Source organism: Nonomuraea sp. WAC 01424 (assembly GCF_003947315.1).
Classification (GTDB): Bacteria; Actinomycetota; Actinomycetes; order Streptosporangiales; family Streptosporangiaceae; genus Nonomuraea; species Nonomuraea spiralis.
In genome coordinates this window covers 281,693-392,974 of sequence record NZ_QHHZ01000008.1, presented here as the reverse complement: position 1 = coordinate 392,974, position 111,282 = coordinate 281,693, and the positions used below count along the sequence as shown (strand labels likewise).

Annotated in this window: 110 protein-coding genes, 3 tRNA genes and 1 riboswitch (2 of these 114 only partly in view); of the genes, 69 read left to right on the top strand and 44 right to left on the bottom strand. The window is 71.3% G+C overall.

From position 1 onward, the window contains the following. The 5 genes from DMB42_RS23945 to gatB form a co-directional block, all read left to right on the top strand. A protein-coding gene (locus DMB42_RS23945) for a bifunctional diguanylate cyclase/phosphodiesterase (RefSeq protein WP_125637212.1) crosses the window boundary here: on the top strand, positions 1-1,353 show its 3' portion. It extends 720 nt beyond the left edge of the window; only the last 1,353 of its 2,073 coding nucleotides appear in the window; its start codon lies off the left edge, out of view; it ends in the stop codon at positions 1,351-1,353. Between the two features lie 69 nt (positions 1,354-1,422). Beyond that, positions 1,423-2,868 carry an ATP-binding protein gene (locus DMB42_RS23940; protein WP_125637211.1) on the top strand — a complete coding sequence of 482 codons (1,446 nt, stop codon included), beginning with the start codon at positions 1,423-1,425 and terminating at the stop codon, positions 2,866-2,868. A gap of 97 nt (positions 2,869-2,965) precedes the next feature. Next, on the top strand, positions 2,966-3,265 hold the full coding sequence (gatC, locus tag DMB42_RS23935; RefSeq protein ID WP_101787882.1) for an Asp-tRNA(Asn)/Glu-tRNA(Gln) amidotransferase subunit GatC: 300 nt from the start codon (positions 2,966-2,968) through the stop codon (positions 3,263-3,265). Further along, positions 3,262-4,752: an Asp-tRNA(Asn)/Glu-tRNA(Gln) amidotransferase subunit GatA gene (gene gatA, locus DMB42_RS23930; RefSeq protein ID WP_125637210.1), complete on the top strand. Its 1,491-nt coding sequence runs from the start codon at positions 3,262-3,264 to the stop codon at positions 4,750-4,752. The genes gatC and gatA overlap by 4 nt, the downstream gene beginning before the upstream one ends. 2 nt (positions 4,753-4,754) lie before the next feature. Continuing rightward, positions 4,755-6,242, top strand: a complete 1,488-nt coding sequence (gatB, locus tag DMB42_RS23925) for an Asp-tRNA(Asn)/Glu-tRNA(Gln) amidotransferase subunit GatB (protein WP_125637316.1) — start codon at positions 4,755-4,757, stop codon at positions 6,240-6,242. Between the two features lie 98 nt (positions 6,243-6,340). Here gatB and DMB42_RS23920 read toward each other — a convergent pair whose 3' ends face one another. The 3 genes from DMB42_RS23920 to DMB42_RS23910 are packed head-to-tail and all read right to left on the bottom strand — an operon-like array spanning position 6,341 to position 9,322. Then, a complete protein-coding gene (locus tag DMB42_RS23920) occupies positions 6,341-7,864 on the bottom strand; it encodes a tripartite tricarboxylate transporter permease (protein ID WP_125637209.1) in 1,524 nt (507 codons plus the stop codon). Position 7,865: 1 nt separating this feature from the next. Continuing rightward, complete coding sequence (locus DMB42_RS23915; protein WP_125637208.1) at positions 7,866-8,351, bottom strand: tripartite tricarboxylate transporter TctB family protein; 486 nt, start codon at positions 8,349-8,351, stop codon at positions 7,866-7,868. Then, positions 8,351-9,322, bottom strand: a complete 972-nt coding sequence (locus DMB42_RS23910) for a tripartite tricarboxylate transporter substrate binding protein (protein WP_125637207.1) — start codon at positions 9,320-9,322, stop codon at positions 8,351-8,353. The genes DMB42_RS23915 and DMB42_RS23910 overlap by 1 nt, the downstream gene beginning before the upstream one ends. 145 nt (positions 9,323-9,467) lie before the next feature. On the opposite strand from DMB42_RS23910, the gene DMB42_RS23905 reads away from it, so the two are divergent. The 3 genes from DMB42_RS23905 to DMB42_RS23895 all read left to right on the top strand — a co-directional run bounded on the left by DMB42_RS23905 (position 9,468) and on the right by DMB42_RS23895 (position 13,824). Then, a complete protein-coding gene (locus tag DMB42_RS23905; protein WP_260477895.1) occupies positions 9,468-11,075 on the top strand; it encodes a sensor histidine kinase in 1,608 nt (535 codons plus the stop codon). Then, positions 11,072-11,734 (top strand): response regulator, encoded by a 663-nt coding sequence (locus DMB42_RS23900; protein WP_125637206.1) that lies wholly within the window; start codon positions 11,072-11,074, stop codon positions 11,732-11,734. The genes DMB42_RS23905 and DMB42_RS23900 overlap by 4 nt, the downstream gene beginning before the upstream one ends. A 200-nt stretch (positions 11,735-11,934) precedes the next feature. Then, positions 11,935-13,824 carry a VanW family protein gene (locus tag DMB42_RS23895; protein ID WP_125637205.1) on the top strand — a complete coding sequence of 630 codons (1,890 nt, stop codon included), beginning with the start codon at positions 11,935-11,937 and terminating at the stop codon, positions 13,822-13,824. 32 nt (positions 13,825-13,856) lie between these two features. On the opposite strand, the gene DMB42_RS23890 is transcribed toward DMB42_RS23895, so the two are convergent. Next, entirely contained in the window at positions 13,857-14,903 is a 1,047-nt protein-coding gene (locus DMB42_RS23890) for a sorbosone dehydrogenase family protein (protein ID WP_125637204.1), read from the bottom strand. 38 nt (positions 14,904-14,941) lie between these two features. On the opposite strand from DMB42_RS23890, the gene DMB42_RS23885 reads away from it, so the two are divergent. The 6 genes from DMB42_RS23885 to DMB42_RS23860 all read left to right on the top strand — a co-directional run bounded on the left by DMB42_RS23885 (position 14,942) and on the right by DMB42_RS23860 (position 22,882). Beyond that, positions 14,942-15,847: a 2-hydroxyacid dehydrogenase gene (locus tag DMB42_RS23885; RefSeq protein ID WP_125637203.1), complete on the top strand. Its 906-nt coding sequence runs from the start codon at positions 14,942-14,944 to the stop codon at positions 15,845-15,847. 235 nt (positions 15,848-16,082) lie between these two features. Next, complete coding sequence (locus DMB42_RS23880) at positions 16,083-18,698, top strand: bifunctional diguanylate cyclase/phosphodiesterase (protein WP_260477894.1); 2,616 nt, start codon at positions 16,083-16,085, stop codon at positions 18,696-18,698. 207 nt (positions 18,699-18,905) lie between these two features. After that, positions 18,906-20,645, top strand: coding sequence for an acetolactate synthase large subunit (locus tag DMB42_RS23875; RefSeq protein ID WP_125637202.1), 1,740 nt, complete (start codon positions 18,906-18,908; stop codon positions 20,643-20,645). Next, positions 20,638-21,162 (top strand): acetolactate synthase small subunit, encoded by a 525-nt coding sequence (gene ilvN, locus DMB42_RS23870; RefSeq protein ID WP_125637201.1) that lies wholly within the window; start codon positions 20,638-20,640, stop codon positions 21,160-21,162. Before DMB42_RS23875 ends, ilvN begins: the two co-directional genes overlap by 8 nt. A gap of 23 nt (positions 21,163-21,185) precedes the next feature. After that, on the top strand, positions 21,186-22,169 hold the full coding sequence (ilvC, locus tag DMB42_RS23865; protein WP_125637313.1) for a ketol-acid reductoisomerase: 984 nt from the start codon (positions 21,186-21,188) through the stop codon (positions 22,167-22,169). Positions 22,170-22,306: 137 nt separating this feature from the next. Further along, positions 22,307-22,882 carry a bifunctional 2-polyprenyl-6-hydroxyphenol methylase/3-demethylubiquinol 3-O-methyltransferase UbiG gene (locus DMB42_RS23860; RefSeq protein ID WP_260477893.1) on the top strand — a complete coding sequence of 192 codons (576 nt, stop codon included), beginning with the start codon at positions 22,307-22,309 and terminating at the stop codon, positions 22,880-22,882. A gap of 155 nt (positions 22,883-23,037) precedes the next feature. Here the strand turns inward: DMB42_RS23860 and DMB42_RS23855 are convergent, their stop codons facing one another. Continuing rightward, entirely contained in the window at positions 23,038-23,709 is a 672-nt protein-coding gene (locus DMB42_RS23855; RefSeq protein ID WP_125637199.1) for a YoaK family protein, read from the bottom strand. A 164-nt stretch (positions 23,710-23,873) separates the two neighbouring features. On the opposite strand from DMB42_RS23855, the gene map reads away from it, so the two are divergent. After that, positions 23,874-24,635 carry a type I methionyl aminopeptidase gene (map, locus tag DMB42_RS23850; RefSeq protein WP_396983366.1) on the top strand — a complete coding sequence of 254 codons (762 nt, stop codon included), beginning with the start codon at positions 23,874-23,876 and terminating at the stop codon, positions 24,633-24,635. A gap of 215 nt (positions 24,636-24,850) precedes the next feature. Then, positions 24,851-25,120: a hypothetical protein gene (locus DMB42_RS23845; RefSeq protein WP_125637197.1), complete on the top strand. Its 270-nt coding sequence runs from the start codon at positions 24,851-24,853 to the stop codon at positions 25,118-25,120. A 173-nt stretch (positions 25,121-25,293) separates the two neighbouring features. Here the strand turns inward: DMB42_RS23845 and dacB are convergent, their stop codons facing one another. Both dacB and DMB42_RS23835 read right to left on the bottom strand, forming a co-directional pair. After that, positions 25,294-26,838: a D-alanyl-D-alanine carboxypeptidase/D-alanyl-D-alanine-endopeptidase gene (dacB, locus tag DMB42_RS23840; RefSeq protein ID WP_125637196.1), complete on the bottom strand. Its 1,545-nt coding sequence runs from the start codon at positions 26,836-26,838 to the stop codon at positions 25,294-25,296. Between the two features lie 111 nt (positions 26,839-26,949). Beyond that, positions 26,950-27,501 (bottom strand): DUF1707 and FHA domain-containing protein, encoded by a 552-nt coding sequence (locus DMB42_RS23835; RefSeq protein ID WP_125637195.1) that lies wholly within the window; start codon positions 27,499-27,501, stop codon positions 26,950-26,952. A gap of 88 nt (positions 27,502-27,589) precedes the next feature. Here DMB42_RS23835 and DMB42_RS23830 point away from each other — a divergent pair, with 88 nt between their 5' ends. The 3 genes from DMB42_RS23830 to DMB42_RS23820 are packed head-to-tail and all read left to right on the top strand — an operon-like array spanning position 27,590 to position 31,340. Beyond that, the gene (locus DMB42_RS23830; RefSeq protein WP_125637194.1) at positions 27,590-28,102 is read left to right on the top strand and encodes a PadR family transcriptional regulator; all 513 of its coding nucleotides are present in this window, start codon (positions 27,590-27,592) and stop codon (positions 28,100-28,102) included. Then, on the top strand, positions 28,099-28,779 hold the full coding sequence (locus tag DMB42_RS23825; protein ID WP_125637193.1) for an ABC transporter ATP-binding protein: 681 nt from the start codon (positions 28,099-28,101) through the stop codon (positions 28,777-28,779). Before DMB42_RS23830 ends, DMB42_RS23825 begins: the two co-directional genes overlap by 4 nt. Beyond that, on the top strand, positions 28,776-31,340 hold the full coding sequence (locus tag DMB42_RS23820; RefSeq protein ID WP_125637192.1) for an FtsX-like permease family protein: 2,565 nt from the start codon (positions 28,776-28,778) through the stop codon (positions 31,338-31,340). Before DMB42_RS23825 ends, DMB42_RS23820 begins: the two co-directional genes overlap by 4 nt. Here DMB42_RS23820 and DMB42_RS23815 read toward each other — a convergent pair. Both DMB42_RS23815 and DMB42_RS23810 read right to left on the bottom strand, forming a co-directional pair. Then, positions 31,300-32,658, bottom strand: coding sequence for an MFS transporter (locus DMB42_RS23815; RefSeq protein WP_125637191.1), 1,359 nt, complete (start codon positions 32,656-32,658; stop codon positions 31,300-31,302). The two genes, DMB42_RS23820 and DMB42_RS23815, sit on opposite strands and share 41 nt — an antisense overlap. An 81-nt stretch (positions 32,659-32,739) precedes the next feature. Next, positions 32,740-33,420, bottom strand: a complete 681-nt coding sequence (locus DMB42_RS23810) for a hypothetical protein (protein WP_260477892.1) — start codon at positions 33,418-33,420, stop codon at positions 32,740-32,742. Between the two features lie 413 nt (positions 33,421-33,833). On the opposite strand from DMB42_RS23810, the gene serA reads away from it, so the two are divergent. Next, complete coding sequence (gene serA, locus DMB42_RS23805) at positions 33,834-35,423, top strand: phosphoglycerate dehydrogenase (protein ID WP_125637189.1); 1,590 nt, start codon at positions 33,834-33,836, stop codon at positions 35,421-35,423. Positions 35,424-35,766: 343 nt separating this feature from the next. Next, on the top strand, positions 35,767-35,895 hold the full coding sequence (locus DMB42_RS55125; protein WP_260477891.1) for a hypothetical protein: 129 nt from the start codon (positions 35,767-35,769) through the stop codon (positions 35,893-35,895). A gap of 6 nt (positions 35,896-35,901) precedes the next feature. Here DMB42_RS55125 and DMB42_RS23800 read toward each other — a convergent pair whose 3' ends face one another. From DMB42_RS23800 to DMB42_RS23785, 4 genes are read right to left on the bottom strand one after another with little or no spacing between them, the layout of a single operon-like run. Then, positions 35,902-36,762 (bottom strand): ROK family protein, encoded by an 861-nt coding sequence (locus DMB42_RS23800; RefSeq protein WP_125637188.1) that lies wholly within the window; start codon positions 36,760-36,762, stop codon positions 35,902-35,904. Next, a complete protein-coding gene (locus tag DMB42_RS23795; RefSeq protein ID WP_125637187.1) occupies positions 36,759-37,922 on the bottom strand; it encodes a sugar ABC transporter permease in 1,164 nt (387 codons plus the stop codon). Before DMB42_RS23795 ends, DMB42_RS23800 begins: the two co-directional genes overlap by 4 nt. Next, positions 37,919-38,638: an ATP-binding cassette domain-containing protein gene (locus tag DMB42_RS23790; protein ID WP_125637186.1), complete on the bottom strand. Its 720-nt coding sequence runs from the start codon at positions 38,636-38,638 to the stop codon at positions 37,919-37,921. The genes DMB42_RS23795 and DMB42_RS23790 overlap by 4 nt, the downstream gene beginning before the upstream one ends. Continuing rightward, complete coding sequence (locus DMB42_RS23785; RefSeq protein WP_125637185.1) at positions 38,639-39,736, bottom strand: sugar ABC transporter substrate-binding protein; 1,098 nt, start codon at positions 39,734-39,736, stop codon at positions 38,639-38,641. Between the two features lie 100 nt (positions 39,737-39,836). Here DMB42_RS23785 and DMB42_RS23780 point away from each other — a divergent pair, with 100 nt between their 5' ends. The 3 genes from DMB42_RS23780 to DMB42_RS23770 all read left to right on the top strand — a co-directional run bounded on the left by DMB42_RS23780 (position 39,837) and on the right by DMB42_RS23770 (position 42,896). Further along, positions 39,837-41,021: an ROK family transcriptional regulator gene (locus DMB42_RS23780; protein WP_221762301.1), complete on the top strand. Its 1,185-nt coding sequence runs from the start codon at positions 39,837-39,839 to the stop codon at positions 41,019-41,021. 94 nt (positions 41,022-41,115) lie between these two features. After that, positions 41,116-42,243 carry a sensor histidine kinase gene (locus DMB42_RS23775; protein ID WP_125637184.1) on the top strand — a complete coding sequence of 376 codons (1,128 nt, stop codon included), beginning with the start codon at positions 41,116-41,118 and terminating at the stop codon, positions 42,241-42,243. Beyond that, complete coding sequence (locus DMB42_RS23770; protein ID WP_125637183.1) at positions 42,240-42,896, top strand: response regulator transcription factor; 657 nt, start codon at positions 42,240-42,242, stop codon at positions 42,894-42,896. Before DMB42_RS23775 ends, DMB42_RS23770 begins: the two co-directional genes overlap by 4 nt. On the opposite strand, the gene DMB42_RS23765 is transcribed toward DMB42_RS23770, so the two are convergent. After that, on the bottom strand, positions 42,869-43,495 hold the full coding sequence (locus tag DMB42_RS23765) for a DUF2306 domain-containing protein (RefSeq protein WP_125637182.1): 627 nt from the start codon (positions 43,493-43,495) through the stop codon (positions 42,869-42,871). The genes DMB42_RS23770 and DMB42_RS23765 overlap by 28 nt on opposite strands. A gap of 201 nt (positions 43,496-43,696) precedes the next feature. Here DMB42_RS23765 and DMB42_RS23760 point away from each other — a divergent pair, with 201 nt between their 5' ends. Next, positions 43,697-44,689, top strand: coding sequence for an NAD(P)-dependent alcohol dehydrogenase (locus DMB42_RS23760; protein ID WP_125637181.1), 993 nt, complete (start codon positions 43,697-43,699; stop codon positions 44,687-44,689). Here DMB42_RS23760 and DMB42_RS23755 read toward each other — a convergent pair. Then, positions 44,673-45,218, bottom strand: a complete 546-nt coding sequence (locus tag DMB42_RS23755; RefSeq protein ID WP_125637180.1) for a C40 family peptidase — start codon at positions 45,216-45,218, stop codon at positions 44,673-44,675. The genes DMB42_RS23760 and DMB42_RS23755 overlap by 17 nt on opposite strands. 31 nt (positions 45,219-45,249) lie before the next feature. After that, a riboswitch (cyclic di-AMP (ydaO/yuaA leader) is annotated at positions 45,250-45,411 on the bottom strand. 98 nt (positions 45,412-45,509) lie between these two features. Between DMB42_RS23755 and DMB42_RS23750 the strand changes: the two genes are divergently transcribed. Both DMB42_RS23750 and DMB42_RS23745 read left to right on the top strand, forming a co-directional pair. After that, entirely contained in the window at positions 45,510-46,556 is a 1,047-nt protein-coding gene (locus DMB42_RS23750) for a 3-isopropylmalate dehydrogenase (RefSeq protein ID WP_125637179.1), read from the top strand. 187 nt (positions 46,557-46,743) lie between these two features. Further along, on the top strand, positions 46,744-47,841 hold the full coding sequence (locus tag DMB42_RS23745; protein WP_125637178.1) for a branched-chain amino acid aminotransferase: 1,098 nt from the start codon (positions 46,744-46,746) through the stop codon (positions 47,839-47,841). A gap of 178 nt (positions 47,842-48,019) precedes the next feature. Here the strand turns inward: DMB42_RS23745 and DMB42_RS23740 are convergent, their stop codons facing one another. Continuing rightward, complete coding sequence (locus DMB42_RS23740; RefSeq protein WP_125637177.1) at positions 48,020-48,667, bottom strand: O-methyltransferase; 648 nt, start codon at positions 48,665-48,667, stop codon at positions 48,020-48,022. Positions 48,668-48,826: 159 nt separating this feature from the next. Here DMB42_RS23740 and DMB42_RS23735 point away from each other — a divergent pair, with 159 nt between their 5' ends. Then, positions 48,827-49,471, top strand: coding sequence for a thioredoxin domain-containing protein (locus tag DMB42_RS23735; protein ID WP_125637176.1), 645 nt, complete (start codon positions 48,827-48,829; stop codon positions 49,469-49,471). Positions 49,472-49,668: 197 nt separating this feature from the next. Continuing rightward, complete coding sequence (cimA, locus tag DMB42_RS23730) at positions 49,669-51,246, top strand: citramalate synthase (protein WP_125637175.1); 1,578 nt, start codon at positions 49,669-49,671, stop codon at positions 51,244-51,246. Between the two features lie 12 nt (positions 51,247-51,258). On the opposite strand, the gene DMB42_RS23725 is transcribed toward cimA, so the two are convergent. After that, on the bottom strand, positions 51,259-51,933 hold the full coding sequence (locus tag DMB42_RS23725; RefSeq protein ID WP_260477890.1) for a response regulator transcription factor: 675 nt from the start codon (positions 51,931-51,933) through the stop codon (positions 51,259-51,261). Beyond that, positions 51,930-53,060, bottom strand: coding sequence for a sensor histidine kinase (locus DMB42_RS23720; protein ID WP_185844831.1), 1,131 nt, complete (start codon positions 53,058-53,060; stop codon positions 51,930-51,932). The genes DMB42_RS23725 and DMB42_RS23720 overlap by 4 nt, the downstream gene beginning before the upstream one ends. 192 nt (positions 53,061-53,252) lie before the next feature. Between DMB42_RS23720 and DMB42_RS23715 the strand changes: the two genes are divergently transcribed. Further along, entirely contained in the window at positions 53,253-53,903 is a 651-nt protein-coding gene (locus tag DMB42_RS23715) for a hypothetical protein (protein ID WP_125637173.1), read from the top strand. On the opposite strand, the gene DMB42_RS23710 is transcribed toward DMB42_RS23715, so the two are convergent. Beyond that, complete coding sequence (locus DMB42_RS23710) at positions 53,900-54,757, bottom strand: aminoglycoside phosphotransferase family protein (RefSeq protein WP_125637172.1); 858 nt, start codon at positions 54,755-54,757, stop codon at positions 53,900-53,902. The two genes, DMB42_RS23715 and DMB42_RS23710, sit on opposite strands and share 4 nt — an antisense overlap. 84 nt (positions 54,758-54,841) lie before the next feature. Here DMB42_RS23710 and DMB42_RS23705 point away from each other — a divergent pair, with 84 nt between their 5' ends. Further along, positions 54,842-55,573, top strand: coding sequence for a PIG-L family deacetylase (locus DMB42_RS23705; RefSeq protein ID WP_125637171.1), 732 nt, complete (start codon positions 54,842-54,844; stop codon positions 55,571-55,573). Here the strand turns inward: DMB42_RS23705 and DMB42_RS23700 are convergent. Continuing rightward, on the bottom strand, positions 55,570-57,201 hold the full coding sequence (locus DMB42_RS23700; protein WP_260477889.1) for a heparinase II/III family protein: 1,632 nt from the start codon (positions 57,199-57,201) through the stop codon (positions 55,570-55,572). The two genes, DMB42_RS23705 and DMB42_RS23700, sit on opposite strands and share 4 nt — an antisense overlap. A 139-nt stretch (positions 57,202-57,340) precedes the next feature. Between DMB42_RS23700 and DMB42_RS23695 the strand changes: the two genes are divergently transcribed. Continuing rightward, positions 57,341-57,937, top strand: a complete 597-nt coding sequence (locus DMB42_RS23695) for a cyanamide hydratase (protein ID WP_125637170.1) — start codon at positions 57,341-57,343, stop codon at positions 57,935-57,937. Here the strand turns inward: DMB42_RS23695 and DMB42_RS23690 are convergent. Genes DMB42_RS23690 through DMB42_RS23660 form a run of 7 tightly spaced genes read right to left on the bottom strand, consistent with a single transcriptional unit; the run spans position 57,934 to position 60,888 of the window. Next, positions 57,934-58,284 (bottom strand): antibiotic biosynthesis monooxygenase, encoded by a 351-nt coding sequence (locus DMB42_RS23690; protein WP_125637169.1) that lies wholly within the window; start codon positions 58,282-58,284, stop codon positions 57,934-57,936. The genes DMB42_RS23695 and DMB42_RS23690 overlap by 4 nt on opposite strands. A gap of 23 nt (positions 58,285-58,307) precedes the next feature. After that, positions 58,308-58,874 carry a hypothetical protein gene (locus DMB42_RS23685; RefSeq protein WP_125637168.1) on the bottom strand — a complete coding sequence of 189 codons (567 nt, stop codon included), beginning with the start codon at positions 58,872-58,874 and terminating at the stop codon, positions 58,308-58,310. Next, positions 58,871-59,506 carry a DUF6286 domain-containing protein gene (locus tag DMB42_RS23680; RefSeq protein ID WP_125637167.1) on the bottom strand — a complete coding sequence of 212 codons (636 nt, stop codon included), beginning with the start codon at positions 59,504-59,506 and terminating at the stop codon, positions 58,871-58,873. Before DMB42_RS23680 ends, DMB42_RS23685 begins: the two co-directional genes overlap by 4 nt. Continuing rightward, complete coding sequence (locus DMB42_RS23675) at positions 59,503-59,871, bottom strand: Asp23/Gls24 family envelope stress response protein (RefSeq protein WP_125637166.1); 369 nt, start codon at positions 59,869-59,871, stop codon at positions 59,503-59,505. Before DMB42_RS23675 ends, DMB42_RS23680 begins: the two co-directional genes overlap by 4 nt. Next, complete coding sequence (locus DMB42_RS23670; RefSeq protein ID WP_125637165.1) at positions 59,868-60,056, bottom strand: hypothetical protein; 189 nt, start codon at positions 60,054-60,056, stop codon at positions 59,868-59,870. Before DMB42_RS23670 ends, DMB42_RS23675 begins: the two co-directional genes overlap by 4 nt. A gap of 2 nt (positions 60,057-60,058) precedes the next feature. Then, a complete protein-coding gene (locus DMB42_RS23665) occupies positions 60,059-60,385 on the bottom strand; it encodes a hypothetical protein (protein ID WP_260477888.1) in 327 nt (108 codons plus the stop codon). Continuing rightward, entirely contained in the window at positions 60,382-60,888 is a 507-nt protein-coding gene (locus DMB42_RS23660; RefSeq protein ID WP_125637308.1) for an Asp23/Gls24 family envelope stress response protein, read from the bottom strand. The genes DMB42_RS23665 and DMB42_RS23660 overlap by 4 nt, the downstream gene beginning before the upstream one ends. Positions 60,889-61,054: 166 nt before the next feature. Here DMB42_RS23660 and DMB42_RS23655 point away from each other — a divergent pair, with 166 nt between their 5' ends. Next, complete coding sequence (locus DMB42_RS23655) at positions 61,055-61,831, top strand: fumarylacetoacetate hydrolase family protein (protein WP_125637164.1); 777 nt, start codon at positions 61,055-61,057, stop codon at positions 61,829-61,831. Continuing rightward, entirely contained in the window at positions 61,824-63,197 is a 1,374-nt protein-coding gene (gene gltX, locus DMB42_RS23650) for a glutamate--tRNA ligase (RefSeq protein ID WP_125637163.1), read from the top strand. The genes DMB42_RS23655 and gltX overlap by 8 nt, the downstream gene beginning before the upstream one ends. On the opposite strand, the gene DMB42_RS23645 is transcribed toward gltX, so the two are convergent. Beyond that, a complete protein-coding gene (locus tag DMB42_RS23645; RefSeq protein WP_125637162.1) occupies positions 63,091-64,341 on the bottom strand; it encodes an MATE family efflux transporter in 1,251 nt (416 codons plus the stop codon). The two genes, gltX and DMB42_RS23645, sit on opposite strands and share 107 nt — an antisense overlap. A 57-nt stretch (positions 64,342-64,398) precedes the next feature. Here DMB42_RS23645 and DMB42_RS23640 point away from each other — a divergent pair, with 57 nt between their 5' ends. Next, entirely contained in the window at positions 64,399-64,941 is a 543-nt protein-coding gene (locus tag DMB42_RS23640; RefSeq protein WP_125637161.1) for a PadR family transcriptional regulator, read from the top strand. Positions 64,942-64,990: 49 nt separating this feature from the next. On the opposite strand, the gene DMB42_RS23635 is transcribed toward DMB42_RS23640, so the two are convergent. Further along, a complete protein-coding gene (locus tag DMB42_RS23635) occupies positions 64,991-66,961 on the bottom strand; it encodes a M3 family metallopeptidase (RefSeq protein ID WP_125637160.1) in 1,971 nt (656 codons plus the stop codon). Positions 66,962-67,127: 166 nt separating this feature from the next. Here DMB42_RS23635 and DMB42_RS23630 point away from each other — a divergent pair. Next, positions 67,128-67,199 (top strand) — tRNA-Gln (locus tag DMB42_RS23630). A gap of 42 nt (positions 67,200-67,241) precedes the next feature. Here DMB42_RS23630 and DMB42_RS23625 read toward each other — a convergent pair. Then, positions 67,242-68,168, bottom strand: coding sequence for an alpha/beta hydrolase (locus tag DMB42_RS23625; RefSeq protein WP_260477886.1), 927 nt, complete (start codon positions 68,166-68,168; stop codon positions 67,242-67,244). 117 nt (positions 68,169-68,285) lie between these two features. Here DMB42_RS23625 and DMB42_RS23620 point away from each other — a divergent pair, with 117 nt between their 5' ends. The 4 genes from DMB42_RS23620 to DMB42_RS23605 all read left to right on the top strand — a co-directional run bounded on the left by DMB42_RS23620 (position 68,286) and on the right by DMB42_RS23605 (position 70,121). Next, on the top strand, positions 68,286-69,107 hold the full coding sequence (locus DMB42_RS23620; RefSeq protein WP_125637159.1) for a histidine kinase: 822 nt from the start codon (positions 68,286-68,288) through the stop codon (positions 69,105-69,107). After that, positions 68,995-69,873, top strand: a complete 879-nt coding sequence (locus DMB42_RS23615) for an ATP-binding protein (RefSeq protein WP_260477904.1) — start codon at positions 68,995-68,997, stop codon at positions 69,871-69,873. The genes DMB42_RS23620 and DMB42_RS23615 overlap by 113 nt, the downstream gene beginning before the upstream one ends. An 80-nt stretch (positions 69,874-69,953) precedes the next feature. Continuing rightward, positions 69,954-70,029 (top strand) — tRNA-Glu (locus DMB42_RS23610). Between the two features lie 19 nt (positions 70,030-70,048). Further along, positions 70,049-70,121 (top strand) — tRNA-Glu (locus DMB42_RS23605). Between the two features lie 115 nt (positions 70,122-70,236). Here the strand turns inward: DMB42_RS23605 and DMB42_RS23600 are convergent. After that, positions 70,237-71,949: a hypothetical protein gene (locus DMB42_RS23600; RefSeq protein WP_125637157.1), complete on the bottom strand. Its 1,713-nt coding sequence runs from the start codon at positions 71,947-71,949 to the stop codon at positions 70,237-70,239. A gap of 58 nt (positions 71,950-72,007) precedes the next feature. Further along, entirely contained in the window at positions 72,008-72,724 is a 717-nt protein-coding gene (locus tag DMB42_RS23595; RefSeq protein WP_125637156.1) for an IclR family transcriptional regulator, read from the bottom strand. 63 nt (positions 72,725-72,787) lie between these two features. Between DMB42_RS23595 and leuC the strand changes: the two genes are divergently transcribed. The 4 genes from leuC (at position 72,788) to DMB42_RS23575 (ending at position 75,375) form a co-directional block, all read left to right on the top strand. After that, the gene (leuC, locus tag DMB42_RS23590; RefSeq protein ID WP_125637155.1) at positions 72,788-74,173 is read left to right on the top strand and encodes a 3-isopropylmalate dehydratase large subunit; all 1,386 of its coding nucleotides are present in this window, start codon (positions 72,788-72,790) and stop codon (positions 74,171-74,173) included. Between the two features lie 9 nt (positions 74,174-74,182). Beyond that, a complete protein-coding gene (gene leuD, locus DMB42_RS23585; RefSeq protein WP_125637154.1) occupies positions 74,183-74,770 on the top strand; it encodes a 3-isopropylmalate dehydratase small subunit in 588 nt (195 codons plus the stop codon). Beyond that, positions 74,749-74,976 (top strand): hypothetical protein, encoded by a 228-nt coding sequence (locus tag DMB42_RS23580; protein ID WP_125637153.1) that lies wholly within the window; start codon positions 74,749-74,751, stop codon positions 74,974-74,976. Before leuD ends, DMB42_RS23580 begins: the two co-directional genes overlap by 22 nt. Positions 74,977-75,075: 99 nt before the next feature. Beyond that, positions 75,076-75,375, top strand: coding sequence for an HU family DNA-binding protein (locus DMB42_RS23575; RefSeq protein ID WP_125637152.1), 300 nt, complete (start codon positions 75,076-75,078; stop codon positions 75,373-75,375). A gap of 74 nt (positions 75,376-75,449) precedes the next feature. Here the strand turns inward: DMB42_RS23575 and DMB42_RS23570 are convergent, their stop codons facing one another. Next, entirely contained in the window at positions 75,450-75,656 is a 207-nt protein-coding gene (locus DMB42_RS23570; RefSeq protein WP_125637151.1) for a hypothetical protein, read from the bottom strand. A 45-nt stretch (positions 75,657-75,701) separates the two neighbouring features. Beyond that, positions 75,702-76,340, bottom strand: coding sequence for a 2-phospho-L-lactate guanylyltransferase (gene cofC, locus DMB42_RS23565; protein WP_125637150.1), 639 nt, complete (start codon positions 76,338-76,340; stop codon positions 75,702-75,704). A gap of 80 nt (positions 76,341-76,420) precedes the next feature. On the opposite strand from cofC, the gene DMB42_RS23560 reads away from it, so the two are divergent. The 3 genes from DMB42_RS23560 to DMB42_RS23550 all read left to right on the top strand — a co-directional run bounded on the left by DMB42_RS23560 (position 76,421) and on the right by DMB42_RS23550 (position 79,304). Further along, positions 76,421-77,131 (top strand): 1-acyl-sn-glycerol-3-phosphate acyltransferase, encoded by a 711-nt coding sequence (locus tag DMB42_RS23560; RefSeq protein ID WP_125637149.1) that lies wholly within the window; start codon positions 76,421-76,423, stop codon positions 77,129-77,131. Positions 77,132-77,135: 4 nt separating this feature from the next. Then, positions 77,136-78,146: an NAD(P)H-dependent glycerol-3-phosphate dehydrogenase gene (locus tag DMB42_RS23555; RefSeq protein ID WP_125637148.1), complete on the top strand. Its 1,011-nt coding sequence runs from the start codon at positions 77,136-77,138 to the stop codon at positions 78,144-78,146. Positions 78,147-78,209: 63 nt separating this feature from the next. Further along, entirely contained in the window at positions 78,210-79,304 is a 1,095-nt protein-coding gene (locus tag DMB42_RS23550; RefSeq protein ID WP_125637147.1) for a D-alanine--D-alanine ligase family protein, read from the top strand. On the opposite strand, the gene DMB42_RS23545 is transcribed toward DMB42_RS23550, so the two are convergent. Further along, positions 79,287-79,721: a DUF3515 domain-containing protein gene (locus tag DMB42_RS23545; protein WP_125637146.1), complete on the bottom strand. Its 435-nt coding sequence runs from the start codon at positions 79,719-79,721 to the stop codon at positions 79,287-79,289. The two genes, DMB42_RS23550 and DMB42_RS23545, sit on opposite strands and share 18 nt — an antisense overlap. Positions 79,722-79,742: 21 nt before the next feature. After that, positions 79,743-79,976: an Lrp/AsnC family transcriptional regulator gene (locus tag DMB42_RS23540; protein ID WP_125637145.1), complete on the bottom strand. Its 234-nt coding sequence runs from the start codon at positions 79,974-79,976 to the stop codon at positions 79,743-79,745. Positions 79,977-80,044: 68 nt separating this feature from the next. Here DMB42_RS23540 and DMB42_RS23535 point away from each other — a divergent pair, with 68 nt between their 5' ends. The 3 genes from DMB42_RS23535 (at position 80,045) to thiD (ending at position 83,692) form a co-directional block, all read left to right on the top strand. Beyond that, positions 80,045-80,992, top strand: a complete 948-nt coding sequence (locus tag DMB42_RS23535; protein ID WP_125637306.1) for a thiamine-phosphate kinase — start codon at positions 80,045-80,047, stop codon at positions 80,990-80,992. Between the two features lie 125 nt (positions 80,993-81,117). Next, positions 81,118-82,887: a hypothetical protein gene (locus DMB42_RS23530; protein WP_125637144.1), complete on the top strand. Its 1,770-nt coding sequence runs from the start codon at positions 81,118-81,120 to the stop codon at positions 82,885-82,887. Between the two features lie 16 nt (positions 82,888-82,903). Continuing rightward, positions 82,904-83,692, top strand: coding sequence for a bifunctional hydroxymethylpyrimidine kinase/phosphomethylpyrimidine kinase (thiD, locus tag DMB42_RS23525; RefSeq protein ID WP_125637143.1), 789 nt, complete (start codon positions 82,904-82,906; stop codon positions 83,690-83,692). A 112-nt stretch (positions 83,693-83,804) separates the two neighbouring features. On the opposite strand, the gene rpmB is transcribed toward thiD, so the two are convergent. Further along, the gene (rpmB, locus tag DMB42_RS23520; protein ID WP_049556934.1) at positions 83,805-83,990 is read right to left on the bottom strand and encodes a 50S ribosomal protein L28; all 186 of its coding nucleotides are present in this window, start codon (positions 83,988-83,990) and stop codon (positions 83,805-83,807) included. Between the two features lie 199 nt (positions 83,991-84,189). On the opposite strand from rpmB, the gene DMB42_RS23515 reads away from it, so the two are divergent. The 8 genes from DMB42_RS23515 to mutM all read left to right on the top strand — a co-directional run bounded on the left by DMB42_RS23515 (position 84,190) and on the right by mutM (position 92,090). Further along, positions 84,190-85,734, top strand: a complete 1,545-nt coding sequence (locus DMB42_RS23515; RefSeq protein WP_125637142.1) for a DAK2 domain-containing protein — start codon at positions 84,190-84,192, stop codon at positions 85,732-85,734. A gap of 80 nt (positions 85,735-85,814) precedes the next feature. Beyond that, positions 85,815-87,992: an ATP-dependent DNA helicase RecG gene (gene recG / locus DMB42_RS23510; RefSeq protein ID WP_125637141.1), complete on the top strand. Its 2,178-nt coding sequence runs from the start codon at positions 85,815-85,817 to the stop codon at positions 87,990-87,992. Between the two features lie 274 nt (positions 87,993-88,266). Beyond that, positions 88,267-88,833 carry a 16S rRNA (guanine(966)-N(2))-methyltransferase RsmD gene (gene rsmD, locus DMB42_RS23505; protein ID WP_125637140.1) on the top strand — a complete coding sequence of 189 codons (567 nt, stop codon included), beginning with the start codon at positions 88,267-88,269 and terminating at the stop codon, positions 88,831-88,833. A 14-nt stretch (positions 88,834-88,847) separates the two neighbouring features. Beyond that, positions 88,848-89,324, top strand: coding sequence for a pantetheine-phosphate adenylyltransferase (coaD, locus tag DMB42_RS23500; protein ID WP_125637139.1), 477 nt, complete (start codon positions 88,848-88,850; stop codon positions 89,322-89,324). Positions 89,325-89,378: 54 nt separating this feature from the next. Further along, positions 89,379-89,948 carry a DUF177 domain-containing protein gene (locus DMB42_RS23495; RefSeq protein WP_125637138.1) on the top strand — a complete coding sequence of 190 codons (570 nt, stop codon included), beginning with the start codon at positions 89,379-89,381 and terminating at the stop codon, positions 89,946-89,948. 1 nt (position 89,949) lies between these two features. Next, positions 89,950-90,129 (top strand): 50S ribosomal protein L32, encoded by a 180-nt coding sequence (gene rpmF, locus DMB42_RS23490; RefSeq protein ID WP_033409409.1) that lies wholly within the window; start codon positions 89,950-89,952, stop codon positions 90,127-90,129. A 254-nt stretch (positions 90,130-90,383) separates the two neighbouring features. After that, positions 90,384-91,103: a ribonuclease III gene (gene rnc, locus DMB42_RS23485; RefSeq protein ID WP_125637305.1), complete on the top strand. Its 720-nt coding sequence runs from the start codon at positions 90,384-90,386 to the stop codon at positions 91,101-91,103. 141 nt (positions 91,104-91,244) lie between these two features. Then, on the top strand, positions 91,245-92,090 hold the full coding sequence (gene mutM / locus DMB42_RS23480) for a bifunctional DNA-formamidopyrimidine glycosylase/DNA-(apurinic or apyrimidinic site) lyase (RefSeq protein ID WP_125637137.1): 846 nt from the start codon (positions 91,245-91,247) through the stop codon (positions 92,088-92,090). Here the strand turns inward: mutM and DMB42_RS23475 are convergent. Beyond that, positions 92,038-93,192: an MFS transporter gene (locus DMB42_RS23475; RefSeq protein ID WP_125637136.1), complete on the bottom strand. Its 1,155-nt coding sequence runs from the start codon at positions 93,190-93,192 to the stop codon at positions 92,038-92,040. The genes mutM and DMB42_RS23475 overlap by 53 nt on opposite strands. Before the next feature lie 94 nt (positions 93,193-93,286). Between DMB42_RS23475 and DMB42_RS23470 the strand changes: the two genes are divergently transcribed. The 6 genes from DMB42_RS23470 to DMB42_RS23445 all read left to right on the top strand — a co-directional run bounded on the left by DMB42_RS23470 (position 93,287) and on the right by DMB42_RS23445 (position 101,948). Continuing rightward, entirely contained in the window at positions 93,287-94,189 is a 903-nt protein-coding gene (locus tag DMB42_RS23470) for a LysR family transcriptional regulator (protein WP_125637135.1), read from the top strand. Next, the gene (locus DMB42_RS23465) at positions 94,186-94,494 is read left to right on the top strand and encodes an acylphosphatase (RefSeq protein ID WP_125637134.1); all 309 of its coding nucleotides are present in this window, start codon (positions 94,186-94,188) and stop codon (positions 94,492-94,494) included. Before DMB42_RS23470 ends, DMB42_RS23465 begins: the two co-directional genes overlap by 4 nt. Positions 94,495-94,684: 190 nt before the next feature. Then, positions 94,685-94,879 carry a hypothetical protein gene (locus tag DMB42_RS55120; RefSeq protein WP_026214481.1) on the top strand — a complete coding sequence of 65 codons (195 nt, stop codon included), beginning with the start codon at positions 94,685-94,687 and terminating at the stop codon, positions 94,877-94,879. A 182-nt stretch (positions 94,880-95,061) separates the two neighbouring features. Beyond that, positions 95,062-98,775 (top strand): chromosome segregation protein SMC, encoded by a 3,714-nt coding sequence (gene smc, locus DMB42_RS23455; protein WP_125637133.1) that lies wholly within the window; start codon positions 95,062-95,064, stop codon positions 98,773-98,775. A gap of 67 nt (positions 98,776-98,842) precedes the next feature. After that, a complete protein-coding gene (gene ftsY, locus DMB42_RS23450) occupies positions 98,843-100,018 on the top strand; it encodes a signal recognition particle-docking protein FtsY (RefSeq protein ID WP_125637132.1) in 1,176 nt (391 codons plus the stop codon). A 253-nt stretch (positions 100,019-100,271) separates the two neighbouring features. Then, a complete protein-coding gene (locus tag DMB42_RS23445; protein WP_125637131.1) occupies positions 100,272-101,948 on the top strand; it encodes a tetratricopeptide repeat protein in 1,677 nt (558 codons plus the stop codon). A 10-nt stretch (positions 101,949-101,958) separates the two neighbouring features. Here DMB42_RS23445 and DMB42_RS23440 read toward each other — a convergent pair whose 3' ends face one another. The 3 genes from DMB42_RS23440 to DMB42_RS23430 are packed head-to-tail and all read right to left on the bottom strand — an operon-like array spanning position 101,959 to position 104,818. Then, positions 101,959-102,753, bottom strand: a complete 795-nt coding sequence (locus tag DMB42_RS23440; protein ID WP_125637130.1) for an ABC transporter ATP-binding protein — start codon at positions 102,751-102,753, stop codon at positions 101,959-101,961. Next, positions 102,750-103,793: an iron chelate uptake ABC transporter family permease subunit gene (locus tag DMB42_RS23435; RefSeq protein ID WP_125637129.1), complete on the bottom strand. Its 1,044-nt coding sequence runs from the start codon at positions 103,791-103,793 to the stop codon at positions 102,750-102,752. Before DMB42_RS23435 ends, DMB42_RS23440 begins: the two co-directional genes overlap by 4 nt. Beyond that, on the bottom strand, positions 103,790-104,818 hold the full coding sequence (locus DMB42_RS23430; protein WP_125637128.1) for an iron ABC transporter permease: 1,029 nt from the start codon (positions 104,816-104,818) through the stop codon (positions 103,790-103,792). The genes DMB42_RS23435 and DMB42_RS23430 overlap by 4 nt, the downstream gene beginning before the upstream one ends. Before the next feature lie 99 nt (positions 104,819-104,917). On the opposite strand from DMB42_RS23430, the gene DMB42_RS23425 reads away from it, so the two are divergent. Beyond that, positions 104,918-105,889: an ABC transporter substrate-binding protein gene (locus DMB42_RS23425; protein ID WP_125637127.1), complete on the top strand. Its 972-nt coding sequence runs from the start codon at positions 104,918-104,920 to the stop codon at positions 105,887-105,889. A 7-nt stretch (positions 105,890-105,896) separates the two neighbouring features. Here DMB42_RS23425 and DMB42_RS23420 read toward each other — a convergent pair whose 3' ends face one another. Continuing rightward, positions 105,897-106,970, bottom strand: a complete 1,074-nt coding sequence (locus DMB42_RS23420; protein ID WP_125637126.1) for a PLP-dependent cysteine synthase family protein — start codon at positions 106,968-106,970, stop codon at positions 105,897-105,899. 249 nt (positions 106,971-107,219) lie between these two features. Between DMB42_RS23420 and DMB42_RS23415 the strand changes: the two genes are divergently transcribed. Next, positions 107,220-107,807: a sigma-70 family RNA polymerase sigma factor gene (locus DMB42_RS23415; RefSeq protein ID WP_229823670.1), complete on the top strand. Its 588-nt coding sequence runs from the start codon at positions 107,220-107,222 to the stop codon at positions 107,805-107,807. Positions 107,808-107,811: 4 nt separating this feature from the next. Here DMB42_RS23415 and DMB42_RS23410 read toward each other — a convergent pair whose 3' ends face one another. Together DMB42_RS23410 and DMB42_RS23405 are read right to left on the bottom strand one after the other, a co-directional pair. After that, positions 107,812-108,756, bottom strand: a complete 945-nt coding sequence (locus DMB42_RS23410; RefSeq protein ID WP_185844827.1) for a sensor histidine kinase — start codon at positions 108,754-108,756, stop codon at positions 107,812-107,814. 19 nt (positions 108,757-108,775) lie between these two features. After that, on the bottom strand, positions 108,776-109,618 hold the full coding sequence (locus DMB42_RS23405) for a DMT family transporter (RefSeq protein ID WP_125637124.1): 843 nt from the start codon (positions 109,616-109,618) through the stop codon (positions 108,776-108,778). 88 nt (positions 109,619-109,706) lie between these two features. Between DMB42_RS23405 and DMB42_RS23400 the strand changes: the two genes are divergently transcribed. The 3 genes from DMB42_RS23400 to DMB42_RS23390 form a co-directional block, all read left to right on the top strand. Next, complete coding sequence (locus DMB42_RS23400; RefSeq protein WP_125637123.1) at positions 109,707-110,282, top strand: cupin domain-containing protein; 576 nt, start codon at positions 109,707-109,709, stop codon at positions 110,280-110,282. Positions 110,283-110,399: 117 nt separating this feature from the next. Next, positions 110,400-110,705, top strand: coding sequence for a hypothetical protein (locus DMB42_RS23395; RefSeq protein ID WP_125637122.1), 306 nt, complete (start codon positions 110,400-110,402; stop codon positions 110,703-110,705). 31 nt (positions 110,706-110,736) lie between these two features. Next, positions 110,737-111,282, top strand: partial view of a polysaccharide deacetylase family protein gene (locus DMB42_RS23390; RefSeq protein ID WP_185844826.1) — the 5' portion only. Its footprint extends 228 nt past the window's final position; 546 of the gene's 774 nt are visible here — the first part of the coding sequence; it begins with the start codon at positions 110,737-110,739; its stop codon lies off the right edge, out of view.

Below are 111,282 nucleotides of genomic sequence, written 5' to 3'. Positions count from 1 at the left end.
CTCTCCATGCGCCGCGACCACCAGGCCCTGCACGACGAGCTGACCGGGCTGCCCAACCGCAAGATGCTCATCGTCAGCACCGAAGAGGCGCTGGCCGAGTCCCGCCAGGACGAGCGCGTCGGGCTGTTCCTCCTCGACCTCGACCGGTTCAAGGAGGTCAACGACACGATGGGCCATCCGGTGGGCGACCGCCTGCTGCAGATGGTGGCCCACCGGCTCACCCATTCCGTACGTCCGGGCGACGTGGTGGCCCGGCTCGGCGGCGACGAGTTCGCCGTGCTGCTGCCCTCGATCCGCGACGCGCACGCCGCCAGAGAGGTGGCGGCCAGGCTGCGTGCCGCCCTGACCGAGCCCGTACGCCTGGAGGGCATGAGCTTCGACCTCGACGGCTCGGTCGGCATCGCGCTCTACCCCGACCACGCCCCCGACTTCGAGCTGCTGCTGCAACGTGCCGACGTGGCCATGTACCTGGCCAAGGAGGGGCGTACCGGTGTGGAGCTCTACCAGCCCGACAAAGACCGTAACTCGCCCGAACGCCTCAACCTGCTGGGCGACCTGCGCCGCGCCATCGACAACAGCGAGCTCCAGCTCCACTACCAGCCCAAGGTCAGCCTGGCCGGCGGCGCGGTGACCGGGGTGGAGGCCCTGCTGCGCTGGTGCCATCCGGTGCACGGCTCGATCCCGCCGTCGGACTTCGTCCCGCTGGCCGAGCAGACGTACCTGATGCGCCAGCTCACCGAGTACGTCATCGAGGCCGCGCTGGAGCAGGCCGCCCGCTGGTGGCACACCGGCCTCCAGGTGCAGATCTCGGTCAACATCTCCGCCCGCGACCTGCTCGACGCGGCGCTGCCGGAGCAACTGGAGGTGGGCCTGACCAGGTACGGCCTGCCGCCGTCCGCCATCCAGCTGGAGGTCACCGAGCGCATCCTGACCGGCGACCAGGCCTACACCCAGGAGACCATCAAGGCCCTGGCCGCGCTCGGCGTCCCGCTGTCCCTCGACGACTTCGGCACCGGCTACTCCTCGCTGATCAGACTCCAGCGGCTGGCGGTCTCCGAGGTCAAGATCGACGCCTCGTTCGTCCGCCGCATCGCCGATTCCGAGGACGACGACCGGATCGTCCGCTCGATCGTCGACCTGGTCCGGTCGCTGGGCCTGCGTTCGGTGGCCGAGGGCGTGGAGTCCGACGAGGTCGCCCTGCGCCTGGCCGAGATGGGCTGTGACCTGGGCCAGGGCTGGTTGTTCTGCCAGCCCATGCCCGCCGCCGACGCGACCGCCTGGCTCGGCGACCGCTTCGCCCCGGCCCCCGGGATCGAGTACGGCTACCAACCAGAGGTCACCCAGACGGCATGACCTGTTACAGGTCTCTAGTTCGTCGAAGTACACTTCGTCGAAGTACACTTCGCTGTCTCTGGGGGGCTCTTGATCCCGAAGCCTGAACGGATCTTCGCGCGCGACTCCGAGTGGGAGGCCCTGTCCGCCTTCGTCGAGCGTTCCGGTCCCAGGCCCCGGCCCCGGCTCGGCGTCGTCAGCGGCAGGCGCCGCCAGGGCAAGACGTTCCTGGTCGAGTCGCTCGCGCGCAAGACGGACGGCTTCTACTTCGGCGCGACGGAGGGCACCCCGACCGAGTCGCTGAACCTCTTCGCCGCCGCTCTGGCCCGGTACGTGGGGGCTTCGGCGCCGTTCCGGTTCACGACCTGGGACGAGGCGATCAGCCAGCTCTTCGCCGTCAGCGCCGAGCGTCGCGCACTCATGGTGATCGACGAGTTCCCCTACCTCAGCAAGGCGTCGCCAGCCCTGCCCTCGATCATCCAGCAGGCCGTCGACCGGGCCGTCTTCGACGAAGTGCCGGCGTCCCTGTTGTTGTGCGGCTCGGCGATGTCCGTGATGGGCCGGCTCCTGGCAGGGAACGCGCCGTTGAGGGGCCGGGCTTCCATGGAGCTCGTGGTCCGGCCGTTCGACTATCGCCTCGCTGCCCGCTACTGGGGGATCACCGATCCGCAGCTGGCCGTGAAGGTGCACGCGGTCACCGGCGGCACCCCCGCGTACCTGCCCCTGGCCAACGACGACAGGCCGGACGGCCCGGAGGACTTCGACGCCTGGGTGCGGCGCACGGTGCTCTCGCCCTCGACCCCGCTCTTCAAGGAGGCCCGCTACCTCCTCGAGGAGGAGGCGGAGGTGCGGGACTCCGCCATGTACAAGTCCGTGCTGGCGGCCGTGGCCACCGGGAACGGCACCCGAGGCGGCATCGCGAACTACGTGGGCCGCAAGGCGTCCGACATCGGCCACCACCTCAACGTGCTGGAGGACAGCAGCCTGCTGCGCAGGGAGGTGGACGTCTTCCGCTCCTCGCGGTCGGTCTACCGCGTGTGTGAGCCGCTCATCCACTTCTACGAGGTCGTGATGCGGCCCCAGTGGGGGCCGCTGGAGAGCGGCCGGGCCGAGTACGTGTGGCAGGACGGCCGGGCCGGCTTCAGCGACCAGGTGCTCGGCCCGCATTTCGAGGAGATGTGCCGTCAGTTCGTCGCGCTGGAACCCGAGGTCTTCGGCGAGTCGCCCGGCGAGATCGGCGCGGGAACCGTCGTCGATCCCGTACGGCACGAGCAGATCCAGATCGACGTCGCGGTCTTCGCGCCCGCGATGCGCGGCGAGCACAGGCGCGTGTTGTCACTGGGCGAGGTGAAATGGGGCAAGGCCATGGGACCCCGGCACGTGGCCCGGCTCAGGAGGGCGCGGGATCTGCTGGACGCCAAGGGGTACGACGTCAGGGACATCAAGCTGGTGTGTTACAGCGGCGTGGGATTCGACGCCGCGACGGCCCGGGAGAGCGACGTGGTGGCGATCGGCCTGAAGGAGCTCTACGGGTGAGTGTGTTTCCGGCGGGTTAAGGGTTCGGGCCTGCGGCGTCAGGCCCCCTAGGATGGCAGTGTCCCAAACTCCATCCACGAAACGGGTTCAACGACTCATGTCCGCCATAACCCGCGACGAGGTCGCCCACCTGGCCCGGTTGTCCAGGCTGGCGCTCACCGACGACGAGCTCGACCACTACGCCACCCAGCTCGATGCCATCATCGAGTCGGTCGCGAAGGTGGCCGAGGTCGCCGCCGAGGACGTGCCGCCTTCGTCGCACGCGCTTCCGCTGACCAATGTCTTCCGTGCCGACGAGGTGCGACAGTCCCTGACGCCCGAGCAGGCCCTTTCCGGCGCTCCCGCCGTCGAGGACGACCGCTTCCGTGTGCCGCGCATCCTCGGGGAGGAGGCATGAGTCTGATCCGCAAGACCGCCGCCGAGCTCGGCGCGATGATCGCCGCGGGTGAGGTGTCGGCCGCCGAGGTGGCCGAGGCGCACCTCGACCGCATGGCCGAGGTGGAGCCCAAGGTCCAGGCGTTCCTGCACGTCGACCGGGAGACGACCCTTGAGCAGGCGCGGGCGGTCGACGCCCGGCTGCGCGCGGGCGAGAAGCTCGGGCCGCTGGCCGGGGTGCCGATCGCCCACAAGGACATCTTCGCCACCCGCGACATGCCGACCACGGCCGGGTCCAAGATCCTCGAAGGGTGGCGGCCGCCGTACGACGCGACGGTGACGGCGCGCCTGCGCGAGGCCGGGCTGGTCATCCTCGGCAAGACGAACCTCGACGAGTTCGCCATGGGCTCCTCCACGGAGAACTCCGCCTACCACCCGACCCGCAACCCGTGGGACCTGAACCGGGTGCCGGGCGGCTCGTCCGGCGGGTCCAGCGCGGCCGTGGCCGCCTACGAGGCGCCGCTGTCCACCGGCACCGACACCGGCGGCTCGATCCGCCAGCCCGCCGCCGTCACGGGCATCGTGGGCATGAAGCCGACCTACGGCGGCTCGTCCCGTTACGGGCTGATCGCGTTCGCGAGCTCGCTCGACACGCCGGGGCCGTTCGCGCGCAACGTGCTCGACGCGGCCCTGCTGCAGGAGGCGTTCTCCGGGCACGACCCGATGGACTCCACGTCGATCGACGCGCCGGTCCCGAGCGTGGTCGAGGCGGCCCGCAACCCCGACGTGTCCGGCATGCGGATCGGCGTCGTCAAGGAGTTCGGCGGCGAGGGCTACCAGCCGGGCGTGCTGGCCCGCTACAACGAGGTCGTCAAGCTGCTGGAGTCGCTGGGCGCCACCGTGGTCGAGGTGTCCTGCCCGTCGTTCACGACCGCGCTGCCGGCGTACTACCTGATCGCGCCGTCGGAGTGCTCGTCCAACCTGGCCCGCTTCGACGCCATGCGTTACGGCCTGCGCGTCGGCGACGACGGCACCCGCAGCGCCGAGGAGGTCATGGCGCTGACCCGGGCCGCCGGGTTCGGCCCCGAGGTCAAGCGGCGCATCATGCTGGGCACGTACGCGCTGTCCAGCGGCTACTACGACGCCTACTACGGCCAGGCGCAGAAGGTGCGCACGGTCATCTCGCGGGAGTTCCAGGCGGCCTACGAGCAGGTCGACGTGCTGGTCTCGCCGACCACGCCGACGACGGCGTTCCAGATCGGCGAGCGCGCCGACGACCCGATGGCGATGTACCTCGCCGACCTGTGCACCATCCCGTCCAACCTCGCGGGCAACGCGGCCATCTCGGTGCCGTGCGGTCTGGCCGACGAGGACAACCTGCCGGTCGGCCTGCAGATCATGGCCCCGGTTCTGGCCGACGACCGTTGCTACCGCGTCGGCGCCGCCGTCGAGAAGGCCCTGGAGAGCCGCTGGGGCGGCCCGCTGCTGAAGGAGGCCCCGTCGCTATGACCATGGTCTATGACGAAGCGCTCGACAAGTACGAGCCGGTGCTCGGGCTGGAGACGCACGTCGAGCTCGGCACCAAGTCGAAGATGTTCTGCGGGTGCAAGACCACCTTCGGCGCCCCGGCCAACACGCAGGTCTGCCCGACCTGTCTCGCGCTGCCCGGTTCGCTGCCCGTGGCCAACGCCATGGCCATCGAGTCGACGATCCGCATCGGCCTCGCGCTGAACTGTTCGATCGCCGAGTGGTGCAGGTTCGCCCGGAAGAACTACTTCTATCCGGACATGCCGAAGAACTACCAGATCTCCCAGTACGACGAGCCGCTCTGCTTCGACGGCTACGTCGACGTCGAGGTCGGCGGCGAGATCGTGCGCATCGAGATCGAGCGGGTGCACCTGGAGGAGGACACCGGCAAGTCCACCCACGTGGGCGGCGCGACCGGCCGCATCCACGGGGCCGACTACTCGATCGTCGACTACAACCGCGCGGGCATCCCGCTGGTGGAGATCGTCACCAAGCCCATCCCGGGCACCGACCGGCTCGCGCCGGAGGTGGCCAAGGCGTACGTCACCGAGCTGCGCGAGATCATGCGCTCGCTCGGCGTGTCCGACGTGCGCATGGAGGAGGGCTCGCTGCGCTGCGACGTCAACGTCTCGCTCATGCCGCGCGGGGCCTCGGAGTGGGGCACCCGCACCGAGACCAAGAACGTCAACTCGCTGCGCAGCGTCGAGCGGTCGGTGCGCAGCGAGATCGAGCGCCAGGCGGGCGTGCTCGCCGGCGGCGGCAAGATCACGCAGGAGACGCGCCACTTCCACGAGGACACCGGCACCACCACGTCGGGCCGGTCCAAGGAAGAGGCGCAGGACTACCGGTACTTCCCGGAGCCCGACCTCGTGCCGATCGAGCCCGACCCGGCGTGGGTGGCCGAGCTGAAGGCGGCCCTGCCCGAGCTGCCGTCGGTCAAGCGCAAGCGGCTGCAGACCGAGTGGGGGTTGTCCGACCTCGACATGCAGGCCATGCACAACGCCGACGCGATCGACCTGGTCGAGGCCACGGTCGCGGCAGGCGCCCCGGCGGCCGACGCCCGCAAGTGGTGGATGGGCGAGCTGGCGCGGCGCGCCAACGAGAGCGGTGTCGCGCTGGCCGAGCTGCCCATCACGCCGGCCCAGATCGCCAGGGTCACCGAGCTGGTGGCCTCGGGCGCGCTCAACGACAAGCTCGCCCGCGAGGTGCTCGAAGGCGTGCAGGCCGGCGAGGGCACCCCTGACGAGGTGGTCGCGGCGCGCGGGCTGCAGATCGTCAACGACGAGGGCGAGCTGGCGGCCATCATCGACCAGGTGCTGGCCGACAACGCCGACGCGGCCGAGAAGGTGCGTTCCGGGAAGATCGCGGCGGCCGGCGCCCTGGTGGGCGGCGTGATGAAGGCCAGCCGTGGCAAGGCCGACGCGGCCCGGGCCCGTCAGCTCATCCTGGAGAAGCTGGGCGTCTCGGAGTAACCCGACCGCCGCTGGGAAGGCAGCGGCCCCACCGATCCGGACATATCGGCGGGGCCACCCCAAGAACCATCAGGGGGTCTTCCCAGCGGCGAGCCAGGTCAGTCCTCGCGTGACACGGGCGTGATCGCATCGACGCCCCGGCGTGCCATCAGCCGCCGTACCAGCGGGGTCAGCAGGGCGAGCAGGGCAAGGGCGAGGAGCACGGCCGCGATCGGGCTGCGTACCAGCACGCTCACGTCGCCCGCGCCGATCGCCAGCGCGCGGCGGAGCTGGATCTCGGCCATCGGCCCGAGGATCATGCCGATCACGGCGGGCGCGACGGGCAGGCCGAAGCGGCGCATGGAGAACCCGAGCAGCCCGAGGACGTAGAGGACGAACAGGTCCACGACGGTGCCGTTCAGGGCGTAGACGCCGAGTGCGGCGAACAGCACGATCCCGGCATACAGGTACGGCCGGGGCACGCGGAGAACGCGGGCCCACAGGGGCGCGAGCGGCAGGTTCAGCACGAGCAACATCGTGTTGCCGACGAACAGCGAGGCGATCATCGCCCACACCAGGGCCGGGTTGTGGTCGAAGAGCTGCGGGCCGGGTTGCAGGCCGTACTGCTGGAAAGCGGCCAGCAGGATGGCGGCCGTGGCCGACGTGGGCAGGCCCAGCGTGAGCAGCGGGACCAGGGTTCCGGCCGCCGAGGCGTTGTTGGCCGCCTCGGGGCCCGCGACGCCCTCGATGGCGCCCTTGCCGTACTCCTCCTTGGCCACCCCTCGGGCCAGGCGCTTCTCGGCCGCGTACGACAGGAACGTGGGGATCTCCGCGCCCCCGCCGGGCAGCGCGCCGAACGGGAACCCGAGCGCGGTCCCGCGCAACCACGGCAACCACGAGCGCCGCCAGTCGGCGCGGCCCATCCACGCCCGGCCCACGGGCACCACCTCGGGCACGGCGTGCCGCAGCCGGGAGGCCACGTACAGGGCCTCGCCGAGCGCGAACAGGCCCACCGCGACGATCACCACGTCGATGCCGTCGAGCAACTGCGGTACGCCCAGCGTGAGCCGCGCCTGACCGGTCTGCTGGTCGATGCCGATCAGCCCGATCACCAGCCCCAGCCCCAGCGAGGCCAGCCCGCGCACGACCGAGCGGGACAACACCGACGACACGGCGGTGAAGGCCAGGATTGCCAGCGCGAAGTAGTCCTCGGGGCCGAAGGAGATCGCGAAACTCACCACGGCGGGCGCGGCCACCACCAGCAGCGCGGTGGCGATCGTGCCCGCCACGAACGACCCGACGGCCGCCGTGGCGAGGGCCTGCGCCGCCCGGCCGCGCCTGGCCATCTTGTTGCCCTCCAGGGCGGTGATCATGGAGGAGGACTCGCCGGGCGTGTTGAGCAGGATGGACGTGGTCGAGCCGCCGTACATGCCGCCGTAGTAGATGCCGGCGAACATGATGAACGCGCTGGCCGGCGGCACGGTGAAGGTGATCGGCAGCAGCAGCGCCACGGTCATCGCCGGCCCGATCCCGGGCAGCACGCCGACCAGGGTGCCGAGGGTGACGCCGATCAGGGCGTACAGGAGGTTGACGGGGGTGAGGGCGGCGGCGAAGCCGTCCATGAGGAGCTGGAGGGAGCCCATCTCACATCACCCCGCCGAGCGGGCCGGCCGGCAGCGAGACGCCGAGGCCCTTGACGAACAGCAGGTACGTCGTCACGCCCAGGACCACGGCCACCACGGCGGCCCGCAGCCTCTGCTCGGCCCCGAGGGCGACCGACAGGCCGAAGAACAGCAGGCTCGCGCCGATGACCCAGCCGAGCACGTCGAGGAGCGCGGCGAAGGCCAGGAAGATGCCGCTGACCAGGCCGACGCTGCGCCAGTCGGTGGGCGCGGCGGCGTCCACGTCCTCGCTCTCCTCGGGGTCGCCGTGGCCGCCGCGCAGCACGTCGATCACGTAGAACGCGCCGATCAGCACCATCGCGCCGCCGACCAGCATGGGGAAGAAGCGCGGCCCGAGGCCGAGCTGGGAGGCCGCGGCCGAGACGTCGAGCGTGCCGATCACCACGAACACGCCCAGCCCCAGCACCACGACCGCCAGCCCGAGTTCGGGCCGCCACCGGCGAGCCATCAGGACACGAGCCCCATTTCGGCGATGATGCCCTTGACCTTGGTCTCCTCGGACTTCAGGTACTCGGCGAACTGCGGGCCGGTCTGGAAGGAGTCGATCCAGCCGTTCTTGGCGACGGCTTCCTTCCACGGCTGGGAGTCGTGCATCTTGGTGACCAGGTCGGTCAGGGACTTGGCGGCGGCCTCGGCCAGGCCGCCGGGGGCGACGAAGCCGCGCCAGTTGGCCAGCTCGACGTCCAAACCGCCCTCCTTCATGGTCGGCGCGTCGAGGCCGGCCACGCGCGAGCCGCTGCTGACGGCCAGCGCCCGCAGCTTGCCGGACTTCACGTGCTCGGCGAACTCGCCGACGCCCGAGATGCCCGCGCTGACCTTGTTGCCCAGCAGCGCGTTGAGCGCCTCGCCGCCGCCGGAGTGCGCGATGTAGTTGACCTGCTTGGGGTCCACGCCGGCGGCCTTGGCCATCAGCCCGGCCACGATGTGGTCGGTGCCGCCGGCCGAGCCGCCCGCCACGGAGACCTTCGCCGGGTCGGCCTTCCACGCGGCCACCATGTCGGCCAGCGTCCTGAACGGGGAGGCCGCCGGGACGACGACGATCTCGTACTCCTCGGTCAGCTTGGCGATGGGCGTGGTCTCGGCCAGGGTGACCTTCGACTTGTTCTGCTCGATGGCGCCCACCATGACCAGGCCCATCGTCATCAGCAGGTTGCCGTTGCCCTTCTCGCCGGCGAGCTGGGCCAGGCCGATCGTGCCGCCCGCGCCCGGCACGTTGTAGACCTCGACCTTGCGTCCCGGGTCGGCCGTCTTGAGCGCCTGCTCGGCCGTGCGCCCGGTCTGGTCCCAGCCGCCGCCGGCCGCCGCGGGCGCCATGATCCGCAGGGACGCGTTGCCGCCGGAGGCGCCGGGCCCGCCGCAGCCGGACACGGCGGTGACGGAGAGTGCCGCCAGGACGGCGGCGAATACGCGCAAGCGCATGATCACTCCAAGGGGGGATGCTCACAGTCGTAGGGCTGCGATGGTGATGCCCCCGGCCCGCCCGGTCGAGGCTTTGGACGGTTGCCGTCGTAGTGGTCGTATTGGTCGCGACCTGGCCGTGACCTGGCTTTGTTTCCATGTGGGCGTGCGCAGGGTAACTGACGCCCCCCTCGGGACCCAGTTGTTCGTGCTCCAGACGGTGATCGTGCTGCTCGCCGTCGGTGGCACGGCAGGCGTGTGGGCCGGGCACACGCGCGAGCAGCTCGACGCGCTGCACCAGCAGCGCGCCCTGGCCATCGCCCAGTCGGTGGCCGCCCTTCCGCAGGTACGCGACGCCTTCAGGCTGGAGAATCCGGAGTCGGTGCTGCAACCGCTGGCGCTCAGCGTCCAGCACGAGACCGGAGCCGACTACGTGGCCATCGCCAACGCCCAGCAGAAGCGTTACGCCCATCCCAACGCCGCCCTGATCGGCAAGCGGCTGTCCACCGACGGCACGGCGGTCCTGCGTACGGGCCGGAGCTGGGTCGGCACCGAGACCGGCACGATCGGCACCACGGTCAGGGGCAAGACCCCCATCCGCGACGAATACGGCAACATCATCGGCCTGGTCTCGGTCGGCGTGCTCCAGACCACGGTCACCGGCCAGCTCGGCGGCGCGCTGCCGCCGCTGATCTGGACCGCGCTGGCCGTGCTGCTGGCCGGGCTGGCACTGGCCGCGCTGATCACCGCACGGGTGCGCAGGCAGACGTTCGGGCTGGAGCCGCGGGAGATCGCCGCCCTGCTGGAGCAGCGCGAAGGCGTGCTGCACGGCGTGAAGGAGGGTGTGCTGGCCCTCGACCTGGCCGGGCGGGTCACGCTGGTCAACGACGCCGCCCGCGACCTGCTCGGCGACCTCGGGACCGACGTGAGCAGCATGCCGGTCTCCGAGCGCATGCGCGACGTGCTGACCGGCGACGACCCCGGCGAGGACCGTGTGGTGCTGCACGGCGACCGCGTGCTGGTGCTCAACCGCACCCCGGTCTCCGTACGCGGCCGCCATCGCGGCTGGGTCGTCACCCTGCGTGACCGTACCGAGCTGGTCCGCCTGGCCCGCGAACTGGACGACACCAGCAGCGCGACCGAGGCCCTGCGTGCCCAGGCCCACGAGTTCGCCAACCGCATGCACACCGTCGTCGGCCTGCTGGAACTGGGCGAGCACGAGGCCGCGATCGGCTTCATCACCCGTACCGCGGGCGGCACGTACGCCACCGGCCTGCGCGAGCGCGTCCAGGACCCGACGCTGGCCGCGTTGCTGCTGGCCAAGTCCGCCGAGGCGGCCGAGCGCGGGGCGCGGCTGGTGCTCTCGGAGGACTCCGCCGTGCCCGAGGGCGCGCTCGGTGACCCGCAGGACGCCGTCCTGGTGGTCGGGAACCTGGTCGCCAACGCGATCGATGCGCTCGACGGCGCGGGCGGCACGATCGAGGTGTCGGTCGTGGCCGACGCGCGGGGGTTGCACGTCCGGGTCGGCGACTCCGGCCCCGGCATCACCCCGGAGCTGGTGGAGGAGGTCTTCAGGGAGGGCTTCACCACCAAGGCCGCCCATTCGGGGCCGCGCGGCCTCGGCCTGGCCCTGACCCGGCAGGCGTGCCTGCGCCGGGGCGGCTGGGTCCGGGTGCGCGACGCGGGCGGGACCGGGCGCGACACGGGCGGGGCCGCGCGGGAGGCGGGCGGGGCCGTGTTCACCGCTCTGCTGCCCGCCGAGGTGCGCGCGTGAACGACGTACGGGTCCTGGTGGTGGACGACGACTTCATGGTGGCCCGCATCCACAGCGGGTACGTCTCGCGGGTGCCCGGCTTCGAGGTCGTCGCCGTGGCCCATGGCGGGGCCGACGCGCTCGCCGCCGTGGCCGAGCTCCGGCCCGATCTGGTCCTGCTGGACATCTACCTGCCGGACATGTCCGGCCTGGAGGTGCTCAAGTCCCTCAACGACGTGGACGTCCTGATGATCAGCGCGGCCCGCGACGTGGCCACGGTACGGGAGGCCATGCGCGGCGGCGCGGTCAACTACCTGATCAAGCCGTTCACCGCCGCCGCGCTCGCCGAACGCCTCCGCCAGTACGCCGAGACCCGCCGCCGGCTCACCGCGATCGGCCCCCAGGCCCGCCAGGACGACGTCGACCGGCTCTTCGGCGCGCCCAAACAGGCCGCCCCGATGCCCAAGGGCCTGTCGCGGGCCACCTGCGCGCTGGTGGCCGAGGCGCTGCGCGACGCCGGGGGAGACCTGTCGGCGGCCGAGGCGGCCGAGCTGACGGGCCTGTCGAGGGTCAGCGCGCGCCGATACCTGGAGCACCTGTGCGCCTCGGGCCGGGCCGAGCTCCACCCCAGGTACGGCACCGCCGGACGCCCGGAACATCGCTACCGGTGGCTAGGTTGACACACTTCCGTAGTCATTTCTCGTGACATAGTCGGATACTCGTGCCTTACTGTTGCCTGAGACTTGGCTGCGGACCGGGAGGAGATTGAGGCGTGCGAAACGCCGGACCGATCGAATCACCGACCGACCCGTTCGCCTCGGTGCCAATGCCCACGTCGGGTGTCTCCAAGAAGCCGCGGATCGAAGGATTACCTCCGGGTGTGTCCCGGGACATCTTCGGCCCGCAGGACCAGCAGGAGCCCCGGCCGGCCCAAGGACCGAGCGCGCCCGGCGGTCAGACCGGCGGAGCTCTGCCACCGAAGGCGCCGCCCGCCCAGCCGTGGCCGATGAAGGACAAGGATCCCGCCGCGCCGCCCGCCCCCGTGTTCGGCGGCGGAGGCGGCAGGCGGCCGCCCTCCTTCGAGCCGGAGCCCGTCCGCCGGCGGCGCCTGCTGCCCGGGGTGCTCGTGCTCGTGATCGTCCTGGCCACGCTGGCGTACGTGGTGCCCGCCGTGATGATGTCCGGGGCCGTGCTGCGCGGCACCCGGGTCGCGGGCGTGGAGATCGGCGGCCTGACCGTCACCCAGGCGGCCGACAAGCTGCGTACCGAGCTGGACGCCAAGCTCAGCAAGCCGGTCACGGTGAACATCGGCAGCAAGAGGGACACGATCCAGCCCGACGAGGCCGGACTCGAACTCGACGTCGTCGGCACCATCGGGCAGGCCCCCAGCGGCTTCCCGGGCCCCGTGGAGGTCTGGCGCGGCCTGACCGGCAAGACCGACGTCCAGCCCAAGGTGACCATCGACTCCTCCCAGCTCACCAGGACCGTCGAGGGCCTGGCCGAAGGCGTGGACAAGCAGGCCCGCGAGGGCAGGGTGGCCTTCTCCGGGCTGGTGCCGAAGGCCCGCATGCCCGAGGACGGCACGCTCCTCGACCGGGACGACGCCGTGCGCCGGATCGGCGAGGCGTTCCTGCGCGGCGGCGGCTCGGTGGCGCTCACCATGAGCCCGGCCAAGCCCGCCACCGCGACAGAGGCCGTCGAGTCGGCCCTGGCCGATGCCAGGAAGGCCGTCTCCGCGCCGGTCACGCTGACCCTCGCGGGCAAGCAGGCCCAGCTCACCCCGGCCATGATCGCCGCCCACCTGACGTACGTGCCCGACGGCGACGGGGCGCTGGCCCCCCAGTTCGACGCCCAGGCCGCGCTCGCGCCGGTGGAGGGCGGCCTGGTGGACGCCACGCAGCAGCCGCGCGACGCGACATACCAGATCGTGGGCGGCAAGCCGGTCCTGGTGGCCGCGCGCAAGGGCAGGGGCGTCAACGCCAAGCTGCTGGCCCGCGACGTCGAGAAGCTGCTCGCCTCGGGCGGCGCCCGGACGGTCGAGGTCAAGCTGGGCGTGGTCACCCCGGAGGTCACCACGAACCAGATCCGCGGCCTCGGCATCAAGGAGAACGTCGGCACGTTCAGCACGTCCTTCGACTGCTGCCCGGCCCGCGTCACCAACATCCGGCGCATGGCGCAGGACCTCGACGGCCGGCTGGTCAAGCCGGGGGAGACGCTCTCGCTCAACGAGGCGACCGGCGAGCGTACGGTCGAGGGCGGCTACGTCGAGGCCGGTCAGATCGTCGGCGGCCGGATGGTGAACATCGTCGGCGGCGGCGTCTCGCAGTTCGCCACCACGATGTACAACGCGGCCTTCCTCGGCGGGTTCGACCTCGTCGAGCACGAGCCCATGGACTACTACGCCTCCTCCTACCCCGCCGGGGGCGACGTGGCGCTGCTCTACCCCGACCGCGACCTCAAGTGGCGCAACGACTCCGAGTACGGCGTGCTGGTCAAGACCGCGACCACCGCCACGTCGGTCACCGTCACCCTGTGGAGCACCAAGCGGTACGACAAGATCGAGGCGGACGAGTCCGAACGGCGTGACCCCAAGCCGTTCGGCCGGGCGACCAGCACCGAGCCGGGCTGCGTGGCCACCATCGGCCAGCCGGGCTTCACCATCGACGTCACCCGCCTGTTCTACAAGGACGGCGAGGTCGTCAAGAAGGACAAGAAGCTGACCACGAAGTACCGGCCGCAGACCGCGCTCACCTGCGGCGCCGCCGGCTAGCGCGGCCGGACGGGCCGGGCCCGCCCGGCCCGTCAGGACGTCGGCACCGACAGGATGCGGTCGTCGCCGGGGCGTGGCGAGCCGCGGCCGTCCTTGTTGCTGGTGCTCACCCACAGGGTGCCGTCGGGGGCCGCGGTGCCCGCGCGGAGCCTGCCGTAGCGGCCGGCGAAGCGGGCCACCGGCATGCCGGGAGAGCCGTCCCGGCCCAGCGGCACCTGCCACAGCCGCTGGCCGCGCAGCGCGCCCACCCAGAGCGCGCCGTCCGCGTACGCCATGCCGGACGGCGAGGCCTCACCCGTGGGCCAGGTGAGGATGGGGTTGACGAACCGGGCGTCGTTCCCCTTGCCCTCGACCTTCGGCCAGCCGTAGTTGGCGCCCGGCCGGACGAGGTTGATCTCGTCGTAGGTGTTCGCGCCGAACTCCGAGGCGTACAGCCGGCCCGCGGTGTCCCAGGCCAGGCCCTGGACGTTGCGGTGGCCGTAGCTGTAGACCAGCGTGCCGAACGGGTTGCCGGGGGCGGGGGCGCCGTCCACGGTCATGCGCAGGATCTTGCCGCCGAGCGAGTCGCGCCGCTGGGCCATCTCGCGGTCGCCGGTCTCGCCGGTGGTGGCGTACAGGTAGCCGTCGGGGCCGAAGGCGAGCCGGCCGCCGTTGTGGATGCCGCCCTTGGGGATGCCCTCGACCAGGAGTTGTTCGTCGCCGAGGCCGTGGTCGCCGAGCTGGTGACGCACGATGCGGTTGTCCTGCTCGGTGGTGTAGTACAGGAAGACCTGCCGGTCCTTGACCGCCACGCCGAGCAGCCCGCCCTCGCCGCCGGGCCGCGCCTGGCCGATCCGGCCGAGCTCGGTGACCTTCCCAGCGGGGGTGACACGCAGGAGCCTGGCCGAGTCCCGTTCGGTGACCAGGGCGTCCCCGCCGGGCAGGAACGCGATCGCCCACGGCACGGCCAGCCCGGTCACCACGTCCTTGGGCGCGCCGGGGGCCACTCCGGCCGGGACTGCGGCCGTCGGGCGCACCTCGCCGCCGCCGGAGCAGGCGGTGACCGTGGCCAGTATCATGATCGTCCAGAGCTTCCTCATGTGTTCCATACTTCCCGCCGGGTCGTAAGGTTCTCGGCATGAAGATCTGGGTTCCGTCCGAGGCGGCGGCGGATGTTCTGTCTGACCTGCCTGGCGTCGAATGCGCGGTCTACGATGGTTCGGCCATGCCGGACGGCGTCGAGGACGTGGAGGTCTGGATCCCGCCGCTGGTCGTCGTGCCCGACGTGCCGGGCACGTTGGCGCGGATGCGCTCGTTGCGGCTGGTGCAGACCGTGACCGCGGGGGTGGAGCCGTACCGGCCGCACCTGCCCGAGGGCGTGGTGTTGTGCAACGCCCGCGGCGTGCACGACGCCGGCACCGCCGAGTGGGCGGTCGGCGCGATGATCGCGGTGCTCAGGGAGTTCCCCGGGTTCACCGACGCCCAGCGCAGGGGCGAGTGGACCTACCACCACACCGGCGTGCTCGCCGACTCCACCGTGCTCATCGTCGGCCACGGTTCCATCGGCGCGGCGGTCGAGCGGCGGCTGAGCGGCTTCGAGGTCGAGGTCGTCCGGGTGGCCAGGAGTGCGCGCGAGGGCGTCCATGCCATGGAGGAGCTGCCCGCGCTGCTGCCGGAGGCCGACGTCGTGGTCCTGCTCGTGCCCGCCACGCCCGACACGGCGGGCATGGTCGACGCCGCCTTCCTGGCCCGGATGAAGGACGGCGCCGTCCTGGTCAACGCGGCCAGGGGCGGCGTGGTCGACACCGAAGCCCTGATCGCCGAGCTGAAAACCGGTAGGCTACGCGCCGCGCTCGACGTCACCGCGCCCGAGCCGCTGCCCGAGGGCCACCCCCTCTGGAGCGCGCCGGGCGTGCTGATCACACCGCACGTCGCGGGCAGCACACCCGCGTCTGTACGGCGCACGTTGCGGCTGGTCCGCGAGCAGCTCGGGCGCTACCTGGCGGGCGAGCAGTTGATCAACGTCATTACCGACTCGTATTGAGAGGATTCCGGAACGTGGCTGGTCCGTGACCTTTCGTACGTACGGTGGCGTCTACAGAGGGTTCCTGACTCGCTGTCAAGGAACTCTTGGCGGAAATTGGTCTGTGTGGTTATCAGATCGGTGACGACATCGCCGTTGTCACCACCCGCGCGTCCGCGACCGCACACACTGGCGATGTGCCCGCCGGGCTTCGGCGGTCACTGACACAGGGTTCAAGACGGGATGGGCAACGACTGTGATCCGCTGGCGTGATCCACGAGCGCCGCTGGCAGCCGCCTCCGCGGCCGGGCCGGTGGCGTTCGCCGCTGCGCTCCTCGCGGACGGCCCGGCCTTGCTGACCGGGGCCGTGGCGGGAGGCGTGGCGGCCCTCGTCGCCGTCGCCTCGCTGCTGGTCGTCTCGATCAGGTCGGCCGAACACCGTTCGCTGGCGGTGGGCGCGCGCTGGATGGGCGGCGGCGCCGTCGTGTGGGCGGCGGGCGTGGCCCTGCGCTCGGTCGCCACGAGCTTCGTGGTCAGCTTCGCCGACCTGTTCGTCCTGCTCGGCACCGTGATCATCGCGGGCGGTGCGCTGATCGCCGCCGACCGCAGGTTCCCGGCCAAGGTCGTTTTAAGGCATCTCACGGACGCGTACCTGTGCGCGGCCTCGCTCTTCCTCATCGGCTGGGTGGTGGCCCTTCGCCACTACTACGAGGAGGCGGGCGACGCGCCCACCTTCGCGTTCGCCATGGTGCCGCCGATGATCGCGTTGCTGGTGACCTGCGGGGTGATCCCGTCGGTGCTCGCCAGCAGGGCGGGCTCCTGGCTGCTCGGCCTGGCCGGCGTGGGCGTGCTCGCCACCATGACCGTGGGCGGGCTGTCGGCCGCGATGGCCCGCCTGGCCGGCGACACGCCGCCGACGTGGACCGTCATGCTCGTACCCGTCGCGCTGCTGCTGCTCGCCGCCGTGCCGTGGGGGCCGCGGGCGCGGCCGGTCGGCGGCCCCGCCGTACGCAACGTGGTCGCGATGATGCCGCTGGCGCTCGTCGCCGTGGCCGCCTGCACGCTGCTGGCCCACCTCGCGGGCGCCCGTGCCGCGCAGCCGGTGACCGGCGTCGTGGTGGTCGCGGTCTCGGTGGTGCTGCTCCTGCTCGTACGCCTGTTCGTGCTCTCGGCCGCCTCCATCCGGCTGCGCGGCCTCGTCTCGCTGGGCGAGCGGCAACTGCGCGAACTGGCCGAGAGCACCGGCGACGTGGTGCTGCTGTGCGACTACGAGGGCGTCGTCCACGAGATCGGCCCCGGCGTCGAGGTCACCTACGGCTACCTGCCCGAAGACCTGGTCGGCGGCACGATCTTCGACTACATCCACCCCGAGGACGTCCCCGGCATCCAGGCCGCGATGCGCGCCATGACCACCGACGAGGAGGACACCGCGCCGGGCGCCTGCCTGATCGCCTGCCGGGTGCGCGCCGCCGACGGCACGTGGCGGCCCACCGAGTCCGTCGCCACCCGCCACATCGGCGGCGACGACCTCATGCTCGTCACCACCCGCGACGTCAGCGACGAGGAGGCCCTGCGCAACCAGGTCGCCCACCTGACCTTCCACGACGGCGTCACCGGCCTGCCCAACCGCGCCTACTTCGAGGAACGCACCCGCGAGGTGTTGTCGGGCCGTACGTCCGGCAACGTCGCGGTCATCTTCCTCGACCTCGACGGGTTCACCTCGGTCAACGACTCCGTCGGGCACGCCAGCGGCGACTACCTGCTCGGCCAGGCCGCCCGGCGGCTGCGCGGGGCCGTACGCGCCGACGACACGCTGGCCCGGTGGGGCGGCGACGAGTTCGCCGTGCTCGTGGAGACCGGCGGCGACGCGCAGATGGCCGTGGACATGGCCGAGCGCCTGGTACGCGCGGTCTCCCAGGAGCCGTTCCGGGTGGCCGACCGCGACGTGGCGCTGACCGCGAGCGTGGGCGTGGCCTTCACCGAGGACGGCCTGCCCGCGGGCGACCTGATGCGAAACGCCGATGTGGCGATGGCGCGTTCCAAGGAACTGGGCGGGCGGCGGGTCGAGGTGTTCGCCGCGCAGATGCACGCCGACGTGGTGCGCCGGCTGGAGCTGGCCGCCGACCTCCAGAGGGCGCTCATCGAGCAGCAGTTCGCCATCGAGTACCAGCCCGTGGTCGATCTGGCCACGTCGCGGGTGACCGCGGTGGAGGCGCTGGTGCGGTGGTGGCGCGGCTCGGTGTTCGTGCCGCCCGAGCAGTTCCTCGGCCCGGCCGAGGACACCGGGCTCATCGTGCCGCTGAGCGAGTGGATCCTGCGCGAGGCGTGCCGCGAGGTGGCCGCCTGGCGCGCCTCCTCCTGGGACATCGGCCTGTCGCTCAACCTGTCGGCCAGGCAGATCACCGCCCCCCGGTTCGTCGAGACCGTCGAGGAGGCGCTGGCCGAGAGCGACCGGCTGGCCTCCGCGCTCACCCTTGAGGTGATCGAGGAGATGCTCGTCGAGGACGCCGAGGAGACCATCAAGCGGCTGTCGGAGCTGCGTGCGCTGGGCGTACGCCTGGCGATCGACGACTTCGGCACCGGCTACGCCTCGCTGGCCTTCCTCCGTCAGCTCCCGGTCGACATGATCAAGATCGATCCGTCGTTCGTGTCCGGGCTGGGCAAGGACGACACGCTGACGCTGCTCACCCGGACGATCGTGCGGCTCGGCCACGACCTCGGTCTCATCGTGGTGGCCGAGGGCATCGAGCGGCCCGAGCAGCTCGAACTGCTGCGGGAGATGGGCTGCACCAGGGGGCAGGGTTTCCTGGTGGCCCGGCCGATGGCGGCCCGCGGAGTGGACACCCTGATGCGTACGAGTCTCACTGTTTGAGACTCGTGTTCCGCCAAGTTGACACCGGGGCGTTCTGAGCGGCTATGGTGTAAGCCATGCTTCGCAGTGAGATTCTCGTAGTACTTCGCCGGCGCGCAGGCCGATAGCGAAGCACTTCGACCTGCGCGCCGCCCCAGACCCACCTCCGCCGGTGGGAAGGGGCATTTTTTATGTCCTTAAGTGAGTAGCCACGCAAGGAACGAGCCGATGACCGAACGGATGACAGGTGCACAGGCCCTGGTGAGGGCGCTGGAGCACGTGGGAGTCGACACCGTGTTCGGGATCCCGGGCGGCGCGATTCTGCCCGCCTACGATCCCCTCTACGACTCGACCAAGGTCCGGCACGTGCTTGTACGGCACGAGCAGGGCGCCGGCCACGCGGCCGAGGGGTACGCGCAGGCCACCGGCAAGGTCGGGGTCTGCATGGCCACCAGCGGCCCCGGGGCCACCAACCTGGTGACGCCGATCGCCGACGCCTTCATGGACTCGGTGCCGATCGTCGCGATCACCGGCCAGGTGGCCGCGCCGATGATCGGCACGGACGCCTTCCAGGAAGCCGACATCTCCGGCATCACCATGCCGATCACCAAGCACAACTTCCTGATCACCGACCCGGCGGAGATCCCCCGGACGATCATGGAAGCGTTCCACATCGCCTCGACCGGCCGTCCCGGCCCGGTGCTGGTGGACATCTCCAAGGACGCGCTGCAGGCCCAGACCACCTTCTCCTGGCCGCCCGTCATGCAGCTCCCGGGCTACCGCCCGGTCACCAGGCCCCACTCCAAGCAGATCCGTGAGGCCGCCAAGCTGATCGCCGAGGCCCGCCGGCCCGTCCTGTACGTCGGCGGCGGCGTGCACAAGGCGGGCGCGGCGGCCGAGTTGCTGCAGCTCGCCGAGCTGACCGCCATCCCGGGCGTCACCACCCTGATGGCCCGTGGCACGTTCCCCGACAGCCACCCCCAGCACATGGGCATGCCGGGCATGCACGGTAGCGTCTCGGCCGTGGGCGCACTGCAGAAATCCGATCTGATCATCGGGTTGGGCGTGCGCTTCGACGACCGGGTGACCGGCGACCTGTCGTCGTTCGCGCCGGGGGCCAAGATCGTCCACGCCGACATCGACCCCGCCGAGATCTCCAAGAACCGGCACGCCGACGTGCCCATCGTGGGCGACTGCAAGGAGGTCATCAACGACCTCGTCGGCGCGATCCAGGCCTCGGGCCAGAAGGGCGACTACGCCGACTGGTGGACCACCCTGAACGGGTACAAGGAGACCTACCCGCTCGGCTACGAGACCTTCGAGGACGGCACGCTGGCTCCCCAGTACGTCATGGAGCGGCTGAGCGCCATCGCCGGTCCCGACGCGTACTACGTGTCCGGGGTCGGGCAGCACCAGATGTGGGCCGCGCAGTTCATCGACTACGAGAACCCGGGGACGTTCATCAACTCCGGCGGCCTCGGCACGATGGGCTTCGCCGTCCCGGCCGCCATGGGCGCGAAGATGGGCCGGCCGGACGCCACGGTGTGGGCCATCGACGGCGACGGCTGCTTCCAGATGACCAACCAGGAGCTGGCCACCTGCGCGCTGGAGGGCGTGCCGGTCAAGATCGCCGTCATCAACAACGGCAACCTCGGCATGGTCCGCCAGTGGCAGACGCTCTTCTACGAGGAGCGTTACTCCAACACCAATCTGCAGACGGCGCGTCGCATCCCGGACTTCGTCAAGCTGGCGGAGGCCTATGGTTGTGTGGGCCTGAGGTGTGAGCGCGCCGAGGACGTCGACGCGACCATCAAGAAGGCCATGGAGATCAACGACGTGCCGGTCGTGATCGACTTCGTCGTCCACCAGGACGCCATGGTCTGGCCCATGGTCGCGGCAGGCACGAGCAACGACGACATCAAGATCGCCCGTGACATGGCGCCGAAGTGGGAGAACGAGGATGAGTAGGCACACGCTGTCCGTGCTCGTGGAGAACAAGCCGGGCGTCCTCGCGCGTGTTTCAGCGCTGTTCAGCAGGCGGGGGTTCAACATCGACTCGCTCGCCGTCGGGCCCACCGAGCACGACGACATCTCGCGCATCACGATCGTGGTGAGCGTCGAGGAACTGCCCCTTGAGCAGGTCACCAAGCAGCTCAACAAGCTCGTCAACGTCCTGAAGATCGTCGAGCTCGACCCGTCGCAGTCCGTGCAGCGGGAGCTCATGCTGATCAAGGTGAAGGCCGACGCCGAGAACCGGTCGTCCGTGCTGGAACTCGTCAACCTCTTCCGGGCCCGCTGCGTGGACGTCGCGGCCGACGCCGTGACCATCGAGGTCACCGGCACTCCCGACAAGCTCGAGGCCTTCGTCAAGGTCCTCGAACCGTTCGGGATCAAGGAGCTCGTCCAGTCGGGCATGGTGGCCATCGGCCGCGGCGCCCGTTCCATCACCGACCGGTCCCTCAGGGCACTGGACCGTACCGCCTGAAAGGTTTTATAGAAGTGACCGAGATCTACTACGACGACCAGGCCGACCTGTCGATCATCCAGGGACGTCACGTGGCCGTGCTGGGGTACGGCAGCCAGGGCCACGCCCACGCGCTCTCCCTGCGTGACTCCGGCGTCGACGTGCGCGTCGGCCTCCCCGAGGGCTCCAAGAGCCGCGAGAAGGCGGAGAACGACGGGCTGCGGGTCGTCACCCCGGCCGAGGCGGTGGAGGAGGCCAACCTCACCATGATCCTCGCGCCGGACCACATCCAGCGCCACCTGTACGCCGAGCACGTCGCCCCCAACCTCGTCGAGGGCGACGCGCTGTTCTTCGGCCACGGCCTCAACATCCGCTACGGCCTCATCGAGGCGCCCGAGGGCGTCGACGTCTGCATGGTCGCCCCGAAGGGCCCGGGCCACCTGGTCCGCCGCCAGTTCGAGGCCGGCCGCGGTGTCCCGTGTCTCGTCGCCGTCGAGAAGGACGCCTCCGGCAAGGCCCTGGACCTGGCGCTGTCGTACGCCAAGGGCATCGGCGGCACCCGCGCCGGCGCGCTGCGCACCACCTTCACCGAGGAGACCGAGACCGACCTGTTCGGCGAGCAGGCCGTGCTGTGCGGCGGCGTCTCCGAGCTCATCAAGGCGGGCTTCGAGACCCTCATCGAGGCCGGCTACCAGCCGGAGGTCGCCTACTTCGAGTGCCTCCACGAGATGAAGCTCATCGTCGACCTCATGTACGAGGGCGGCATCTCCAAGATGTACTGGTCGGTCTCCGACACCGCCGAGTACGGCGGCTACACCCGCGGCCCGCGCGTCATCACCGACGAGACCCGTCAGGAGATGCGCCGCATCCTCGGTGAGATCCAGGACGGCACCTTCGCCCGGCAGCTCGTCGAGGAGTTCGACGGCGGCCAGAAGGACTTCACGCGCTACCGCGAGGAGCTGGCCGAGAACCCGATCGAGAAGACGGGCGCCAAGCTGCGCCCGATGATGAGCTGGCTCAAGGGCTGATCCGCTCGGCCGTATGCCGTCCGTCCCGTCACCGGGCGGGCGGCGTACGGCTTTTGCGGCTTTTACCGGGTTTTCGGCAGGTCGGATGGCATGATGCCGGGATGCCTTTCGATCACAACGATCACTACCATCGGGCGATGGTCCGGCTCGTGCCGAGCGGGGCCCGTACGGCGCTCGACGTCGGCTGCGGCACCGGCCGCTTCGCGCGGCGGCTCGCGGCCCGCGGGATCGAGGTCGACGCGGTGGACCCCTCGCCGGAGGTGATCGAGGCCGCCGGATCGCCGCCGGTGGACGGCGTGCGGTTCGTCTGCGCCGACGCCACCCGCATGGACCTGCCCGAGCGGCACTACGACTACATCTCCTGCCTGGCCAGCCTGCACCACATGCCGTTCGGGACGGTGTCGGCGTTCCGGGACGCGCTGGCGCCGGGGGGTGTGCTGGCCGTACTCGGGTGTTACGCCGAGCGGACGGCTTCCGACTTCGCCTGGAGCCTGGCCGCCGTGCCGGCCAACGCGGGCGCGCGGCTGGCCGTGGCGGCGCGGGAGCGGGCCACGGGGCGGCGGGCGGGGGCCGTACGGGCGCCCGTGCGGCCGCCTGAGACGTCCCTGGCGGACGTACGGCGGGAGGCGGCGGCGCTGCTGCCCGGCTTCAAGCTGCGCAGGCTGCTCTTCTGGCGCTATCTGCTGGTCTACCGCAAGGACGAGCACGCCTGAGCCTGACGGCCGCGCCTGAGCCCGGACGGGCACGTCTGAGCGCGACACGGGCACGTCTGAGCGCGACACGGGCACGTCTGAGCGCGACACGGGCACGCCTGAGCGCGACACGGGCACGCCTGAGCGCCGACAGGGCGCGTCTGAGCCCGGACGGGTCAGCGGGGCCTTCTGGGGCCTCTCGCGGACAGGGTCCAGGCGGCGATGGCGACGGCCACCATGACCGGGGCGGCGAACGGCGCGACGGCGGCGTGCAGGCGCAGCGCCGCGGCCCCGACGACGGCGCCGGCGGTCACCGACACCACCACGGCCAGCGGGCGCAGCACGCCCGAGCGCGGGCCGACCATCCGGCCGGCCAGGCTGGTCAGCGTGCCCGTGACGTAGGTGGTGGACAGGCCGGGACCGCCCGCCCAGCGCGTGACCGCGCTCTGCAGGCCCATCGCCGTACCCGAGGCCGCGATCAGCGTGGGGCCGGGCAGCGCGCGCGCCGTCCAGCCGGCCGCCACCACCAGCAACAGCCCCAGCTCGGCGAGCAGCACGGCCAGCGGGCGCGCCGGCACGCCGGGCTCCCGGGACGAGGGGACGTCCCGCCCCGGCGGGGCGCGTCCGAGCACGGTGAAGCCGAGCGCGAGGCCCAGGCAGAACGCGGCCAGGGAGACACCCGACCGGATGATGTGCGAGGTGTCGCCGGTGCCGAGGGCCAGGCCGAGGAGCACCAGGTTGCCGCTCATGTTCGCGGTGAACACCTGGCCGAGCGCGAGGAAGCTCAGCGCGTCGACGGCCCCTGCCGCGAGCGCCAGAGCCACCATCGAGAACGGTCCGAAACGCATACTCTCCGCACCTTATCGGTCGCTCTGAGCGACCGTGCATCGGGTCGGCCCCAGGGCGCCCCTCGCTGTCCCGGCCGTCGGTGCGGGAGTGTCGATGCCCCAAGGAGGCGTGATAATAATACCGGTATAGTTATCGCGCCAAGGGCTGGGAGGCCGCTGTGATCATGCTCAAGAGCGCCGGCGAGATCGACGCCATGCGGGAGGCGGGCCGGGTCGTGGCCGCCGTGCACGCCGCGGTCAGGGAACGGGCCGCCGTCGGGGTGTCGCTGCTGAAACTCGACGAGGTGGCCCGCGAGGTCATGGAGGAGGCGGGCGCCGGGTCGTCCTTCTTCGGCTACCACCCGTCGTTCGGGGCGATGCCGTACCCGGGGGTGGTGTGCACGTCGGTGAACGGGGTCATGCTGCACGGGCTGCCCACGCCGTACCGGCTGCGGGACGGTGACCTGCTGAGCGTGGACTTCGGGGCCCACGTGGACGGCTGGCACGCCGACGGCGCGGTGAGCTTCACCGTCGGCCACGCGCGTCCCGAGGACCTGAAGCTCGTCCAGGTGGCGGAGGAGACGCTGGCGGCCGGCATCGCGGCGGCCGTGCCGGGCGGCCGGATGGGCGACATCGGCCACGCCATGTCGCTGGTCGGACGCGGCGCCGGCTACGGGATGCAGAACGACTTCGGCGGCCACGGCATCGGCCGGGCCATGCACGAGTCGCCGTTCGTGCCCAACGAGGCGCGCCCGGGGCGCGGGCTGCTGCTGCGCCCCGGCCTCGTGATCGCGATCGAGCCGAGCCTGATGGCGGGCGGCGGCGACGACTACGAGATGGCCGAGGACGGCTGGTCGGTGTGCTCCGCCGACGGCAGCAGGAGCGCTCACGTCGAGCACACGGTGGCCATCACCGCCGACGGTCCGGTGCTTCTCACGGTGCCCTGAGACGGCCGGTTCCGCGAAAGGTAACGGCCGGGCCGGTTATTCCTCTGCCGCGTACACCGATCGGTCAAGAAGGTCGGCCTGTGTCATCCCTTCCCCCATGTGGCGTATTTTCGCAGGTAAAGACAGAAATGCTGGCGTTTGTTGAAAGAGGGGCTAGGGCAAATCTCCTCCCGATAGCTACGGAGAGTAGTCGATAGGTATCAAGGAGATTCGATATGTTCAGACAAGGGCTCATCCTGGCCGGGCTCGTCGGCGGGATGGTCATGGTCGGCGGCTCCGCTCTAGCGGCGACCCCTCACATGGCCTTCGTCCCTCAGGCCGACGAGGACCCGGGTCGGGTCCTCTTCGTCTGCGGTGACGAGAACATCTTCGCCCGTGGCGAGGTCGACAACAGCACCAGCGGTGTGCTCGTCCTCGAGACCGGCGACATCCTGAGCCAGATCCTCGGGATCAAGAGCAAAGACACGAAGTGCGCGGTCAGCTGACGTCATTCCTCAGCGCTGAACAGCGTGGCTAAGGGGCCTGCCCGTTGGGGTGGGCCTCTTTGTCATGCCCCGCAACCGCCATGCTCCGCGACGCAGCGTAGTCGTGGAGCGTCCCTGAACCGGGCGGCGGCCCCCCGTACGCCGGGAGGCCGCCGCGGTGGGTCAGCGGGTGGTCAGCACTGGGCCGGCTTCAGCCACGAGCACTCCAGGTCGCCCGCCGTCCCCTGGTCGGCGGCCTTGAGCTGGGCGGTCACGTCGGTCGCCGTGGCCCGCGAGAACTGGGCGAGCCGGATGGCGATCTTGTCCTCGATGTCCTTCGGCGAGCCCGACAGGTACTGGTTCAGCATGATCGAGAAGACCAGCGGCTCGCCCTCGGCGCTGGTCACGTAGCCCGACAGCGAGGTCACGCCGGTCAGCGAGCCCGTCTTGGCGTGCACGTTGTTCGCGGCGGGCGTGTTCCGCATCCTGCTGCGCAGCGTGCCGCCGGTGAAGCGGTCGGAGTTGCCCGCGATGGGCAGGGCCTCGTACCAGGTGCTGAACCACGGCTTGGTCCGTACGGAGGTCAGAAGCCGCACGATCGAGTCGGGCGAGAAGCCGTCGCGGCGCGACAACCCCGAGCCGTCCCGCATGTTGATCACCTGGACGCCGTTCGCCTTGGCGAAGTCCGTGGCGACCTTGAGACCGGCCGACCAAGTGCCCTGCCCGGTGGCCTTGCGGCCCATGGCCTTGGTGAGGATCTCGGCGTGCATGTTGTTGCTCAGCTTGAGGAACGGCACCAGCAGCTCGCCCAGCGGCATCGAGTCGTGCCTGGCCAGCTCGCTCGCCCCGGCGGGAGCCGCCCCCGTGGTCGTCGGCCCGAGCACCCGTACGCCGTGTGCGGCCAGCGCCTTGCGGAACAACGAGGACACGTACGCGGTGGGGTCGTCCACCGCCACCCACTCCTGGTACGGGTCCGCGACCGTACCGGTGATCACGACCGTCCGCGTGCTGTGCTGGCGTTCGATGAGCACGTCGGTCTCGGCGCCCACGGTGGCCTTGTTGACGATCTTCAGGTAGTCGGTCTCCGGGGTCGTGGTGACCTTGACCTGGCCGCCCTCGGCCGCGCCCGAGACGATGACCGAGCCCGCGTCGTAGTCCCGGTCGGGGGAGGCGGTCAGCGCGGAGATCGGCGCCGCGTAGTAGGCGGTCTCGTCGTCCCACGCCCAGTCGGTGCCGAGCCGCTGCCCGTCGAACCAGGTGTCGTCGGCGATCAGCTTGCCGGTGACGACCTTGACGCCCGCCGCGGCGACCTTGGCCGCCAGCGCGTCGTAGTCCTCGGCGAGCATGGTCGGGTCGCCGGTGCCGCGTAGCACCAGGTCGCCGGTGAGCACCGAGCCGACCTTGCGGCCGGCGTTCAGCACGGTGGTCGGGAAACGGTAGTCGAGGCCGAGGGTCTCCACCGCCGCGGCCGAGGTGAACAGCTTGGTGTTGGACGCCGGGGTCAGGAGCTTGCCGGCGTCGGTGGCGTAGAGCTGCTCGCCGTTCGCGGCGCTCTTGACGACGACGCCCGCCCTGGCGATCGTGAGCCGCGAGTCGCCGAGGATCTGGTTGAGGTCCTGGGTCAGGTCGGCCACGCCGGGTGAGGGGTCGAGGGCGACCGCGGGGGTGGAGGGGCCGGACGCCCACGCGAGGGCCGCGACGAGCGTGCCCGCGAGGAGGGAGGCTGAGGTGCGCCGCATGTGGTCTCCAAGGGACTGGGGGATCGCATGTGAGCATGAATCAGCTCAGTCGCCGTGTAATCCGCAAATATCCGTATTTCTGGGGCGGTGTCGGCTCAGGGGGAGGGGGCGTCAGAGGGCGGGCTGGCCTGAGGTCAGCAGGAAGCCGCAGTCACCGAAGGAGATCTCGTCGCCTGACTTCACCCGGGCGGGCCCCACCAGCCGCCACCCGTTGAGCCGGGTGCCGTTGAGCGAGCCGAGATCGACGAGCAGCCAGCCGCCGTCGCCCTCGCGCCGCAGCTCGGCGTGCACGCGGGACACCGTCAGGTCCGACAGTACGAGGTCGCAGGCCGACCCCCGGCCCACGACGTAACGCAGCCGGTCGTCCTCCGGCAGCGCCAGCCGGGGCAGCCGCGGACGCCGCCAGGCCGACTGCAACCGGGTGGTGAACTCCGACACCGACGAGACCGCGTCCGTCAGCCGTTGCCTGAACGTGGGCCGTCGCGGCAGGTCGGCGACCAGCTCGTCGAGCTCGTGCTGGCTGCGTGCCCGCAACGCCTGGTCGACCCGGCCGACGAAGGTGTCGTGGGAGATCCGGCCCTCCACGGCCCGGTGCTTGAGCTCGTCGATCGCGCGGTCGCGTTCCCCGTCGGAGGCGCGGAACGGCGGTTGCGTGGAGCTCATCTCCCGAGTATCGGCCTGAACGGCGTTCCGTGTCCAGAATACGCGGATCGGTTGCGATCGCCATACTCAGTATGCATACTCAGTATCTATGTCGATCAGACATGGACTGCTCGCCCTGCTGAGCAGCGAACCGCGGTACGGCTATCAGCTCCGGGTGGAGTTCGAGGCGTCGACGGGGGCGACCTGGCCCCTCAACATCGGCCAGGTCTACACGACGCTCACCCGCCTGGAACGTGACGGCCTGGTCGCGCCGGGCGGCGCCGACGAGCAGGGGCGCGCCGTCTACATGATCACCGAGGCCGGTCGGGAGGAGCTGGAGCGATGGTTCAGCACCCCCGTCGACCACTCCGACCGGCCTCGGGACGAACTCGTCATCAAGATCGCGATGGCCGTCGCCGCCACGGACGTGGACGTGGGCGAGGTCATCCTGGCCCAGCGCATGGCCACCATGCGCACGCTCCAGGACCTGACCAGGGCCAAGAGGGCAGTGGGGGACGGCCTCGCCCAGCGGCTCGTCCTCGAATCGATGATCTTCAAGGCCGAGGCCGAGCAGCGCTGGCTCGACCACTGCGAGGCCGTTGTCAAGGAGAAGAACGCATGACTGTGGTGGAGCTGCGGGACGTCACCCGCGAGCACGGCCAGGCCCACGCCCTGCGCGGCGTGAGCCTGGAGGTGGCACAGGGGGAGCTCGTCGCCGTCATGGGCCCGTCGGGCTCGGGCAAGTCGACCCTGCTCAACCTGGCCGGCGGCCTCGACCGGCCCACGTCGGGCACGGTGCGGATCGAGGGCCGCGACCTGGCCGAGGTCCGCGACCTGGCCGCGCTCAGACGCGGCAGCGTCGGCTACGTCTTCCAGGACCTCAACCTGATCCCGTCCCTGACGGCGGCCGAGAACGTCATGCTGCCCAGGGAGCTGGACGGCGTCCGCGCCGGCCAGGCCCGCAAGGAGGCGCTGGCCGTTCTCGCCGACGTGGGCGTCGACCAGTTCGCCGACCGATTCCCCGAGGAGTTGTCCGGCGGCCAGCGCCAGCGCGTGGCCATCGCCAGGGCGCTGGTCGGCGAGCGGCGGCTGTTACTGGCCGACGAGCCGACCGGCGCGCTCGACACGGCCACCGGCGACGAGATCCTGCACCTGCTGCGCAACCGCTGCGACGAGGGCGCGGCGGTGTTGCTGGTCACCCACGAGCCGCGCTACGCCGCCTGGGCCGACCGGGTGGTCTACCTGCGGGACGGCCTGATCGCGGAGGCGTCGGCGGTGCGGCTGGAGAGCTCGCGATGAGCGCGTTCCTGGCCGCCCTGCGTATCGCCCGCAGGGACGCGCTGCGTTTCAAGGGCCGCAGCGCCCTGATCATGGTGATGATCGGGCTGCCCATCCTGGTGATCACGGGAGTGCTCACCGGCGCGGCGACGACCAGCCTCACCCCGCAGGAGCGGGCCGTCACGCGGATGGGGGCGGCCGACGCCCGTCTCATCACCTTTCCGTCCCGCGCGCAGGTCGAGCAGGACTACACCGACGATTCCGCGGGCCAGCCGGAAAGCACCGGTTCGACGCGGCCGTGGACGACCGCCGAGATCAACACGCTGCTTCCCGGCCGTCTGCTGCGCTACCAGTCGAGCCAGGTCAACGCCCGGCTGCCCGACGGCTACTACTGGACGGACGTCATGGAGGTCGATCTGCGCGACCCCATGACCGCCGGGATGCGCACCCTGACGCAGGGACGGTACGCCGCCGCGCCGGGCGAGGTGGCGATCTCGCCGGAGATGGCCGACAAGGGCGTCCGGGTGGGCGACACGATCACCGTGCGACGGCCGGACCGCACCGTGAAGGTGGTCGGCGTCGTCGAGAACCCCAACCGGCCCGGCATGCTGGAGCTGGTCGCCCTCCCGGAGGGCCTGCTCAAGCACCAGAACGACGGCAACAGCAGCGGCTGGCTCGCCGACACCACCGGCCCCGTCACCTGGGCGAAGGTGCGGGAGCTGAACAAGGTGGGCCTGGGCGTCACCTCCCGCGCCGTGGTCGACGCCCACGCGGGCGACGACCGCTACGCTTCCGGCGCGATGCGGACCACCCGCGACCTGGTCCAGCTCGGCGTCGCGATCGTGCTCGTCGTCCTGGAGACCGTGCTGCTCGCCGGGCCGGCGTTCGCGGTGAGCCTGCGGCGGCGGCGCAGGGAGCTGGCGATGATCGCCGCCCAGGGCGGGTCGGCGCGTCACCTGCGGATGATCGTGCTGGCCGACGGCCTGGTGCTCGGCGGCGCCGCGGCCCTGCTCGGGGTGGTCCTGGGCATCGGGCCGGGCCTGCTCGTCGAGTCGATCGCGGCCCGGGAGCTGGACTGGACGCACGGACCGGCCGAGGTGCCGTGGCTGCCGGTGCTCGGCGTGGCGGTGCTCGGCCTGGTCAGCGGGCTGATCGCGGCGATCGTGCCCGCGGTGCAGGCGAGCCGGCAGAACACCGCGCAGGTGCTGGCCGGTCGGGCCGCCGAGGTCCGGGGGCGCGCCCGGCGTCCCGTGGCCGGGATCGTGTTGCTGCTGGTCGGGCTGGGCGCGACCGGCTTCGCCATGACCAGGGGCGTGGTGTCGATGACGGCGGCCTTCGTGCCGTTCGTGTTCGGCATGGTCGCGTTGATGCCGTGGCTGGTCCAGGCGAGCGCGCGGATCGCCGCCCGGCTGCCGCTCCCGCTGCGCCTGTCCGTGCGCGACGCCGCGCGCCACCGCGTCCGTACGGCCTCGGCCGCCGCCGCCGTCATGGCCGCGACCATGGGGGCGGTCGCGCTCGGCATCGGCACCAGCAGCGGGTACGCCCACCAGGAGCAGGCCGACGTCTCGGCGTACCCGGCGGGCACCACGGTGATCGGCGGCGCGACCGCCATGGACGGCCCGACGTGGACCCGGCTGAAGGAGGCCGTCCGAGCCCGGTTCCCCGGGACGGAGGTCGTCGCCGGACGGGAGCCGACGGACGCCAAGGGCAGGACGCTGGCGCTGGAGGTGACCCTTCAATGCACGAAGGAGTGCCCGCAACGGTTCTACTACCGTCCCCCGATCGGCGACGCCGACCTGCTCGCCTTCCTCCAGAAGCGCCGGGACCCGCAGGCGGCCGCCGCGCTGGCGGCGGGCAAGGCCGTGGCCTTCAGCCAGGACGTGATGCGCGACGGCATGATCGAGCTGGTCGTGAACGACCGGGATTCCGACACCCTCAAGGAGATGAGGAAGATCCGGATCCCGGCCGTGGTGTCGAGCGGCGCCGACTCCCAGCAGACAAGCGCCTTGATCCCGCCGCAGGCGCTGGCCAGGGCCGGGCTCGGCTCGGTCGAGCGGATGCTCTACGCGGGAGCCCTGCCGCAGGACGAACAGCGCATGGAGGCCGACCTGCGGGGTGAGGTGAACGGCGACCTGTACGTCGGCGTCGAGAAGGGGAAGGGCGAGTCGCGCGCCTTCGCCCTCCTGCTGCTGCTCGGCGCGGCGCTGGTCCTCGTCCTCGGGGGCACGTTCGCGGCCACCGGGCTGGCGGCGGCCGACATGCGCCCCGACCTCAACAACCTGTCGGCGGTCGGCGCGGCGCCCCGGGTGCGCAGGCTGGTGGTGGCCGCCCAGGCCGCCTACATCGCGGGCCTCGGCGCGGTGGTCGGCCTCGTCGCCGGCTCGGTCGCCGGTGTCGCGCTGACCTGGCCATTGACCAGTGTCGGCGCCTCCGGCGTGAACAGGCTGCTGGAGGGCCCGGGCACGATCGACGTCCCCTGGTTGTTCCTGGCCACCGTCGTGCTGGGCCTGCCGCTGGTCGCGGCTCTGGTGGCCGGGCTGTTCACCCGGACGCGCCTGGTGCTGGCCCGCCGGGTGGCCTGAGCCGGTACCGGAGGGTCACGAGGACCGACAGGAAGATGATCAACGCCGGGACCGCGGTCTGCCCGATCAGGACCGCGGTCACGGCGCTGTCCGGCTGCTGGACGGGTGTGCTCGGCTCGGACTCGACGAACCCGCCGATCGACAGGATGATCCCGAAGATCAGCGCGCCGAACGAGCTGACGCCGCTCTCGATGGCCGTCCACAACCCGGTCAGCACGCCCGCCCGCCGCTTGCCCGACTCGGCCGCGTCCGCGGCGACGACGTCGGCCAGCATCGAGAAGAGCATGAGCTCGACCCCGGCGATCCCGATGCCGACGAGCAGGATGGTCAGGTGGGCGTACAGGGGGCCGAACAGCGGGGTGGCCATGGCCGCCGCCGTGCCGCCGCCGAACAGCAGCGCGGCCAGGATCATCGCGCCGCGCTTGTCGAAGCGCCGGGCCAGCCACACCCACAGCGGCATGGTCAGCAACATCGGCCCCACCAGCGCGGCGAAGAGCGTCTGCGTCGCCTTCGACGACCCGATCGTGTACGCCGCGAAGTACGGCGCGGCGGCCAGCATCATGCTCACGGCCAGCATCTGCAGGCAGGCCATCACGGTCAGCCACAGGAACGCCCGATTGCCCTTGATCGCCGCGAACTGCTCGCGCCACCCGCCGTGGTCCGCCTCGGGGGCGCCGGTCATGGGGGCGCGGGCGGTGCCGAAGAAGGAGCCGAGCATCGAGGCCAGCAGGATGAGGGCGATCGTCAGGCCCATCAGCCGGTAGCTGCCGAGCGTGCCCTCCTCGCCCTCGCCGGTGGCGATCATCGGGGCCAGCACGCCGCTGATCGCGGTGGCCGCGCCGATGAAGACCATCCGCCACTGCAGCAGCGAGGTGCGCTCGTGGTAGTCGTGGGTCATCTCGCCGGGCATGGCCTTGTACGGCACCTCGTACAGCGCGTACGCCGTGGCCGTCGCCATGAAGCACAGGCCGATGTACAGGGCGGCCGGGACCCCGGTCAGCGGCGGCCCGGCGAAGACGAGGAAGAACGCGACGGGCAGCGTCAGCGACCCGGCCAGCAACCACGGGCGGCGCGGGCCCATCCGCGAGACGGTCCGGTCGGACCATCGGCCGACCAGCGGGTTGATGATCAGGTCCCAGACCTTGGGCGCGGTGACCACCACGCCGGCCAGCCATGGGGGCACGGCCAGGAAGTTGGTCATGTAGTACAGCAGGAGCAGTCCGGGCACGGCGCTGACCGTGGCCGTGCAGAAGGAGCCCACGCCGTAGCCGAGGCGCACGCCCCTGGAGACCGTGGGCGTGACCGGCGTCGTGATCATGGACCTATTCAAGCCGAGCGAGAGCTTGTTCGGTAGGGCCCAGTTTCCCGGGCCCCCGCCGCGGTCACTCCCGTACGGTGGCTACTCCCGTACGTTGGCGCAGACCACGTGCGCGCCGATCTCGATCATCCGGCGTTCGCTGCGCGCGTCGGCGACCCTGGCCATGAGGATCGGCGCGCCGCTCGCCGCGAACTGCGGGAGGCGGGCGCGTACCAGGCGGTGCAGGTCGCGGACGGCGACCTCGCCGGCCGACATGTGCACCTTCACGTGCAGCATGATCCCGGTCGCCCCGGACGCGGTGCCGGCCTCGGAGATCCACACGTGGTGCACGAGCGGGAAGTCCGCCAGCAGTTGCGCGATGGCCTGCCGCAGCGCGGGCAGGATCGGGTGCGTGCACCGGCGGTAGCCCGGGTCCACCTGCTGCATCGGCCCCGACAGGTGGGGCCGGGGCGCGGGGACCCATGGCAGCGCGGGCGCCTCCGGGGCGGGCGGTGCCACCTGTGCCAGCGCGGGCACCCGCGAGACGGTGGCCATCGCGCCGGTCGCGTACGCGGCGGGCACCGCCCCCGACAGGACGGGGGTGTGCCCGTTGCGGGTGCTGGTCAGGAAACGCTGGAGATCGTCGATGGGGACGGCCGCGGCGGCGGGGCCCGCGGCGTCGATCACGATCTCCCGCACGCCCGTGACGCGCTGGATGTCCAGGATGGTGTCGGCGTCGCACACCGAGAGGGAATGGCTGCCGCGGTGTCGGGCGTAGGTCATCGGGCTGGTGTACCCGAGCAGAACCCGGTCACCCGCCTGGGTCGTCCCAAGGACGACCGATCGATCTGGTCGCACTGCCACCAGGACTCCACCGTCGGCGAGGGCCGCCAGCAGGCGATGAGGCGTGCCATGCTGTGCGAGCACGTCGGCAAGCGCAGGATTCCCGATGCTCATATGACGAACCATAGGTAGTCGGCCACGGCTTATCAGGCTAATGGCGAATAAATCTCCCGATCAAGACAAAGATGGGAGCAGAGTGGATGAGTTTCCCGCCACCCGGGTACGCGGAGGGCTGTCTCATATCGTGGGTCCCTCGTGAACGCGTTCACAAGCGCGGATAGACTCTGAGGGATCCCGAGGGACCCAGTGACGTGTCCCTCCTGCCCGCCGCATGCCCCTAAGGATCCACGCCTGTGAACAAGCCCGTCGTTCTGGTCGCAGAGGAGCTGTCCGAGGCCGGCCTCGCCGTGCTCGGCGCCGATTTCGAGGTCCGCCACACCGACGGAGCGGACCGTTCCCAGCTTCTGCCCGCCCTCGCCGACGTGGACGCCCTGATCGTGCGCTCCGCCACGCAGGTCGACGCCGAGGCCATCGCCGCCGCGCCGAAGCTGCGCGTGGTCGCCCGCGCGGGCGTCGGTCTCGACAACGTCGACGTCGAGGCCGCCACCAAGGCCGGCGTCATGGTCGTCAACGCGCCGACCTCCAACATCACCAGCGCCGCCGAGCAGACCATCGCGCTCATCCTGGCCAGCGCCCGCAACACGGCCCAGGCCCACGCCGCGCTGAAGAACGGCGAGTGGAAGCGTTCCAAGTACACCGGCGTCGAGCTGGACGAGAAGGTCGTCGGCATCCTCGGCCTCGGCAAGATCGGCCAGCTCGTGGCCCAGCGGCTGCAGCCGTTCGGCGTCGAGCTGATCGCTTACGACCCCTACCTGCCGCCGGCCCGCGCCGCGCAGATGGGCGTCAAGCTGCTCAGCCTCGAAGAGGTGCTCAAGCAGGCCGACTTCATCACCGTGCACCTGCCGAAGTCGAAGGAGACCCTGGGGCTCATCGGCGACAAGGAGCTGCACGAGGTCAAGCCGTCCGTGCGCATCGTCAACGTGGCCCGCGGCGGCATCGTGGACGAGGCCGCGCTCTACTCGGCGATCAAGGAGGGCCGGGTCGCGGGCGCCGGCCTCGACGTGTTCGCCAAGGAGCCGTGCACCGACAGCCCCCTGTTCGAGCTGGACCAGGTCGTCGCCACGCCGCACCTCGGCGCCTCCACGCACGAGGCCCAGGAGAAGGCCGGCACCCAGGTCGCGCGGAGCGTGAAGCTGGCGCTGGCGGGCGAGTTCGTGCCCGACGCGGTCAACGTCCAGGGCGGCGCGGTGGCCGAGGACGTCAAGCCGGGCCTGCCGCTGGCCGAGAAGCTGGGCCGGGTCTTCACCGCCCTCGCGGGCGAGGTCGCCACCAAGCTCGACGTCGAGGTGCGCGGCGAGATCGCCTCCCAGGACGTACGGGTGATCGAGCTGGCCGCGCTCAAGGGCGTGTTCGCCGACGTGATCGAGGAGCAGGTCACGTACGTCAACGCGCCGCTGCTGGCCAAGGAGCGGGGCATCAACGTGGAGCTGGTGACCAGCTCCGAGAGCCCCGACTGGCGCAACGTGGTGACCCTGCGCGGCGTGCTCGCCGACGGCCGGCACGTCTCGGTCTCCGGCACGCTGTCCGGCCCCCGGCAGATCACGAAGATCGTCGAGGTCAACGGCTACGAGATGGAGATCGAGCCGACGGCCCACCTGTCGTTCTTCACCTACACCGACCGTCCCGGCATCGTGGGCGTGGTCGGCCGGCTGCTCGGCGAGGCCGGCGTGAACATCGCCTCGATGCAGGTGGCCCGTGACGTCAAGGGCGGCAAGGCGCTGATCGCGCTGACCGTCGACTCGGCCATCCCGGCCGCCGTGATCGACCAGATCGGCGCCGAGATCGGCGCCGAGAGCGGCCGCTCGGTCGACCTGGAGGACTGACCCGGGAAGTTCGGGCCCCGGATCCCGGGGTAGGCCGTCACCTGGACCGTTCCGGGTGGCGGCCTTTTCTTGTCTCAGCATCCGAGATGCTAGGACATCCAACGAGACAGTGAAACCACTGCCAGGTACTGTTGACGGAAATGCGCCAGGTTCTCGTACTCATTACCTGCCGCGGCGGGGCCTGTTAGGGCAGGCCGACGACCCGCCGCGGTGAGTGGCGTCTGTCGGCCGATCAGTCCCTTCCCCTCGTCCGGTCCGTGACCCGGACCCACGAGAGCAGGCCCGGTCGGATTCGCGACCGGGGTCCGACGCCCCCTTGCTGGATACGCGCCCGCGAAACGAGATGAGTGACATGTACGAGATGTACGCCTGGAACCGTACCGAGGAGCAGGAGAACGAGGCCGCCGAGGCCCTGCAGACCGCCCTGGACCGCAGGGACAACGGCGGCGCCCCCCAGAACTCGGCCCGGTAGCGCCGCTCAGGCCCGCGCCGCGGCGTGGGCCAGGGCCAGCGCGCCGAGCAGCGGCGCGTCGTCCGTGAACCGGCCGGGCCGGATGTCCGGCGGGAACGGCACGGCGCGCCGCACCTCATCGGCCAGCCTGGGCACGATCAGCCCGGCCGCGCCCATCATGCCGCCGCCCACGACCAGCCGCTCGGGGTCGAGCGTGACGCACAGGTTCGCCACCGTCATGGTCAGCACCCGCAGCGTCTCCTCCACCAGCCCCGCCAGCGGCCCGGTACGCGCGGCCAGTACCTCCTCCGCCGTGGTGGCGCGGCCGAGCAGCGCGCCGCCCCTGGCCGCCAGCCCCGCGCCGGAGACCAGCTCCTCCAGCGGCACCCGCCCGTCGGCGAAGGCCGCCTGGCCAGGCGTGACCTGGAGGTAGCCGATCTCGCCCGCCGCGCCGTGCGCGCCGGGCACCACCCGGCCGCCGACCACCAGGGCCGCGGCCAGACCGGTGCCGAGGTTGAGATAGACGCCCGTGGAGACGCCGCGCAGCGCGCCCCAGCGCAGCTCGGCCGCCGCCGCCGCGTTCACGTCGTTGTCGATGGCCACCGGCGTGGCGCCGAACTCCTCCCGCAGCAGCCGGGGCAGCTCCAGCCCCTCCCAGCCGGGGACGTTCGGGGCCAGCCGCACCACGCCGTCCCTGATCACCCCGCAGGTCGAGAAGCCGACGGCGGCCGGCCGCCCGTCCAGGGAGCGGGCGGCGGCCAGCGCGCGGACGAGCGTGTCCGGCCCGGTCTCCAGCCGGGCCCGGCCGGCGACCACGGGCCCGTCGGAGCCCGACACCCCGATCGCGACCTTGGTGCCGCCGACGTCGATGCCGAGGACCCGGCTCACCGCGCGGCGCCCCTGCGGGCCAGCGAGTCGATCGCCACCGCCAGGGCCAGCACGGCCGCCGTCACCATGAACCGGACCGAGGAGTCCACGCTCAGCAGGAACATGCCGTTGGTGATCGACTGGATGACCAGTACGCCGAGCAGCGCGGCGTAGGCGCGTCCCCGGCCGCCGAACAGGGAGGTGCCGCCGATGACCGCCGTCGCGATGGCCATGAGCAGGATGTCGCTCCCGCCCGACCCCTGGTTGACCGCCGACAGCCGACTGGCCGCCAGCACGCCGCCGGCCGCCGCCAGCGTGGAGGCCAGCACGAACGCGAGGATCCTGATCCTGGTCACGTTGATGCCCGCGCGCCGGGCGGCCTCGGCGTTGCCGCCGACGGCGTACAGGTGCCGGCCGAAGGTCGTGTGCCGCAACATCAGGTCGAGCAGCACCACCAGCGCGCCGAAGAGCACCAGCAGCAGCGGCACGCCCCGGTCGGCCGACATGACCGCCACCGCCGCGCCCAGCACGACCGCCAGCCCACCCGACAGGACGGGGGCCTGCCACGCCGGGGCCACGGGCAGCCCGGCGGCCAGCCGCGCCCTCCTGGCCAGTACGGAGATAGCGGCGTACGCGCCGGCCAGCGCGAGCACCAGGGCCCAGGACAGCCGGCCCGGCAGCCACGTGTCGCTCAGCCCGGAGATGAACCCGTTGAACGGCAGGTTGATCGTCCCGCCCTGGCGCAGCAGGTAGAGCAGCAGCCCGAGCCAGCCCATCAGCCCGGCCAGCGTGACCACGAACGACGGCATCCGCAGCTTGGTCAGCATGAGCCCGTGCAGCAGGCCGATCGCCGCGCCCGCCGCCAGCGCCAGCAGGATCGCGAGCAGGGCGTTCCAGCCCTGTTTGACGTGGGCGATCGTCATGACCGTGGCGCACAGGCCGCTGACCGAGCCCGCCGACAGGTCGATCTCGCCGAGCAGCAGCACCATGATGACGCCGAGCGCGATCGTGCCGGTGGCGGCCATCTGGAGGGCGAGGTTGGTGAGGTTCTCGGGCGACAGGAACCGGTCGTTGAGCGTGCTGAACACGATCGTGATCGCCACCAGGCCGCCGACCACCGGCCAGGCGCCGACCTCGCCCTGCCGCAGCCGTCCCGTCAGCACGATGGGCATCGCCGTCATTCGCCCGCTCCTGTGATCGCGGCCACGATCTCCTCGCGGGAGGCGTCGGCCGTACGGAACTCACCGGCGTTGCGCCCGAGGCGCAGCACCACCACCCGGTCGCTCACCTCGCGCACGTCGGCGAGGTTGTGTGAGATGACCAGCACCGCGAGGCCGCGCTCGCGCAGCCGCCGGATCAGCGCGAGCACCTGCGCGGTCTGCTCCACGCCGAGCGCGGCGGTCGGCTCATCCAGGATGACCAGCCGCGGCTCGCCGAGCAGCGCCCGCGCGATGGCCACGGACTGCCGCTGGCCGCCCGACAACATCGACACCGGCACCCTGATGTCGCCGATGCGTACGTCGAGCTGGGCCAGCAGGTCGCGGGTCGCGCGTTCCATGCTCAGGTGGCGCAGCACCGACCAGCGGCGGCGTTCGGCGCCGAGGAACAGGTTGGCCACGACGTCGAGGTTCTCGCAGAGCGCGAGATCCTGGTAGACGGTCGAGATGCCGAGCGCCTGCGCGTCGTGCGGGGTGGCGACGCGCACCGGCGCGCCGTCCACCGTGATCTGGCCCTCGTCCGGTACGAGTGCGCCGGAGATGGTCTTGACCAGCGTCGACTTGCCCGCGCCGTTGTCGCCCATGAGCGCCACGACCTCGCCGGGACGCAGGTCGAGCCCCACGCCGTCGAGGGCCCGGACCGCTCCGTACCGTTTGGAGATCCCCGTCGCCGCGATCATCTACTCGATGCCCGCCTTCGTGCAGGCGGCCTTGACCTCGGCCGTACAGATCTGGTCGGCCTGGTAGAAACCGTCCTTCACGATGGTGTCCTTGATCTTGTCGGCGGTGACCGCGATGGGGTCGAGGAGGAAGGCCGGGATGTCGGCGGTGCCGTTGTTCACCTTGGAGGTGGCGGCGGGCTGCTCGCCCTTGGCCAGGGCGACGGCCAGCTCGGCGGCCTTCTCCGCCTCTCTCCTGATGTCCAGGTAGATGGTCATGTACTGCTCGCCCGTGAGGATGCGCTGCACGGCGGCCAGCTCGGCGTCCTGGCCGGTGATGGGCGGCAGCTCCTTGTAGCCCGCGCGTTTCATGGCCGCGATGGCGCCGCCTGCCATGCCGTCATTGGCCGACAACACGCCCACGATGTTGTCCCGGCCGATGGCGGTGATCGCCTGCTCCATCTGCTGCTGCGCCTTGTCGGGGCTCCAGTCGGGGGTGTCGAACTCCCTGCCGACCTTGACCTTGCCGTCCAGGACGCTCTTGGCGCCCTTCTTGTAGTCGGCCGAGCTGGGGTCGGTGGGCGAGCCGTGGATCATCACGATCTGGCCCTTGTCCGTGGTGCCCTTGGCATTCAGGGCGTCGAGCAGCGCCTGACCCTGCATCTCGCCCACCCGTACGTTGTTGAACGAGACGTAGTAGGCGTAGTCGATGCCCGAGATCAGCCGGTCGTAGGCGACCACGGGGACCTTCTTCTGCCTGGCCTGGTTGACCAGGGGCGCGACCGCGTTGGCGTCCACGGCGTCGAGGACGAGTACGTCGGCGTCCTGGGTGAGGGCCGCTTCGACCTGTTGTTGCTGCTTGGCCGCGTCCTGTTCGGCGTTGCCGTAGATGACCTTGCAGCCGGGGCACAGCGCCTTGACCTTGGCCTCGAACAGGGGGCGGTCGAAGGCTTCGTACCGGGTGGTTTTCGATTCGGGGAGGAACAGGGCGATCGTCCCGCCCTGCCGCGCCGCGGTGGCCTGAGTGGTGGTCGTGGTGGTCGTGCCGGTGGTGCCGGTTCCGCAGGCGGCGGCCAGCAGGACCGCCGCCGAGGGGATGAGTCGCCAAGCTCGGTGCATCGCACTTCGTCCTCTCAGAAGATGCCCGCCCCCGCTTGGTAAGAAAGGTAGTTTACTATCAGGCGAGTTGGCTAGAGTGCACCTCGGAGGGAGGCCGGACATGCGACGCGACCTGGCCAATCCACGGCTGCTGCGGGTGCTCAACGAGCGCCGCCTGCTCGACCAGCTCCACGAGCACGGTCCCGCCTCGCGCGCCGACCTGGCCAAGAGCACCGGCCTGTCCAAGCCGACGGTCTCGGCCGCCCTGGCCGGGCTGGAGGAGGACGGCCTGGTCCACCTGGTCGGGGAGGTGTCCGGACGGCCCGGCCCGGTCTCCTCGCTCTACGACATGAACGCCGCCTCGACCCACGTCGCCGGGATCGACATCGGCCGCGACTGGATCAGGGTCGCCGTGGCCGATCTGCGCGGCGCGTTCGCCGGCCGTACCGACGGCCGCAACACGGCCAGGACCTCGACGGAGCTGGCCGACCTGGTCGGCGAGCTGGCCAGGGCGGCGGCCGCCGAGGCGGAGGTCGAGTGGCGCTCGATCACCTGCGCGGTCGTGGGCTCGCCCGGCGTGTACGACCCCGTACGCGGCGGCCTCGACTTCGCCCCCAACCTGCCCGGCCCGCCCGGCCTGGCCGACCGGCTGCGCACGGCACTCGGCGTCGACCTCGTCATCGAGAACGACATCAACCTGGCCGCCGTCGGCGAGCACGCCCACGGGGCCGGTCGCGGAACGGCCAACTTCGCCCTGGTCTCCATCGGCACCGGCGTCGGCATGGGCATCGTGATCAACGGCGAGCTGTACGTCGGCGCGCGGGGCGCGGCCGGCGAGGTCTCCTACGTCCCGGCCACCGAGCAGCCGCCCGGCGCCGACCCGGTCGCCCACGACGCCGACTCCTTCGCGCACGGCGCCACCGAGGCCGCGACGGCCGCGCCCGGCGTCGTGCGCGCCGCCCGCGCGGCGGGCCTGGAGCTGGAGACGGCCAGGGAGGTCTTCGCCGCCGCCGCCGACGGGAACGAGACGGCCCGATCGGTGGTGGAGGCCGAGGGACGCCGCATCGGCGGCCTGCTGGTGGCCGTGGCGGCGGTGCTGGATCCGGAGGTGATCGTGCTGAGCGGGGGAGTCGGGCGCAACCTCGACCTGCTGGGCGCCTCGGTCGAGCGCCGTATCGCCGAGCTCGGCCCGCTGCGCCCGAAGGTGGTGGCCAGCCTGCTCGGCGACAGCGGCGTGCTGCTGGGGGCGGTCGCGCACGCCAAATCCCGCGCGTGGGACCTCATCTTCGACGCCCGCAGAAGATGACCCCAGCCGGGCTGGTCGTGGAGGTCCGCGGGAGTTGATCGCGGCCGGGCCCGTGGGCTCTGCGCGGAGGTGGGTGCGCCTTTACGATGAGGGGGTGCCCGGCCTCCTCCGTTCCGTGTGGCGCGAGCCGCGTCCCGCCGGCCCGCCGGCGCGGGTGTGGCGCGACTGGGCGCTCGTCGCGGTGCTCGTGCCGGCCGCGGTGATCGAGGGCCTGCTGCGGCCCGACCTCCGGTGGCCGGTGGTCTCGACGGCAGTGACCGTCGCGCTGGTGCCCACGCTGCTGTGGCGCAGGACCAGGCCGCTGCTCATGGTCGCGCTCGTCTTCGGCGTCACCAGCCTGGCGCCGCTGCTGACGCGCGGCGAGCCGGTCGAGACGTACACGCTGGCGTTCGTGACGATCGTGCTCTACGCGCTGTTCCGGTGGGGATCGGGGCGCGAGGCCGTGATCGGGATGGCGGCCGGGCTCGTCGCGGTCCACCTGTCGCTGATCACCGGCCGCATCGCGCCCGGCGACGTCGTCCCGGCGCTCGGCGTCCTGTTCGCCGCCGTCGGGCTGGGCGGCGCCTTCCGGTACCGGGCCGGTGCGCGGTTGCGCGAGCTCGACCAGGTCAAACTGCTCGAACGCGAACAACTCGCCCGCGACCTGCACGACACCGTCGCCCACCACGTCTCGGCCATGGCCATCCGCGCCCAGGCCGCCGCGGCCGCCGCCGCCTCCGAGCCGGGCGCCGCCACCGACGCCTTACGGGTGATCGAGGCCGAGGCGTCACGCACCCTCGCCGAGATGCGGGCCATGGTCCGCGTGCTGCGCAGGAACGAGCCGGCCGAGCTGACCCCGGGCCGCCACCTCGACGACCTGCGGCAGCTCGCCGGACGTCCGCGCGTCGGCCCGGCCGTCGAGGTGGAGATCGCCGGCGGGCTGGACGGCCTCCCGCCGTCGTCCGGCGCCGCGCTCTACCGCATCGCGCAGGAGTCGATCACCAACGCCCGGCGGCACGCCCGCCACGCCACCCACATCACCGTCCGCGTCACCGCCGACGACACCTCCGTACGCCTGACGGTGAGCGACGACGGCGACCGCGCCACCGGCGTAGCCGCCCCCGGCTACGGCCTCATCGGCATGATCGAACGCGCCGCCCTGCTCGGCGGCACCTGCGAGGCGGGCCCCAACCCCAACCGGGGCTGGACGGTCACCGCCGTCCTGCCCAGGGAGGCCGCGTGAACATCCGGGTGCTGGTCGCCGACGACCAGGAGATCGCCCGTACCGGGCTCAGGATGATCCTCGACGCCCAGCCCGGCATCGAGGTCGTCGGCGAGGCCGGCGACGGCAGGCGGGCCGTCGAGCTGGCCCGCCGCCTGCGGCCCGACGTGTGCCTGTTCGACATCCGCATGCCCGGTCTCGACGGCATCGCGGCCACTCGCGAGCTGGCCGGGCCCGACGTGGCCGACCCCATGGCGGTGGTCGTCATCACCACGTTCGACCTCGACGAGTACGTCTACGCCGCCCTGCGCGCCGGGGCCAGGGGATTCCTGCTCAAGGACGCCGGTCCCGCGCTGCTCGCCCAGGCGGTGACCGCCGCGGCCGGGGGCGAGGCGCTCATCGCCCCGAGTGTGACCGCGCGCCTGCTGGCCGCGTTCGCGGGGGCGGGGCGTACCGAGGCGCCCGCGCAGCCCATGGAGGCGCTGACCGGCCGGGAGGAGGAGATCCTGCGTGCCGTGGCCCGCGGCCGGACCAACAGCGAGATCGCCGCCGAGCTGCACATCTCGCTCAGCACGGTCAAGAGCCACGTCGCGAGCCTGATGACCAAGCTCGGCGTGCGCAACCGCGTCGAGATCGCCATGTGGGCCTACGAGACCGACCGCGTACGCACCTGACCCCGGCGGACGATCACCTCGGCCACCGCCAGGTTGATCACCCAGCCCGCGCCGACGAGCAGCGCCCTGCCCAGCTCGCCGGGCGGCCCGAAGGCCAGCAGCCCGAACGCCAGCGTGAACGCCTGCGTGCCCGCGCCGAGGCCGAGCGCGTACCCGCGGGTCATCCAGGCACGATGCCGGGCCACCTCGCGCCGCCGGATCGCGGCCGGCCCGAGCAGGAGGCAGGCGGCCATGGCCGTGCCGAACAGCAGCCGGAAGGCGGCCAGCAGCACGCCGTCACCGGCGGGCAGGTCGGAGAAGAGCGTCAGCCACAACCCCGACAACGACGCGACCAGCCCGCAGGCCACCAGCACCCGCCCCGCCACCCGGTGCCACCTTCGCCGCCGGGCCCGGAACCCGGCCGAGAACTGGAACGCGCCGAGCGCGCAGAACACCAGCGAGGCGGGGATGTGCAGCAACACCGGCACGGGCATGGCGAAAAAGCGCGCGTTGCCGGGCGTGACGGGGGCGCCCGAGGCCAGTTCGGTCAGCCGGAGCGCGCCGGCGACGAGGGGGACGACGCTGAGCGCGAGCAATCCGGTGGGTGCGATCCATCTCATGCCTGAGAGCGTGACCGCCGCGACCCCGCCGGGGCATCGCGCGCACGGCCCGAGCCGGTTCGCACCATCGGCGGGCCGGGCGGTCGTACTTTCGGCCATCGAGCCGTCGCCTTTCGACCGTTGAGCGTCCGCGCAGGTCGCGCCCACACTGGCGGCACGTCCACGGCACGTCCACGCCGTTCACGGTACGAGGGAGAAACGATGAAGGCCTACGTCCTGCGCTCGTTCGGCTCACCCGACCAGCTCGTCCTGTCCGACGTCGAACGGCCCGTGCCGCGCGACGACGAGGTGCTGGTGCGGGTGCGGGCCACGTCCGTGCAGCCCTATGACTGGCATTTCATGCGGGGGGAGCCGTACCTGTCCCGGATCATGGGCGGCGGCGTCGGGTTGCGCCGGCCGCGCATCCCGGTCCTCGGCGCCGACGTGGCGGGGGAGGTCGAGGCGGCCGGCAAGGACGTCACGCTGTTCCGCCCCGGCGACGAGGTGTACGCGATGTCCCTCCAGGGCGGCTTCGGTGAGTACGTCTGCCTGCGGGAGAGCGAGGTGGCCCCCAAGCCGGGGAACCTGACGTTCGAGCAGGCGGCGGCCGTCCCGATGGCGGCCAACACGGCGCTGATCGCGCTGCGCGACGAGGGCCGCGTGCAGGCGGGCCAGAAGGTGCTGGTCAACGGCGCGTCCGGCGGTGTGGGCACGTTCGCCGTGCAGCTCGCCAAGGCGTTCGGCGCGCACGTGACCGGCGTGTGCGGCGGGCGCAACGCCGCCCTGGTCCGCTCGATCGGCGCGGACGAGATCATCGACCACACCAAGGAGGACTTCGCCACGTCCGGGCGGCGCTTCGACCTGCTCGTCGACGTGGCGGGCGGCCGCCGGCTGTCGGACTGCCGCCGCGTCCTGACCAGAAAGGGCGCGTACGTGGTGGTCGGCGGGCCGGCCGGGCGCTGGGTGCAGCCGGCCGGCCACATGTTCGCCGCGCTCGCGTCGGCGCCCTTCGTCCCGCAGCGGATCGCCAGGGCGGACGTGGTCCGCTGCGGGAGCAACAGGGCGAACCTGCTGACGCTGACCGGGCTGATCGAAGGGGGCGAGATCACCCCGGTCATCGACAGGACCTTCCCGTTCGGCGAGATCCCGGCGGCCGTCCGCTACCAGGAGGAGGGACACGCCCCGGGGAAGGTCGTCGTCACAGGGTCGCTGTGAGCATGGCGGGGGCGGGGGCCTTGCGGAGCGCGGTGTAGTCCGCCCAGCGCTTGACGCCCTTGGGGTCGGGGCGTACCGCGCCGACGAAGGCCTGCCTGCGCCACTGCGACAGGCGTTCCTCCTTCACCACGTCGCCGGTGTGCGGGGAATGGACCATGAAACCGGGTTTGGAGATCATGCCGACGTGGCCGAGGTTGCTGAAGAACACCAGGTCGCCTGGTTTGAGGTCCTTCCAGACGATTTTCCGGGAGAAGGCGCCGTACTGTTCGGCGGCGGTTCTGGGGAGTTCGATCCCGGCGTCCTCGTACGCCCGGAGCATGAGCCCCGAGCAGTCGTAGCCCCGTTCGCTGGCGCCGCCCCATACGTACGGGGTGCCGCGTTTGTCCATGGCGTAGTCGAGGGCGACCTTCCAGGCCGGCTTCGGTACACGCTGTTCCTGGACCTGTTTCACCTGGGGGCCGGTGAGGGTGACGGAGGGGGCGGGGTCGGCGGGAGCCGCGGGCGCGAGACCTGCGCCGCCCGCTGCCACCGCCAGGAGGATGGCGATGCTAGACAGGGGAACTGTCCTTCCACGAGGCCGGCCGGGTTAGCTGACGGGCTCGGGCCTGGAAGTAGCCCTACGGCTGTGCTTCGAAGGGGAAGCGAGGCCGATTCGCCCCGGGGGGAAAAGGGGTGGGTCCCCGGCTCCACGCAGTGCTGCGCGGATTAGGCTCGTCGGACTCTAACGAAACGGTCAAAAGGTCGCAATCCCCCCAAAACGGAATGTCCGGCCATTGAGATGATGTGTTCGTCAGCCGAGACGAGCCGGTAGGGTACCGCCATGGAGTCGCGTAACATCCGCCTGGCCGTCATCCCCGGGGATGGCATCGGCGCCGAGGTCGTAGCCGAAGGGCTCAAGGTCCTGGAGGCCGTGGGCACGAAGATCGAGCCCACCCATTACGACCTGGGCGCAGCCCGCTACCACCGCACGGGCGAGACACTGCCCGACGCGGTGCTCGAAGAGCTGCGCGGCTATGACGCGATCCTGCTCGGCGCCGTCGGCGACCCCAGCGTGCCGCCGGGCGTGCTGGAGCGCGACCTGCTGCTCAAGCTCAGGTTCGAGTTCGACCACTACGTCAACCTGCGCCCGGTCAAGCTGTTCCCCGGCGTCCCGACCGCGCGGGCCGGCGCCTCCGCCGAGCAGATCGACATGGTCGTCGTCCGCGAGGGCACCGAGGGCCTCTACGCGGGCACCGGCGGCGTCATGCGGCGCGGCACGCCGCACGAGATCGCCACCCAGGAGTCGCTGAACACCGCCCACGGCGTCGAGCGCGTGGTGCGTTTCGCCTTCCAGAAGGCCCAGTCGCGGCCCCGCAAGAAGCTCACGCTGGTCCACAAGACCAACGTGCTCACCTTCGCAGGCGACCTCTGGCAGCGCACGGTCGACCGCGTGGCCGCGGAGTTCCCCGACGTCACCACCGACTACAGCCACATCGACGCGGCCTCGATGTTCTTCGTCACCCAGCCCGAGCGCTTCGACGTGATCGTCACCGACAACCTGTTCGGTGACATCATCACCGACCTCGGCGCCGCGATCGCCGGCGGCATCGGCCTTGCGGCCAGCGGCAACATCAACCCCGAGCGCACCACGCCGAGCATGTTCGAGCCGGTCCACGGCAGCGCGCCCGACATCGCCGGTCAGGGCAAGGCCGACCCGACCGCGACGATCCTGTCCGTGGGCATGCTCCTCGACCACCTCGGCCTCCACGCCGAGGCCGCCAAGGTCGAGCAGGCCGTGGCCGCCGACATCGCCGAGCGCGTGAGCGGCGGCGCCGGCCGTTCGACCGGCGAGATCGGCGACGACATCACCGCGCGAGTATCCGGCTAGGACCCGCCTAGCCCCCGTACGCGCCTGGCGGTCCGAACGAGGACTGCCAGGCGCTTTTTGTGTCCGCGAGGTCGAATCGTCCCAACTGCCTCTTGCCATCCCAAATGACGAGACAATAGGAAGTACGAATACTGCTCGCGGGCAGTAGCTTTTGAATCGTAGATTCGTAGAGAGAAGGACCGCCGTCATGACCATCGCTCAGAAGCTCAGCTTCGACGTGCAGCATTCCGCCAACGCTCGCACCGCGGCCGAGCGGGAGCAGGTACTGGCGAACCCCGGATTCGGGCAGGTCTTCACCGACCACATGGTCTCGATCGACTACACCGACGGCGAGGGATGGCATGACGCCAAGCTCCTGCCGTACGGGCCGCTCACGCTCGACCCCGCCACCTCGGTGTTCCACTACGCGCAGGAGTTGTTCGAGGGGCTGAAGGCGTACCGGCAGATCTCCGGTTCGATCGTGACCTTCCGCCCGTACGCGAACGCCGCCCGCTTCAACCGTTCGGCCGAGCGCATGGCCATGCCGGAGCTGCCCGAGGAGGCGTTCGTCGAGTCGCTGGAGCTGCTCGTCGGGGCCGACAAGGAGTGGGTGCCCACCACCGAGGGCCACAGCCTCTACCTGCGCCCGTTCATGATCGCCACGCAGGCCGGGCTCGGCGTCAACTACCCGTCGAAGACGTACAAGTACATGGTCATCGCCTCGCCGGCGGCCTCGTACTTCAGCGGCGGCATCAAGCCTGTCTCGGTCTGGTTGTCGACGGACTACACCCGCGCCGCGCCCGGCGGCACCGGCTTCGCCAAGTGCGGCGGCAACTACGCCGCCGCCTTCGTCGCCCAGCGTGAGGCCGTCGAGAACGGCTGCGACCAGGTCGTCTGGCTCGACGCCCACAAGCACGAGTACGTCGAGGAGATGGGCGGGATGAACCTGTTCTTCGTCTTCGGCAACAAGCTCGTCACCCCGGCGCTCACCGGCACCCTGCTGCCCGGCATCACCCGGGACTCGATCCTCGAACTGGCCGACGACCTGGGCCTGGAGGCCGAGGAGCGGCTGATCTCGGTGGACGAGTGGGAGTCCGCCTGCGCCGCGGGCGAGCTGACCGAGGTGTTCGCGTGCGGCACGGCCGCCGTGGTGACCCCGGTCGGCTCGGTCAGGGGCGCCGACCGCTCCTGGACCATCGCCGACGGCACCCCGGGGCCGGTGACGATGCGGGTCCGCGAGGAGCTCGTCGGCATCCAGTACGGCGCCCGCCCCGACACCCGCGGCTGGATCCACAAGATCGCCTGACGCCTCGCCCGGGGCCGGCGTTCAGGCGCCGGCCTCCGTCAGAGCCGCGGTGTCGACGTCGAAGTTCCACGGCTCGGGCAGTAACGCTCGTCGAGGGGACTGGCCATGCCGCCGTCCTCCCGCGTCGCGGAGGATGGTGGAGAAGGCACTCAGGGGGACGGCACGGTGTCCCGGTGATCTAGTGGTTCTTCCTGATCATCGTGATGCCGTCGGCGACCGGCAGCATGACGACGCTGACCCGGGGGTCCTCGATCACCAGGTCGTTGAACTCCCTGATCTGCACCGTCGTGGTCTCCGTGCGCGACGGGTCGGCCACGTGCCCGCTGCGCAGCGTGTTGTCGGCCAGCAGCAGGCCGCCCGGCCGCAGCCGTTCGACCAGCAGCTCGTAGTAGCCGGGGTAGTTGCCCTTGTCGGCGTCGAGGAAGGCCAGGTCGACGGGCTCGTCGAAGGCGGCCAGCGTCTCCATGGCCGGGCCGAGCGTGAGCGAGACGCGGTCGGTCACGCCCGCCCGCTCCCAGTAGCGCCGGGCGATCGAGGTCCACTCCTCGCTCACGTCGAAGCAGTGCAGCCGCCCGTCCGTCAGCCCCCGCGCGATGCAGACCGACGAGTAACCGGTGAACGTGCCCACCTCGACCGCCACCGCCGGGGCCACGAGCTGGGTGAGCATGGTCAGGAACCGGCCCTGGTCGGCGGAGATCTGCATCCTCGCGGCGTCGCCCGTCGCCTCGGCGGTCTCCCGCGCCAGCTCCTCCAGCAGCAGGTCGGGCGGGGTGGAGTGGTCGAGGATGTACCGGCCCACCGCGGGGTCAAGGAGATTCGCCTTCATGTACGTCATTCTTCCCGCACAGAGATCTCTCAGCGTCATCAGGTACCAATGAGGGATCCGCTGACGGACCGCCGCGCCGGGGCCCGACCCGACCGGCTGTCCGGAGAGCGGGCCTGTCGTTGGTAGGGTCTGCGCGTTCGGTGAGCTGGAAGTGGGCGGATGATGAAGCGGTTGGTTGCGGTCGCGATCGCGTGTGCGGCGCTGGTGGTGCTGGGTGTGCTGGCCTTCTCGGAGCCGGGTGAGACAGCCGGGTCGGTACGCCTGACCAGGCAGATCGACGGTTCGATGGTCCTTGCGGACAAGTCCGGCGACGCGCCCGTGCTCGATGTCTACGAGGACTTCGACTGCCCGATCTGCAAGGAGATGCACTCCAAGGTCGACCGTACGATCCAGAAACTGGCCAAGGAGGGCAGGGTCAAGGTCGTCTACCACCCGGTGACGATCTTCCAGGACGAGCCCATGCGCTCCAACTCCATCCGCGCCGCGGCCGCCGCCCGGTGCATGCCGGAGGCGAACTGGCTGGCCTTCAGGGACGAGCTGTACGCGATGCAGCCCGCCCCGCACGGCTCGGCCTCGGGCTTCACCCTGCCGGAGCTGGTCGCGGCGGCCAGGAAGGTGGGCGCCTCGGTGGACGAGTGCGTGACCTCCCAGTCGTACGCCAAGACGCACCTGGCGGAGACCGCGAAGGTCCGCATCCAGGGCACCCCGACGGTGTTGCTCGACGGGCAGCAGCTCGGCAACGAGGTGTTCGACCCGGCAGCGCTCGAACGCGCCATCACCGGCGGCGCCGGCGTGCAAGTGTAAAGGTCATGTCCACAAGGTGAGATCAATGTGCCGAATGGTGAATCCCTGTGGCAGACTGACAAGCACCATGCTCTACGGTCTGCTCATTATCGGCAGGCGCGCCGGCTGACACAGGGACACCGCCGGCGCGCAGACCTCTCACGTCCGTGAGGGGTCTTTTTGTTTTCCAGGACACGGATCCGAAAGAAGAGAGACTCATGGCCGACGACCGCTTCCACGTCTACGACACCACGCTGCGCGACGGCGCGCAGCAGGAAGGACTCAACCTCACTGTCGTTGACAAGCTCGCCATCGCACGGCAGCTGGACAGCCTGGGCGTCGGCTTCATCGAGGGGGGCTGGCCGGGCGCCAACCCCAAGGACACAGAGTTCTTCAGGCGCGCTCGAACAGAGCTCGACCTGAAGCACGCGCAGCTCGCCGCGTTCGGTGCGACCCGCCGGGCCGGTGTGAAGGCCGCCGACGACCCCTTGGTAGCCGCTTTGCGCGAATCCGGCGCGCCGGTCGTGACCCTTGTCGCCAAGAGCCACGACCGGCACGTGGAGCTGGCCCTCCGCACGACTCTCCAGGAGAACCTCGCGATGATCCGCGACACGGTCTCTCACCTTCGTGCGGGGGGACAGCGAGTCTTCCTCGACGCCGAACACTTCTTCGACGGCTACAAGTCCAACCCAGCCTACGCGCTGGAGGTGCTCAGGACCGCCGCCGAGGCCGGGGCCGACGTCATCGCCCTGTGCGACACGAACGGCGGCATGCTGCCCGACGAGCTGGCCGAGACCGTCCACGCGGCCGTCCAGACCGGCGCCCGGGTCGGCATCCACTGCCACGACGACACCGGTTGCGCCGTCGCCAACACCCTCGCCGCCGTCAAGGCGGGCGCCACGCACGTACAGGGCTGCGCCAACGGCTACGGCGAGCGCTCGGGCAACGCCAACCTGTTCACCGTCGTCGCCAACCTCCAGCTCAAGCGCGGGTTCGACCTCGTGCCGCAGGAGTCGCTGGCGGACATGACCCGCATCGCGCACGCGATCACTGAGGTCACCAACGTCACCCCCAACTCCCACGCCCCCTACGTCGGCATGTCCGCCTTCGCCCACAAGGCCGGCCTGCACGCCAGCGCCATCAAGGTCGACCCCAACCTCTACCAGCACATCGACCCGGCCGCCGTGGGCAACGACATGCGCATGCTCGTCTCCGACATGGCCGGCCGCGCCTCCGTCGAGCTCAAGGGCCGCGAGCTGGGCTACGAGCTCACCCCGGAGCACACCAAGACCCTCGTCGAGCGCGTCAAGGAGCTGGAGGCGCAGGGCTTCACGTTCGAGGCCGCGGACGCGTCGTTCGAGCTGCTGCTGCGTGACACCGTCCAGGGGGAGCGCAGGCGCCACTTCGAGGTGGAGTCGTGGCGCGTGATCGTCGAGCGGACGAAGGGCGGCGAGCTGGTCAGCGAGGCCACCGTGAAGCTGCACACCAAGGGCGAGCGCATCGTCGCCACCGGCGAGGGCAACGGCCCCGTCAACGCCCTGGACAACGCCGTACGGCAGGGGCTGGAGCAGCTCTACCCGGAGCTGGCGAGGCTGGAGCTGGTGGACTACAAGGTCCGCATCCTCGAAGGCACCCACGGCACGGACGCCGTCACCCGCGTCCTGATCACCTCCAGCGACGACACGGCCGAATGGGCGACGGTCGGGGTGGCCGAGAACATCATCGAGGCCTCCTGGCAGGCGCTGGAGCAGGCGGTCACGTACGGGCTGCTGCGCGCCGGCCGCGACTGCGGCTGAGGCCGTACGGGCTCACGGCGGGTCTCCCGGGCGTACGAGGCCCGACTCGTAGGCGTACCGGACGATCTGGGCGCGGTCGCGGAGGGCGAGCTTGGCGAGCAGGCGGTTGATGTGGGTGCTCACCGTCGCCTCCGTGATCGACAGTGAGCCGGCGATCTCCGCGTTCGACAGGCCCCGCGCCACCAGCCGCAACACCTCCTCCTCCCGGGCGGTGACCCCGGAGGGGCTCCGGGGGGAGGCGGCCGTCGTACGGCGGTAGGTCTCGACGACGCGGCCGGTCACGGCCGGGTCGAGCAGGACGTCGCCGCGCGCGGCGCTGCGGATGGCGGCGAACAGGTGCTCCGGCGGCGACACCTTGAGCAGGAACCCGCTGACACCGGCGTGCAGGGCGAGGTCGAGGTTCTCGTCGGTGTCGTACGTGGTGAGCATGATCACCCTTGGCGGGGTGGGGGCGGCGAGGATGCGGCGGGCGGCCTCCAGGCCGTTCAGGCGGGGCATCGCGATGTCGAGCAGGACGACGTCCGGGCGCAGGCTCCGGGCCAGCTCGACCGCCCGTTCGCCGTCGGACGCCTCGCCGAGCACGGACAGGTCCGGCTGGGTGCCGATCATCAGCCGCAGCCCCGCCCTGATCATCGCCTGGTCGTCGGCGACCACCACGCCGATCCCGTCCGGGGAGGTGTGCGTCACAGGGGGAGCACCGCCCGTACGGCGAAGCCGCCCGACGGGAGCGGGCCCGCCGTCAGCGTGCCCTCGAACAGGGCGGCTCGCTCGCGCATGCCGATCAGCCCGTGCCCGCTCCCCGCGCCGGACGGCGCCCGGGGCCCGCGCGGGCCCTCGTCCACGACCTCCAGCCGCAGCTCGCCGGGCAGGTACGAGACGGTCACCGCCACCCCCGCGGGTCCCGCGTGCTTGAGCGTGTTGGTCAACGCCTCCTGGACGATCCGGTACGCCGACAGGTCCAGCCCCGGAGGCAGCGGCACACGCTCGCCCGCGACGTCGAGCCGCACGTCGAGCCCCGCCGAACGGAACTGGTCGAGCAGGTCGTCCAGCCGGTCGAGGCCGGCCTGGTGCGGCGGGTCGCCGGCGTTCGTGCCGCGCAGCAGGCCGAGCATGCGGCGCAGCTCGTCCATGGCCTCCCGGCCCGCGGCCTCCACGGTGGACAACGCCTGCCGTTCGGGCTCCTGGTCCGCGCGCAGCAGCAGCCGTACGGTGCCGGTGTGCATGGTCATCACGCTGACGCTGTGGGCGACGATGTCGTGCAGCTCGCGGGCGATGCGGGCACGTTCCTCCTGCACCGACTCGCGGGCCAGCAGCTCGCCGCGCTCGGCGGCCTGCACCGCCAGCACGCGGTGGCGGCGTACGGCCAGGCCGGTCCCGGCGGCGATGGCGCACATCACCAGGGCCACGGCGACGTCACCCGGCCCGGACGCGGGCGAGGACGTGCCCAGCATGGCCGCCACGAACACGCCCGTCGCCGCCAGCCCCGCCACCGCCTTCACGCTGTCCGGACGCACCTCCGACAGCAGCGTGCACAGCAGCACGAGCTGGGTGTAGAACTGCCAGGCCGCGGGCGGCCCGGACACCAAGGCGAACGAGCCGACGTTGGCCGCCGAGTACACGGCGAGGACGGCGAAGGGCGCGCGGGCCCGGAAGAGCACCCCGGCGGCCGTGACGAGCGAGGCGGCCAGCCAGAGGGGCAGGTAGGCGCGCGGGGAGGCCATCGAACGGGCGCTGACCTCCTCCGCGACCGCGAACAGGGCCACGACCCCCGCCACGAGCCAGTCGACGGGAGTGGGGGAACGGCGGTGGAGCATGAGGCGAGAGTAGCCTGCCCGGAATGTCGCCATGTGTCGCGAATTCCGGCCACGAGGAGAAGGTGGACCTTGGCTCCACAGGGGATCTGCGGGGGGACGGCGGTCCTCGGCGGGAAATCCGTCCGCAGGGGGACGGCGGGTGCAAGTGTGCTTTGACGACGGCCCCCGGGAACGGCGCCTACCGTGCCCGGCATGTTCCCCAACGCCCTCTCCGCCCGCCGGTTCGCGGCCGGCGCGAGCCTGATCCTCGCCCCCCTCTGCCTCATCCTCGGCATGATCACCGACCCGTCCGAGCCCGGCGTCGAGGACCCCCTGGTCTACGCGAACAACCCCGGCGCCGTAGGCGTCAGCGCGACGCTCCTGCACTACGCCTGGGTGTTGTTCGTGCCGGGCGTGCTCGGCATGGTCCACCTCGTCCGCGCCAAGGGCTCGGCACTGGCCACCGTCGCGGGCGTGCTGGCGGTCCTCGGGCTGACGAACTTCTCCTCGCTCATGATCTCCGACTTCTTCGACATCGTGCTCTTCGACGCCCTGCCGGCGGCTCAGGCCGAGAAGCTCATGCAGGACGCGGCCCAGCCCGCGATGGTCGTCGCCTGGCAGCTCCCCGGGATGATCGGGTCCTTCCTGGGCCTGGTGCTCGTCGCGGTCGCGTACGCGCGCGGCGGACTGGCCGGCTGGTGGTTCCCGGCGGGGGTGCTCGTGGGCATCGTCGTCTGGCTGTTCGGCGCGAGCTCCTGGAACCTCGTCCTGGGCATCGGCGGGCCGGTCGTCCTGCTGGCGGTGTTCGGGGCGGTCGGGGTGTCGATCATCCGCACGCCGGTCCGGCGGGAGCGGGCGGCCTAGAGCCGGTCGGGGCCGCCGTCCTCGTCCAGCCAGGCGACGACGTGCGTCACGAAGCTGTCCACGAGGACCAGAGGAGCGCCGTCGAGCAGGAACAGCGCGACGAGGTGGTCGACCCCGAACGCGCGCTCCCACGTGACGGCCCGCCGGTAGGTGCCGGCGTCGACGGCCGCGCGCAGGTTGTCCCAGCCGTGCCAGCCCATGAAGGCCGCGTCGATCGCCGGGTCGAACAGGTGGGCCCGGTCCCAGTCGAGGACGCCGACCAGCTTGCCGTTCTCGTCCCAGTGGACGTTCCCGCCGACGAGGTCGCCGTGGACGAGCGTGTCGGGGACCGGCTCCAGGGCCAGGGCGTCGGCGAGGCGCCGCCGTCCCCTGTCACGCCACCTGTCCGGGAGGCGGGGGACGACCTCCTCGGCGACGATCGTGCTCCAGCTCTCGCGGCCCGCGTACGCGCGGGGCGCGGGCAGCAGGGCCCGCAGCTCCGGCGTGACGGGCAACTCGCGTACGGACCTCAGCAGCTCGCCGATCAGGGCCGGGTCGCCCTGGCCGGCGCCGAGCCCGGCCCCCTCGATCCAGGACACCGCCACCGCCGCCCGTTCCCCGAACGTCGTCACCGGCGTCAGCGGCGTGGGCACCGCGAACGGCAGCCCGGCGGCCCCGATGGCGCGCAACACCTCGGTCCTGCGTGGCAGCGCCTCGGCCGCGGCGGGCCGCCGGCTGACCCGTACGGCCGCCACCCCCGGGATCAGCACCACGTCATGCATGCCGCCGTCGCCCAGGCGCGCCGTGTCGAGGGGCGCGTGCGGCACGAGCGCGTCGGCGATCTCCAGCAGGTCGGCGGGTACGGGCTCGCTCATCGTGATCGTCTCTTCCGGGGCCGAGGGTTCGTGTAGAGCCTAGGGGAGCCGGACCGGCGCCCGAACTCTCTAGCATGGTGGCCCATGACTTTCAGTGTGCTCGCCGTACATGCCCATCCCGACGACGAGGCGATCTGGACGGGCGGCACCCTCGCCAAATACGCCGACGAGGGCGCCAGAACGGCCGTGGTCACCTGCACCGGGGCCGAAGGCACCCTCCGGGCGCGGGAGCTGGAACGAGCCCTCGACATCCTCGGCGCGGGCGAGCCCCGGCTGCTGGGCTTCGCCGACGCGCGCAACCCCGACTCCGCCCCAGGCCGCCCGCGTTTCCTCGACGTGCCGTTCGACGAGACGGTGGGCCTGCTGGTCGGGCACATCAGGGACGTCCGGCCCGACGTCGTGCTCACCTACGACGGCTTCGGCGGCTACGGCCACCCCGACCACGTCCACGTGCACCGGGCCGCCCTGGCCGCGGTCGAGGCGGCCGGCTACGACCAGCTCTACCTCGACGCCGGCGACCCCTGGCGGCCGCACGCGCTCTACCTGGCGACCATCCCGCGCTCGGTCGTGACCTCGCACTGGCGGGCGGTCTTCGGCGCCGACCCGGAGCCCGGCCAGGCCCTGCCCGGGGTCCCCGACGACCAGGTCTCGGCCGCGCTCGACGTCTCGCGCTGGTCGGAGCGCAAGTGGGCGGCGATGCACGCCCACGAGTCGGAGGTCGGGCGCGGCGCGTCGATGACCATGCTGACCTCGCTGCCGGAGCCGGCCAGGACCCAGATGCTCTCCAACGAGTGGTACCGCAGGATCGCGTTCTAGAGCAGCCCGGCGGAGAACGTGCGGCCGTCGACCTTGAGCTTGCCGCCCGAGCAGGACACCTTCGGCGAGTCCGTCCCCGGCACGATCACCGTCAGCAGCGACTTCGCCGCCGGCGAGACCACCACGTTCGTCGGCTGCTTGGCCAGGTACGTGGGCGACACCCAGCCCAGCTTGCCGCCGCGCTCCACCTTCTGCCCGCCGATCCGCTCGCACGAGGAGAACTGCAGCAGCGTCACCTTGAAGGCGCCGTCGGCCAGCACCACCTTGCCGCCGCCGGACGAGACGACCTTGAACGAAGGGGCGAACCGCCACAGATTACGGATCTTCTTGCCCCCGGAGGCCGTGTCGAGCACCGCCATCAGGTCCTCGCCGTGGTTCACCAGCACCGAGCGCGTCCGGCTCACGCCGTAGGCGTTGTCCGTGAGCCGGAAGGCCTGCCGGTCCTTGCCGTAGGAGGTCTTGGTCAGCTTGGACGCGGTACGCGGCCGGAACCGGGCGCCCACGACCGTCGGCACGTTGTGCGCCTCGGGGGAGAGCGTCCAGTAGCGGTAGGCGCTCTTCTCGTAGGAGTGGAAACCGCCGTCCATGAGGATGTCGCGGCCCTGCGCGTAGTACGTGACGCCCAGGTGGTCCTCGTGCCCGTGGAACTTCATGCCGGGGCCGAACCTGATCGAGTAGTACGCCGAGTCCGGCTTGCCCCAGGCCGTACGGCCGTAGACGTAACCGGCCTTGTAGACCTTGACCTTCTCCTTCGGGGTGCCGGTCTCCATCTTGGGCTCGGTCTCGGCGCTGCCGTCGCCGAGCGGGGCCATGTAGCCGTTGGGCATCGTGGAGTGGGCGATGAAGTCCTTCAGCGCCTCGGCCCGCCGGCCGATCTCGGCGGGCACCTTGCGGTCGCACGCCTTCATGTTGGTCATGGCGACCTGGAGGCGGCCGTACACGTAGACGGCGTAGCGGGGGGCCTGCTCCATGAGCGCGCCCTGGGAGTCGACGTCGAGCTTGACCGTGCCGGTGAGCCGCCGGGAGGCCAGGTTCGACCAGTCGGAGCGGCCGTACCTGCAGCCGATGCCCATGAGCGCGATGTCCTGGTCGATGCCGTGGTTGTGGCCCTTCTTGTAGAGCCGGGCGTCCGACAGCAGCTTGGCGTGCTCGGCCAGGCTGTCCTTCAGCCAGCTCTCCTTGACGTGCATGCTCAGGCACAGCAGCGGCTGCGTGCGCAGCGAGACCGGGTGGTCCTTCCACACGTACGACTTGGTCGAGGCGGCGCCGCGCCTGTTGCTCGCCACCCAGTCCTTGGCGATGTCGGTGGCACGATCCAGATAACGCCGCTCGCCGGTGTTCTCGTAGGCCACGACAAGGGTGCCCATCCAGCGCAGCGACTGGAACACGAACTCCCACGACCGGTTCCGGTACGGGCTCGCCCCCCAGTTGATGTCCTTGCCCAGCTTGTACGCCGGCAGCCCCACCAGGGAGATCTCGCCCTTCATGACGTCCTCGGCCGTCGGCGTGCCGGGCAGCCAGTCACCCTGGCACTGCGCGGTACGGGTCACCTTGTCGGCGGCCTGGGCCGGGCTCACCAGCGTGCTGGTCGCGAGCGTGAGGGCAAGAGGTATCGCGAGCCGGCGCACGCCAGGGTTCCTTCCGGACAAAAAAGTGAGGGCGGGACATGCTTTCGGAATCACGATCAAGCGGTCAAGTCGCGTACCGGATCGTTAACGGGCCGATGCCCGCCGGTGCCTCCGGCAGCGCGGATGTCATGCTGGATCCGTGAGATACGACGACATCGTGATCCCTGACACGCCCGCCTGCCGGGGTGCGCTTGAGGTGGCCACGCGCTACCAGACGCCCTCGCTGCTCAACCACTCCGTGCGTGCCTACCTGTGGGCGGCGGCGTACGCGCAGACCAGGATGATCGACTTCGACGCGGAGCTGCTCTACGTGTCGTCGATGCTGCACGACCTCGGCCTGGTCGCCGAGTTCGACAGCCATACGGTGCCGTTCGAGGAGGCGGGCGGCCATGTGGCCTGGGCCTTCTGCGCGGGGGCCGGCTGGTCGCCCGAGCGCCGGCTGCGCGCCTCCGAGGTGATCGTCCGGCACATGTGGGAGGAGGTGCCGGTGGAGCAGGATCCCGAGGGTCACCTGCTGGAGCTGTCCACCGGCATGGACATCTCCGGGCGGCGTACCGAGGACATCCCCGACGGCGTGCGGCGCGAGGTGCTGGACCGTCACCCGCGCCTGGAGATCGCCAAGGAGTTCACCGCCTGCATCGCCGACCAGGGCGCGCGCAAGCCGTCGAGCTACGCCGGCCGGTTCGTCCGTGGAGGCGTCGCCGACCGCATCGCGAGCAACCCGCTCGACGCCTAACCCTTGGGTCCGGCGCTCTGCACGACGTCGAAGCTCCACACCTGGGAGCCCGTCGCCGCCGGGCCCTGGCCGTGGCCGTGGCCCTGCGACTGCTCGCCGTTGGCGGCAGCGGCCTGGGCGTGGCCGCGCTGGAACGCCTGTCCCTGCTGCCAGGTCTGGAAGTCCTCCTCGCTGCGCCAGCGCGTGTAGACGAGGTACTGGTCGGTGCCCTCGACCGGCCGCAGCAGCTCGAACCATTCGAAGCCGTCGGCCGACTCCACCATCCCCGCCCGGCCCGAGAAGCGCTTCTCCAGCTCCTCGCGCATCTCGGCGGGCACGGTCAGGACGTTGATCTTCACGATGGACAACGAGGACCCCTCTCGATGAAGCCTTAGCGCACGACCCGCTGCGTCGCAGGTGAGGGCTCCAGGCTAACGCGGGCCACCGCCGGTACGTGATCCCTGTCCAGCGCGTCCCGCAGGTTCGGCAGCGTGACCCGGGACAGGTGCTCGCTCAGCTCGCTCATCGGGGCCGCCTCGTCGGCGGCCACGCGCAGCCGCACCTCCGGCCGGCCGCGCGGGCCGACCAGGTCGGCGTCGGCGTTCAGCACGGCGGGACTGGCCTCGACGTCGGCGGCGACCGCGTGCGCCATCCCGCCCGCCGCGATCTCGGTGACCCCATCCGGCCCGTTCTCCAGGCGCAGCCGGGTACGGGCGTCCCTGCGGCCCTGCGCGATCAGCCAGCGCAGGGCGAGCAGCGCCACCAGGATCGACAGCGCGGCCACGGCCCACCACACGAGCGGGCTGTGGACGGCGAAGAACGCGCGTGTGTCCCCGTCCACGATCGGCGTGGACGGCCCCAGCAGCCCCCGCGCCAGCGTGAGGCCGCCGAGGGTGGCCAGCGCGAGGCCGACCAGGGCCAGCCCCCAGCGGTTGCCGCGTCCGGTCTTCCTGTTCATCGGCGCTCCTTGACGTTCACCGCCACCCGGTACGGCTCCACCGGGTCCAGCCCGGCGAGCCTGGTCAGCACGGCCTCGCGTACGGCCCGGCCGAAGCCCTCCCCGTTCCAGCCCGAGGTGGCGGGGGTGACGGCGACCGTACGGCCGCGGACGGTGGCGTGCGCCGAGCGCACCCCGGGCACCTCCTCGGCGGCGTGCTCCAGGGCCCTGGTGAAGCTCTTGGGACGCAGGCCGATGATCAGGTCGCGGTCGCCGGTCCGTACGGGGACCAGCCTTGGCCGTCCCGGGACCAGGGCGATGGCCACCAGCGCCAGGCCGACCAGCACGACGATCGCGGCCCCGGCCAGGAACAGCGGGTGCGACCACGGCGTCGCCGCCGCCCACGCCAGCATCCGGTCGTACGGGAGCCACCGCAACGGGCTGCCGACCAGCGCGGACACCGTCTCCGCGGCGACCAGCAGGCCCAGCAGCGCGAGCAGGACGGCGACCACGATCGCGGGCACCCGCCGCTGCGGGCGGAAGGCCCGCACCGCGGCCCGGTCGGCGACCTTGTCCCGCGGCGGCGCCCCGCCCCCCGGCGAGGCGGCCCCCGCGCCGCCGCCGGGCTCCCCGGGAGGGACGTCGGACGTCATTCCGGCTCTCCGGACAGATCGGTCATGATCACATCGAGGCGGGTGACGTCGAGGCCGGTCTGCATGGCCACGCGGTTGCGCACGTGCTCGCGCAGCCGCGCGGCGACCGCGTGCAGCGGGGCCGGGTAGGCGACGGTCACGTTCAGCCGCACCGTGGCCCGGTTCCCGCGCACCTCCGCGCTGGACGAGCGCGTCCACGGCACCCCGCCCAGCCGCGCGTCGCGCACCTCGGGGATCTCCCGCGCCGCGCAGCAGGCGATCTTGGCGACCACCCGCTCGCCGATCTCGGTACGCCCGCGCCGCCCGGGGTCGCCCGCCGGCGCCGCCCGCTGCCGGGGCACCGTCACCCGGGTGGCGGTGGTCATCTGCGCCTCGCGGTCAGGCCCGACAGGTTCACCTCGCCGGTCTCGGCGACCTTGCCGACCAGGAAGCCGACCGCGCCGAGCACGAGGACGAGCAGGAACGCGCCGAGGCCGCCGAAGGCCCCCGCGAGTCCGAGGATGATGCCGGTGGCCATGCCGATGACCGCCAGCCATGGGACGTTGCTCATGATCACTCCACCACGTCGTCGATGCGTACGTTGACAGGACGGCCGCCGGCCAGGTCCGACACGGCCCGGCGGATGTCCTCGGCGGTCTCTGGCAGCGGCCGGTCGAGGGTCGCGACGACGGCGATCGTCACCGCGTCCCCGTCGGCCGAGACGCCCATGACCCGCTCCCCGGGCAGGTACGTCGCCACCGTCCCGAACGGGCCGCCGGAGAGCCCCGCCACGCCGGGACAGGCCCGTACCCGTTCGGCCAGGACCTCTGCCTCCGCCTTGGCCCCGGCCCCGGGTTCGGCTTCACCTTCGGCGTGGGCCGTGGGGCCCGGCCGGCTCATCGGACCCGGGGCTCCGGCTGTCCCGCGTCGTCGAGGAGCGGCCCGTCGCCCCGGTCGCGGTCCCTGTCGTGGTCTCTGTCGCGGTCCTGGCCGGGCAGGTGCACGTCGTCCACCCTGATGTTGACCTCGGTCACCTCAAGGCCGCACATGCGCTCGACCGCCGCGATGACGTTCCTGCGTACGGCGGCGGCCAGGTCGGGGATGGCGGTGCCGTACTCGGCGACCAGGTCCATGTCCACGGCGGCCTGCCGCTCGCCGACCTCGACGGACACGCCCTGGGCGACGTTGCGTTCCCCGCCGACCATGCCGCGCATGTTGCCGAACGCCCTGGCGGCGCCGCCGCCCATGGCGTGCACGCCGGAGACCTCGCGTGCGGCCAGGCCGGCGATCTTGGCGACGACGACGTCGTCGATGCTGGTCGTGCCCTTGTCGGTGACCAGCGAGGTCGCCGGGCCGCCGTCCTGCGTTCTGGCCCGCGGTACGGCAGAAGTCTGGTTGACCATCGTGTCCGGCACGTTCCGTCACCCCCCAAGAAGTCTCTAGTAAGCAGAGATATCCCCTTAACCGCCACCAATGCCTTACAAAACGGACTCTGGGGGCATTTGTGGAGGGTTCCTGACTTTTTTGGCGGTGGGCGGAGCCTTGCGGCGGCGGCGATAGCCTTGTCAGGTGCGTATAGCGAGGTTCTCCACAGGCGAAGGCGTGTCGTTCGGCGTGGTCGAAGGCGGTCCTGGAGAGGAGTTCGTCTCCACGGTCTCCGGCCATCCGTTCGGCCAGGTGCAGTTCACCGGCGAGCGCTTCCCGCTGTCCCAGGTGAAGCTGCTGGCCCCGATGCTGCCGAGCAAGGTCGTCGCCATCGGCAGGAACTACGCCGAGCACGCCCGCGAGATGGGCAACGAGGTGCCCGACGAGCCGCTCATCTTCATGAAGCCGTCCACGTCGGTGATCGGTCACGGCGAGGCCATCGCCTACCCGACCTCGCTGTCCGACCGGGTCGACTACGAGGGCGAGCTGGCCGTCGTGATCGGCAGGCTCTGCCGCGACGTGCCCGTCGACCGCGTCAAGGACGTCATCTTCGGCTACACCTGCGCCAACGACGTCACCGCCCGCGACCTGCAGAAGAAGGACGTGCAGTTCACCCGGGCCAAGAGCTTCGACACGTTCTGCCCGCTCGGGCCGTGGATCCAGACCGATCTCGACGCGAGCGACCTCGCGCTGACCACCACGGTCAACGGCGAGATCCGGCAGAGCGGCCGCACGAGCCAGCTCATCAACGACATCCCCGCGCTGGTCGCCTACGTCAGCGCGGTCATGACGCTGATCCCCGGCGACGTCATCCTGACCGGCACCCCGGCAGGCGTCGGCCCCCTCGACATCGGTGACGAGGTCAGCGTCGGCATCGAAGGCATCGGCACACTCACGAACAAGGTGGTCTCCCGTGACTGATCTACGGGTGCGTTTCGCCCCGTCCCCGACCGGCATGTTCCACGTCGGCGGCGCCCGTACGGCGCTGTTCAACTGGGCACTCGCCGAACAGTCCGGCGGCCGCTTCGTCCTGCGCATCGAGGACACCGACGCCACGCGCAACCGTCCGGAGTGGACCGAGGGCATCATCTCCGCGCTCGACTGGATCGGCATCAACGGCACCAACCCGGTGTTCGAGGGCCCCTACTTCCAGTCGGCCTACGAGCCGCAGCACCGCGAGGCCGTGGCCAAGCTGCTGGCCGACGGCAAGGCGTACCACTGCGACTGCACCCGCGAGGCGCTGGTGGCCCGCACCGGCTCCGAGCACAAGGGCTACGACGGCTTCTGCCGCGGGCGCGGCCTGACCGAGGGCGCGGTGCGCTTCCGCACCCCCGACGAGGGCGTCACCGTCGTCGAAGACCTGATCAGGGGCAACGTCGAGTTCCCCAACGAGGCCCAGGAAGACTTCGTGATCGCCCGCACCGACGGCTCGCCGCTCTACGTGCTGGCCAACGCGGTCGACGACATCACCCAGGGCATCACCCACGTCGTACGCGGCGAGGAGCACCTCGGCAACGCCGCCAAGCAGGTGCTGCTGTGGCCGGCGCTCGGCTCGACCCCGCCGGTCTGGGCCCACCTGCCGGTGATCGTCAACGAGCAGCGCAAGAAGTTGTCCAAGCGCCGCGACAAGGTGGCCCTGGAGGACTACCGCGACGAGGGCTACCTCGCCGAGGCCATGGTCAACTACCTCATGCTGCTCGGCTGGGGCCCCGGCGAGGACCGCGAGATCATGCCGTGGGCGGAGATGGTCCCGCTGTTCAAGCTTGAGGACGTCAACTCCGCCAGCGCCTTCTTCGACGAGAAGAAGTTGCGGGCCTTCAACGGCGAGTACATCAGGGCGCTGCCGCTGGAGACCTTCGAGGAGCGCTGCGCGCCCTACCTCGACCCCACCTGGGACCGCGAGCTGTTCAGCAAGGTCGCGGCCCTGGCCCAGACCCGCATCGGCGTGCTGGCGGAGATCAGGCAGAACGTCGACTTCCTCTTCCTCGACGAGCCCGCCTTCGACCAGCCCTCCTGGGACAAGGCGATGAAGAACTCCCCGGTGGAGATCCTCACCGCCTACCTCGACCGCCTGGAGGTCGTCAACTGGGACCCGGAGTCGCTCAAGGAGGCTCTGGAGGAGGTCGGCGTGCCGCTCGGGCTGAAGCTGGGCAAGACCCAGGCCCCGGTGCGCGTGGCGATCACCGGCCGGACGGTGGGCCTGCCGCTGTTCGAGTCGATCGAGGTGCTCGGGCGCGAGCGCTCCATGGAACGCCTGCGGGCGGCGCTAGCGCGCCTGCGAGGCTGAGCGACGACCCGACGGCCATCGACAACCACACGCCCGTGACGCCGAGCCACGAGCTCAGCAGAAAGGCGAGGGGCAGCTGCACCGCGAAGCCCGCCAGCGTGGCGGCGAGCAGGCGGCTGCCCCTTCCGCTTGCCTGGAGCACCCCGCCCACGGCGATCAGCCCGCCGAACGGCACCAGATAGAGCGTCATCCACCGCAGGAACCCCACGGCCACCCCCGGATCACCGGTGAACAACCCGGCCGCGGGCACCGCCACCACGTTGAGCACGACCGCGACCGCCGCCCCGGTCAGCAGCCCGAGCTTCAGCGGTGACCCGGCCGGCTCCGACCGCGCGGTACGGATCATCGCCGCCTGGCGCAGCGCGTAGAAGACCATGACCCCCGCGAGCATGATCTTCTGGCCGATGCCGTACCCGGCGACCTCGGCGGTGCCGAACCCGGCCACGATCTCCACCAGCGCCATGCCGACCATGGAACGCGCCAGGAAGTCGCCGGACATGGGCAGGCCGGTCCGCAACACCTCACCCGCCAGCAGGCCGTCGCCGCGGGCGGCGCGCAGGCGTACGAGGGAGGTGACCGCCACCGCGAGCGTGACCAGCCGCGCAGCCACGGTGGCCAGCGCGGCCCCCTGGACGCCCAGGTCCAGGCCGTAGATGAACAGCGGGTCCAGGGCGACCACCAGAACGTTGCAGATCAGCGCGTTCCGCATGGGGATCTTCGTGTTGCCCAGCCCTTTCATGATCCCGTCCACGACCGTCTGGGCGAAGAAGACCGGCAGCCCGCCCAGCGAGACCAGGAAGAACCCGGCCGTCAGCCCGGGATCGTCGGTGAACAGGGCCGCCAGCGGCTCGCGCAGCAGCACGCCCGGGACGGCGACGGCGACCGAGAACGCCGCCCACAACACCCAGCCCGTCCTGATCACCGGCCCGATCGGCGCGTGCCCGTCACGCCGCCCGATGAGCACGGTCACCCCTGTCGGGACCGCCAGGAACAGGCCGTAGGCCAGGTATTCGGCCGTGGTGCCCACGGTGACGGCGGCGATGGCGGCCTCCCCGAGCCCCGAGACCCACAGCAGGTCGATCACCCCCACCGCGACCACGGCCGTGAGCAGCTCCACGTAGATGGGGAGGGCCAGCCTGAACATGTCTCGTACCTCGATTCGTTGTACCTCGTTTAGAGGTATAGCGTTACGATGCACGGCATGGCAAGCGGCGGGGATCTGTCCCTCACCATCCTGGGATTCCTGAACGAGCGGCCCATGCACGGCTACGAGCTCAAGGCGCGCCTGACGGCGCTCACGGGCCACCTGCGCCCGGTCAGCGACGGCGCCCTCTACCCCGCCATCTCACGGCTGGAGGCCAAGGGCCTGGTGGAGCGGCACGAGGAGGCGGGCGCGGCGGCGGCACGCAGGCAGGTGCTGACCCTCACCGCGCAGGGTCGCGAGGAGCTGCTGCGGCGGCTGCGCGAGCCGGGCGATCTGGACATCAGCGACCAGACGCGCTTCTTCGCCCTGCTGACGTTCCTGTCGGCGTTGCCCGACCGCGCCGACCAGGCCAGGGTGCTGCGTCGCAGGCTGGCCTTCCTGGAGGCCCCCGCGAGCTTCTTCTACGAGGGCGGCCGGCCGGTCCGGATCAAGGACGAGCCCGACCCGTACCGGCGGGGGATGCTGGAGATCGCCCGCGCGTCGAGCCGGGCGGAGAAGGAATGGCTCCGGCAGCGCGTCGATGAGCTGCCGGAGCCGTAGGGGTTGGCGATCGGTCGAGGCCGCGGCGGGAATCCGTGGGGAGAGGCGGTCAGTCGAGGCCGCGGCGGGCCAGCAGCGGCTGGATGCCCGGCTCGCGCCCGCGGAAGTTGCGGAAGGCGGTCAGCGGGTCGATGCTGCCGCCCCTGGAGAGCAGCTCACGGCGGAAGTGGTCGCCGTTCGCCCTGGTCAGGCCGCCGTTCTCCTTGAACCACTCCACGCTCTCGGCGTCGAGCACCTCGCTCCAGATGTAGGAGTAGTAGCCGGCGCTGTAGCCGCCGGCGAAGATGTGCGCGAAGTAGTTGGTCCGGTACCGCGGCCGCACCAGCGCCACGTCGATCCCGGCCGCCTCCAGGGCCGCCTGCTCGAACGCCTGCGCGTCGGCCACCTGCTCGCCGGCCGCCAGCTTGTGCCAGGCCCAGTCGAGCAGCGTGGCCGCCAGGTACTCGACCGTCTTGAAGCCCTGGTTGAACTTGTCGGCCGCGTTCAGCTTCTCCACCAGCTCGGCGGGCATCGGCTCGCCCGTCTCGTGGTGCTTGGCGTAGTTGGCCAGGATCTCCGGCCAGGTTCCCCACATCTCGTTGACCTGCGAGGGGTACTCGACGAAGTCGCGCGGCACGCTGGTGCCCGACACCCGCGGGTAGCGCACCTCGGAGAACAATCCGTGCAGCGCGTGGCCGAACTCGTGGAAGGCGGTGTTCACCTCGTCGTACGTCAGCAGCGTCGGCCCCGAGGCCGGCTTGGTGAGGTTGAGGTTGTTCATGACCACCGGCAGCTCGTCGAACAGGTACGACTGGTCGACGAGGTTGTTCATCCACGCCCCGCCGCGCTTGTTCGCCCTGGCGTACGGGTCGAGCAGGAACAGCCCGAGCGGGCCGCCGTCCTCGTTGAACACCTCGAAGACGGCCACGTCGGGGTGGTAGCCGCGCAGGTCGGGCCGTTCGGTGAAGGTGATGCCGTAGAGCCGGGTGGCGGCGAAGAACACACCGTCCCTGAAGACCCGGTCGAGCTCGAAGTAGGGCCGCATGGCGTCGGCGTCGAAGTCGTAGCGGGCCAGCCGCACCTTCTCCGAGTAGTACGACCAGTCCCACGGCTCGATCTCGAACCCGGCCTGCTCGGTCAGCGCCTCGGCCTCCTTGGCGACGTTGCGCACGGCCGGGCCGACGACCTGGCCGAGCATCGCCTCGACCGCCTCGACGGTCTTGGCCGTCTGGTCGGTCACCGAGTAGGCGCCGTGGTTGGGGAAACCGAGCAGCGCGGCCCGTTCGGCCCGCAGCGTGGCCATCCGGGCGGCCCGCTCGAAGTTGGCCGGGGCGCGGCCGGCGCTCAGCTCGTACAGGCGGCGGCGCACGTCACGGTCGGTGAGCTGGGCCAGGCCGGGCTGGTTGGTGAAGTTCAGCAGCGGCAGCGCGTACGTGCCGTCGTCCTGGCGCAGGGACTCGATCCTGGCCTCGTCGAAGCCGTCGAGCTCCTTGGCGTCGGTGACGACCAGCGCCGCCTCCGTGGACGCCTTGAGCAGGGTCTGCGCGAACTCGGTCGACAGCTTCGACAACTCGGCGTTGAGCTCGCGCAGCCGGTCCTGCTCGGACTCCGACAGATCGGCCCCGGCCCGGACGAAGTCCTCCCGGTACTTCTCCAGCAGCCACGCCTCCTCGGCGTCGGACGTGCTGACCTGCTTGATCCGGGCCCACAGCGCCCGGTTGAGGCGGATCGCGTCGCTGTGCGCGGTCAGCTTCGGGGAGATCTCCTGCTCGATCTCCATGATCCCGTCGCTGGAGTTGGACGCGGCCATGCTGAAGAAGACCGTGGCCGTGCGGCCGAGGATCCGCCCCGAACGCTCCAGGGCCGCGATCGTGTTGCCGAAGGCGGGCGGCTCGGTGCTGTTCGCGATCGCGTCGACCTCGGCCAGCTGGTCGGCCATGCCGCGCTCGAACGCGGGCAGGTAGTGCTCCTCGCGGACGTCGGCGAACGGCGGCAACTGGTAGGGCAGGCTGCTCGGGGCGAAGAACGGGTTCTCAGCCAACGCTGGGGCTCCTCCACGTGGTGTTTTGTCCCCTTCAGCTTGGCACGTCGGAGCCCGTGCTGCAGGCCGCCGGACACCGCTTCGGCAATCGTTTTGGTCTTACCCCCCGAGCTGGGCTATTCTTTCGGACGTCGCCAAGCGCGCTCCGAGAAGGAGTTCGCAGCGGTGGGGTATGGTGTAATTGGCAGCACGACTGATTCTGGTTCAGTTAGTCTAGGTTCGAGTCCTGGTACCCCAGCAAGTTCCTGAAACGGATGTCTCCACGGAGATGTCCGTTTTTTCATTTCGCGAGCCCGTCGAGGATCTCGCTGATCCTCCTGTACTCCGCCGCCGTCGCCGCGTGCCCGGCCTCGACCGTGCGCACCTCGAACGGGTTGTCCGGGGTCACCGCGTCCGCCTCCCTGATCATGCGGTCCTGCAGCGCGAGCGGGATCATCCGGTCCCGCGTGTGCCTGATGTACGTCCGCGGCACCCGTCCCCAGGCGTTCTTCCTGCCGCGCGCGTCCGCGGCGGAGACCAGCAGGCTCTCGTCCGGCAGCAACGTGTTGAGCATCGCCAGGAACTCGCCCTCGCTCGCCCCGGCCATCAGCGCCTCCTTGGCCGCCGCCAGGAACGCCCGGTCGGCCGTCCGCCAGTTCATCCGCACCGCCCCGAGCGCGACCGGGTCGCCGACCAGCCCGGCGGCCAGCCCCTTCGCCAGGCTCGTGGCGGCCTCGGGGGTGTCCAGGTACGCCGCCGGCGAACGCAGCCCGGTGCAGCAGAACGCCGTGTCGTAGACCAGCCGGTCGATCAGGTGGGGCACCTCGTCGGCCGCTTTCGTGACCGCCGCCCCGCCGAGGCTCCCGCCCACCAGCACGACCGGGCCGTGGGCGGCCACCCTGCGGACGACGTTCACGGTGGCCTCGACGTAGTCGTCCAGGGTGACGCCGGACACCGGTGAGGGCGCCGCAGCCAGCGTCCCCAGGTCCTGGGGCGCCTGGTAGGCGAGGCCGAACTGCTCGGCGGGCCCGTGGCCGGGCAGCTCGACGCCCACGGTGCGGTGCCCGCGCAGCGTCAGCTCCGGATCCCCCATGGCCACGCCGTTGGCCCCGGTCACGAACACGAACGTGGTCACCCGCCCGCGCGGCCGGGCGATCGCGTCCACGCCGGCCGCCGCCCCGGCGACTGCGGCGGCCTGGAACACACTTCTCCGTGTCGGATTGTTCATGTGCCGATGTTCGCCGAGGTCGGCGCCCGTGCGCATCGACCGCGCGGCCATCCGTACGGTGGAGCCCGCCCATCCACCGATCGGCCGATCCCGGGGACGGCGTGCCAGGCTGGAGCCGTGAGCCGGACACGGGGACGCGAGCGCCTGCTCCACGCCGCGCTCGCCTACGGGCTGCTGGCGGTCTCCGCCGTCGCCGCCGCCGTCATGGGCGACCCGCCGGCCGGCTCCAACGCCCTGGCCGCCGCCGCGCCCTGGCTCGTCGCCCCCTGGCCCGTCCTGGCCGTCGCCGCCGCGCTGGCGGCCGGGAACCCGGCCTTCGTCGTGTTCGCCTCGCTCGGCCACCCTCTGGCCGTCGCCCTGCTTCCCACCCGCCTGGTGATGGCGGGCGTCACACTCACCGCCGTGGTCGTCGTCGCGGCCCAGGCCGGTCCCGGCGCGCCCGCCGGGCTGTTCGCCGTGGCCGGCGGCATCGCCGTCGCGCTGGTCCTGGCCGGCTGGTACGTCTCCGCCGAGTCCGACAAACGCCGCCGGCTGATCGGCGAGCTGCGTACCGCGATGGCCGAGAACGCGGACCTGCACGCCAGGCTCCTCGACCAGGCCAGGCGGGCGGGCGTGCTCGACGAGCGCCACCGCGTGGCCGGCGAGATCCACGACACCGTCGCCCAGGACCTCGCGGCCCTGATCGGCCAGCTCGGCGCGGCCGACCGCGAGGCTCCCCGACGCGCTCGGCCGCATGGCCGGGTCGTGGGCCCAGACCGCGGGCGTACGCCTCGACGTCGAGGTGACCGGCACCCCGGTGGCCCTGGCCGCCGGCGTCGAGGCCACGCTGTTCCGCATCGCCCAGGAAGCGCTGGCCAACGTCGCCAAGCACGCCGATGCCACCAGGACGGCCCTGACTCTGTCGTACACGGACGAAGTCGTCATGCTCGACATCCGTGACGACGGGCGCGGATTCGTCCCGCAGGCGGCCGCTGACGGCTTCGGGCTGGAAGGCATGCGACGCCGGGCCCGCGCCGTGGGTGGCACCCTGGAGGTCGAGACCGGGCCGGGCCGGGGGACCGCCGTGGCCGCGGCCGTCCCGAAGCCTTCCGCCGCGGGCTGCTCGGCGGGTAGCGTCTGCGGGCCCATGGACGAATTCCGTATGCGCGGGGGCGGCCTGGCCCGCTTCGCCGCCCCGTTCGCCGCACCCCTCGTGCTCTTCTTCGCCGTCTGCCTGCTGCTCGGGGCCGTCCTCACCGGCAGCTCCGCGCTGGGCGTGGTGATCGGCGCGCTCGCCACGGCGGCCCTGTTCGGGGTGCTCGCCGTCAAGCACCGCCGCCTGGTCGCGGGCACCGTGGTGCGATTCTCGGACGAGGGCGTCGAGCTGGCCGACTCCCGCGGCTTCCGGGTACGCCTGCGCTGGCCCGACCTCACCAGGATCGACGTGGTGGACACGCAGTTGGCCGACCCCAGGAGCATGGGCCGCCCCGGCGGCGCCCGCGTACGGGTCCAGGCCCTGCGCTCGGTCGGGCTGGTCGGCTGGGGCGAACGTACACTCCCGCCGCGCGTACCCGGCTGGATGCGCGAGCGCCTGGCCCGCGTGCCCGCCGACCCCGCCACCGGACGCCCCGAGGTCGCGATCCCGCTGGGCGAGATCGACCCGCTGTGGGAACGCGGCCCGATGGGCGACTGGGTGCGCCGCCACAGGCCCGATCTGATGCGCTGATAAGCGGTTTGGTTGTGGTCTGCGGGGTGCGGTAGAGTTACCTGCGTCGCCGGGGAGACCCGGCACCAGCTTGTAAACAGGGTCCCGTCGTCTAGTGGCCCAGGACGCCGCCCTCTCAAGGCGGTAGCGCCGGTTCGAATCCGGTCGGGACTACCACTGTCTCAAGCTGCGCGAAGGTCCCGTCGTCTAGTGGCCCAGGACGCCGCCCTCTCAAGGCGGTAGCGCCGGTTCGAATCCGGTCGGGACTACGTCTTACCCAACGCTCCGATGCGTCAAGCATCCGGGGCGTTTTCGCGTTGTACGGGCCCGTCAACGCCGGGCGGGGCCCCCACGCGATGTCACGCGGGGCCCCGGCCGATCGGATCACGCCGAGGAACGCGCCTTGAACAGGGCGCGGCGGGCCGCCTTGGCGATCTGCTTGTCGGGGTGGACCTGCGAGATCAGATCCAGCAGCTCCTCCACGTGCGCGTGCGGGATCTTCCAGATCACCTCGAGCAGACCGTTGACCATGTCGGGGCCGATGTCCTGCAGGCTGCTGACGAACTCCGAACGCCCCAGCCCGGCCGAGATCGTCCACATGTCGAGGATCAGCCAGTGGGTGTCGTCCTGGGTGGGCTCGGGCGCGCCCTCGACGCCGAGCTGGCTCAGGTGCGTGGCCGCGTAGGGCCGCAGGGACGGCTGCTTGAGCGCCGCCTGCCAGGCCGGTACGGCGGCCTCGCCGAGGGTGCCCACCACGCTGGCCGCCTGTACGCGGATCAGCGCGTCACTCTCGTCCTCGGCCGCCGCGTCGAGCAGCTCCTCGGCGGCCTTCTCCGGCTCCCTGAGCCGCATCCAGGCCGCGAACTCGGCGTCGGCCTCGTCCTCGGGCAGCTCGGCGCTGAGCGCGAGCAGCTCGTGGGCGCTCATCGACTCGATCGCGGGCCGCGCGTCGACCTCGATGTCGGCGTCGTCCACCAGGTGGACGACGCCTTCGGTGCCGAGCGGGGTGAGGCTCACCGTGGTGCCCTCGACCGCGACCATGCCGTAGCCGACCAGCCAGTCGATGGCGGGGGCCAGCGGGTCGCCGGCCGCCTCCCAGGCGTCGCCGCCCAGCTCGTCGAGGTCGGCGGCGGCCTCGGCCAGCTCGCGGGCCAGCTCGTCGCGCTCGCGCGAGCCGCCGGCCAGCAGCAGCCTGACCAGCAGGCCCCGGGTCAGGCCGGCCAGCGCCATGGTGAGGTCGTCGTCGTCGAGCTCGGGGTCGCCGTAGTCGACCGAGTGCAGGGCGAGCATCCAGGCGTCGAGGACGTCCTCGTCGTCGTCGAACGGCCACTCGGCGGTGTCGTCCTGGACGGCCACCGTGTTGCCCTCGCCCGGTTCGAGGAACTCCAGGTCGACAGCCAGGTTCCAGATGTTCCACAGGTAGGGGACGGCCTCGGCGACCGGACCGTCGGTCTCGGGCCTGGGCAGGCCGATGACGGTCAGGGCCTCCTCCACCTCGGCGTCGGTGAGCAGGGTGTCCTCACCGACGCGGCGGCCGGAGCCCACCCACAGCGCCAGGTCGCGGGCCTTGGCGACCAGCGGCGACTGGCGGGCGGCCGCGGCAAGCTCGGAGTCGGGCCGCAGCCTGATCGTGTCGAGCTCGGCCAGCTCGTCGGCGAACGCCTCGAAGTCGCCCAGGTCGCCGGTCTCCTCCTCGTCGTCACCCGCGCCGTCCTCGTCGAGCAGGTCTTCCATGAGCTCGACGAACTCGTCCTCGACGTCGTCGAGCTCGGCCTGCAACTCGGCGAGCGAGTCGGAGCCCTTGGCGAGCCTGCCGGTCTGGGAGAGGAACGTCAGGTACGCGTCGACGGCGGGAAGCATGCCGTCGGCGGCGGCGTCGGGATCCTCCACGACCTTCGGCATGCGGTCGAGCAGCAGGTTGCGCAGGTCGGCACGCTTCCACGTGCCGAGGTCCTGCGAGAAGGCGAGACGGTGCCAGAGAGCGGCGGGCCCCACGAGCTCGGGGTCGCTGTCGGGCGCGTTGGAGCGCGCCCACATGATGAACTCTTCGAGCAGGGGTCGCAGCTCAGTGGCGGCTACCTCGATGCGATCTGTCACGCACTCAGGCTAGTGCGCCCACGAGGCAGTCGGCCCCCGAAATACGAGCTTTCGCCGATCATGACGTGCGGCGCATGGCCTCGGTGATGCGTTCGGCGGCCGCCATGACGGGAACGGCGTGCAACCGGCCGGGCGCCCGGGTGAGCCGTTCAATGGGTCCGGAGACCGAGACGGCGGCGATCACCTTGCCCCCGCTGCCCCTTATGGGGGCCGACACGCTGGCCACCCCCTGCTCACGCTCGCCGACGCTGTGGGCCCACCCGCGCCGCCGTACGGAGGCCAGGGTGGCGGCGGTGAACTTGGCGCCGCGCAGGCCCCTGTGCAGCCGGTCGGGCTCCTCCCAGGCCAGCAGGATCTGGGCCGCCGAGCCCGCCGTCATGGGCAGCGCCGACCCCACCGGGACGGTGTCGCGCAGGCCGCTGGCCCGCTCGGCCGCCGCCACGCAGACCCGCTCGTCACCCTGGCGGCGGTAGAGTTGCGCGCTCTCGCCGGTCAGGTCGCGCAGCTGGATCAGCACGGGCGAGGCCACCGCGAGCAGCCGGTCCTCGCCGGCCGCCGTGGACAACTCCGACAGCCGCGGCCCGAGCACGAATCTTCCCTGTGTGTCGCGACTCACGATCCGGTGGTGCTCAAGGGCGACGGCCAGCCGATGGGCCGTGGGGCGGGCCAGGCCGGTGGCCTGGACGAGCTGAGCCAGGGAAGCGGGACCCGCTTCGAGGGCATTGAGTACAAGAACGGCCTTGTCGAGTACTCCGACTCCGCTAGAGTTGTCCATACACCGATACTGCCGTCTCGACATATGAGAAGGCAAGTCGGGGGCAATCTCAAGGAGGAGATCATGGGCCGCACACTGGCCGAGAAGGTCTGGGAGCAGCACGTCGTCCGCCGTGCGGAGGGCGAACCCGACCTGCTCTACATCGACCTGCACCTCATTCACGAGGTGACCAGCCCGCAGGCGTTCGACGGACTCCGTCTCGCCGGCCGGAAGGTGCGACGCCCCGATCTCACCATCGCCACCGAGGACCACAACGTCCCGACCGTGCTCGGCCCGATCTCCGACCCGGTGTCCAAGACCCAGGTCGAGACGCTGCGCAAGAACGCCGCCGAGTTCGGCGTCCGGCTGCACCCGATGGGCGACGCCGGCCAGGGCGTGGTGCACATCATCGGCCCGCAGTTCGGCCTGACCCAGCCGGGCATGACGATCGTGTGCGGCGACTCCCACACCTCCACCCACGGCGCCTTCGGCGGCATCGCGTTCGGCATCGGCACCTCCGAGGTCGAGCACGTCCTGGCCACGCAGACGCTGCCCGCCTACCGGCCGAAGACCATGGCCATCGAGGTCTCGGGCGAGCTGCCCGCCGGCGTCACCGCCAAGGACCTGATCCTGGCGATCATCGCCAAGATCGGCACCGGCGGCGGCCAGGGCTACATCGTCGAGTACCGCGGCGAGGCCGTGCGCAAGCTCTCCATGGAGGGCCGCATGACCGTGTGCAACATGTCCATCGAGGCGGGCGCCCGCGCCGGCATGATCGCGCCGGACGAGACCACGTTCGCCTACCTCAAGGACCGCCCCCACGCCCCCAAGGGCGAGGCGTGGGTCCAGGCCGTCGAGTACTGGAAGTCGCTGCGCACCGACGACGACGCCGTGTTCGACAAGATCGTGGAGATCGACGCCACGACCCTGACCCCGTACGTCACGTGGGGCACCAACCCCGGCCAGGGCCTGCCGCTGGGCGAGTCCGTGCCGAACCCCGACAGCTTCGCCGACCCGGTCGAGCGCTCGGCCGCCGAACGCGCGCTGGAGTACATGGGCCTGACCGCCGGCACGCCGCTGCGCGAGATCGAGGTCGACACCGTCTTCGTCGGCTCGTGCACCAACGGCCGCATCGAGGACCTGCGCTCGGCCGCCGAGATCCTGCGCGGCCGCCAGGTCACCACCCGCACGCTGATCGTGCCCGGCTCGATGCTGGTCAAGCTCCAGGCCGAGCAGGAGGGCCTGCACGAGGTCTTCAAGGCCGCCGGCGCCGAGTGGCGCGAGGCCGGCTGCTCGATGTGCCTCGGCATGAACCCCGACACCCTCGCGCCCGGCGAGCGCAGCGCCTCCACCTCCAACCGCAACTTCGAGGGCCGCCAGGGCAAGGGTGGCCGCACCCACCTGGTCTCGCCGCAGGTCGCCGCCGCGACCGCCGTCACCGGCCGCCTGACCGCCCCCGCCGACCTGTAAGGAGAACCGATGGACGCCTTCACCACCCACACCGGTACGGCGGTGCCGCTGCGCCGCAGCAACGTCGACACCGACCAGATCATCCCGGCCGTCTGGCTCAAGCAGGTCAGCCGCACCGGCTTCGAGAGGGGCCTGTTCGCCGCCTGGCGCGAGGACCCGACGTTCGTGCTGAACGACCCCTCCTACGAGGGCGGCTCGATCCTGGTCTCCGGCCCCGACTTCGGCACCGGCTCCTCCCGCGAGCACGCCGTATGGGCCCTGCAGCAGTACGGCTTCCGCGTCGTGATCGCCGCCAGGTTCGGCGACATCTTCCGCAACAACTCCACCAAGATGGGCCTGCTGCCGGTCATCCTGCCCGGCGAGAAGGTCGAGGCCCTCCAGGCGGCCGTCGAGGCCGACCCGAAGCTCCAGGTGACCGTCGACCTGGGCGAACGCCAGGTCCGATGGGCCGACGAGGTCGTGTCGTTCGAGATCGACGACTACACCCGCTGGCGGCTCATGGAGGGCCTGGACGACATCGGGCTGACCCTGCGGCACGCCGACGACGTGGCGGCGTACGAGAATGGTCGGCAGCCATGGCTGCCGACGACCGTCTAGAGGACGACCAACTGGCGCGGCGGTTGCGCGAGGCGCACCGCCGCGTCCGCCTGCTTCCCGCCGCCGACAAGGAACGGGCGGCCCGCCGCTACCTGTCCATCTGCGATCTCGCCAAGCGCGATCCGGAAAGGGCGGCGGCCCGGCTCGACGCATTTCTGACCGCCCTCGACACGCCACGCGAGGGGGAAAACACGCACGGTGATTGAGTTCCCCCGCGATCCCGCCTACTTTCGAGCGCGTAAGGGGTTTCTACGTCGAACTCGTGAGCTGGAACCCCGAGCCGTCACTGGGGGAGCAGGACTTTCATGAACAAGCGAGAGCTCGTCGACGCCATCACCGATCGAGTGGGCGACAAAAGGACGGCCACCGAGGCCGTCAACGCGGTAATCGAGGCCATCCAGAAGGCCGTGGCGAGCGGGGACAAGGTCTCGATCACGGGCTTCGGCGCGTTCGAGATGGTGAACAAGCCCGCCCGCACTGCCAGGAACCCGTCGACCGGCGCCGAGATCAAGGTCGCCGAGAGCTGGGCGCCTAAGTTCCGTCCCGGCTCTGAATTCAAGGACCTGGTGAACGAGGGCGGCAAGCAGGTCGGCAAGAAGAAGTAGTCTCAGCGGACATCACGCCCGGGCCGGTCGGCCCGGGCGTTCGCTTTTTCCGGCATTCAGGTCCGGGCGCCCATTCAGGCGCCGGGAACCGGGAACGTCGACAGCGTGATGAAGGTGATCTCCGGACCGTCCGTGACGAGATTCACGCGCTGCCCCGTACGCAGCAGCCGCAGCGGCCCCGCGTCGAAGGCGCGCGCGCCGAACTCCAGCACCGTCCCGTCGTCGAGGAAGACCGAGCCGGAACGGGTGACCTCGTCGAAGCTGCGTACCGTCGCCTGCACGCCGACCAGCCTAAGCCGTCCGCCGCCGGACGGGCGAGAGGCCGCCTACCCGGCGTCCGGCCACAGGTCGGCGACCACCGCCGCCGTGTGCCTGCCCAGCCCCAGGACGAGCGCCGCGCGCAGGTCGTCGGGGGTGTCCACGTCCCGGCGGACCGAGTCGATGCCCGGCACGCACAGCTCCTTCGCGCCCCCGCCCAGATGCTTGGCCCGCGACTCGCCGCCGAACCTCGGCGCGAACGCCCGCCCCGGCAGGACGCCGTAGAACGTCGTGCCGACCTCCTGCGCGTCGGGCACGAAGGACTGGTCGAACTCGGCCGCAGCGCCCAGCACCGCGGCCAGCTCGGCCGGTCGCAGGGCGGGCAGGTCGGCCTGGAGCGCGCCCACCCCGTCACCGGGCGCGACCCGTACGGCATGGGCCGCACCCGTACGCAGCGCGGTGTTCAGCCCGCGGTCGGGGTCGTGCACCACCTCGGCCCCCAGCGCCCCCAGCGGGCCCGCCGCGGCCGGATCGGCGGTCACCACGATCACCCGCGCCACCGGCGGGCACGCCAGCGCCGCGGCCACCGTGTCGCAGGCCACCGCCACGGCCAGCCGAGTACGATGCGGCCCCGTCGCGGCCGCCAGCCGGGTCTTCGCCGCGACCAGCGTCTTCACCGGAATGACCAGAGACCAGCGGATACTCATAGGCTTAAGCATCTCGCCTCGACATCCCACGCGGCCAACCGGGAGACTTGGGGCGCACTTCGTACGGGTTGGAGGAGACCATGAGCCGCCCCACGCGACCTTCGCGTTTCTGGGAGACCTTGGCAGTAGTCGTGGTGAAACCGCTGTCGCGGCTCCTGGTCAAGCGGGACTGGCGCAACGGCGAGCGCCTCCCGCGCACCGGCGGCATCATCATCGCGGCCAACCATCTGTCCTGGACCGATCCGGTGCTGCTGTCGCACTTCCTGTTCAACAACGGCCGCTGGCCGGTCATCCTGGCCAAGGCCGCCCTGTTCAAGGTGCCCCTCCTCGGTCGCGCCCTGACCGGCCTGCCGACCATCCCCGTCGAGCGGGGCAGCAGCGAGGCGGCCAGGTCGCTCAGCTTCTCGGCCCAGCGGCTGCGCGACGGCGCGGCCATCCTGTTCTACCCCGAGGGCACCTGCACCCGCGATCCCGAACTGTGGCCCATGGTCGGCAAGACCGGCGCGGCCCGCCTGGCGCTGGAGAGCGGCGCGAAGGTCATCCCCGTCGCCCACTGGGGCGCCCACGAGCTGCTCCCGTACGGCGCCAAGAAGCCCAGCCTGTTCCCCCGCAAGACCTTCCACGTGACCGTGGGCCCCCCTGTCGACCTGTCCAAGTACGAGGGCCTGCCCATACGCGCCGGCGTGCTGCGGGACGCGACCGCCGACATCATGGCGGCCGTCACCGAGCAACTGGCCGAGCTGCGCGGCGAGAAGGCCCCCGAAACTCCCTACGACCCCGCCAGGCGGTGATGGCATGACAAAAGTGGCCGTTTTCGGCACGGGTTCGTGGGGCACCACGTTCGCCATGGTGCTCGCCGAGGCAGGCAACCAGGTCACCCTCTGGGGACGCAGGCCGGAGCTCGTCGAGGCGATCGACGCCGACCACGCCAACCCCGACTACCTGCCCGGCGTCCGGCTGCCAGAGACGCTGCGCGCCACCACCGACCCCGTACACGCGCTCGACGGCGCCGACTTCGTCGTCCTCGCCGTGCCCTCGCAGATGTTGCGGCCCAACCTGACGGCCTGGCGCGAGCACATCCCGTCCGGCGCGGTCCTGGTCAGCCTCATGAAGGGCATCGAGCTCGGCACGACCAAGCGCATGAGCGAGGTGATCCGCGAGGTCGCCGAGGTACCCGAGGAACGGGTCGCGGTGGTGTCCGGGCCCAACCTGGCCAAGGAGATCGCCCACCGCCAGCCCGCCGCCACCGTCGTGGCCTGCACCGACGAGTCCGTCGCCGAACGCCTCCAGGCCGCCTGCCACCGGCCTCCGTGGTTCCGGCCGTACACGAACACCGACGTGGTCGGGGTCGAGCTGGGCGGCGCGGTGAAGAACGTGATCGCGCTGGCCGTGGGCGTCTCGGCGGGCATGGGCATGGGCGACAACGTCAGCGCCATGCTCATCACCAGGGGCCTGGCCGAGATCTCCCGCCTGGGCGCCGCGCTGGGCGCCGACCCCCACACCTTCGCCGGGCTGGCCGGCATGGGCGACCTCGTGGCCACCTGCACCTCGCCGCTGTCGCGCAACCGCACGTTCGGCGAGAACCTCGGCCGCGGCATGACCCTCGCCGAGGTCGTCGCCGCCACCAAGCAGACCGCCGAGGGCGTGAAGTCCTGCGAGTCCGTCCTCGAGCTGGCCAGGAAGCACGACGTCGAGATGCCGATCACCGAAGTGGTCGTGGGGGTCGTGCACGACGGCATGTCGCCGTCCGAGGCGGGCATGCTGCTCATGTCCCGCACCCCCAAACCGGAACGCTACGGAGTGTGAATACGGACATCACCGCGTGCTCGACTCGCTGTTCAGGGGGACACCCCGGTAGATTCGGACGTCATGAGCAAGCCACGCGTCGCCGTCGTTTTCGGAGGTCGCAATTCCGAGCATGCCGTGTCCCTCATGGGCGCGGGCAGCGTGCTCGATGTGATCGACAGGAGTAAGTACGAGGTGATCCCCGTCGGGATCGCCCAGGACGGCAGGTGGGTGCTCGCCGCGTCCGACCAGCGGTTCGCCATCGAGGCCGGCGAGCTGCCCGCGGTCGACACCTCCGGCGCCGCGCTCGCGCTGCCCAGCGGCGGCACCGGGCTCGTGGCCTACGACCCCGGCAGCATCCCGGTCGAGCTCGGCTCGGTCGACGTGGTGTTCCCGGTCATGCACGGCCCGTTCGCCGAGGACGGCACGATCCAGGGCCTGCTGGAGATGGCCGGCGTCCGCTACGTCGGCTCCGGCGTGCTGGCCAGCGCCGTCGGCATGGACAAGGCCCACATGAAGACCGTGATGGCCGCCGCCGGGCTGCCGATCGGCCGCTACGTCGTGGTCCGCGACCGCGACTGGCGGCTCAACCGCGAGTGCGTGCTCAAGGAGGCCGAGGAGCTCGGCTTCCCGGTGTTCGTCAAGCCCGCCAGGGCCGGCTCCTCGCAGGGCATCTCCAAGGCCCACGACCGCGCCGAGCTGGAGGCGGCCGTGGACTCCGCCAGGCAGCACGACCCCAAGGTGATCGTCGAGGCCGCGATCGAGGGCCGCGAGATCGAGTGCGCGGTGCTGGAGTCGCTCGGCGACGAGCCCGCCGCCGCGTCGATCCCGGGCGAGGTCAAGGTCGAGGGCGGCCAGGAGTTCTTCGACTTCGAGGCCAAGTACTACCCCGACCAGATGTCGCTGACCGTGCCCGCCGACATCCCGGCCGAGACCGCCGAGGAACTGCGCGCGATGGCCGTACGGGCGTTCGAGGCGCTCGACTGCGAGGGACTGTCCAGGGTCGACTTCTTCTACACGCCCGACGGCCGGCTGATCTTCAACGAGATCAACACGATGCCTGGGTTCACCTCGCTGTCGGTCGCGCCGCAACTCTGGGCCGCCTCGGGGCTGCCCTACGCCGCGCTGGTCGACCGGCTGATCCAGCTCGCGCTGTCGCGCTCAGCCGGACTGCGTTGAGACGGCCTGCCCGATCGGCCGCGACAGCTGCGCGAGCACGTCGGTCGCCGCGTGCTCGCCGCCGACCGTGACCTCCACGTACGTGGGCGCGGCCACGGCGGTGAACAGGATCGGCCTCTCCGGATCGGCGAACCAGCCCACCCCGTCGATCTCCTGGAGCTGGTCGGTCGGCGCCATCCGCGCCGGGCGCGGCACACCGCAACGCAGCGCGATGGACGCCTCACCCCAGACCGCCACGTACGGCGAGGCCGGCTCGGACGTGCCACGCTCGGCGCCGTCCAGCGTCTTGGGCAGCAGGGACGCCAGCCTGTCACAGGACGCCGCCGCCTCCCCCGAAGGCGCGGGCGGATCGACCCGTACGGCGCCGCCACAGCCGGCGAGTGCCAGAAGAAGAAGCAGGACGGCGGCGGAGCGCATGGAACCAAGACCTCGGATGTGTCAGATATGAACGATCGGACACGTAAGAGTACGCGTGATCCCCTCCACCGCCTGAATCTGCGCCACGACCAGCTTGCCGAGCTCGTCGACGTTGCGCGCCTCCGCGCGGACGATCACGTCGTAAGGTCCCGTCACGTCTTCCGCCTGGGTGACCCCCGGAATTCCGGAGATCTCCTCGGCAACGGCGGCGGCCTTGCCGACCTCGGTCTGAATAAGGATGTAGGCCTGCACCATTACGTCCTCCCGGGCGATTGGATCACGCCGAAGGGCCACCGTACCCTGTGTGCGTCAGGAGGTGCGTCATCACAGTCGGAGATCTCGGCGAATTCGGTGTCGTGAATCGTATTGCCGGTCGCCTGCCCCAGGGAGAGGGGGTCATGCTCGGCCCGGGTGACGACGCCGCCGTGGTGGCCGCGCCCGACGGACGGGTGGTCGTGTCCACGGACCTGCTGGTCGAACGCCGGCACTTCCGGCTCGACTGGTCCGGCGGCTACGACGTGGGCCGCAAGGCCGCCGCCCAGAACCTCGCCGACGTCGCCGCCATGGGAGCCGTGCCCACGTCCATCGTGGTCGGGCTCGGCATCCCCGCCGAGCTGCCCGTGGCCTGGCTCGACGCGCTGACCGACGGGTTCCGCGAGGAGTGCGCCGAGGTCGGCGCGAGCGTGGTCGGCGGCGACATCACCCGATCCGACCTGGTGGTCATCGGGGTGACCGCGCTGGGCGACCTGGGCGGGCGGGCGCCGGTCAAGCGGTCCGGGGCGCGGCCGGGACAGGTGGTGGCCGTGGCGGGGCGGCTGGGCCACGCCGCCGCCGGCTGGGCGTTGCTGGAGGCCGGGGCCGTGATCGGGTCCGCCGCGCTGGAGGAGGCGGTGGCCGCCCATCGGCGGCCGTCCCCGCCGTACCAGGAGGGGCCGCGGGCGGCCGGGCTGGGCGCGAGCGCGATGCTCGACGTCAGCGACGGCCTGGTGCAGGACCTCGGGCACGTGGCCGCGGCCAGTGGCGTACGCGTCGAGCTCGACCCCGAGGCGTTCACCGTGGGGGAGCCGGTGGCGGCGGCGGCCAAGGAACTGGGGAGCGACCCGCTCGAATGGGTGCTCACGGGCGGCGAGGACCACGCGCTCGCCGCCGTCTTCCCCTCTGACGTACGCCTGCCGTCGTCCTGGCAGGTCGTGGGACGGGTGGTCGAGGGGGAGGGCGTCCTGGTGTACGGGCGCGAGATGGGCCGAGGCGGCTGGGATCACTTTCGGTGATGACTTGTCCCGGTTTACGTGAAATTTTCCTGGTTTGGGGTGGCACTAGCGGGATTGTTGTGACAAGGACGTAGTAAAGGTGTTATGAAGATTGGCGGCCACTGTAACCGCGAGAAAGGGCAGCCATGGGCCGCCACGGCACCGGTGGATCCGACGACGGGGATGAACGGGGGAACGGCAGCGCTTTCTGGGGTCCCGACGACCCGGCCGAGGCGCCGGGCTGGCCGGCGTTGCCGGACCAGGTCGAGGTGACGGGGCAGTGGGCCCCGATGCCGCGCCGCGAGGACGGTCGTCCGCCGCGCGCTCCGCAGCCCGAGCCGTTCGAGACGACGGGGGCCTTCGCGGTGCCCACCGACGCCACCCCTGGGTTCACGCCGTCCGACGACCCGTCCGGAGCCTTCCCGCCGCCGTCCGGGCCCGCGTTCTCCGGTTCGCCGTTCTTCGAGCCGTCCGGGGGAGCGTTCCCTGGTACGCCTTCTTCTGAGCCGCCCGGGGGCGCGTTCCCTGGTACGCCCTATCCTGAGCCGGCCGGGGCCGGGCCGTTCGAGGTGACGGGCGCCTTCGCCCGTCCGGCCGACTGGGACGCCGTCGCCCCCTCCAGAGGCCCCGCCCCGTCCGACGCACAGCCCGATGCCCGGTCCGGCCCCACGGCCGCCTTCGGCGTGCCGCCGAGCTTCGACGCCTCCGGCCGTACCACCGGCCCGTTCGACGCGCCCGGCCCCGACGCCACCGCCCGGTTCGACAACGGCGGGTTCGACAACGCCCGCTTCGACAACACCGGGTTCGACAACGGCGGGTTCGACAACGCGACCGCCAGGTTCGACGCGCCCCCCGGCGCCGGTTCTGAGAACGGTTTCCCGGGCGGTCCGCCCGAGCCCGGCGACGTGAAGGTCGCCGGGCAGCCCACCGCCGTGCACACGCCGGCGTGGGCGGAGGCCGAGACCGGCTTCCTGCGTTCGGGCTGGTCCTCCGACGAAGGGCTGGAGGACCTCGACGAGCCCGGCGAGTCCCGCGGCGGCCGCCGGCGCAAGGGATCCAGAGGCGGCGGCGGTGGCGGCGACGACGTGCTGAACGTCCCCACCGGCGGCGGCAGGGGCAAGGGCCGCATGGCGCTGCTGTCGGTCGCCGCCGTGGCCGTCGTGCTCGGCGGCACGGTCGCCGGCGTGAAGCTCATGAGCTCCTCCGGCGATCCCGCCGGGTGCGCGGACGCGAGCTGCGCCGCCGTGCAGACCAGCACCAGTCCCTCGGAGCCGGTGACCTCCGCCCCCGCCACCGAGGAGGAGGACGAGCCTTCGGAGGAGCCGACGGAGGAAGAGGAGTCGGGCACGCCCTCCGACGCCCCGACGACGACCGCCCCCACGAACGGCAACCGCGCCCCGCGCCGCAGCTCGCCCCCCACCCCCACGCCCACCAGGATGCGGACGAAGCCTTCGGCCAAGCCGACGAAGGACGTCGAGCCGCCCGCCGAGGAGACGATCTCCGAGGCGCCCACGGACGACCCCACGACCATGGGCAACTCCGACACCGGCGTGGTGCCGACCGTCGGCAGCAGCCCCGCGCCCGCCACCTCCTCCACGGTCGGGTCCGGTGGGAGCGGCGGTTCGGTCAACGTGCGGCAGACGGTCAGGCAGCGGCTCACCGCGTACTCGGCCACGCTGCGCGTGACGAACCAGGCGCAGGTCCCGCTGGCGGACGCCACCTTCTCCCTGCCGGTCGAGGGCCGCGTCATGAACGTGAACGGCGGATCCTGGACCCAGGACGGCGACCTGCTGATCATCGACCTGTCGGGCTCGCTGGCCGCCGGGGACTCCGTGGACGTCACGTACTCGGCGACGGGGAAGGCACAGGAGCCCGGGGCGTGTGGGCTGGTCGGTGGGGAGTGCTCCATCGGCTGAGTGGTTGGATGGGGGCATGACGACCCCTCCACGTGTGCTGACCGTCGCGGGCTCCGACTCGGGAGGCGGCGCGGGCATCCAGGCCGACCTGAAGACCATGATGGCGATGGGCGTCCACGGCATGAGCGTGATCGCCGCCGTCACGGCCCAGAACTCGCTGGGTGTCCAGGGCTACTGGGAGCTGCCGCCGGAGGCCGTGCGCGCGCAGCTCGACTCCGTGCTGGGCGACATCGGGGCGCAGGCCGTCAAGACCGGCATGCTGGCCTCACCGGTGCTCGTGGAGACGGTGGCCGAGGTGCTGGGGGCCTACCCGGCGCCGCTGGTGGTCGATCCCGTCGGGGTGTCCAAGCACGGCGACTCCCTGCTCGCGCCTGAGGCCGTCGACGTCCTCAGGACGCGCCTGCTGCCCGTCGCCACCGTCGTGACGCCCAACCTGTGGGAGGTGGAGCAGCTCACCTCGGTCAAGGTCGAGGACGAACGCGACCTGCGCCGGGCCGCCGACGCCGTGCTCGCGCTCGGCCCGACCTGGGCGCTGATCAAGGGCGGCCATCTGTCGGGCGCCCCCGTCGACCTGCTGACCGACGGCACGACCGAGCACCGCTTCGCCGCCGAACGTCTCGACAACCGCCACACCCACGGCACCGGCTGCACGCTCGCCTCCGCCGTCGCCTCCCGGCTCGCGTTCGGTGACGACGTCCCGGCGGCGGTGGCCAGGGCCAAGGAGTACGTGACGGGCGCGATCGCGCGGGGTTTCCCCTTGGGCGACGGCATCGGCCCGGTCGACCACGCCTGGCGGTGGCGCTGACCGCGTTCCCCGCCCGGTTCCCCGCCTGGTTCTCCGCCCGCGCGGGGTGACGCACGACGAAAGCCCGCCGCCCCCTCGAACAGGGGCGGCGGGCTTTCGCGAAGACGAGAAACTAGCGGGTGACCTTGCCCGCCTTGATGCACGAGGTGCACACGTTCAGCTTCTTCGGCGTGCCGCCGATGACCGCGCGGACCGTCTGGATGTTGGGGTTCCAACGACGACGGGTACGGCGGTGGGAGTGGGACACGTTGTTGCCGAAGGTCGGCCCCTTGCGGCAGACATCGCAGACGGAAGCCACGGTATCGCTCCTTAAAACAGTCGATGTAGCCCTGTCCGCTGATGCTTTCCGGGCGGAGGGCATGCCGGGACAACCGGCTAGCCAGACGAGAATATCTGATCCACACCATTGGGCGCGAACCAGAGCACTGGACGGTGGCCGGTGCGGGGATATTCTCCTCCAACAAGGTAGCGCATGCGGGGAGGTCGGAGGAGCGCAGATGAAGGTCCTCGACCCGCCCGCGGTGCGCCGCTGGGCCCGCCTGGCCGCCGATGCCCTCGGCAGGGCGAGGACGGAGATCGACGCGCTCAACGTGTTCCCCGTGGCCGACGGCGACACCGGCACCAACCTGCATCTCACCATGTTGTCCGCGGCCGAGGCCGTCGAGTCGCTGCCCGACGACGTGGACGCGGCCGTGGTCTGGCAGACGCTCGCGTACGGCGCGCTGGTCGGGGCGCACGGCAACTCGGGGGTCATCGTCAGCCAGGCGCTGCGCGGGCTGGCCGAGGTGCTCAAGGACGGTTCGGACCTGCGTGCCGGGCTGCTCAGGGCGGCCACGCTCGCCAGGGAGGCCGTGGCCAGGCCGGTCGAGGGCACGGTGCTGACCGTTCTGGAGTCGGCCGCGCGGGCCGCCCAGGGCGCGGGCGGCGATCCGTGCGAGGTGGCGCGGCTGGCGGCGCGGGAGGCGCGGGCCGCGGTGCGCCGTACGCCGGGGCAGCTTGAGGTGCTGGCCCGCAGCGGGGTCGTGGACGCGGGCGGCGCGGGGGCGGCGATCGTGCTGGAGACCCTGGCCGCCGTGCTCACCGACTCCTACAGCGACCACTACGACGTGCCCGCGCCGACCGCCAGGGTGACGCCGATGGCCGAGGTGGGCGCCGGCTACGAGGTGATGTACCTGCTGGACGCCGACGAGGCCGCGGTGGCCGGGCTGCGCGCGGAGCTCGACGCCATGGGCGAGTCGCTGGTCGTGGTGGGCGGCGAGGGCCTGTGGAACGTGCACGTCCACGTGGCCGAGGCGGGGCCGGCCGTCGAGGCGGGGTTGCGGGCGGGGCGTCCGCACCGGATCAGGATCACGTACCTGGCCGAGCGTACGCACCGGGGCGGGGCGGGCAGGGGCGTCGTGGCGGTGGCGGCGGGCGACGGGATCGCGGCGCTGTTCGAGGAGAGCGGCGCGGTCGTGGTGCGGCGCGCGCCCGGCACCCGGCCGGCGCTGCCCGAGCTGCTGGCCGCGATCAGGCAGGCGGGCGCCGAGGTCGCGGTGCTGCCGAACGACGAGGGTGTCCACGCGGTCGCCGCGGCGGCGGCCGAGATCGCCCGTGAGGACGGCGTGGCCGTCAGCGTGCTGCCGACCAGGGCGACCGTGCAGGGGTTGTCGGCGCTGGCCGTGCACGACCCGTTGCGGCGCTTCGACGACGACGTGGTGGCCATGACGGACGCGGCCGGCCACACCAGGTACGGGCATCTGGTGGTGGCCGACAGGGAGGCGTTCACGAGCGCGGGCGTGTGCCGTCCCGGTGACGTGCTGGGCCTGATCGACGGTGACGTGGCGGTGATCGGCGGCGAGCTGGAGCGGGTGGCGACGCTGATCGTCGACCGGATGGTGGCGGGCGGCGGCGAGCTGGTGACCCTGGTCACGGGCGCCGGTCTGCCCGGACGGCTCGCTGCCCGCCTGGAGGAGCATCTGAGGCGTACGCGGCCGGACGTCGACCTGGTCGTCTACGACGGCGAGCAGGGTGGTTACCCGCTGCTGATCGGCGTCGAGTAGCGGGATCGTTCCCCTTCCGCGGGCGACTCCGGCCTCCGGTGCGGGATTCCTGTCGCCCGCAGGCGGTAGAACTGGATGCCGTGAGCCGTTTCGACGAGCCCCTGACCAAAGCGCTCGACCCGAAGACCGCCAAGCTGCTGCACAGCGTGCTCGGCCTGGAGACGGTCGGCGACCTGCTGCGCCACTACCCGCGCCGTTACGCCGAGCGCGGCGAGCTGACCTCGCTCGACGCGCTGGAGGTCGACGAGCACGTCACCGTGGTCGGCGAGGTGACCAGGCTGATGCGCAAGCCCATGCGCAACCGCGGCGGCACCTGGCTGGAGGCCGAGGTCGTCGACGGCAACGGCAACCGGATCTACCTGGCGTTCTTCGGCAAGGGTTCGCATGTGGCCGAGTCGCGGCTGAAGCCGGGCCGGCGCGGCATGTTCGCCGGCAAGGTGGGTCTGTTCGGGGCGCGTACCAAACCGCGCTGGCAGCTCTCGCACCCGGAGTTCGAGCTGTTCGAGGAGGGGGAGGCGAGCGCCGAGGAGTTCGCGTCGGCGCCGGTGCCGATCTATCCGGCGGGCAAGGACCTGACGCCGTGGGCGATCAGGCGGGCGGTCGGCGTGGTGCTCGACACGCTGGGCCCGCTCGACGACCCGCTGCCCGCCGCGCTGCGGGCCAGGCACGGCCTCCAGCCGCTCGGGGAGGCGCTGGTGGCCATCCACCGGCCGAAGGACTTCGCCGAGATGCAGCGGGCGCGCAAGCGGCTGAAGTTCGACGAGGCGTTCGTGTTGCAGGCGGTGCTGCTCCAGCGCCGGCAGGCGGCCACCACGTCGGCGGCGAGGCCGCGTCCCAGGCGGGCCGACGGCATGCTGGCCGACTTCGACGGGCGGTTGCCGTTCGCGCTCACCGAGGGGCAGGCGCAGGTGGGGGAGGAGATCGCGGCCGACCTGGCGCTGGAGCACCCGATGCACCGGCTGCTGCAGGGCGAGGTGGGCGCGGGCAAGACGGTCGTGGCATTGCGCGCGATGCTCCAGGTGGTCGACGCGGGCGGCCAGGCGGTGCTGCTGGCCCCCACGGAGGTGCTGGCCCAGCAGCATCACCGCTCGATCAGCGGCATGCTGGGCGAGCTGGCCCAGGGCGGCATGTTCGGCGGCACGGCGGTCACCCTGCTGACGGGGTCGATGGGCGCGGCGGCCCGGCGTTCGGCGCTGCTCGACGCGGCCTCGGGCACGGCGGGCATCGTGGTCGGCACGCACGCGCTGCTCCAGGAGCACGTCCAGTTCGCCGACCTGGGCCTGGTCGTGGTCGACGAGCAACACCGCTTCGGCGTGGAGCAGCGTGACGCGCTGCGTGAGAAGGCGGGGGGCGGCCGTCCGCACGTGCTGGTCATGACCGCCACGCCGATCCCGCGCACGGTCGCCATGACGGTCTTCGGCGATCTGGAGGTCTCGACGTTGTCGCAGCTCCCGTCGGGCCGCGCCCCCATCACCACGCACGTGGTGCCCGCCGCGGAGAAGCCCCACTATCTCGAACGCACCTGGCAGCGGGTGCGCGAGGAGGTGGAGCTGGGCAGGCAGGCGTACATCGTGTGCCCGCGGATCGGCGATCTGGAGGGTGACGAGGGCCACCCGGCGACGGCGGCGGGCGACGACGACCGCCGTCCGCCGCTGGCGGTGCTGGAGGTCGCCGAGCTGCTGACCCAGGGCCCCTTCCAGGACCTGCGCGTGGGCACCCTGCACGGCAAGCTGCCGCCGGAGGAGAAGGACGCGATCATGCGGTCCTTCACCAAGGGCGAGCTCGACGTGCTGATCGCCACCACGGTCATCGAGGTGGGCGTCGACGTGCCCAACTCCTCAGTCATGATCATCATGGACGCCGACCGCTTCGGCGTCTCCCAGCTCCACCAGCTGCGCGGGCGGGTGGGCCGGGGCGGTCTGCCCGGTCTGTGCCTGCTGGTCTCCGACTTCGCCGAGGGCACCCCGGCCCGCGCCCGGCTCGACGCGGTGGCCGCCACGCTGGACGGCTTCGAGTTGTCCCGAGTCGACCTGGAGCAGCGCCGGGAGGGTGATGTCCTCGGGGCGGCCCAGTCGGGCAAGCGCACGTCGCTGAAGCTCCTGCAACTGCTGCGGGACGAGGACGTCATCACCACGGCCCGGGACGAGGCGGCCGCCCTGCTGGCCGAGGACCCCGACCTGGCGGCCCACGAGGGCCTGCGTGCCGAGATCGCCCGGCTCCTGGCGGACGAGAAGGCCGAGTACCTGGAGAAGACGTAGGGAACGGGGGCCTGAAAAAGATTTTGAAGGCCCAGCCGCGGGGACGGCCTCCCCCCGAATGCCGTCCCCGGCTGGGCCCACCCTCGGGTCAGGTGCCGAGGGAACCGGCGTGCGGAAGGGCTCACGATCACGCCGGTCGGCCTTCATGTGGGTCACCTTGAAGGCCGCAGACTCATCATGCGGGGCGATCCCGCCGATGTGAATCACCCTTGCGCAGTCGAGGCAGACACTTGTCCACTCTTGACCTGGGCGAACATGCGGAACAATGGTCCTCATGACTCGGATCATCGCGGGGAGCGCGGGTGGGCGGCGGTTGGCCGTGCCGCCGGGGCGGGGCACGAGGCCGACCAGCGACAGGGCCAGGGAAGGCATCTTCTTGACCCTCGACTCCCTGTACGGCCTGCGTGAGGCCCGCGTGCTCGACCTGTACGCGGGTTCGGGCGCCGTGGCTCTGGAATCGTTGTCCAGGGGCGCGGCCCACGCGCTGCTCGTCGAGTCCGACGCTAAGGCCGTCCGGACGATCAGGGCCAACATCCAGTCGCTCGGCCTCGACGGCGCGGAGCTGGCGGCCGACAAGGTCGAGCGGGTGCTGGCCAAGCCGCCGGAGGAGCCGTACGACATCGTCTTCGCCGATCCGCCGTACGCGCTGGGTGACGGCGAGGTGACGCGGGTGCTGGAGCTGCTGCGCGACAACGGCTGGCTGGTCGAGGAGGGCCTGGTGGCATTCGAGCGGGAAACCAGGGGAAAGCCCTTGATGTGGCCGGAAGGTTATGTTGAGGAGAGGGTCCGTAGATACGGCGAAGCATCCGTTTGGTACGGTCGCGCCGCCGGGAACCCGTAGACCTGGGAGGCGTCTTGCGCCGCGTTGTCTGCCCGGGGTCGTTCGACCCCATCACCAATGGCCATCTCGACATCATCGGCCGGTCCGCCCGCCTGTACGACGAGGTGGTCGTGGCGGTCCTCATCAACATCGAGAAGAGCAGCCTGTTCACGGTCGACGAACGGATCGACATCCTTCAGACCGTGACGAAGGAGTACCCCAACGTCAAGGTGCAGAAGTTCCACGGCCTGCTGGTCGACTTCTGCAAGCAGCACGACATCCCGGCCATCGTCAAGGGGATCAGGGTGGTCAGCGACTTCGACTACGAGCTCCAGATGGCCCAGCTCAACTACCGCCTCTCGGGCGTCGAGACGCTGTTCATGCCCACCAATCCCGAGTACTCCTTCCTGTCCTCCAGCCGGGTGAAGGAGATCGCGCGGTATGGTGGCGACGTGTCCGGCCTGGTCCCTGACCTGGTGCACAAGCTGCTCATCGAGCGTCTCAGGGGCTGACCGCGACCTGGTATCCTTTCATTTCGGCCTTGTACGACGGCGAGCCTCTTCGCCATGCCTAGCGAGAGCAGGATGACTCAGCACCTCGACCCCCGCTCCCCTTGGGTGCTCTCCACTCATGATCTGGGGAAGCGACCGGGCACGATGCGGCAGATGACCCTGACCCTTCCGGCACCGGCTAACCTCGGCGTCGATATGATCGGTGTCCCCAAAGACGCCGAAGTCGAGCTGGACCTCCGGCTCGAAGCAGTGATGGAAGGCGTGCTCGTCTCGGGCACGGCGCACGCCCCGCTCGCCGGGGAGTGCGCGCGGTGCCTTGACCCGATCACCTCGGACATCGAGGTCGATCTGCAGGAGCTGTTCTTCTACTCCGACGAGGACGCCTCGGAGGAGGACTCACTGCTCGACGGAGAGCTGCTCGACCTCGAGCCGACGTTCCGCGACGCGGCGGTGCTCGCACTGCCGCTGAGCCCCGTGTGCCGCGAGGAGTGCGAGGGGCTCTGTACGGAGTGCGGGATCAAGCTGGCCGAGGCCGGCGCCGATCACCGGCACGAGAAGATCGATGCCCGCTGGGCGTCGTTGCAAGGTCTGGTTTCCGAGAACGATAACGATCAGGAGAAGTGACGTGGCCGTCCCGAAGCGAAAGATGTCGCGGAGCAACACCCGCGCCCGTCGCTCCCAGTGGAAGACGACTGCTGTCGCCCTGGTGAGCTGCCCGCAGTGCCGTTCGCCCAAGCAGCCGCACATCGCGTGCCCCACCTGCGGCACCTACAACCGTCGTCAGGTCATCGAGCCGTCCGCCTGATCACACTGACCGGAGACCTGCCCGTCACGCCGGCGGCCGGTTTCCTCTCAGCAGTTGACGTGATGCCGACCGGGTGCCATTGTGCCTCGGTCGGCGTTAACGTCTGTAGATGTGTGCGGCGGCGGTCAGCCCGCGGCCGTGGTGGACGCCGGGGCTACGTGTTACCCCGACGCCCACCACGTTTTCGGGCATCTTCCGCAGCCGTCTTGTGAAGATGTCCGAGGAGGAAACACGTGGGCGCAGGTCCTAAGCCGGTGGCCGTGGAGGTCGCCAGAGACGAGTTGCAGCGGGTCCTGGTCGTAGGCCTCGACTCCGACATTCTCGAGCGGGCCCTCACGCACCGCTCGTACGCGTACGAGAACGGTGGTCTGCCCACCAACGAGCGCCTTGAGTTCCTCGGCGACTCGGTGCTGGGTCTCGTGGTCACCGACACCCTCTACCGCAACCATCCCGACCTGCCCGAGGGGCAGCTCGCCAAGCTGCGCGCCGCGGTGGTCAACATGCGCGCGCTGGCCGACGTCGCCCGCAACCTTGGCCTCGGCCGCTTCCTGCGGCTCGGCAGGGGCGAGGAGGGCACCGGCGGGCGCGACAAGTCCTCGATCCTGGCCGACACGCTGGAGGCGCTGATCGGCGCGATCTACGTGGACAAGGGCCTCGACGAGGCGTTCCGGGTCGTCCATCTGCTGTTCGACCCGCTGATCGTGCGCTCGGCCTCGCTGGGCGCCGGGCTCGACTGGAAGACCTCCCTTCAGGAGCTCACCGCCTCCGAGGCGCTCGGCGTGCCCGAGTACCACGTCGAGGAGAGCGGGCCCGACCACGCCAAGTCGTTCACGGCGATGGTGCGCGTGGGCGGCGAGTCCTACGGCTCGGGCACGGGGCGCAGCAAGAAGGAGGCCGAGCAGCAGGCGGCCGAGGCGGCCTGGACGCGCATCAGGGCCCGCCGGGAGCAGCGCGAGAGCCAGCCCGCGAGCTGAGCCCCGCCCGCCAGAACCACCGGCCGCTCGAAACCACCGGTCGCCGGGAAGCCGCCGGTCGCCGGGAAGTCGCCGGTCGTGCCCGGTGTTGTCACTGCGGATCCGGCCGTCGGGCGCGGAGTCTAGAGGACGGGGTGCACTGTGCCTGAGCTGCCAGAGGTCGAGGTCGTCAGGCGCGGCCTCGCGCAATGGGTCGTCGGCCGCGAGATCGCCGACGCGGAGGTGCTGCACCCCCGCGCGATCCGGCGCCACCTGCCCGGCGCCGACGAGTTCGCCGCCCGCCTGAAGGGCCGTACGGTGTTGTCGGCCGAGCGCCGCGGCAAATACCTGTGGCTGCCGCTGTCGGGCGCCGAGGAGGCCCTGCTGGCCCATCTGGGCATGAGCGGCCAGCTTCTCGTCGTCGATCCGCAGACGCCGCCTGAGCGGCATCTGCGCGTACGCCTGCGCTTCGAGGACGGCGGTCCCGACCTGCGTTTCGTCGACCAGCGCACGTTCGGCCACGTCATGCTGACCCCGCTGGTCCACGGCGTGCCCGAGCCGATCGCGCACATCGCGCCCGACCCGTTCGAGGAGTCGTTCGACGAGGCGGAGTTCACCCGGCGGCTCAGGGCCAGGCGCACCGAGATCAAACGGGCGCTGCTGGACCAGTCGCTGATCAGCGGCGTCGGCAACATCTACGCCGACGAGGCGCTGTGGATCGCCCGGCTCCACTGGGCCCGTCCCACCGAGACGCTCACCCGGCCGAAGATCGCCGAGCTGCTGGCCGGCGTGCGTACGGTCATGGGTGCCGCCCTGCTCCAGGGCGGCACCTCGTTCGACGCCCTCTACGTCAACGTCAACGGCGAGAGCGGCTACTTCGACCGTTCCCTTGAGGTCTACGGTCGCCGCGACCTGCCGTGCTCCCGCTGCGGCACGCCGATCAGGCGGGAGGCGTTCATGAACCGGTCGTCGTACTCCTGCCCCAAATGCCAGCGAAAGCCGCGGTGAGCAGGGCCAGTCCCGCGCCCAGCCACATCACCGACGAGATCGACACGCCGTCCACGACCCGGCCGCCGACGAACGAGCCGAGCGCGATCGAGACGTTGAACGCGCCCACGAACAGCGCGGTGCCCAGCTCGCCGCCGCCCGAGCGCATGATCCAGAGTTGCAGCGCCACGCCGACGCCGCCGTAGCCGAGGCCCCACACGACGAGCATGACCAGGGGCAGCCCGACCAGCGCGCCCGCCGCCGTGGACACGGCGATGAGCAGGGCCAGGACGATCAGCACCGGCTTGGGGTTCCTGGCCGCCCTGGCGCCGGCGACGAAGTTGCCGACGACGCCGGCCGCGCCGTACACGAGGAGGGCGGTGCTGACGAGGGCGGGTCCGGCGTCGGCGACCTGCTCCAGGAACGGCCGGACGTAGGTGTAGGCCGCGAAGTGCCCGGTGATGATCAGTACGGTCGCGGCCAGCACGACCCGCAGCGCTCCGGCGAGCGGCGTACGCGAGCCGCCGGCGGCCTGCTCGCCCGGCATCGGCGGCAGCACGACGGCCAGCAGCCCGAGCAGCACCACCGCCAGCACGCCCATGACCACGAACGACGTGCGCCACCCCGCCGCCGAGGCGATCAGCGTGCCGGCGGGGACGCCGAGCACCGAGGCCACCGACACCCCGCCCAGGATGACCGACGTGGCGCGGCCCACCGAGCGCTCGGGCACCAGCCGCAGGCCGAGCCCGGCGGCGAAGGCCCAGAACCCGCCGATGCTCACCCCGGTCAGCACCCGCGCGCCCAGCATGACGGCGAAGTTCGGCGCGGACGCCGCCGCCAGGTTGGCCACCGCCAGCAGCGCCATCAGTCCGAGCAACGGAACCCGCCGGTCCAGCCGCCGGGTGGCGATGGCCAGTACGGGCGCCGAGACGGCCGCGACCAGCCCCGGCAGCGACATCATCAGCCCGGCCATGCCGTCGGACACCCCCAAGGTGGAGGCGATCGAGGTCAGCAGGCCGACGGGCAACATCTCGCTGGTCACGATGGTGAAGGTGCCCACCGCGACCGCCAGCACGGCGAGCCAGCGGGCCTGCGCGACAGCAGGGGTCTCAAGAGTCGTCATGCCGTTCAGCCTTGTCATCTGGCGGTGGAGGAACAATGACGAAGCTCGAAGCCTTGGTTTAGACGGGCTAAGCGATCGCGTCCAGGGGAGTGGCATGGAGTTCAGGGAGCTGGAGTGCTTTCTCGTGCTGAGCGAGGAACTGCACTTCGCGCGTACGGCCGAGCGCCTGTATCTGTCGCCGGGCCGGGTGAGCCAGCTCATCGGCGCGCTGGAGACCCGCATCGGCGGCCGGCTCTTCGACCGCACCAGCAGGCGGGTGCGCCTGACGCCGCTCGGCCGGCGTTTCCTGGACGACCTGCGCCCCGCCTACGACGGCATGGCGGCGGCCGTGTCGCGGGCGACGGCGTCGGCCCGTGAGGTGACGGGCCTGCTGCGGGTGGGGTTCCTGGCCACGCCCACGGAGATCATCACGGGCAGCGTGGCGGCGTTCGAACGCCGGTATCCGGAGTGCATGGTCGAGCTGATCGAGGTGCCGCTGTCCGACCCCTTCACCAAGCTGCGCGAGGGGCGGGTGGATCTCACGTTCACGCTGCTGCCGCTCGACGAGCCCGACCTGGAGGGCGGCGCCGAGCTGAACCACTGCCCGGTCGAGCTGGGGTTGTCCGTACGCCACCCGCTGGCGCGCCGGGCGGGCGTCGACGCCGAGGAACTGGCCTCGGTCGCCCTCCTCGGCCTCGACGACCCGGCCCCGCGCCGCTGGCGGGAGCACGTGGCCCCGACCCTCACCCCCGCCGGGCGGCCGATCCCCAGGGCCGCCACGGTGGCCACCGCCCAGGAGGGCCTGACCCAGGTCGCCCTGAACCGCGGCGGCATGCTCTTCTGCAAGCCGAGCGCCGATCACCACCGGCGGCCCGACATCACGTTCGTGCCGGTCGCCGGCCTGCCTCCCTCGTCACTGGGCCTGGCCTGGCTGCGGTCGGGCCGTACGGCCGCGATCCTGGCGTTCAACGATCTGGCCATGGAATTCGTACGACGGCATGAGACTGTGGCGGCATGACGGATACGAAGAGTAATGGCGACAAAGCTTCGGGAAACGTCCGAGTAACCGCTTGGGCGCGGGGGAGGGTCCAGGGGGTGGGCTTCCGGTGGTGGACGCGGGCCCGGGCGCTGGAGCTCGGCCTGACCGGCTGGGCACGGAACACCGACGACGGCCGGGTCGAGGTCGTCGCCGAGGGCCCACGGGAGGCGTGCGTCAAGCTGTTGGAACTGCTCAGAGGTTGCGACACGCCGGGAAGGGTCGATGGAGTAGTGGAACGATGGAGCGAAGCCCGAGGTAGTTTGGGTGGTTTTGTAGAGCGGTAGCGGCTTTTGCTAAACCGCCCAAATAGGGTATAGTTGTATGTCGGGAGTGCCTATCAGTAGGGCGTTGCGGTTCGTTCGACTTGACCGCCCACACTGCCGGTGCGACTCTTGTTAAGTACCACGCGCACCCCTCCCGCGGAATTGAAGTGCGCGAACCAGTCTGGTCACTCAGCGTGGAGGACCCTTTACCATGGCGAAGGCTCTACTCGGCCACGTCGGCGGTCCTGACCCTCGGATGGTCTCGGAGATGCGTCGCTTGCAGCAGCGTATCCGGGATCTGGAGGCAGAACTCATCCGACTTCAGGCCACGAATGACGCTCTTGCGGCGCAAACCCGCGACGAAGCGCTCAGTCGCTTGCAGGAGCGCGAGCCGGCACTCACCTGAGAGTGATCGGAGCGCAAGACCCTAGGGACGTCTCTGAGAGGCGTCCCTTGTTATTTTCCCCGGATTGAAAAGCCCTGGTCGGAAAAGCCCTGGTCATCGACACGCCCACGTGGGGCGGCCGGGACCAGTAGGCTTTTCCGAAGCCCGTTCAGCCGCGGTCAGGGAGAAGAAGGGGGTCGCTCTTGTACCTCAAGACCCTCACCCTGCGCGGCTTCAAATCCTTCGCCTCGGCGACCGCCCTGCGTTTCGAGCCGGGCATCACCTGCGTCGTCGGCCCCAACGGCTCGGGCAAGTCCAACGTCGTCGACGCCCTGGCCTGGGTCATGGGCGAGCACAGCGCCAAGTCGCTGCGCGGCGGCAAGATGGAGGACGTCATCTTCGCCGGCACCTCCTCCAGGCCGCCCCTCGGCCGCGCCGAGGTGACGCTGACCATCGACAACTCCGACGGCGCGCTGCCGATCGACTACACCGAGGTCACGATCAGCCGGCTGATGTTCCGGTCGGGGCAGAGCGAATACGCCATCAACGGCGACACCTGCCGCCTGCTCGACATCCAGGAGCTGCTGTCCGACTCGGGCATCGGCCGCGAGATGCACGTCATCGTCGGCCAGGGCCAGCTCGACGCCGTGCTGCACGCGGGCCCGGAAGACCGCCGCGCCTTCATCGAAGAGGCCGCCGGCGTGCTCAAGCACCGCAAGCGCAAGGAAAAGGCGCTGCGCAAGCTCGACGCCATGCAGGCCAACCTCACCCGGGTGCAGGACCTCGCCACCGAGCTGCGCCGCCAGCTCAAACCGCTCGGCCGCCAGGCGGAGATCGCCCGCAAGGCCGCCGTCATCCACGCCGACCTGCGTGACGCCCGGCTGCGGCTGCTCGCCGACGACCTGTGCATCCTGCGTGCCACGCTCGAACGCGAGGCCGCCGACGAGGCCGCCGTCACGGCCCGGCGCAACCAGGTCGAGACCGAGCTGGCCGAGGGCCAGCAGCGCGAGGCGGCCCTGGAGACCGCCGAGGCCGAGACCCAGCCACGGCTGAGCGCCGCCCAGGAGACCTTCTTCAGGCTCTCCTCCCTGCGCGAGCGCATCACCGGCCTCGGACAGCTCGCCGCCGAACGCCACCGCCACGCCCTCGACGCCGCCGCCATCGAACGCCGCGGCCGCGACCCCGAAGACCTCGAACGCGAGGCCGGCGAGGTGCGCGAGCAGGAGCACATCCTGCGGGCCGAGCTCGAACACGCCCAGGAACTGCTGGAGGAGGCCGTACAGCGGCGGGCCGAGGCCGAGGCCGAGCTGAGCGCGGAGGAGCAGCGGCTCGCGATGTCCGCCCGTGCCGCCGCCGACCGCCGCGAGGGCCTGGCCAGGCTGCGCGGCCAGGTCGACTCCGTACGCAGCAGGGCGCGCGCGGCCGAGGAGGAGATCGGGCGGCTGGAGAAGGCCGTGGCCGACGCCGCCGAACGCGAACGGCAGGCCCTGGCCGACCTGGAGACCCAGCGGGCCGAGGAGCCCGCGGCCGATCCGGCGCTCGCCGAGGAGCTGGCCACCGCGCAGGCCGTCGTCGAGGAGGCCAAGGCGGTCGCCGACGAGGCCCGCGCGGCCGCCGACGAGGCCGGGGCGGGGCTCGGCGGGCCGCGGGCCGCCCTCCAGGCGTCCAAGACGGCGGTCACCACGTCCCGCGCCGCCGACCAGGAGGCCCAGCGGTCGGTGGCCGCGCTCCAGGCCCGCCGCGACGCGCTGGAGCTGGGCCTGGCCAAGGGCGACGGCGGCGCCGCGCTCCTCGACGCCGGCCTGACCGGGGTGCTGGGCCCGCTGGCCGCCTCGATGCAGGTCACGCCGGGTGCGGAGCTGGCGGTCGCCGCCGTGCTCGGTCCGGTCGCCGAGGCCGTCGCCGTCCAGACCCTTGACACCGCCGTCGAGGCGCTCGACCTGTTGCGCGTCACCGACGCGGGCCAGGTGACGCTGCTCGTGGCGGGCGCCGGCGGCCAGGGCGGGGTTTCGGACACGCCGGGTCACTCCGAGGTTGCGCAGTCCCGCCCGAAGGCGCCCGAAGGCGGCCGGTGGGCCGCCGACCTGGTCACCGTGCCCGGCCACCTGCGGCCGGCGCTCGACCACGTCCTGGCGGGCGTCGTCGTGGTCGGCAAGCTCGACGCGGCCCGCGAGCTGGCCGTTCTGCGTCCCGACCTGCGGGTGGTGACGGAGGAGGGCGACGTGCTCGGGCCCCATCTGGCCAGCGGCGGGTCCGCCGGCGGCACCTCGGTGCTCCAGGTGCGGGCGGCGCTCGACGAGGCCGTGCACGACCTGCGGGAGGCGGAGGCCACGGCGGAGGCCACGGCCGAGGCGCTCGACCGGGCGATCGAGGGCGAGCAGGACGAGCAGCGGGCCGTCGAGGCGGCCCAGGCGCACGTCAACGAGGCCCAGAGCGCGGTCACCGCCGCCCAGGCCGGCGTGAGCGCCGCGCAGGGCGTCCTCGACCAGGTCAGGGCCCGTCAGCGCGAGGCCGACCAGCGTAACGCGGCGGCGGCCAAGCGGCTGGCCCAGCTGGAGGCCGCCGCGCACGCCGCGCACGCCGAGGCCGAACGCCTGGCCCGCAGCGTCACGGCCGCCCAGGACGCCCGTACCGAGGGGCTGGAGGAGCTGGCCGAGCTGGAGATCCGGCTGGCCGAGGCCGAATACGCCCAGGAGCTGGAGACCGAGCCCACCACCGACGTACGCGACGACCTGGCCGCGACCTGCGAGACGGCCCGGCAGCGCGAGATGGACACCCGGCTGCAGGTGCGCACCGCCGAGGAGCGCGTCAGGGGCATCGAGGGCCGCGCCGACGGCCTGCTGCGCGCCGCCCAGCGCGAACGCCAGGAACGCGCCCAGGCCGCCGCTCAGCGGGCCAGGCGCAGGCGGCAGGCCGTGGTGGCCGAGGCGGTCAGCAAGGGCGCCAAGCAGGTGCTCACGGCGCTCGCGTCCTCGATCCAGCTCGCCTCCCGCGAGCGCGACGACGCCGACCTCGCCCGCGTCGCCGTCGACGCCGAGCTCAAGCAGGTCCGCCTGCGCGTACGCGAGCTGGGCCAGGAGCTCGACAAGCTGGTCAACCGCGTCCACGGGAGCGAGATGGCCCGCACCGAGCAGCGCCTGCGGCTGGAACAGCTCCAGGAGCGGGCGATGGAGGAGTTCGGCGTCGAGGTCGAGGCGCTGATCTCCGAGTACGGCCCCGACGCCCCCGTCCCCGGCGACCCGCCCGTCCCCTATGTCCGCGTGGAGCAGGAGAAGCGGGCCAGGGCCGCCGAGCGGCAGATGACCCAGCTCGGCAAGGTCAACCCGCTGGCGCTGGAGGAGTTCGCCGCGCTGGAGGAGCGTCACGCCTTCCTGACCTCGCAGCTCGAAGACCTCAAGAAGACCCGGCGCGACCTGCTCACCGTGGTCAAGGAGGTCGACGACCGGGTCGAGCAGATGTTCGCCTCGGCGTACGAGGACGTCGCGCGCGAGTTCGAGCAGATCTTCGGCCGGGTCTTCCCCGGCGGCGACGGGCGGCTCGTGCTCACCGACCCGGCCGACATGCTGACGACGGGCATCGAGGTCGAGGCCAGGCCGCCGGGCAAGAAGGTCAAGCGGCTGTCCCTGTTGTCGGGCGGCGAGCGTTCGCTGACGGCGGTGGCGTTCCTGGTGTCCATCTTCAAGGCGCGGCCCTCGCCGTTCTACGTGATGGACGAGGTCGAGGCCGCGCTCGACGACACCAACACCCAGCGTCTGCTGACCCTGTTCGAGGAGTTGCGGCAGAGTTCCCAGCTCATCGTCATCACCCACAACAAGCGCACGATGGAGATCGCCGACGCCCTTTATGGCGTGTCGATGCGCGGTGACGGCGTGACGCAGGTGATCAGCCAGCGGCTGCGGGAGCGCGAATCCGCCTGATCCGGCCTGTCATCATCCGTGTGCCTTGGGCATGACCATGCCGGTCGATCTGGAAAACTGACATCTTGTGGATGGTTACCTCGGCGTCATAGTGATCGTGGTCGTCGTCGCCCTGCTGGCGGTCGGCGGCCTCTTCCTGCTGTTCAGGCCGGGTCGCAAGGCGGCGCCGCCCGTGCCGCCGCCGCAGGCGCCGCCGCTTCCCGAGGAGGAGAAGCGGCCCGCCGGACCGGTCGAGGAGGCCGACGGGGCGGTCACCACGGTCCCGCCGCCGATCAAGCCGGCCGAGCCGATGGTCATCGCGCCCGAGGTCGAGGTGCCGCCGCCGTCCGCGGGCCGGATGGTGCGGCTGCGTTCGCGTCTGGCGCGTTCGCAGAGCTCGCTCGGCCGCGGCCTGCTGGAGCTGCTGTCCCGCGACCGGCTCGACGACGACGTCTGGGACGAGATCGAGGAGAGCCTGATCACCGCCGACGTGGGCGTCGCCCCGACCCGCGCGATGGTCGAGGAGCTGCGCACCAAGGTCAAGGTGCTGGGCAGCCGTACCCCGGCGGAGGTCCGAGGCGTGCTGCGCGAGCAGCTTCTCGCGCAGGTCAACCCCGACCTCGACCGCAGTCTCCACGTGCAGAAGCACGGCGAGCGGCCGGCCGTGGTGCTCGTCGTGGGCGTCAACGGCACGGGCAAGACCACCACCACGGGCAAGCTCGCCCGTTCGCTCATCGGCGACGGCAAGAAGGTCGTGCTGGGCGCGGCCGACACGTTCCGCGCGGCGGCGGCCGACCAGCTCCAGACCTGGGGCGAGCGGGTCGGCGCCGAGACCGTACGCGGGCCCGAGGGCGGCGACCCGGCCTCGGTGGCCTTCGACGCCACGGCCAAGGGCATCGAGGACAAGGTCGACGTCGTCATCGTCGACACCGCGGGCCGCCTGCACACCAAGACCGGTCTCATGGACGAGCTGGGCAAGGTCAAGCGGGTCATCGAGAAGAAGGCCACGGTCGACGAGGTGCTGCTCGTGCTCGACGCCACCACCGGCCAGAACGGCATGCGCCAGGCGCAGGTGTTCGCCGAGGTGGTCAACATCACCGGCATCGCGCTCACCAAGCTCGACGGCACGGCCAAGGGCGGCATCGTGATCTCGGTGCAGCGCGAGCTGGGTGTGCCGGTCAAGCTCGTGGGGCTCGGCGAGGGGCCCGACGACCTGGCGCCGTTCGACCCCGAGGTGTTCGTGGACGCGATCCTGGGTGACTGACCCTCGGTATCGGTTGTGTCCTAATTCATGCCGATATGGCCGTTACCAGAAAAGTCTTGAGTGGTTAGTTGGCTTTGTGCTGACATGTTCGGGTTACCCGCGATCACCGAGGGGATGCCCATGAAGAAGATCGTCGTACATCGGCCCGGGACTGTCAGGCCGTCCACGCAGGCCTCGCCGCGACACACTCCTTGACCTGTTACTGGGTCGGCGTTTCCACGCGGGAACGCCGACCGCTGGGAGGTGGGCAGTCGTGAGGACGATCGCCCTCGACGCCGACCGCAGGATCGCCGGACCCTACTCGCTGGCCGCCGCCCTGCTCGACCTGCTGGTCCCCGAGGCACTGGACCGCCGGCCCGAGCTGGCGGCCGCGTACGACGTGGAGATCCGGGTCGCGGCGCCCCGCCTGCGAACGGTCGTCCCGGCACGCAGGCGTTCGCTGGCCGACGACCTGCCCAGAGCCCAGCGCATCCTCATCCCCGGGGCCCGCCGCAGTCTCAGGATCGCCAACGGGCTGGCCGAGTTCGTCCGCGAGCTCCTGACCCTCACGGGCCCGCTCACGCTCGTCGTGTCGAACCTGGGCGAGGCCGACCACACCGACGCCGAACTGGTCGAGGTGCTGCGCCGCCGGCTCGACCCCGGACTGCTGCGCGTCCAGGAAGGGCCGTCGGCGCCCGGCGAGGGTCCGTTGTGCGCCGACTTCGACCGCTTCCGTGACGAGGGCTTCCACCACGCCATGGCGGAGTCGGGGCTGGAGGCCCTGCGCGGCATGGCGTACGAGGACGATCCGGACGAATGGCAGACCCTCGTGCAGCGCGTCGCCTCCGCCCTGGAGGCGGTGGAACGCGAGGAGGAGGCCCGCGCCCTCTACGACCGGGCCAGGCGCGTGAGCACCAACCCCAAGCACCGGGCCACGATCGCGTACGCCACCGCCATGATCCTGGTACGCCACCACGACCCGGCCCGCCGCGACCCCGGCGAGGCGATGGCCTGGATCAACGAGGCCGTCACGATCACGTCGTTGTTGCCCGACCCCCGCGAACGGGCCTTCCACCTCGGGTTCGACCTCAACGGCAAGGCCCTGGTCGAGCTGCGCGCGGGCCGGTCGGGCAACGCGCTCCCCCTGGTCGAGCAGGCCATCGCGCTGGCCGAGGAACACCTGGCCGGCGAGCACCCGATCCACCGGCTCGTGCTGCGCGCAAATCGGGCCCAGCTGTTGGCCCAGGCCGGCCGGTACGAGGAGGCGCTGGCCGACTACACCGCGGCGATCGACGCCGATCCCGGCTACCCCGACTACTACCTCGACCGGGGCAACCTGCTCAACCAGCTCGGCAGACCGGCCGAGGCCCTGGCCGACTACGAGACGGTGACGCGGCTCAGCCCGCCCTTCCCCGAGGCGTACTACAACCGTTCGGAGCTGCGGTTCGCGGCGGGCGACCTCGAAGGCGCCCGTGCCGACCTGGACCGTACGCTGGAGCTCGATCCCGGCTTCGCGGCCGCGTACGTGAACAGGTGCGGCATCCTCGCGCTCCACGGCGAGTACGAGCGGGCCAGGGCGGACGTCGCGCGCGGGCTGGCGCTCCGGCCGCGCGACGCGCACCTGCTGTGCGTGCTCGGCCAGGTGGAGACGGCGCAGGGCCGCCACCCGGAGGCGTACGCCGCCTTCGAGGCCGCGCTGGAGATCGACCCCGACCTGCCCGCCGCCTGGGGGAACCGGGCCGTGCTGGCCTTCGAGCGCGGCGACCACGCGGGCGCCCTGTCCGACCTGACGCGCGCGCTGAAGCTGACCGAGACGGTGGAGCTGCTGTTCAACCGGTCGATGGTGTACCGGGAGCTGGGCAGGGCCAAGGAGGCCAGGCAGGACCTGCTCAGGGCCGCCGAGCTGGCCCCGGAGGACCAGGACGTCGAGCGGGCGCTGGCCGAGTGCTGAGGGGTGAGGGTCAGGCTCGTGGTGTTGAGAGCGGGCCGATCGGCACCACCAGGGGGGTCCCGGCCACGGGGTCCTCGATGATCTTGGCGTCCAGCTCGAACACCTCGCGCAGCAGCTCCTCGGTCAGCACCTCGTGCGGGGTGCCGGCCGCGACGACCCGGCCGGCGCGCATGGCCACCAGGCGGTCGGCGTAGCGCGCGGACAGGTTGAGGTCGTGCAGGACCATGACGACCGTGCGCCCGGCCTGCTCGTGCAGATGACGTACGAGCTCCAGCACCTCCACCTGGTGCGCCAGGTCGAGGAACGTGGTGGGCTCGTCGAGCAGCAGCAGGTCGGTGCCCTGGGCCAGGGCCATGGAGATCCAGGCGCGCTGCCGCTGGCCACCCGACAGCTCGTCGAGCGGTCGTTCGGCGAGGTCGGCCAGGCCGGTCATGGACAGCGCCGCGGCGACCGCCGACTCGTCGTCGGAGGACCACTGCCGGTACCACGTCTGGTGCGGATGCCGGCCCCTGGCCACCAGGTCGGCGACCGTCAGTCCCTCGGGGGCCGAGGGCGCCTGGGGCAGCACGCCGAGGATCTTGGCCACCTCGCGGGTGGGGATGGAGTCGATGCGCTTGCCGTCCAGCAGCACCTGGCCGCCCTGGGGTTTGAGCAGGCGGCCGAGCGCGCGCAGGAGGGTGGACTTGCCGCAGCCGTTCGGGCCGATGATCGTGGTCACCGTGCCCGCCTCGATGCCCAGGTCGAGGCCGTCCACGATGGTCCGGTCGCCGTAGCCGAGCTTGACGCCCGCGGCCTGCAGCCTCATTTGCGTGCCCTCCAGATCAGGTGGATCAGGTACGGTGCGCCCAGCACGGCCGTGACGATGCCGACGGGCAGTTCGATCGGCGAGAAGACGGTCCGGGCGATCAGGTCGGCGCCCGCGGTGAGCACGGCCCCGGTGACCGCCGAGCACAGCAGCGGCGGCCGGGCCGAGCGGGCCAGCCTGAGCGCGATCTGCGGCGAGGCCAGCGCCACGAACGCGATCGGCCCGGCCGAGGCGGTGGCCACCGCGGCCAGCAGCACGGCGGCCAGGATCAGCAGCCCGCGGGCCGCGTTCATCCGTACGCCGAGCGCGGTGACGACGTCGTCGCCGAACCGCAGCGCGTCGAGCGAACGGGTGCCGAGCAGGGTGGCCGGGACGAGCACGGCCAGCGCCAGCGCCACCGGGACGACGTGCTCCCAGCCGCGGCCGTTGAGCGAGCCGCTGATCCAGACCATGGCCCGGCTGGTGTCGTTCACGTCGCCGACGGTCAGCAACCAGAACTTCACGTTGGTGAACACGGCGGCCACGCCGATGCCGACCAGGACCAGGCGGTAGCCGTCCAGGCCGCGCCGCCAGGCCAGGCCGTAGACGACGGCCGCGCCGAGCAGGCCGCCGAGCAGGGCCAGCGCGGGGACGCCGAGGGTGGCCAGCAGGCCGCTGGTGCCGCCGTAGACGCTGCCGCTGGCCACCACGCCGGCCACGACGGTGACCGAGGCGCCGGTCGTGACGCCGAGGATCTCGGGGCTGGCCAGCGGATTGCGGGCGATGGACTGGATGAGCGCGCCGGACAGCGCCAGCGCCGCGCCGACCAGGGCGCCGGTCAGCGCGCGCGGCAGGCGGAGTTCCATGATGACGAAGTGGGCCGCGCTGTTGACGTCGAAGGTGCCCTGGAGCACTTCCGGCAGGCTCATCGGGAGGTCGCCGATGCGCATGTTGAGCGCCATGAGCAGGAACAGGAGCACCAGGCCGGTCACGCTGACGGTGACGGCACGCAGGCGCAGCCGCCAGGACAGGGCGCCGAGGCGCAGGGAGAGCGCGGTCATAGCCGTACCGGCTTCCTGCGGCGGACCAGGGCGACGAAGAAGGGGGCGCCGAGCAGCGCGACGATCACGCCCACCTCCAGCTCGCCCGGAGGGGCGACCACGCGGCCGATCACGTCGGCGACCAGCAGCAACGCCGCCCCGACGAGCCCCGAGTACGGCAGCAGCCACCGGTGGTCGGTGCCCGACAGCGGGCGGGCCAGGTGCGGCACGATCAGGCCCACGAACGCCAGCGAGCCGCACGCGGCCACCGCGGCGCCCGACAGCAGGGTGACGGAGGCGACGCCGACCGTCCTGGTCAGGGCGATGTTCTGGCCGAGGGAACGGGCGACGTCCTCGCCGAGCGACAGGGCGTTCAGGCCCGGGGCGTTGACCATGGCCAGCAGCAGGCCCACGAGGATGAACGGGAGCACCTGCCAGACGACGTCCGGGCCCCTGGCGGCGATGGAACCGGCCTGCCAGAAGCGGAACACGTCCATGGCCTGCTCGTCGAGGAGCACGATGGCCGAGGTCATGGCGTACAGCAGGGCGCTGACCGCGGTGCCGGCCAGGGCCAGCGTGACCGGGGTGGGCCCGCCTCTGCCGCCCGTCATGCCGAGCGCGAACACCGCCACGCTGGCCACCAGCGCGCCCGCCAGGCCGAACCAGATGTAGGCGAGCAGGCTGGAGGCGCCGAGCAGGATGATCGAGGCCACCATGGCGAACGCCGCGCCCTGCGTGACGCCCAGCAGGCCGGGGTCGGCGAGCGGGTTGCGCGTGTGGCCCTGCATGAGCGCGCCCGCGACGCCGAGCGCGATCCCGGCCAGCACGCCGAGCACGGTACGCGGGACGCGCAGCGAACGGATGATGATGTCGTTCTCGCTGCCCATGGGCGCGGTGAGTGCCTGCCAGGCGTCGCCGGGCGGTACGGGCTTCGAGCCGATCGTGATGCTCAGCACCGCCGCGGCCGCGACGGCGGCGAGCAGGACGAGCAGGAGGCCGAGCCGCCGGCGCCGGATGCCGTGAAGGCGGGGCGCGAGCGCGGTCACGTGTTTTTCCTCCCCTTGTTTGCTCGATCGTGGTGAAGTATGCCAGGTTAGGCAGGGCTAACCTAATTTAGGTTCGCCTTACTTCGAGAAAGGGTTCCGATGAGAGCGTGGCGGGTGCTGGCCGGTGTACTGCTGGTGGCGGGGGTGGCCGCGTGCGGCTCGACGGAGCCCTCGGCCACACCCTCGTCCGCGGCGGCCTCCAGGACGATCGAGCACGCCATGGGCTCGACCGCGATCTCCGGGCTGCCCAAGCGCGTCGTGGCCCTCGACCAGAGCTTCGTGGACGCCGTGCTCACGCTGGAGACCCCCGTGATCGGCTACACCACGTACCGGTCGATCGACACCAAGCTGCCCGACTACCTCGGCCCGGTCGCCGCCCAGTACGGCAAGGAGGCGACCCCCGTCGGGACGCTGGAGCAGCCGAGCCTGGAGAAGATCGCCGCACTCAAGCCCGACCTGATCGTGTCGGCCAAGGTCCGGCACGAGGCCCTGTACGACAAGCTGTCGAAGATCGCTCCCACGGTCTTCAGCGAGACCACCGGCGCCATCTGGAAGGACAACCTGCGGCTCATGGGCCGGGCCCTGGGCAAGGAGGCGCTGGCCGAGTCCAGGATCAAGGCGTTCGAGGAGCGCGCGGGCAAGATCGGGGCCGCGATCAAGGCCAAGGAGGGCGGGACGCTGCCGACGATCTCGATCGTGCGCTTCGCCGGTGAGCCCACGGTCCGGCTCTACGTCGAGAAGTCCTACTCCGGCGTGGTGCTGAAGGACGTCGGTTTCCCGCGCCCGCAGGGCCAGCCGACCAAGGACGACGCCATCGCCGTGGACGTCAGCCAGGAGCGTATCGCCGACCTGGACGCCGACCGCATCTTCGTCGCCACCTACCCCGACCCGGCCAGCGACGGCCCCAAGGAGAAGTTCGTCGGCAACCCCCTGTGGGGCCGGCTCAAGGGCGACAAGCACGAGGTCAGCGACCTGACCTGGATGAGCGCCGTGGGCATCCAGGGCGCCCACGCCATGCTGGACGACCTGGCCGGGATCTTCTCGGTCGACCCGGCCAAGCCCACCGCCTGACCCGCGCTCAGCGCGGCAGGAAGGCGCGCAGGCCGGCCAGGTGGGGTTCGAGGTCCAGCCCCTGGCCGGCCAGCCATTCCGGGTTGTCGTAGGTGCCCTTGTAGCGGTCGCCGCGGTCGCAGACCAGGGTGACGATGCTGCCCTGGTCGCCCGCCTCGCGCATCTCCCTGATGAGATCGACGCACGCCGCCATGTTCGTCCCCGTGGAGCCGCCCACGTCGAGGCCGGTGACCTCGCGGGTCCAGTGCATGGCGGCGATCGAACGGGCGTCGGGCACGGCGATCATGCGGTCGATCACGCTCGGCAGGAACGAGGGCTCCACCCGGGGACGCCCGATACCCTCGATCCGCGACCCGGACGCCGTGGCCGACGGGTCGCCGGAGACCCAGCCCGGATAGAACGCCGAGCCCTCCGGATCGACGACGGCCAGGCGGGTGGGGTGGCGGCGGTAGCGGATGTAGCGGCCGATCGTGGAGGACGTGCCGCCGGTGCCGGCGCCCACGACGATCCAGGCGGGCTCGGGATGCGGCTCCATGGACATCTGGGAGTAGATCGACTCGGCGATGTTGTTGTTGCCGCGCCAGTCGGTCGCGCGTTCGGCGTAGGTGAACTGGTCCATGAAGTGGCCCCCGGTCTCGGCGGCCAGACGGTGAGATTCCTCATAGATCGCGCCAGGGTCGGCGACGAGATGACATTTTCCGCCGTAGAACTCGATGAGGTGACACTTCTCCGGCGACGTGGACGCGGGCATGACGGCGATGAACGGCAGCCCGAGCAGCCGGGCGAAGTACGCCTCGCTGACCGCGGTCGAGCCGCTGGACGCCTCCACGATCGTGGTGGCCGGGCCGATCCAGCCGTTGGCGAGGCCGTAGAGGAAGAGGGACCGGGCGAGCCGGTGTTTGAGTGAACCGGTTGGGTGCACCGATTCGTCTTTCAGGTAGAGGTTTACCCCCCAATGCGAGGGAAGCGGAAAGACGTGCAGGTGCGTATCACAACTCCGGTTGGCGTCGGCCTCCACCTTGCGGATGGCCTCCGCCACCCAACGGCGTGTCCCAGTGTCGTGACGGTCCACAAACTCCATGTCCATACGCTATCCCCTGTGACTCTGACCACTATTCCTACGATATTGGGTGGCTAGTGTTATGATAATGAGACTTGTCCGGCCGTGGACGTGACCACGCACGCCGCGAGCCAGATGGACTGAAACCCCTTCTGACCTAGGCGAACTCTCCTAACGCCCCCCTTACTCGGGAGTTGCGAGGATGAGGAATGCTGTCAGGCGGCTTGTGCCGAACGGGGGATAGCGCAAGGGGGAATGAAATTGATCACTATGACCGATGAGCAGCGTCAGGACTGGTTCGAGCGCGATGTCGTGCCCGTGACGTCGCAGCTGTTCGCTTCCGCCATGCGCCTGACCCGTAACGCCGCCGACGCCGAGGACCTGGTGCAGGAGACCGTCGCCAAGGCGTACACGTCCTATCACCAGTTCCGTGAGGGCACCAACCTCAAGGCGTGGCTCCACCGGATCCTCACCAACAACTTCATCAACGACTACCGCAAGAAGCAGCGCTCGCCGAAGTTGTCGGCCGCCGAGGACATCGAGGACTGGCAGCTCCACGCCGCCGAGTCCCACAGCTCCACGGGCCTGCGTTCGGCCGAGACCGAGGCGCTCGACCGGCTGCCCGACAGCGTCGTGATGAACGCCCTGCGTTCCCTGCCCGAGGACTTCCGCGTGGCCGTCTACCTGGCCGACGTCGAGGGCTTCGCGTACAAGGAGATCGCCGAGCGTATGGGGACGCCCATCGGCACCGTGATGTCCCGCCTCCACCGCGGCCGCCGCCAGCTCCGCGGCATGCTGGAGGACTACGCACGCGAGGAGGGCGCCGTACGCCTTCCTGCCCCGCGCGCCGCGGCCTGACGGCCTAGAAGGACGTCGCCGAGTCGAGGGACAGGTGGAGGCGGACGCGGGACACGCCGCCTTCGTGGCGTAGCCGTACCCGGTCGCAGAGCTGCCTGCTGATCCAGAGCCCGTATCCCCGTGGGGACTCGGGCTCCGGTGGTATGTAGCCCGGCAGGGGGTCGTCGAGGGCGCCGCCGGGATCGGCGATCTCGCAGACCAGCTCGCGGTCCTCCACCCACATCGTGATCGTGCCGAAGCCCGCGCCGTGCTCTATGGAGTTCGCGGCGACCTCGGAGACGCCCAGCACCAGCGAGCTGATGAGGTTGCGGTCCATGCCGGCCGTCCTGGCGTAGTCGCCGACGGTCTGGCGCAGGCGTTTGAGCTCGCGGGCGGTGAAGCGCACGGTGTGGGCCCCCGGGCCCGGCTCGGGGAACGGCGCGTGGTCGCCGTCGAGCACCAGGTCGTGGGGTTCGACGAAGAGGCTGCTCGCGGTCTCGCCCCCGGCCCCCAGCAGCAGGGGGTGGACCACGGGGGTCAGCTCGCGTACGGGCTCGGGGACGTGGCGCTGGTCGTACAGGCACATCATGACGAGGGGGGCCGCGGCGAGGGCGGCGTTGATGACCGAGTCGTAGCGGATGAGGTCCTGGACGCGCGGCTCGCTCAGGCCGGTCCAGACGGGTTCGCCGACGACGAGCGTGGGCCGGCCGCGGGTGTACTCGTGGTAGGCGGCCAGCATCCGGTGGGGGTGGCCGTACCAGGCGCTGGAGGGGCGGCTGTCGATGCGGCGCGCGTCGCCGCCGAGGGCCTCGGCCAGCAGCGCCAGCCGGCTGGGACGGTTGATCACCAGCACCCGCTGGTCTTCGTCCAGCGCGGCGCGCACGCGCGGCACGACGAGGTCGAGGAAGGCCCGATCCGAGTCGTACGGTACCGCGACGTGCTTCAGCGACTGTGCCCGCTCACGGCGCACGGCCGAAACGTAGCAAGGGCTAGCCGGGCTGTGCAACGGCTATCAAAGTGACCGCTCCGAGCGCGCAGGCCACCCCGGCCACCTGGACGGCCCGCAGGCGTTCGCCGAGCACCTGCCGGGCCAGCAGCAGGGTGCTGGCGGGGTAGAGCGAGACCAGTACGGCGACCAGGCTCAGCAGGCCCTGCCGCTGGGCCAGGAGGAAGAGCACGTTCGCCGCCATGTCGAGCGCGCCGGCCGCCACGATGATGTGCAGCGACCCCGGGCCGGGCCGCAGCGAGCGGCGCGTGAGCAGGGCGAGCAGGGCCACGACGGTCACCGACGACAGCCGGGCGCCGACCAGCGGCCACAGGCCCGCCTCGGACGGCGCCAACGCCAGCAGGATGAAGAACCCGCCGAAACCGGCTCCCGCGGCCAGGGAGACCAGTACCGACCCGAACGAGCCGCCCGCGCCGCCCGAGTTGTCCTGGCTGATCAGCAGGATCGAGCCGAGCGCCAGCACGACCCCGGCCAGGGCCCAGAAGTGCGGGCGCTCGCCGGTGGCCAGGCCGTACAGGACGGGCAGCGCCGCGGAGGTGGCCGCGGTCGTGGGCGCGACCACGGACATCACGCCCGTGGCCAGCGCGCGGTAGAACAGCGCCAGCCCCGCCGCGCCCGACAGGCCGGCCAGCAGCCCCCAGAACAGGGCCGGGCCGCCGAGCACGCCCGGCAGGACGGGCAGCAGCACGAGGATCAGCGCCAGGCCGGCGATCTGGGAGAGGGCGACGACCGAGAGCACCTGCGAACGCTTGGTGGCCAGGCCGCCGAAGAAGTCGGCCGTGCCGTAGACCACCGCGCAGGCGGTCGCGAGGATCACCGCGGTCACGTCGCCTCCCTTGGTTCAACAGAATGCACTGTTAGTACAACATATAGGGTGCAACAGAATGCACAACCCATTCACTACACTGCACCGCATGGAAGATCCGGAGACCATCACGCGGGCCATCGCGAACAACGTGCGCGCCCAGCGCTCCCACCGCGGCCTCACGCTCGACGCGCTGGCCGCCAGGTCGGGGGTGAGCAGGGGCATGCTCGTCCAGGTCGAGCAGGGGCGGACGAACCCCAGCGTGTCCACCCTCACCCGGATCGCCTCCGCGCTCGGCGTCACGGTGGCCCGGCTGGTCGAGGTCTCCGACGTGCCCATGGTCCGCGTCGTGGACAAGAGCGACGTGGTCACCTTCGACCAGGGCGGCGTGCAGGCCAAGCTGCTGGTCGGCGCGGACTCGCCGATGATCCTGGAGTTGTGGGACTGGCGGCTCGGCCCTGGTCAGCACCACGACGGCGACGCCCATCCGCCGGGCACCCGCGAGATGCTGACCGTGCTGGAGGGCGAGCTGACGCTCACCGTCCACGGCAGGAGCCACGTGATCGGCGCGGAGTCGGCCGTGCTGTTCACGGCCGACCGCCCGCATCGTTACGCCAACGCGGGCGAGCGGGAGCTCCGGCTGGTGATGGTGGTCGCCGAGCCACGCGAGGCGCCGGACCAATAACGTCGAACGGCCTGCGGATGACCCCCCGGAGTTTCATGATTACTCCATGTCTTGGACGGCTGATGCCCGTTGCTGGGTACATCGTTTGTGTACGGAAACGTCGGCAGGGGGTGGCGTGTGACCGAAGCCCGCGCGGCGGCGGAGAAACTCCAGGCGGAGCTGCACGGGCTGGGTGTCACCAGCGCGTACGAGGTGGGCGACGGAGCGACCATCTCGGTCTGGATCGGTCTCGTCGTGCACTACCGGGATGGTTTTTACCGTTGGCAGGAAGGTCCGGTTAAACGTCGTCATCTGGGTACGGATCCGGTTGGATGTGCCATGCGCGTGGCGCGCCGCTACAAGGAGCTGCACGCGGACATCCCACCCTGGTGGGACGACCTGGCCAGGGAACTACGGGGGAGACCGGTCCAGGACTATCCGTAAGGCCCCCGCGTGCGGTGTTTCGGGGGAAAACATGCGCATTTGGGCTTTGCCGATCGTTCTGTTCGTTCTGGCGGGCTGCGCCGCGCAACCGGTGCCACGCCGGCAGGCCGCCGTGGTCCGGCCCCGGGTCAGCGCCGAGACCCTGGCCAAACGGCTGGTGGCGCAGCAGGCCGACTGGCCGCGCCGCCGCAGGTACGACTGCGGCAGGATCAAGTGTGTGGCCCTGACCTTCGACGACGGTCCGGGCCCCTACACCGGCAAGCTGCTCGACCTGCTGCACAAACGCGAGGTCAGGGCCACGTTCTTCGTGCTGGGGCAGATGGTGGCCGCCGACCCGGGCGGGCGCTTCACCCGCCGGATCGTGGACGAGGGCCATGAGATCGGCAACCACTCCTGGTCCCACCCGGCGCTGACCGGCCTGTCGCCCGAGGGGGTGCGGCACGAACTGGGCCAGACCGAAGAGCTGGTCCGCCGGCTGACCGGGGTCCGGATGCGGATGATGCGCCCGCCGTACGGCAGCACCGACGACCGTGTCGCCGCCGAGACCCGCCGCGAGGGCCTGGCCCAGATCCTGTGG

Excerpts from the sequence above, each read along its gene's own strand:
- DMB42_RS23640 (WP_125637161.1), top strand. The coding sequence starts at position 64,399 with ATGGCAAGCGGCGGGGATCTGTCCCTCACCATCCTGGGATTCCTGAAC.
- DMB42_RS23435 (WP_125637129.1), bottom strand. The coding sequence starts at position 103,793 with ATGACCGCGCTCTCCCTGCGCCTCGGCGCCCTGTCCTGGCGGCTGCGC.
- DMB42_RS23735 (WP_125637176.1), top strand. The coding sequence starts at position 48,827 with ATGATGAAGCGGTTGGTTGCGGTCGCGATCGCGTGTGCGGCGCTGGTG.
- DMB42_RS23830 (WP_125637194.1), top strand. The coding sequence starts at position 27,590 with ATGTCGATCAGACATGGACTGCTCGCCCTGCTGAGCAGCGAACCGCGG.
- rsmD (WP_125637140.1), top strand. The coding sequence starts at position 88,267 with ATGACTCGGATCATCGCGGGGAGCGCGGGTGGGCGGCGGTTGGCCGTG.
- DMB42_RS23470 (WP_125637135.1), top strand. The coding sequence starts at position 93,287 with ATGGAGTTCAGGGAGCTGGAGTGCTTTCTCGTGCTGAGCGAGGAACTG.
- DMB42_RS23820 (WP_125637192.1), top strand. The coding sequence starts at position 28,776 with ATGAGCGCGTTCCTGGCCGCCCTGCGTATCGCCCGCAGGGACGCGCTG.
- DMB42_RS23665 (WP_260477888.1), bottom strand. The coding sequence starts at position 60,385 with ATGAGCCGGCCGGGCCCCACGGCCCACGCCGAAGGTGAAGCCGAACCC.
- DMB42_RS23425 (WP_125637127.1), top strand. The coding sequence starts at position 104,918 with ATGAGAGCGTGGCGGGTGCTGGCCGGTGTACTGCTGGTGGCGGGGGTG.
- DMB42_RS23745 (WP_125637178.1), top strand. The coding sequence starts at position 46,744 with ATGACCATCGCTCAGAAGCTCAGCTTCGACGTGCAGCATTCCGCCAAC.
- thiD (WP_125637143.1), top strand. The coding sequence starts at position 82,904 with ATGACGACCCCTCCACGTGTGCTGACCGTCGCGGGCTCCGACTCGGGA.
- leuC (WP_125637155.1), top strand. The coding sequence starts at position 72,788 with ATGGGCCGCACACTGGCCGAGAAGGTCTGGGAGCAGCACGTCGTCCGC.
- DMB42_RS23550 (WP_125637147.1), top strand. The coding sequence starts at position 78,210 with ATGAGCAAGCCACGCGTCGCCGTCGTTTTCGGAGGTCGCAATTCCGAG.
- DMB42_RS23465 (WP_125637134.1), top strand. The coding sequence starts at position 94,186 with ATGACGGATACGAAGAGTAATGGCGACAAAGCTTCGGGAAACGTCCGA.
- DMB42_RS23440 (WP_125637130.1), bottom strand. The coding sequence starts at position 102,753 with ATGAGGCTGCAGGCCGCGGGCGTCAAGCTCGGCTACGGCGACCGGACC.
- DMB42_RS23795 (WP_125637187.1), bottom strand. The coding sequence starts at position 37,922 with ATGACGGCGATGCCCATCGTGCTGACGGGACGGCTGCGGCAGGGCGAG.
- DMB42_RS23845 (WP_125637197.1), top strand. The coding sequence starts at position 24,851 with ATGTTCAGACAAGGGCTCATCCTGGCCGGGCTCGTCGGCGGGATGGTC.
- DMB42_RS23710 (WP_125637172.1), bottom strand. The coding sequence starts at position 54,757 with ATGAGCGAGCCCGTACCCGCCGACCTGCTGGAGATCGCCGACGCGCTC.
- DMB42_RS23860 (WP_260477893.1), top strand. The coding sequence starts at position 22,307 with ATGGTCCGGCTCGTGCCGAGCGGGGCCCGTACGGCGCTCGACGTCGGC.
- DMB42_RS23495 (WP_125637138.1), top strand. The coding sequence starts at position 89,379 with ATGCCTAGCGAGAGCAGGATGACTCAGCACCTCGACCCCCGCTCCCCT.
- DMB42_RS23555 (WP_125637148.1), top strand. The coding sequence starts at position 77,136 with ATGACAAAAGTGGCCGTTTTCGGCACGGGTTCGTGGGGCACCACGTTC.
- gatA (WP_125637210.1), top strand. The coding sequence starts at position 3,262 with ATGAGTCTGATCCGCAAGACCGCCGCCGAGCTCGGCGCGATGATCGCC.
- DMB42_RS23915 (WP_125637208.1), bottom strand. The coding sequence starts at position 8,351 with ATGGCTCGCCGGTGGCGGCCCGAACTCGGGCTGGCGGTCGTGGTGCTG.
- DMB42_RS23420 (WP_125637126.1), bottom strand. The coding sequence starts at position 106,970 with ATGGAGTTTGTGGACCGTCACGACACTGGGACACGCCGTTGGGTGGCG.
- DMB42_RS23645 (WP_125637162.1), bottom strand. The coding sequence starts at position 64,341 with ATGTTCAGGCTGGCCCTCCCCATCTACGTGGAGCTGCTCACGGCCGTG.
- DMB42_RS23715 (WP_125637173.1), top strand. The coding sequence starts at position 53,253 with ATGTTCCCCAACGCCCTCTCCGCCCGCCGGTTCGCGGCCGGCGCGAGC.
- DMB42_RS23595 (WP_125637156.1), bottom strand. The coding sequence starts at position 72,724 with ATGGACAACTCTAGCGGAGTCGGAGTACTCGACAAGGCCGTTCTTGTA.
- dacB (WP_125637196.1), bottom strand. The coding sequence starts at position 26,838 with ATGCGGCGCACCTCAGCCTCCCTCCTCGCGGGCACGCTCGTCGCGGCC.
- DMB42_RS55125 (WP_260477891.1), top strand. The coding sequence starts at position 35,767 with ATGAGTGACATGTACGAGATGTACGCCTGGAACCGTACCGAGGAGCAG.
- ilvN (WP_125637201.1), top strand. The coding sequence starts at position 20,638 with ATGAGTAGGCACACGCTGTCCGTGCTCGTGGAGAACAAGCCGGGCGTC.
- DMB42_RS23545 (WP_125637146.1), bottom strand. The coding sequence starts at position 79,721 with ATGCGCTCCGCCGCCGTCCTGCTTCTTCTTCTGGCACTCGCCGGCTGT.
- DMB42_RS23675 (WP_125637166.1), bottom strand. The coding sequence starts at position 59,871 with ATGACCACCGCCACCCGGGTGACGGTGCCCCGGCAGCGGGCGGCGCCG.
- DMB42_RS23475 (WP_125637136.1), bottom strand. The coding sequence starts at position 93,192 with ATGACGACTCTTGAGACCCCTGCTGTCGCGCAGGCCCGCTGGCTCGCC.
- map (WP_396983366.1), top strand. The coding sequence starts at position 23,874 with ATGCTCAAGAGCGCCGGCGAGATCGACGCCATGCGGGAGGCGGGCCGG.
- DMB42_RS23785 (WP_125637185.1), bottom strand. The coding sequence starts at position 39,736 with ATGCACCGAGCTTGGCGACTCATCCCCTCGGCGGCGGTCCTGCTGGCC.
- DMB42_RS23790 (WP_125637186.1), bottom strand. The coding sequence starts at position 38,638 with ATGATCGCGGCGACGGGGATCTCCAAACGGTACGGAGCGGTCCGGGCC.
- DMB42_RS23415 (WP_229823670.1), top strand. The coding sequence starts at position 107,220 with ATGACCGATGAGCAGCGTCAGGACTGGTTCGAGCGCGATGTCGTGCCC.
- cofC (WP_125637150.1), bottom strand. The coding sequence starts at position 76,340 with ATGAGTATCCGCTGGTCTCTGGTCATTCCGGTGAAGACGCTGGTCGCG.
- DMB42_RS23540 (WP_125637145.1), bottom strand. The coding sequence starts at position 79,976 with ATGGTGCAGGCCTACATCCTTATTCAGACCGAGGTCGGCAAGGCCGCC.
- gatB (WP_125637316.1), top strand. The coding sequence starts at position 4,755 with ATGGTCTATGACGAAGCGCTCGACAAGTACGAGCCGGTGCTCGGGCTG.
- DMB42_RS23530 (WP_125637144.1), top strand. The coding sequence starts at position 81,118 with ATGGGCCGCCACGGCACCGGTGGATCCGACGACGGGGATGAACGGGGG.
- DMB42_RS23705 (WP_125637171.1), top strand. The coding sequence starts at position 54,842 with ATGACTTTCAGTGTGCTCGCCGTACATGCCCATCCCGACGACGAGGCG.
- gatC (WP_101787882.1), top strand. The coding sequence starts at position 2,966 with ATGTCCGCCATAACCCGCGACGAGGTCGCCCACCTGGCCCGGTTGTCC.
- DMB42_RS55120 (WP_026214481.1), top strand. The coding sequence starts at position 94,685 with ATGGCGAAGGCTCTACTCGGCCACGTCGGCGGTCCTGACCCTCGGATG.
- DMB42_RS23920 (WP_125637209.1), bottom strand. The coding sequence starts at position 7,864 with ATGGGCTCCCTCCAGCTCCTCATGGACGGCTTCGCCGCCGCCCTCACC.
- DMB42_RS23720 (WP_185844831.1), bottom strand. The coding sequence starts at position 53,060 with ATGCTCCACCGCCGTTCCCCCACTCCCGTCGACTGGCTCGTGGCGGGG.
- DMB42_RS23680 (WP_125637167.1), bottom strand. The coding sequence starts at position 59,506 with ATGACGTCCGACGTCCCTCCCGGGGAGCCCGGCGGCGGCGCGGGGGCC.
- DMB42_RS23740 (WP_125637177.1), bottom strand. The coding sequence starts at position 48,667 with ATGAAGGCGAATCTCCTTGACCCCGCGGTGGGCCGGTACATCCTCGAC.
- DMB42_RS23810 (WP_260477892.1), bottom strand. The coding sequence starts at position 33,420 with ATGACCTACGCCCGACACCGCGGCAGCCATTCCCTCTCGGTGTGCGAC.
- DMB42_RS23825 (WP_125637193.1), top strand. The coding sequence starts at position 28,099 with ATGACTGTGGTGGAGCTGCGGGACGTCACCCGCGAGCACGGCCAGGCC.
- DMB42_RS23885 (WP_125637203.1), top strand. The coding sequence starts at position 14,942 with ATGAAGATCTGGGTTCCGTCCGAGGCGGCGGCGGATGTTCTGTCTGAC.
- DMB42_RS23625 (WP_260477886.1), bottom strand. The coding sequence starts at position 68,168 with ATGAACAATCCGACACGGAGAAGTGTGTTCCAGGCCGCCGCAGTCGCC.
- DMB42_RS23780 (WP_221762301.1), top strand. The coding sequence starts at position 39,837 with ATGCGACGCGACCTGGCCAATCCACGGCTGCTGCGGGTGCTCAACGAG.
- DMB42_RS23875 (WP_125637202.1), top strand. The coding sequence starts at position 18,906 with ATGACCGAACGGATGACAGGTGCACAGGCCCTGGTGAGGGCGCTGGAG.
- DMB42_RS23765 (WP_125637182.1), bottom strand. The coding sequence starts at position 43,495 with ATGAGATGGATCGCACCCACCGGATTGCTCGCGCTCAGCGTCGTCCCC.
- cimA (WP_125637175.1), top strand. The coding sequence starts at position 49,669 with ATGGCCGACGACCGCTTCCACGTCTACGACACCACGCTGCGCGACGGC.
- DMB42_RS23670 (WP_125637165.1), bottom strand. The coding sequence starts at position 60,056 with ATGAGCAACGTCCCATGGCTGGCGGTCATCGGCATGGCCACCGGCATC.
- leuD (WP_125637154.1), top strand. The coding sequence starts at position 74,183 with ATGGACGCCTTCACCACCCACACCGGTACGGCGGTGCCGCTGCGCCGC.
- DMB42_RS23685 (WP_125637168.1), bottom strand. The coding sequence starts at position 58,874 with ATGAACAGGAAGACCGGACGCGGCAACCGCTGGGGGCTGGCCCTGGTC.
- DMB42_RS23660 (WP_125637308.1), bottom strand. The coding sequence starts at position 60,888 with ATGGTCAACCAGACTTCTGCCGTACCGCGGGCCAGAACGCAGGACGGC.
- DMB42_RS23835 (WP_125637195.1), bottom strand. The coding sequence starts at position 27,501 with ATGAGCTCCACGCAACCGCCGTTCCGCGCCTCCGACGGGGAACGCGAC.
- DMB42_RS23580 (WP_125637153.1), top strand. The coding sequence starts at position 74,749 with ATGGCTGCCGACGACCGTCTAGAGGACGACCAACTGGCGCGGCGGTTG.
- DMB42_RS23560 (WP_125637149.1), top strand. The coding sequence starts at position 76,421 with ATGAGCCGCCCCACGCGACCTTCGCGTTTCTGGGAGACCTTGGCAGTA.
- DMB42_RS23890 (WP_125637204.1), bottom strand. The coding sequence starts at position 14,903 with ATGAGGAAGCTCTGGACGATCATGATACTGGCCACGGTCACCGCCTGC.
- DMB42_RS23910 (WP_125637207.1), bottom strand. The coding sequence starts at position 9,322 with ATGCGCTTGCGCGTATTCGCCGCCGTCCTGGCGGCACTCTCCGTCACC.
- DMB42_RS23855 (WP_125637199.1), bottom strand. The coding sequence starts at position 23,709 with ATGCGTTTCGGACCGTTCTCGATGGTGGCTCTGGCGCTCGCGGCAGGG.
- DMB42_RS23515 (WP_125637142.1), top strand. The coding sequence starts at position 84,190 with ATGAAGGTCCTCGACCCGCCCGCGGTGCGCCGCTGGGCCCGCCTGGCC.
- DMB42_RS23400 (WP_125637123.1), top strand. The coding sequence starts at position 109,707 with ATGGAAGATCCGGAGACCATCACGCGGGCCATCGCGAACAACGTGCGC.
- DMB42_RS23575 (WP_125637152.1), top strand. The coding sequence starts at position 75,076 with ATGAACAAGCGAGAGCTCGTCGACGCCATCACCGATCGAGTGGGCGAC.
- DMB42_RS23760 (WP_125637181.1), top strand. The coding sequence starts at position 43,697 with ATGAAGGCCTACGTCCTGCGCTCGTTCGGCTCACCCGACCAGCTCGTC.
- DMB42_RS23750 (WP_125637179.1), top strand. The coding sequence starts at position 45,510 with ATGGAGTCGCGTAACATCCGCCTGGCCGTCATCCCCGGGGATGGCATC.
- DMB42_RS23815 (WP_125637191.1), bottom strand. The coding sequence starts at position 32,658 with ATGATCACGACGCCGGTCACGCCCACGGTCTCCAGGGGCGTGCGCCTC.